Genomic DNA, 110,595 nt, shown 5'->3' with positions numbered 1-110,595 from the left:
CGGGATACGCCGTAAGCCATGGCCATGGCCGCGATGCCGATGGCCGGGGCGTAGTAGGCCGGCGCGGCCAGGGCGAAGCGGATAAGCAGGGTGGCCAGGGCGAAGCCGGAATTGCGGAAGATCGAATGGAAGGCCGGCTGATAGGTGTGGGACAACAGCACGATGAAGATGTCGCTGAAGATGAGCACGGTATAAAACACCGAAAAAAACGGATGGACATGGCCGGTGGTCATGGCCTGCCAGCCGATCCAGGCCCCGTAGGCGAGGAACGCCAGCAGCAGGCAGAAGGCCAGGAACTTCTTCGTGGCCACGAAGGGATAGAGCCACGGGCCTTTCTTGCCCTGGGCGCGTTTGCGGTAGCGGCGGTAGTACAGGCCAAGGCCCATGAACACGATCAGCGCGCCGGCCCCGTCGGCCAGCATGGGCAACAACACGTCCACGGCTTCAAGGAGGACGATGGGTTCGTGCAGATGGACGAGTTCCTTGAAGGCGTCGCGCAATAAAATCAGGCACAAGACCTCGAACTGCTTGCCCAGCGACTTGGTCACCGAACAGGGCAGGACGAAGATGAGGTCCACGACTTCCTGGATCAGCACCAGGGTGAAAGCCAGGCTGATGGCGTAGAAATGGGACATGGGGGTCATGCGGGCCAGAAACGGCGGCAGCAGTCCCCGGATGTTGAGTTCGATGCCGATCAGGCCGATGAGAAAGGCCACGACTTGGCTCACGGCCACGACCCGACGGGTTTTGGGGTGCTCCCAAAAGGAGTGCAGGGGGTCGAAGAGATCGGTGGCGAGTTCGTAAAACGTGCTCATGGGGTATTCCTGGCAGGCTTATGCACCATGCCCCCCTGAAAGGGAAGCCTCTTTTCCGTCGGGCACTTGCCATGGGGCGTGGGTTGCGTCATATACGGTCAAGCGTCGTTTCTCCTTTATGCGCCGTCCGACGCCGCCAGACAAACGCCCTGGAGAGGTTCATGAAAGCACCGCGCGACTGGTCCATCAGCCTCAAGATCGCCATTGTCTTCATTGCCATGCTGACGGCCCTGTCGGGCTTCACCATGCTGTATTTTCTCTACGAGCTCGGCCAATACCGCGAGGAAAGCGGCCTTGAGCTGCGAACCCGACTCATGGCCGAGGCCAAGGAGCGTCAACGTCAGGCCGTAGGCCAGGCTTATGACGTCATCAAATACTTCTACGACGTTTCCCAGGATGACGCGGCGCTGAAAAAACGCGCCCATGATCATTTAAAAGCCGTGGTGGACGCGGTCGCGGGCCAGGCCAAGGCCTATTACGACGCCCATAAAGACAACATGCCCCGCGAGGAAATCGAAGCGCAGATCAAGGCCATGGTCCGCCAGGCCCGCTTCGACGGCGACAACTACATCTGGATCAACGACCTGTCCCCCCGCATGGTCATGCACCCGACCCAGCCGGCCCTGGAAGGCCAGGACATCTCGGGCTACCGCGATCCCAAGGGCACGGCCCTTTTCCAGGAAATGGTCAAGGCGGCCAAGGACAAGGGCCAGGGCATGGTGGCCTACCTGTGGGACAAGCCCGGGGCCAAAAACGATCCCAAGCTCAAGGTTTCCTACGTGCGCCTTGTGCCCGAACTGGGCTGGATCTTCGGTTCCGGGGCCTGGGTGGAGGACGAGACGGCCCGGCTGCAGGCCGAAGCCAAGGCCCAGCTGTCCAAGATGCGCCTGCCAGACGGCAACTATTTCTTCATCTACGACAACACCCGGCCCATCCCGCGCGTGGTCATGCACCCCATCCGCCCGGATTTCGACGGCAAGGTCCTGGATTCGGCCCAGTTCGACCGGGCCACGTCCATGAACCCGGGCGCCCAGGCCGCCGCAGTCCCCTATCCCGGCGGCAAGACCAACATCGCCACGGGCATGGCCGACGCCGTGGCCGCCACCGGCGAAGGCTTCGTCAGCTACGCCTGGCCCAAACCCCAGGCCAGCGGCGGCGAAACCAGCGAATCCTACCCCAAACTCAGCTACGTCAAGCTGTTCAAACCCTGGAACTGGATCGTGGGCATGGGCGACTACGTGGACGGCATCGACCGCGAAGTGGCCACGCAAGCCGCCCAGCTCGACCAGGCCGTGCGGGCCATCGTCGTCAAGCTGGTCATCTTCTCCATTGTCTTCCTTATCGGCATGGCCGCCCTGTGTCTGCTTACGGTGCGCCGGCTGCTCAACCGGCCGATCTCAGCCATTGTCTCCTACGCCGACAAGGTGGCCGGCGGCGACTTGGCCGCCGAGCCCGCCTCGGGGCTGACCGCCGAAATGGCCAGCCTGGCCGCTTCCATCAGCGCCATGGTGGACCACCTCAAGACCGAATTGGAATTCGCCAAGGGCATCCTCAACTCCGTAACCCTGCCCTGCGTGGTGGCCGCCCCGGACGGCAAGATCACCCTGGTCAACCGCTGGCTGGCCCACTTCCTGGGCGAGAAAAAAGAACCCGAGGCCTACGTCGGCCGACACATGAACGACGTGTTCGCCAGCCACGTCATCGTCTCCCAGGTCCTTGGCGACGTCATGAGCCGCCGGGAAATCATGACCAACGTCGAATACGACGGCCGTTACGCCTGGGGCGAGCGTTTCTTCATCAAAATCGACGCCGCGCCCATAAACGACGGCGCCGGCCGCATACTCGGCGTTTTCGCCATGCTGGCCACGCTCACCAAGGTCAAAATGCAGCAGGAAGCCCTGGCCGAACAAAACCGGCTCATCGCCGCCGCCGCCAACACCGCCGAAGGCATCTCGGCCAAGGTGGCCGACAACGCCCGGGACCTGGCCGAACGCATCGACCGCACCAATGAAGGCGTGTCCTACCAGCGCCAACGCAGCATTGAAACCGCCACGGCCATGGAGGAAATGAACGCCTCGGTGCTGGAAGTGGCCCAAAACGCCGGCCTGGCCGCCGGCAGCGCCGACGAGGCCAAGGAGAAGGCCCGCCAAGGCTCGGACATGGTGCGCCAGGTCGTGGCCGCCATTGAGGACGTGAGGGCCATGGCCGAGACGCTTCGCGGCGACATGGCCGAACTCGACAAGACCGCCGAAAATATCGGCCGTGTGCTGGAGGTCATCTCCGACATCGCCGACCAGACCAACTTGCTGGCGCTCAACGCCGCCATCGAGGCCGCCCGGGCCGGCGACGCTGGGCGCGGCTTTGCCGTGGTGGCCGACGAGGTGCGCAAACTGGCCGAAAAAACCATGACCGCCACCCGCGAGGTCGGCCAGGCCATCACCGCCGTGCAGCAGGCCGCCAGGCGCGGCAACCAGGAAACCGTCCGGGCCGCCGAAGCCGTGTCGCGCAGCACCGACCTGGCCGAAGCCGCCGGCGAAGCCCTGGCCGCCATTGTCGGCATGGTCGACAGCACCGCCGATCAGGTCCGGGCCATCGCCACGGCCGCCGAACAGCAATCGGCCACGGCCGCCGAGATCAGCCGGGCCACCGAGGAAGTCAGCCGCATCGCCGAAGACATCCGCGCCGGCATGGACGCCTCGGTGGACGCCGTGCGCGGCCTCAACGACGAAACCCGGGAACTCGGCGCACTCATCGAACACATGCAGACCAGCGGCGAGGCCGAGGCCGAAGACCAGCCGCGCCGCCTGCCGTCCTGACCCTCAAACGCCCAAGGAGCATCGCCCGTGGCCCGAATCCTCATCGTCGACGACGCCGCCATCACCCGCACCATGCTGCGCGGCATCCTGGAAAAAGCCGGCCACCAGGTGGCCGAAGCCGCCGACGGCGACGCCGCCATAGCCGCCTTCCGTGAGACCCCGGCCCAGGCCGCCTTCGTCGATATCTTCATGCCCGGCAAGGAAGGGCTGGCCACCATCAAGGAACTCCTCGAACTGGCCCCAAGCCTGCCCATCATCGCCATCAGCGCCGGCAGCACCTTCACCGACACCGAAACCCTGGGCTGGGCCAAAAGCTACGGCGCGAAATTCACCCTGCCCAAACCCCTGGCCGCCGCCGCCGTTCTGGAGACTTTGGGGCAGATATTTAAGTAAGTGAGTGGGAGAGGAAGAGGAAGAGCAAGACGAAGAGCGGGCTCTGCCCGCACCCGCCGGGGGCCTGAGGCCCCCGGACCCTCCATCGGGGTTATGGCAAGGGCTGGGGTAGTGTCGGCGGGCGGGGGTGAAGCAGGGGAAAAGAGCGCTGGCGAGTTGGGGGCTGGGATTTGGGGTGTTCTTCCGGGCGGCTTCCGCCTGGAAGAACACCCCAAATCCCAGCCCCCGTCTTCTCTCGGGCCGCGCCTGACGACGTCTGCCGCGCCCGTCCTGCCCTTCCCCATATCGGGGGTCCGGGGGGCTGAGCCCCCCGGCCGCCGGAGGCATCTTTCCTTTTAATCCACTTTTATTTCAGTGCCTTTGCCTTCCGCCCCGCCCCGCGACACCAGCCGCTGGATGCCGCAGTAGAGCGCCGGCACGAAATACACGCCAAGCACGGTGGCGGCGATCATGCCACCGAAGACGGCGGTGCCCAGGGCGTGGCGGCTGGCCGCGCCGGCTCCTTTGGCCACGAGCATGGGCACGACGCCGAGGATGAAGGCGAACGAGGTCATGAGGATGGGCCGGAAGCGCAGGATGGAGGCCGAGACGGCGGCTTCGGCCGGGCTGTCGCCGGCTTCGTGGCGGGCCTTGGCGAATTCGACGATGAGGATGGCGTTTTTGGCGGCCAGGCCGATGAGCATGACCAGGCCGATCTGGGCGTAGACGTTGTTTTCCAGGCCGCGCAGCATTTGCGCGCCCATGGCCCCAAGCACGGCCATGGGCACGGCCAGGATGACGGCGAATGGCACGGCCCAGGATTCGTACTGGGCGGCCAGCACCAGGAAGACCATGAGCAGGGCCAGGCCGAAGATGAAGACGGATTGGCCGCCGGAGGAGGCTTCCTGGTAGGCGATGCCGGTCCAGGCGTAGCCGAAGCCCTGGGGCAGCTTGTCGCGGGCGAGAGCGGCCATGGATTTGAGCGATTGGCCGGAGGAGAAGCCTTCGGGGGTGCCGCCGGAGATTTCCACGGTGCGGAAGAGGTTGAAGCGGCGGATGTATTCCGGCCCTCGGATGTCCTTGGTTACGCCCAGGGTGCTCAAGGGAACCATCTCGTCCGCCGAGGAGCGCACGTAGAAGCGTTCGATGTCGGCGGGGCTGGTGCGGAAGCGCGGCTCGGCCTGGAGCATGACCCGGTAGGTGCGGCCGAATTTGTTGAAGTCGTTGACGTAGAGGCCGCCCAGGTAGGTCTGGAGCGCCTCGAACACGGTCTTGGGCGGGATGCCCAGGGTTTGCACCTTGTCGCGGTCGAGGTTGTAGAAGAGCTGGGGCACATCGACGCTGAAGTCGGTGAACAGGCCGGTGACGGCGGGCATGTTTCGGGCTTCGGCCAGGAAGTCGTAGGCCGTGGCGGCCAGTTCGGCCACCGGGCCGCCGGTGCGGTCCTGCAGTTCGAACTGGAAGCCGCCGGTGGAGCCAAGGCCGGGGATGGGCGAGGGATTGAAGGCCATGACGATGGCTTCCTGGACCCCGGCGAACTGTTTGCGGGTGCGGTCCATGACCGCGTCCAGGGAGAGCTGCGGCGTGGCGCGGTCTTCCCAGGGCTTCAAGATGACGAACAGGACCGAGCTGTAGGAGCTGTAGGTGCTGGTAAGCAGATTGAAGCCGCCAAGGGCCAGCACGTCGGCCACGGCCGGGTCGGCGGACAGGGTCTGTTCCAGCTGCTTGACCACGGCGTCGTTGCGCTCCAGCGACGCGCCCTCGGGCAGCATGGTGTTGACGATGAAGTAGCCCTGGTCCTCGTCGGGCACAAAGCCCGTGGGCAGGGTGACGAGCAGATGCCAGGCGCCGGCGCCCACGGCGATGAGGCAGACAATGGTGACGAGCATCCGCCGGATGGCCACGCGCACGCCGGCGGCGTAGCCGCGGGTGCAGGCGTCGAAGACGCGGTTAAAACCCCGGAAGAACGCGCCAAGCGGACCCTTGCCTTCGCCGGCCGGGCGCAGGATGAGCGCGCACAGGGCCGGGGAGAGGGTCAGCGCGCAGATGGCGGACAAGGCCACGGACACGGCCAGGGTCAGGGCGAACTGCTGGTAGAGCCGGCCGGTGACGCCGCCCATGAAGGCGACAGGCACGAACACGGAGATGAGCACAAGCGAGATGGCGATGACCGGGCCGGCCACTTCGGCCATGGCCGCCTTGGTGGCTTCCTTGGGCGGCAGTTTTTCGTGGTCGATCTTGTGCTGCACGGCCTCGACCACGACGATGGCGTCGTCCACGACGATGCCGATGGCCAGCACCAGACCGAACAGGGTCAGGGTGTTGATGGAGAAGCCGAAGACCTGCATGAAGGCAAAGGCCCCGACCAGGGAGACGGGCACGGTGAGCATGGGAATGAGCGTGGCCCGGCCGTTTTGCAGGAACACGTAGACCACGATGAGCACGAGCAGCACGGCCTCGAACAGGGTTTTGATGACTTCGTGGATGGAGGCGGTGACGAACTTGGTGGTGTCGTAGGGGATGGTGTAGCTGACGCCGGGCGGGAAATAGCCGGCCTGCTCGGCCATGATGGCCCGGATTTTCTCCACCACGTCCAGGGCGTTGGCCCCGGGCAGCTGGTAGACCTGGATGGTGCAGGTGGGGTTGCCGTTCAGGCGCGTGAACGCGCTGTAGCTCTGGCTGCCCAGCTCCACCCGGCCCACGTCGCGCACACGCACCATCTCTGCCCCCTTGCCGGTGCGCACAATGATGTCGGCGAACTCCTCGGGGTCGGCCAGCCGGCCCTTGACCTGGACGGACAGCTGGAATTCCTGGCCCGGGGGGGCGGGCGGCAGGCCGATCTGGCCGGCCGGGGCCTGGACGTTCTGTTCGCGGATGGCCTGGGCCACGTCGGAGGAAGTCAGGCCCAGGCGGGCGAGCTTGTCCGGGTCGAGCCACACGCGCATGCCGTAGTCGCGCTCGCCGAAAACGGTCACGTTGCCGACGCCGGGCACCCGGGCCAGGGCGTCGGTGATGTTAATCTTGGCGTAGTTGTTGAGAAAAAGCGTGTCGCGGCTGCCGTCGGGGGAGCTTAAGTTAATCACCAGCAGCATGTCCGGAGACTGTTTTTTGACCGAGATGCCCCGGCTGACGACTTCGGCGGGCAGTCGGGAGTTGGCCAGGGCGACGCGGTTTTGGACGTCCACGGTGGCCAGATCGAGGTCGCGGGAGATGTCGAAGGTGACGTTTAGGACCATGCGTCCGTCGTTGGAGCTGACGGAGTTCATGTAGAGCATGTCCTGGGCGCCGTTGACCTCCTGCTCGATGGGCGTGGCCACGGATTCTTCCACGACCTGGGCGCTGGCGCCGTCGTAGGTGGCGCTGACCTGGACTGTGGGCGGGACGATCTGGGGATACTGGGCGATGGGCAGGGTGAGGATGCAGATGGCCCCGACCAGGGTGATGACGATGGAGATGACGGCGGAAAAGACCGGCCTGTCGATGAAGAAATTGACCATGGCGGCGTCCTGGTGTTGCGTCCCTTAAAAAAGAGTCTTTTTTAAGAAAACATCATGGTTGTGGTCTGTTGCCCGCGAAACGCCGTGGGCGCTTTTCGTGGACGCGACACTAGGGCTTGGCTGCCGGCGCGGCAGCCGGCGCGGCGGCCGGGGCCTCGGCCTCGACGATCTTGGCCGGCACGCCGGGCCGAATCTTGGAAACGCCTTCCACGACGACCATGTCCGTGGGGGCCAGCCCCGAGTCGATGACGAAGTTGCCGTCCTTGGAGCCGCCCAGTGTCACGGCCTTGGCCTCGATCTTGCCGTTGCCGGCCACGACGTAGACGGACTTGCTGCCCTGGACGTCGATGATGGCCCGTTGGGGCACGAGCAGCGCGCCCTTGCGGTGCTCCAGCAAAGCCCGGACCTTGGCGAACTGGCCGGGCTTGAGCACGCCTTGGGGGTTTTTGAAGACGCCGCGCACGGCCAGGGTGCCGGTTTTGGCGTCCAGGGCCCGGTCGGCCATGTCGGCGTCGCCGGTGAGGGGATAAATGGAGTCGTCGGCCAGGATGAGCGTGAGGGGATATTCCCGGGGCTTGTCGCCGCCGGCCATGAGGGCCTTGGTGAATTCGAGATAGTCGCGTTCGCTGATGGAGAAATCGACGTACATGGGGTCGGTGGAGGAGATTTCGGCCAAAAGCGTGTTGTCGCCCTTGCCGACGAGGTTGCCCACGTTGACCAGGGACTTGCCGATGCGCCCGGCGATGGGAGCGGTGACCCGGGTGTAGCCGAGGTCGCGCTCAGCAGTTTCCACGGCGGTTTTGGCGCTGTCGGTGTTGGCGGCCAGCTCACGTTCGTTGGTCAGCCGGGTGTCGTATTCGTCGCGGCTGACGGCGCGCTGTTTATAGAGCTGCTCGAAACGGCCGAGATCGACTTTGGCCTTGGCCAAAAGCGCGTTCTGGCGATCCAGCTCGGCCCGGGCTTTCTGCAGGTTTTCCTGATACTGGCGCGGTTCGATGACGAAAAGCAGATCGCCCTTTTTGACCAGCGCGCCTTCGGTGAAGTTGCGCTCCTTGAGATAGCCCTCCACCCGGGCGCGGACTTCGATGTTTTCCTTGGCCGCCACCCGTCCCACATATTCGCCGTAGACCGGCACATCGGCCACCACGGGCTTTTTGGCCTGCACCAACACTGCCGGCGGTTCGGCCGGTTTGGCGTCTGCCTGTTTCTTGGCCGCGTCCTGGTCGCCGCAACCGGACAGGCAGGCCAGGGCGGCAAGCAGCAGCAGAGACAGACAGGTCGGCAGGGGGCGCAGCAACAGTCGGCGCATGGCAGTTCTCCTTGGCGGTGGCATACGATGTCTGTTTTATAAAAAAGCTGGCACGTTGGCGCAATCATAATCTCCAAAAAAGGCGAGAAATCTTTGCGAGTCGGCAACGGTTGGGGCAGGATGGCGGCTGTTGCCGTGACAACGATAATATACAATAATATACAAAATGTAATTGTTGCTTTTTCATGTTCGGCAAATCGCATCCGTCTGATGCGAGCCGACGGTGGCTGGCCGTACCGACATCTGGACAATCCAGTCGTCGATTGTTTCCTTCTGTGTTTCCGGCTCACCGTCCGGCCCGAGTCGTCGAAAGCGGCCGGACTGTTGACAGGGCGTCCCCTTTGCCGCATCCCTTGGCCTCGTGCGCCCGACCGGGCGTCCCACGCCAAGGAGACCGCGATGCTTTGCCCTTCCCTGCGATTTCTCGGCCCTCGCCGCCAGGATTACCTCCCGGGGCTGCTCGACCACTACGTGCCCATCGCCCGGGGCATGGCCCTTTTGGGCGAGGCTCTGGGGCGCAGCCTGGCCGCCGGACAGGACGCGGGATTTAAGGTGCTGGCCGGCGAGATCGACATCCTCGAAGCCGAGGCCGACAAGATCAAGCGGCGCATCCGCAATCACCTGCCGGCCGGCTTTCTCATGGTCATCGACAAGACGCTGTTTCTCAACTACACGCGCAGCCAGGACAATATCCTCGACGCCGTGCAGGAAGCCGTGGTCTGGCTGGGACTTGGCGAATTCGCCATGCCGCGCGACCTGGCCGAGGCCATGATCGAATGCGTGGCCCAGGCCCGGCGCACGGTGGAGCTTTTGGAACCGGCCTTGTCCGAAACCGTGGACCATGTGCTGGCCGGGCGCAGCGACCGGGGCGAGGTCAAGGGACGGATGCACGAAATCCGGCTGCAGCACCTCAAGGTGGTGCGCTCCAAACGCTCGCTCATTGCCGCCGCCTACGCCTCGGAGCTGGAATTCGCCCGGGTCTACCAGATCATCCGGTTCGTGGAGTACGTGTTTCGGGCCAGCCACAGCGCCGAGGGTTGCGCCGACATCCTGCGGGCCATGCTGGCCCGCTAGTGTCGCGTCTCTAAAAAATACGATAGTATTTTTTAGAAAAATAAATGGTTTTAGCTCGTTGACCACAAAACACCATATGCGCTTTTCGCGGACGCGACACTAGCGTCCTTGCTCAGGAGCGGCCCGGAACGGCCGTCGTTTCACAGGTGTGCGGGCTGCTGTTCCCGCAAACGGCTGGATGCCGCCATACACGCCCCGGCCGGGCCTTGCCGGGGACGTAAAATTGCCTGATAAAAAAACTGCCGCCGTCCCTCCCGGGCGGCGCGCGACATCCGGCAGGGAGCAAGGGCCATGAAACCGCCGCGCTCGGAACGTCTCCAAGCCATCATCGCCCGCCTGCACGCCTGCGGCTACCGGGTCACGCCCCAGCGCGAGGCCATTCTGGCGGCCATGGCCGACAGCCCGGACCATCCCACGGCCGAGGCCGTGCATCGCCGGCTGCTCCCGGCCATCCCTGACCTGAGCCTGGCCACGGTCTACAAGACGCTCACGGCGCTCAAGGCCTGCGGCGAGGTGCTGGAGTTGCAGTTCAGCAACCAGGACAACCGCTACGACGCGGCCCGGCCCAAGCCCCATCCGCATCTGATCTGCCAGGGCTGCGGCGCGGTGACCGACCCCGACCTGCCGGACGTGGAGGCCATGGCCCAGGCCCTGGCCGAGGCCACGGGCTACGCCATCACTTCCCATCGCCTGGATTTCTTCGGCCTGTGCCCGGCCTGCCGGGCGCGCGACGCGGCGGACTAGCCCCGCCCCTTCCCCCCATTGGGGGGTCCGGGGGCCTCAGGCCCCGGCCCCCCGAACGACGCTGGCCCCTCAGCCCCATAGACAGCCCTTCGGGCTCCCCGACGGCCAGAGAACCAACTCCTCGTAGCCCCCCCTTTAAACCTTTCTCCCGATGGGGGGGCCGGGGGCCTCAGGCCCCCGGCCGCCGGAGGCATCTTCCTCTTTTCTCTCCCCTTTTCGCTCATATTCGAACAGTCTCCCCCGCATAATGGCGGCCTTGCCGAACTTGTCGCGGATGCGGTCCAGGGCGGCGTCTATTTGGGCGTCGTGGCGGGCTTGCTTTTTGCCCGGCGGTTCGAGGAGGGCGAGTTGGCGGGGCGGCTCGCCAAACTGGGAGACGCCGACGCCGATGAGGCGCAGGGGGTGCGGCAGGGGTTCGGCCTCGAGCAGCGCCCGGGCGGTTTCGAAGATGGCGCTGTCCGAGGCGGTGGGTTCGGCCAGGGTGCGGCTGCGGGTGATCTGCTTAAACGTGTTGAACTTGAGCTTGATGGTGACGGTGCGGCCGCGAAGGCCTTCCTGGCGCAGTTCGCGGCCCACGCGTTCGGCCTGTTTGAGGAGCCAGGCGGCCAGGATGTCGCGGTCGGCGGTATCGGCTTCGAAGGTGTTCTCGGCGCTGACGGATTTGGCTTCGCGGTCGGTGCAGACCACGGCGCTGCCCCGGGCGTGGGCCTTGTCGTAGAGGTCCAGGCCCCATTTGCCGCAGTGGCGGGCCAAAAATTCCGGCTCGTGGCGGCGGATGTCGGCCACCACCCGGATGCCCAGGCGGGCGAGACTCTCCTCGGCGCGTTTGCCCACGCCCGGAATCTTGGACACAGGCAGGGGCCCCAGGAAATCCAGGGCGGTTTCCGGGCTGACGATGGTGAGCCCGTCGGGCTTGTCGTAGTCCGAGGCGATCTTGGCGATGAATTTGACCGGCGCGACGCCCACGGAACAGGGCAAGCCCGTGGCCTCGCGGATGGCGGCCTTCATGGCCCGGGCCATGGTTTCGGGCGGCCCGAAAAGCGTCTCGCAGCCGCTGATGTCGACGTAGGCCTCGTCGATGGAGGCGGGTTCGACCAGGGGGGAAAACCTGCCGAGGGTGGCCATGACGACGCGGGAGACCTCGCTGTAGCGGCGGCGGTTGCCGGGCAGGAACACGCCATGGGGACAGCGGCGTTTGGCTTCGGACACGGGCATGGCCGAGCGCACGCCGTAGACCCGGGCCTCGTAGGAGGCGGCCGAGACCACGCCCCGGTGGTGGTGGCCGATAATGACGGGTTTGCCTTTGAGGGAAGGCTCGTCGTGCTGTTCCACGGAGGCGAAAAAGGCGTCCATGTCGAGATGGAGGATCGCGGCCATGGAGGGAGGGTGCGACGGGGCGGCCCGAAAAGCAAGAGGCGCGGCCGGAAAGGTTCCGGGCCGCGCCCCTGGGGGAAAAAGGCTTCGCCCGCCTCAGGCGGACGTGTTGACGTGCACGCCCTTGCCCATGGCCGAGAGCACCTTGGTCTGGAAATCGTAATCGGCGTCAAGCTTGCCGTTGGCGTTGGTGTTGAGCTTGTCCAGGGTCTGGGTCACCACCTGGGCGCCCATGGTCTGCTGGTCCAAGGCCGAAGTCGTGGGTTTGGCGCTGCCGCCGCTCACTGCGTCCATGTCGCCTCCTTGAGGGAAAATTTCCCGCTCCTCGTCACTTATCGGCCACGGTTCGGGCGGAGTTTAGCGTCTGGTTGGACAGGGCGTCCTTTTTGCTGCTATGACCCGGCTACGACTCAAGCCCCGTCCAGGAGGACCGCATGCCTGTCGCTTCCTGCCCCGTGCATGGCCTAGACGCCGACGATCTGTCCTGCTCCATCCGCGAACATGTCGCCCACTCGCTGGGAAAACGCGGCCAGGAGGCCGGCTGCCGCGACGTGGCCACGGCCATGGCCCTGACCCTGCGCGACCGGCTGGTCGATCGGATGCTCGAAACCCGCGACCGCTACCGCGAGTCCCGGGCCAAGCGCATGTACTACCTTTCCATCGAGTATCTGCTCGGCCGATGCCTGGGCAACAATATCTACAACATGAACCTGCAGGGCGAGATGGCCGGTTTGCTCCAGTCCTGGGGCTTTTCCCTGGAGGAAATCCGCGAGCACGAGCGCGACCCGGCCCTGGGCAACGGCGGCCTGGGCCGGCTGGCCGCCTGCTTCCTCGACTCCCTGGCCACCCTGGACATGCCGGGCTGCGGCTACGGCATCCACTACGAATACGGGCTTTTTAAGCAGTCCATCGAAAACGACCGCCAGGTGGAGCGGCCGGACTACTGGATGGCCGAAGGCATGCCCTTGCAACTGGAACGCCGCGACCAGGCCGTCATCGTGCCTCTTTATGGCCGGGTGGAGGACCATCAAGGCCCGGACGGCGGCTATCTGCCCTTGTGGGTGGACTGGCAGGATCTGGTCGGCGTGCCCTACGACATCCCCATCGTGGGCTACGGCGACCGCACCGTCAATTACCTGCGCCTTTTCGCCGCCAAATCCACCGACAACTTCAACATGCAGATTTTCGACCAGGGCGACTACATCAAGGCCATCCACCAGAAGGTCTATTCCGAACTCATTTCCAAAGTGCTGTATCCCAGCGAATCCATCTCCTTTGGCAAGGAGCTGCGCCTGGTGCAGGAGTTCTTCCTGGTCTTTTGCTCCATCCGCGACATCACCCGCCGCTTCCTCAAGCAAAACCGCAACATCGAGGAACTGCCGGAATTCACCGCCATCCAGCTCAACGACACCCACCCGGCCCTGGCCGTGGCCGAGCTCATGCGGCTTTTGGTCGACGAACGCCGGGTGCCCTGGGAGCGGGCCTGGAACATCGTCACCCGCACGCTGGCCTTCACCAACCATACGCTGATGCCCGAAGCCCTGGAGATGTGGTCGGTGGAGCTCATGGAAAAGGTGCTGCCGCGCCATTTGCAGATCATCTACGAGGTAAACCGCCGCTTCCTCGATACCGTGCGCGCCTCGGGCGTCACCGACGAGGCGAAAATCCGGCGCATGTCGCTTATTGACGAAAACGGCGGCAAGCAGGTGCGCATGGCCCATCTGGCCGTTCTCGGTTCGCACTCGGTCAACGGCGTGTCCAAGCTCCATTCCGAGCTGGTCAAAAAAGTGCTCTTCCCGGACTACGCCGCTCTGTGGCCGGGCAAATTCAACAACAAGACCAACGGCATCACCCCCAGACGCTGGTTGTACAAGGCCAACCCCGGGCTGTCCGGCCTTATCAGCGAAGCCATCGGCGAGGACTGGATCACCGACCTCGACCAGCTGCAAAAGCTCGCCCCCCTGGCCGAGGATCCGTCGTTTCGGGAGCGCTTCGCCGGGGTCAAGCGCGCGGCCAAGGCCAAGCTCGCGGACTTCTTCGCCAAAACCACCGGCATCGTGGTCTCGCCCGACGCCGTTTTCGACATGCAGGCCAAGCGCATCCACGAATACAAGCGCCAGCTGTTAAACGCCATGCATGTCATCCACGACTATCTGCGCGTGACCGAGGACGGCTACGTGCCGCCGGCCCCGCGGGTCTATGTGTTCGCCGGCAAGGCCGCGCCCGGCTATTTCGAGGCCAAGGAGATCATCCACCTCATTTGCCGCCTGTCCAAGGTCATAAACGCCGACAAGCGGGCCAGCGAATGGATCAAGGTGGTTTTTGCCGCCGACTACCGGGTGTCCCTGGCCGAAAAGCTCATCCCGGCCGCCGACGTCAGCGAACAGATTTCCACCGCCGGCACCGAGGCCTCGGGCACGGGCAACATGAAGTTTTCCTTAAACGGCGCGCTGACCGTGGGGACCCTCGACGGAGCCAACATCGAAATCCGCGAGGCCGTGGGCGCGGAGAATTTCTACCTCTTCGGGCTCACCACCCCCGAGGTGGAACGGATGCTTGGCGCGGGCAGCTACGACCCCTGGGAATACTACCGCAAGCACCCCGAAATCCGCCGGGTCCTCGACGCCCTGTCGGCCGGGCGCTTTTCCCCGGACGAGCCGGCCGTGTTCCACTGGATGTTCGAAAAGCTCTTGTCGCGAAACGAACGCTACCTGCATCTGGCCGATTTCATGACCTATCTCGACGCCCATGAGCGCATCGGCATGGAGTACGCCAACCCCGACGTCTGGATGCGCAAGGCTGTGCTCAACGTGGCCCGCATGGGCACGTTTTCTTCGGACCGCACCATCCGCGAGTACGCCCGCGATATCTGGGGCATCAAACCCTTCCCCCCCAAGGGGGCCGCGCCCCGGGCCTGAGCCGTTTTCCCTTTTTTCCTAGGTGAAACAGACTCAATGGGTAATGTCTTGATATGCCTCCCTTAAAACGTGACTGTCGGCATGTTTTAAGGGAGGTGTGACGCCTTTTCCCCATCAGTCCATTGGGCGTGGGCCGGCCGGGTTTTTCTCCCGGCCGGCCCCTACCGCCGGCCGGCAAAATGTATTATAGGCCCATCCCACCCATCGAACAAAGGACTCTTCATGATCGGCATATCCAAGCTTTACTGCGGCGGCGTGGAGGCTTCCGACGCCCTGCGCTACGGACGGCATTCCGGCAAGCTCCCGTCGCACCTGCTGCAATTTTCCAAGGACAAAAAGCCCGTCGTGGTCTGGAACATGACCCGCCGGTGCAACCTCAAGTGCGTGCACTGCTACGCCAAGGCCGTGGACCCCGAGGGCGCCGACGACATCGGCACCGTCGAGGCCAAGGCCATGATCGACGATCTGGCCGCCTACGGCGCGCCGGTGATGCTTTTTTCCGGCGGCGAGCCGCTGGTGCGCAAGGATCTGACCGAACTGGCCTCCCATGCCGTGTCCAAGGGGATGCGGGCCGTTATTTCCACCAACGGCACGCTCATTACCCGTGACAAGGCCCGGGAACTGAAGTCCGTGGGCCTTTCTTACGTCGGCATTTCCCTGGATGGCGGCGAAGAGGTCCACGACAAGTTCCGCGGCGTGGCCGGCTCGTTCAAAAAGGCCCTGGAGGGCATTGAGAACTGCCAAAACGAGGGCCTCAAGGTCGGCCTGCGCTTCACCATCAACAAGCGCAACGCCTCCGAGGTGCCGCTGCTGTTTGACCTCTTGCGCGAACGCGAAGTGCCGCGCATCTGTTTCTACCATCTGGTCTATTCCGGCCGGGGCTCGGAACTCATCGCCGAGGACCTGGACCACGCCGCCACCCGGGCGCTGGTGGACCTCATCATGGACCGCACCAAGGCCCTACACGACGCCGGAATGCCCAAGGAAGTCCTGACCGTGGACAACCACGCCGACGGCCCCTACGTCTACCAGCGCCTGCTGCGCGAAGACCCGACCCGCGCCGCCGACGTCATGGAACTGCTGTCGTTTAACGAAGGCAACAACTCCGGCCGGGGCATCGGCTGCATCTCCTGGGACGGCAAGGTCCATCCCGACCAGTTCTGGCGGCACCATGTTTTCGGCAACGTGCGGCAGCGTCCGTTCTCCGAGATCTGGGACGACCCGAACATCGAGCTTCTGGCCAAGCTCAAGGACAAGAAAAAATATGTGAAAGGGCGTTGCGCCGCCTGCCGTTACCTGTCGATTTGCGGCGGCAACTTCCGGGCCCGGGCCGAGGCCGTCTACGACGACGTCTGGGCGCCCGATCCGGCCTGCTACCTGACCGACGACGAGATTCGCCAGGACGGCTAGTGTCGCGTCCCTTAAAAAATACCAGGGTATTTTTTAAGTAAAATCCGTGGGTTTCGTCTGTTGCCTGCGAAATGCCCTCCGGGCTTTTCGTGGACGCGACACAAGCGCGGCGAAGGCCGGGGCCATGCGCGGCGTCGGCGAACAGGATACAACAAAGGGCCGGAAGAGCTGTCTTTCGGCCCTTTTGCTTGGCGCACAGGCGCAATGGGAGCGGACGTGGGCAAACGGCTGAAAATGGCGACGGCGCTGGTCATGGCGACGGCTGCGGTTGCGGCGTTATGGTTATGGTCGCGGCCCGATCCCGAAGCCCGGTTCGCCTGGCTTGATCACCACGCCTTTCGCAACGATCCTGCCGCCCGGTTCGATCCGAACCTGGGCTTTCGTTTGAAGGAAAGCGTGTCCATGTACGGGTTCCGGCACAACGCGGCCGGACTCGTCGGGCCCGAAATCGGCCCCAAGGCGGCCGGGACCGTGCGCGTGGCCTGTCTTGGCGGCTCGACCACCCTGGGGGCCGGCGTCCCCATCGACGCCTACAGCTATCCCGCCCTGCTCCAAGCGATGTTCGACCTGGTCACGGGCGGCCAGCGGCGGGTGGAAGTCCTCAACGCCGGGGTTTTTGGCTACCATTCCCTGCATACGCCCCTTCGCGTGGCCGAGCTGGCCGCGTTTTCGCCCGACGTCTACGTGGTCATGGACGGCTTAAACGACCTCGACGCCGTGCGTTCCGTGCCGCAAACCGTTTTTGAACGGGCCCGTCTGGGGCGGCTGGCCGCCGCTGCCCGGGATCTGGGACGGCGGCTGGCCGGCGACGACAGCCGGATAGCCGCCGCCATGCCAGGCCTGCACGGCTTGGAAGCCAAGTGGCGGCTGGCCGACATGGCCGGCAATCTGTCCAGGGCGGCCTATCTGGCCGGCCGGCAGAGAGCGGCCATGCTCCTTGTTTCCGATCCGTTGCGCTTGGAGTCGGCCTTGCCCGGGGCTGGGCAGGACAGGAGCGAGCAGGCGAGGTTATTGGCCTTTGGGGCTGAGGTGTTGCCGGTGGCGGCGGTCGCCGCCGCAGCCGGCCGGCCCGGCGTGGCGCTGCTCGACGTGCAGCCGGTCTTTGCCGCCGCCCTGACCGACGCGGCCACAACTCGCCGGGTCTGGGCCGACGGCCTGCATTTGACGCGCTACGGCAACTTTTTGCTGGCCCGGGAGGTGTTTCGCGCTTTGTCGGCCCGTCCGCCCGTGGCAGGCGTTCTCGGCGACCGTCCGCTGCCTGACGACAACACCCTGGAAATGGCCTTCCCGGCCTGCCTGGAGTGGCGGCCGGCCGACGGTTCGGGACGGCCGAAAACGGCGGAGGGGGGGGCGCGCCTTGTTTCCACGGCCAACCTCAAGGAGGGGCCAGTGGATCGGGAAGGCTGGAGCAGCCTGACCGTCGTTGATCCGGCAACGCCTGGGGAAGCCGTGTTGCACGTGCCCTCCGGGGGGCGGACGATGCGCGTCTATCCGCGCATTGAAGGTCCGGGCGACGTGGTGGCCATCTGGGCCGTGGATGCCGGCGGGACAGGGCGGGAGCTTTTCGCCCTGCGCAAAACCTTTGCCGATGGGGTGTGGTCGGCGGAAGGCGAATGGTACCGGGTGCCCCTGCCTGAAGGAGACGGCTGGCGAGTTGTGGCGCGTCTGACCGGTGAGAACGCCCAATTGTTTCATCGTGGCGAAGCGGTGCTTTTTCCCATGGAGTGAACTTTCTTTTTCTTATAATTATATATCGGCAACTTTTGCAGGGACTTGACAGGCAGCTTGTGATTTCTTTCCCGAACGGCCCTTGCCAGCGGCCTGGGCCGGGCGTACCCCGGAGTTGGAAAGCGCCCCCCCACCGGCCGTATCCTGGCGAAACGGCCCACCGTGGGGTGCGGACGCGGCGAAGCGGCCCTGGTTTGGACAACCCCCGCAACCAACGCCCCTCGTGTTTCCGTTGTGACCGGACGCCCGCCCCTGGGGCAAGCGCCTGGTCGACGAGACCCGGACCCGCCATCCGCCCGCCCGGGCCCCGGACGCCGCACGAGATCGCCGGACGTAAACCCGGCGGACGACGGCAGCCGCCCGTCGGCGACTTGGGGACACCCCCCGAGGAGTCGGACATGAGTCTGATGGATGTCGGCGCCATTCTTGGCGCGCTGGTGTTTCTGGCCCTGCTTGGCGCCCTCGTCTACAAGATGAGCCTCAAGCACTAAGGAAAGCCGCGTACGCGACGCGTCAGCCGGGCGTCCGTCTCCCTGGGGAGCGGACGCCCGTCGCGTTTGCAGCACGGTGCGGTTCCTGGGCGGAAGGCCGGCGGTTTGCCGGCTAGGGCGAGAGGCCGCCTAGTGGCGGGGATGGTCGGCGGCGGCGACGCGGGCCAGGGCGACTTCGGCCCGGCGGCGCATACGGAAAAGCGCCCGCATGCAGGTCAGGTCGTTCTCGGCCACGATGTCGGCCAGAGCCTCCACGGCGATGGTCAGACGCTCTTCGACAGAGAGGTTCATGTCAGCGACAACGGTCTCGATTTCTTTGGCTTTCTTGACAGTGGCGGCAGTGGCGCTCATCTCGCATCCCCTTGCTGGCCGGGCGGCCGTGTGTTTTCCCGGCGGCTTCATACGCCCGGGCCGCTGGTCTGTAAAGCCTCTTCCCCGGTTGACCGTGCACGGGAAAAAGGAATAGTGTTGCGATTACGACTGGCCGCCGTTCGGCAAGGGCGGCCGGCAAGGGGGAGACCGTGGCCTGGTTGCCTGTGGACGCCCTGGAATCCGGCATGACCCTGGCCTCCGATCTCAAGGGGCCGGACGGCAATATGCTGTTGCCCAAGGGGATCGTCCTTACCGAGAGCCATATCGCCAGCCTGCGGCGTCGCGGCGTGGTCCAGGCCGACGTGGGCAGCGGCCAGGACGAGGCCATGGCCAGCGCGGCCAATCTCGACCCGGCCCTGATCGAAGCCAGCGCCCAGTACGTGGTCCGGCGTTTTGCCGCCAACGACGTCGAGCACCCGGCCGTGGCCGCCGTCTACGAAGCCGCGGTGCTGCGCCAGGCCCGGGAGCTGGCCGCCGGCGCGCCGCTGTTGCCCGATATTTTCCCCAGTCCCCGGGCCGAATCCATGACCGACATGTTTTTCCGCGAGGAAGGCAGCGTCAAGGACATCGTCACCAGCGAAGTCAAGCTGGCGTCTTTCCCGGACATCTATTTCAAGATCCGCCAGATCCTCGATGCGCCCACCAGCTCGCCCAGCCAGGTGGCCGACGTCGTCAGCAAGGACACAAGCCTTTCGGCCAAGTTGTTAAAGCTCGTCAACAGCCCTTTTTACGGCCTGCCCCAGCGCATCGACTCCATTTCCCGGGCGGTCATGGTCATCGGCGGCCAGGAGATTTCCACCCTGGTGCTGGGCATTTCGGCCATGAACGCCTTTAAGGACATTCCCCCGGAACTGATCAACATGCGCACGTTCTGGGAGCATTCCGTGGCCGTTGGCGTCTACGCCCGGCTGCTGGGCGCGGCGGCCGGCCAGGGCGGGGCCGAGCGACTTTTTGTCGCCGGCATCCTCCACGACATCGGCCGGCTGGTGCTGTTTAAGAAGATGCCCCACGCCGCCGTGGAAGCCATCTACTACGCCAAGGCCAACGGCTTGCCGCTCTACGCCGCCGAGGAAGAGGTCATGGGGTTTTCCCATCCGCTGGTCGGCGGGCTGCTGCTGCGGGCCTGGAAGTTCCCCGACGCGTTGGTGTCCTGCGTGGCCTGCCATCACAAGCCGGCCAGCTGCGCCGGCAACGTGGAGCCGGCCATCCTCCATGTGGCCGATTTCATGGCCGTGGGCATGGGCATTTCGCCGCCGGCTTCCTTTGTCGCGCCTATCCTCGACGCCCCGGCCTGGGAGCGGCTCGGCGTCGCCCCCGAGCGACTGGGCGAGCTGGCCAAAGCCGGGCTGGCCCAGGTGGAAGAGATCGTCAGCGCCTTTTTCCCTGTCCGCAAGTCTTGATACAACTCCCAGAAAACGAGGTGTATTGTGAATATCGGTGATTTCCACCGTGGCCGTCGTCTGCGGCGCACGGCAGGGCTGCGCGACCTGGTCCGCGAGACCGAACTGCGCCCGGCCGACCTGATCCAGGGCTATTTCGTGGTCGATACCCCGGACGCCGACTTTGAAAAACCCATCAAATCCATGCCCGGCCAGAGCCAGTTCTCGGTGGAGCGGCTGGTGGCCCGGGTGGGCCAGGCCATGGACCTGGGGCTGCGGGCGGCCATCGTCTTCGGGCTGCCGGCCAAAAAGGACCCGGCCGGCTCCGGGGCCTACGCCGACGACGGCATCGTGCAGCGGGCCGTCACGCGCCTGAAGGAAACCTATCCGTCGCTCACCGTGGTCACCGACGTGTGCCTGTGCGAATACACAAGCCACGGCCACTGCGGCCTGCTCGACGGCCACGGCGAGGTGCGAAACGACCCGACCCTGGAGCTTTTGGCCAAGACCGCCGTGAGCCAGGTCCGGGCCGGGGCCGACATCGTGGCCCCCTCGGACATGATGGACGGCCGGGTGGCGGCCATCCGGGAAGCCCTGGACGAGGCCGGCTTTTCCCACATCCCCATCATGAGCTACGCCGTCAAATACGCCTCGGCCTTCTACGGTCCCTTCCGTGACGCCGCCGACAGCGCCCCGGCCTTCGGCGACCGCCGGGGCTACCAGATGGACCCGGCCAATTACCGCGAAGGCCTGCGCGAGGCGGCGGCCGATCTGGCCGAAGGCGCGGATATCCTCATGGTCAAGCCGGCCATGCCGTATCTCGATGTCTTGCGGGCGCTGCGGGACAATTTCGACACGCCCATCGCCGCCTACCAGGTCAGCGGCGAGTACGCCATGCTCAAAGCGGCCATCGCCAACGGCTGGCTCGACCCCAAGCGGTCGGTGCTTGAGGCGCTGCTGGGCATCAAGCGGGCGGGGGCGGACATGATTATCACCTATTTTGCCGAGGAAGTGCTGCCCTGGCTCAAATAGGGCGGCGCGGCGGCCACGAAGAAACGGCGTCCGGGAGCGAGGCTTCCGGACGCCGTTTGCGTTTTGCAGGCTGGGGCGGTCTCGTTTTGCCGTCTGCCGTTCCCGGCCGGCGGCCGGGCCTGAAGTGGCGAGCCGCTGTGTCCCGCTCCCGACGCATCGACCGGACGTTGGGCCCCAAGCCGGAGCGCGGCCCAGACCAGACGCCGGATTAATGGAAGCTGAACTTCTGGACCGAGGTGTCGATGGCGTCGAGCAGCGATCCGGCCAAGGGCTGATAGCCCTGGGGCAGGTTGGCCTTGAGGTCGGCCAGGCATTGGGGCTTGGCCTTGCCGGCCATGAGGCAGTAGTAGGCGGCGGTGGCCGCCTCCAGATGCTTTTCTTCATTGGCGGCGGCGTTGGCGGCCGCATGTTTGGCCGCCGCTTCGAGGGCCTCGTACCGCTTGGGGAATTCGCCCGGCTTGTCGGGACGCCAGCCGCCATCGGCGAAAACGCCGTAGCGGATCGGGGCGGGGTGGGAACCGGGATAATAATCGATGACGACGTCGTTGGGGGCCATGTCGCTGAAGCCGTTTAAACTGTGGTCAACGGTTTCCAGCAAGCCGTCCTGCGCAAAAGGCGAAAAGGAACCGTCCCAGCCGATGGCGACCCGGGCATAGCTGATGGATGCGCCGTCGTAGGTGAATACTTCATGGGTCCAGCAACAACTGGCTCCGCCGTCGAAGAGTTTAAGCACCAGGGTGGCCATGCCGTGCTTGGGAAAATCGACGGCGATTTCCGTTTGCTTGAACGTGTCGGTCGTCTGGGCCGACGTGAGGATTTTCTTGCCCTTGTACACGGCATCGACGACCCAGGGCGTCATGGGATCGCGACTCTTCTTGAAGGCGACGTCGAGGCCGTAAAATGTGATCCGGTTGCCTTTGACGACGATGTTCTTGTCCGTGTTGGTCTTTTGCCATTGGGCCAGGGTTTCGCCGTGGGCGGCGCGCGGCATGGACGGCAACAGCGCGAGGCAGGCGACGACGAAGCAGGCGGCAACGAATTCGAACGGGGTCGCGGCGGATTTCATGGTCGGCTCCTTGGTTGCCAGAATGCATACGATGGATGGCATTTTCAAAGTAATGTCAAGGCGGGCGTGCCCTTGTCTCGCCGCAGCTCCAGGCTGGACGCGTGGTGAGCGCAGAGGGCGGCGGCTGCCTCGTAGAGGTGATCTCCGCCCTCCCAGCCGGGCAACGTCTCCGGCTCCCGTCGCCACTCCCCGGGCAAGCCCCCGCCCGTGCCTTGCCTCGCGCCGCCCAACCGTTATATTGAGCGGACCGTCGCCGCCAAACCGGCGGCAAATTCCCGCCAAGGAGGACGCCGCGACGCGCGTCGTCGCGGCCCACGCCATATGCAGCATCCCCACAGCAAAGGTTCCGGCCATCCCCACGGCATGGGCTCCGGCCACCCCGGCGGCCATCCACTCGGGCATCCGGGCGGCCACCCCCAGACCGGCCCGGCCGGCGCGCCGCCGCTTCGCCTCGTCGCCTGGGAAGTCACCCGGGCCTGCAACCTGGCCTGCAAGCACTGCCGGGCCGAGGCCTGCCTCGATCCCTGGCCGGGCGAGTTCGACACCAAGGACGCCAAGGCGCTCATCGACACCTTCCCCGAGACCGGCAGCCCCATCATCATCTTCACCGGCGGCGAGCCGCTGTTGCGTCCCGACATCTTCGACCTCGTGCGCCACGCCAGAAGCCGCGACCTGCGCTGCGTCATGGCTCCCAACGGCACGCTGATCACCCCGGAAAACGCCCGGGAGATCAAGGCCTCGGGCATTGCCCGCTGCTCCATCTCCATAGACGCCCCCACCGCCGCCGACCACGACGACTTCCGGGGCGTGCCCGGTGCGTTTGAAGGGGCGCTTCGCGGCATCGAATACCTGAAGTCCGCCGGCATGGAGTTCCAGATCAACACCACCGTGACCCGGCACAACATGGGCAACTTCAAGGAGATCTTCAAACTGGCCGAAAAGCTCGGGGCCGCCGCCTGGCACATCTTCCTGCTGGTGCCCACCGGCCGGGCCGCCCAGCTCGGGGCGGAGATCATCACGGCCAAGGAATACGAGGAAGTCCTCAACTGGTTCTACGACTTCCGCAAGACCACCAATATGCACTTGAAGGCCACCTGCGCCCCGCACTACTACCGGATCATGCGCCAGCGGGCCAAGGCCGAGGGCCTGGCCGTCACCCCGGACACCTTCGGCATGGACGCCATGACGCGCGGCTGCCTGGGCGGCACCGGCTTTTGCTTCATCTCGGCCGTGGGCCAGGTCCAGCCCTGCGGCTACCTCGACCTCGACTGCGGCCAGGTGCGCGAAAAGCCGTTCCCGGAAATCTGGCGCACCTCGCGCCAGTTCCTTCAGTTCCGCAACAAGGACGAATACGAAGGCAAGTGCGGCGTGTGCCAGTACCACCGCGTCTGCGGCGGCTGCCGGGCCCGGGCCCAGACCATGTCCGGCAACTACATGGCTCCGGAACCCCTGTGCGACTACACCCCGCCCAAGGCGGGCGAATAATGCCAATTATAAAACATAACGACAGTTGTGTTTTATAAATATAAAATTAAATCAATATGTTGATTGCAGGGTGAGGCCCCCGGACCCCCCACTTGGGGGAAATCGTGAGCGGCGTTAAGTTGGAAGCGCGGCGGCCGGGATGCGGTCGTCGCGCTTTTTTTGCGGTCAAAATTGTCCAAGGGTGGGGCCGATCAGCCGTTTGGAGCGCCGGCGACGGCGGGGCAGGCGACAGGGTTGTCGTCAAGCGGTGATGCGCAAGGTCTGTGTGGCGTCCAGAAGAGCATGACCAGCCCGCCAAGCCCGCCGGCCGCGCCGCAGGCGGCCGCCAGGGGCACGGCGGCTGCCCCGCCCTTTCTCCAGGCATACGCCCCGGCGACGGCGGCCCACAGTCCGGCCCCCAGGGCCGACCACAGGCCGCCCACGGCCAGGGTCGGCGCGACAAAGTCGCTCGTTTCCGGGGTTAGGGTCAGGCGCAGGGGACATAAGAGCCAGGAAACCATGGTCCCGGGGCCGGGCTCGCCCGAGGGCACGGCCCGGGCGGCCCGGATTTCCGGCCCGCCGCCGGCCGGCCGGTAGGCGGCGGCGATGGCGGCGGCGTCATCCACGATGCAGGCGTCGCCAAAAGGATCAATGACGGCCTTGAGCCAATGCCGGGCCGGATCGTAGCCCCGGCAGGGCAGCGCCCGAAGGCCAAGGTCGCCGCCGAGCCGGTAGACCGTGCCCGACGTGCCGACCATAAGGCCCAGGGCCGCCCCGCCGGCCGCCTCCTGCACCTGCACATGGGCCACGCCCTCGCCCGGGGGCAGGGACACCCGGGCGACCTGGGGCAGGTCGCGCACCCGGCGCAGCTGGTACAGCCCGCCGGCGGCGTCGGTGAGAAACCAGCCGGCGTCAAAGGGCTTGAGCAACGTGTCGCGGCCGTAGGCGGCCGTGGCCGGAAAGACGAAGCCGGCGGCGGCCAGGGCGGCGTTGACCGCCTCGGTGAGGGCCGGGTCCGGGGCGTTGTGGTCGGCGTTGACGAATTCCAGCCGGCCGGCCAGGCGGAAGCGGTCCTCGGGAAAGACGAGGGTGACCCGGTCGGGCCGGGAATCAAGCAGGGCGTGGAGGCCCGGATCGGGCCGGCCCCCGGCGACGTCGGCCGGCCGGATGCCCAGGATGAGCCGGCCCTGGCGCAGGGCCTCGGCGTCGAATGCCCGGCCTTGGATGGTGACGGGCAAAAGCCCGCGCACCCGCAGGCTTTCGGCGTACTGGAAGGGCAGGGCGTTTTCGAAGTCCGTGCGGGAAAGGGCGTTGCCCGAGGCGTCGCGGTGCAGCAGCCCATGTTCGGCCAGCCCGGCCTCGGCGGCGGGCAGGGCGGCTTCCTGACGGGGCGTGAGGTATTCGCGAAAGACGAATTGGCCGGCCACGGGGCTGAAAAGGGCGATGCTGCGCACGCTGCGCAGGCCAAGCAGGGCGTCGAGGCCAAGGGGCAGCCAGACGGCGGCCACGAGGCAGGTAGCAAGGGCCAGGGCGATGCGGCCCAGGGCAGCGGCATGCATGGCGGGGCCTTATTGGTTCTTGCCGGTGAGGCGTTGGCGGGAGACGGCCAGAAACGGCACGGCGGTCAAGGCGGCCAGCAGCGTCAGTCCCAGGGTCAGGGCTCCGGGATGGCCCCAGGCTCCGGGCGCGGCCGGGAGCAGAAACACGGCCGCCACGCCGGCGGCCACGAGGAGCAGTTGCGCCCGGCCGGCCGTGGTCGGTTCGAACAGCAGGCTCGTGGCCCCGAGATAGGCGGCCAGTCCGGCCGCTTCCCAAGGGGCCAGGGCGGCCAGCTGGGCCGTGACGATCTCCCGGGGAAACCGCGCGGCCGCCGAAAGTCCGACCACGGCCAGGTCCCAGGCGGCCAGACAGCCGCAAAGGCCCAGCCCCAGGGCCAAGGAGCAGGAAAGCGCCCGCTGCATGGTCACGGGCAGGTGCAGGGTCAGGCGCAGCCGCTTGCCCCGCGTTTCGGGCAGGTGCTGGGCGCAGGCCAGGGCCAGGCCGCCGGCCCAGGGCAGATGGCGCAGGATGTCGAAGGAGACGTTGCCGAGCACGGCGGCCTGATACCAGACCGATTCGGGATGCTCGGCGGCAAAGGCCGCCCGCAGGGCGACCACGGCCCAGACGCCGGCCGCGACATGGGCTGCGGCCAGGGCGACAAAGGCGGCCCGGACCTTGAGCCACTCTTTCCAGAAAAGCGCGCGTGTCATGGCTCGTGTTCCATCCTTGGCACGAACGTATGGCCCCGCCGTCATCTCGCGGCATGGGCGGTTGTTGCCGATACGGTCGTGGAATTGCGGCGCTAATACCGCCCCGTGTAGCCGACAAAGGCGTCTTCCAGGCTCATGGCCTGGGGAGCCAGCCCCTCGGGCGAGACGCCGGAAGCGGCCAGGGCCTTGGCCACCTCCGCCGCTTCGGCGAAGCTGAAGATTTCGTAGCGCCCTCCGGCCGCTCGCTCGACGTTGTGGATGGCTCCGCCGGCCCGGGGAACCTCACGGTCGTCGCCGGGCAGGACGTAGCAGCGAAAGTCGTCGCGAAAGGCGGCCAAGGGCATCCGCCGGGCCTCGCCGCCGGCGCGCAGCAGCACAAGTTCGTCCACCAGCCGCTCCATGTCTTCGATGACATGGGAGGTCAAAAACACCGTTCGTCCGCCTTCCCGGGCGAAATCGGCCAGATAGTCCACGAACAGGCGGCGATACCCGGCGTCCAGGCCCATGGCGTAGTCGTCGAGGATGAGCAGATCCGGTTCCTGGGCGAAGATGAGGCCAAGGACCACCTGGGAGCGTTGCCCCTCGGACATGTGGCGGATGCGGTGGCTTCCGGGCAGTCCCAGACGGGCCATGAGATCGCGGAAGCGTCCGGTGTTCCAGCGGGGGTAGAAGCGGCGATAGAAACGTTCAATCTGATCGATGGTCATGAAATCATAGGCCAGGTGGCCTTCAAAGAGCAGGCCCACCCGGCTTTTGGTCGCCGGGGACAGACCGTGGGAGGGCTCGCCGAAGACTAAGCAGCGCCCGGCTGCCGGGCGCAGGAAACCCATGAGGATGTTGATGAGCGTGGTCTTGCCCACGCCGTTTTTCCCAAGCAACCCCACCACCCGGCCGCGCTCCACGTCGAGGTCGAGGCCCTTGTGGATGACCCGGCCGTTGTAGCTGTGGCGCAAACCGCGAATTTTGATGACGTGTTCCTGCATGGCCTTTCCGTTGTCGAGAGCGATAATCAATTTCATTTAGAAGGTCAAATGAAAATGCCGGCTCCAGAGTATCCCCTTGTTTCGGTTGTGCCCTTGGATCGGATCAGCGCGTTTTCCAGCGCATGAAGAGCCGCAATTCTTGTCGCCGGGGTTGCCAGAAAAGCCGGTGCATGGAAGAACCCGAAGAAGCGGCAAAGTACGGCCTGGGGTCTGGCTGGGAAAAGGGCTCGGACAAGGACATCGGGAGGGCGCATGGACAGGCAGAGCAGGCGTGATCGGAAGGGCGCGGGACGGTTTTCGTGGCTGGCGGGGCGGGTATTGGGGATACTGCTCGCGTGTCTGGCGTTGGCGGTTTGGCCGGCCCTGGCCGAGGAGAACTGCCCATCGGGGCCGTTCTCTTCGTATACGGCCTCCCAGCCCGGAGCCAAGGGGAGTTTCTCGCTGTTTTCCGACGTCCATTTCTCGCCCTTTGCCGATCCCTCCCTGGTGCGCGAGCTGGCCGCCTCGCCGGTGGAGTGGTGGCGGGCCATCCTGGCCCGGTCCAAGCCGGGGCTGTCGCCCTACGGCCAGGACGCCAACAACGCCCTGTTTCAGTCGTTTCTGGACGACATGGCCGCCAGGAGTCCGCGCCCGGACTTCATCCTGTTTCCGGGCGACCTTTTGTGCCACGATTTCTGGACGCTGTATCCCAAGCTTTCCAAGGACAGGACCCAGGCCGGGCTGGAGGCCTTCATCCAAAAGACCGTGGCCTATTTCTTCAGCGAAGTGGCCCGGCGTTTCCCGGGGGTGCCGGTCTACGCGGCCCTTGGCAACAACGACAGCGTGGAGGGCGACTACCGCATCGCCCCCAACAGCCCCTACCTCACCCTGACTGCCCAGGCCATGGCCGCCTTGCTGCCAAGCGAATCGGCCCGGGCCGACTTCGGAGCCACCTATCCCCAGTACGGCTGCTATGCCGTGACCCTGGCCGAGGCCGGCGGCGTGCGGCTGGTGGTGATCAACAATGTTTTCCTCTCCACAAAGCACCCGAACGCGGCTTTGGGCGACCCGGTGCTGGCTTTCCTGGAGCGCGAACTGGCCGGGGCCAAGGCGCGCGGGCAAAAGGTCTGGCTTATGGCCCATATTCCTCCCGGCGACGACAGCATGGCCAGCGGCGTGGCCCTGGCCCGAAAGGATGAGGACCGCTACAAAGGGTTCCTGCGCGAGGAACAAAACGAGGCCTACGCCAAACTCCTGGCCGCCTACGCGCCAACCGTCGTCAAGGCGGCGTTTGCCGGGCATGTCCACCGCGATGATTTCCGCATCTGGAAGACATCCAGCGGCGAGCCGGCCGGCGGCATGGGGTTGGCCCCGTCCATCTCGCCCATCACCGGCAACAACCCCGGCTACCAGCTCCACACTTACGACCGGGCCACGCTGGAACTGCTCGATGTGGCCACCTATTTCCTGGATCTGGCCAAGCCCGGAACCGGCTGGCGGGAGGAATACGTCTGGTCGGCCGCCTATGGCCGGGGGCTTCGTGACCCGGCTGACTGGCAGGCGACGTATCTCGATCTGGGCCAGTGTCCGGCCCGTCGGGAGGCCTTTGCCGCCCATTTCGACCTGGGCAGTCCCCATGTCGAAGTCACGGAAGCGAGTTTCCCGGCTTTCTGGCGGGCCATCGCCTCGCCGACCCGAACGGTTTGGGAGGCCTGGAGCCCGCCCACGGCCCTGGCCCCGTGGACCGTGCCGCTTGCCGGGCAGGGCGGGGCGCCGTCGCCTGCCGCAGCGGCTTGCCCTGGCGGTTCATGACGGGTAGAAGCCCCCAGAAGCGTTCGTAGCGTTCTCCGTGAGGGCCGGGCCTGGGCCTTGAGGGGCAGGTCGTGCTGTAACCGGCCGGGAGGATGATCCGACGCAGTCGACATGGCTGTGGTCGCGGCTTTTTCCCTGGGCTGTCGGGCGGCAAAAGCCTTGGCGTTTCGTCCCCATCTTTCGGAGTGTGTTTGTTTCTTTCCTCACCCCCGGGCGGTTTCGCCCCTTGTCGCGGACCGGTCGAGGCCGGCGTTTCGGCGCGCATCGACGTGCTGCGCATCGTGCTCATCGGGCTGATCGTCCTGTGCCACGGCGGCCGGTACCTGGGCGTGCTGGTTCCCTTTGACGGCCCGGTAGTGCAGTTCGCGGCCACGGCCTTCAACCGGGGGCCGGCCTGTCTGGCCGTGCCGCTGTTTTTCGCCATTTCCGGCTATCTGCTGCTGCGAAAGCTCGAACTCACCCCGGCCGGCTACGCCCAGCTCATGGGCCGCAAGCTCTATTCCATCGGCCTGCCGTTTCTCATTTTCAACGCCATCTGGATCGCCTGGTTTTTGTGGGTCGGCAGCATTGCCCAGTTCGGCGGCCGGTCCTACATCCTGGAAGCCGGCATCCTGCCCAAGCTCTTGGGCTACGACACCTCGCCGGTCAATTACCCGCTGTGGTTTTTGCGCGAATTGCTCAAGGTCTTTGCCGTCACACCGGTGTTTCTGCTGTTTTTTCGCCGGCTGCCGCGCGCCGGGCTGGCGCTGCTGTTCGTCTTATGGTTTGTCGAGCGTCCGGCCGACGAATACGGCTTTTGCGGCTTCGCCTTCTGGTTTTATTGCGGCGGCTTGCTGGCCCGGTCCGGGCTGGACCTGGGCGACACGGCCCGGCTGGACCGGTGGGTGTTGCCGCTTTTCGTCCTGGCCACGGCCGTGGTCGGGCTGGCCCCGTGGCTGACCCAGGACGTGGTGGTCTATGCCATGGGCAAGCGGTTTTACCAGATGCTCGGCGTGGTCGCCTTGTGGTGTCTGTCGCGCCAGCCCTGGATCATGGGCAGCGGGCTGTTGCACCGCATGGCCGGGGCGAGTTTTTTCATCTTCCTGACCCACGAGCCGACCGTATCGATCCTGCAGACGCGGCTTCTGGCCGCATGGGTGCCCCAGGGGCCGGCGGCGCAGCTCGTCGCCTTCGTGCTGCCGGGCCTGGCCGCCCTGATCCTGCTGTATTGGCTGGCCCGGGGCCTGTCGCGGTTTACGCCAAAGCTGTACGCCGTGCTGACCGGCGCGCCGCTGCGCAAGCGGCGAGCAACTTGTTGATATTCTCTGGATTATAGTCTTTGGCATTGTTGTTTTTGTTTGCAAAAAATTATTTTTTAGTATGTCCTATGTTTTATTTTTGCATATTGTGTGTTTTGGCAGTCGACGTTGTTTTGTTGCACTAAACTTTTTGAGGTGTGTTGATGATAACGGCTAATGTAATTCATAGAGTGTTTCATATTAAGTCCGAAGGTTCAGTTGGAACGTGTTTTGCTGTTGATGTTGACGGACGACAATATGTCGTAACTGCTCGGCATGTTTTGGGCAACAAGTCGTCTTTTAGTGTGTTTCATGAAGGCAAGTGGAAGGATACAGAGTTTTTATTTGTTGGAAGTTGTGATGGCGATGTTGACATCTCTGTGGTGGCCTTGCCTGTACAAATAGCACCGCAGCATCCTCTCTTGGCGGAGTCTGAAGGCTTGTTATATGGTCAAGACGTTTTTTTTCTTGGTTTCCCGTATGGAATGAGGGGTGATATAGGACTTATGAATGCAGGATATCCATTGCCATTTGTCAAGAAAGGGATTGTCTCCTGTATAGAGTTTGGGTTAAAAGAAGTTATTTATGTCGATGGACATAATAATCCAGGATTTTCAGGTGGCCCAGTAGTTTTTTGGGATAATTCTTTAAAGGCTTTCAAAGTGTGCTCTGTAATATCTGGCTATCAGTACAATGAAGATCCTGTCTATAAGTCTGGGATAGAGACGGAATGTAGATATAAATATAATACTGGAATTGTGATATCTTATGGAGTTAAGCACGCTGTTGGTCTTATTCGATCTAACCCGAAAGGTTTTTTGCTACCTTTGCCAAGCTAGTTGTTGCGGTGTTGCTTGTTAGCAATGAGACAGGAAATAATCCCGTGGACTATATCGCCGTCATCCACAAGGACGCGGACTCGGATTGGGGCGTGTCGTTTCCGGATTTCCCGGGCTGCGTCACGGCCGGCGAAACCCTGGAAGAAGCCCGTCGCATGGCGGCCGAGGTCCTGGCCCTGCATGTGCGCGGTCTGGCCGAGGACGGCCTTTCGCCGCCGCGCCCCATGTCGTTGGACGCCGTGGCCCGCCATCCCGATTTCGCCGACGGCGTGGCCGTGCTCGTGTCCCTGCCCGAAGCCAGGCCGAAAAACGTGCGCGTCAACGTCATGCTGCCCCAAGCGGATTTGGAGGCCATCGACGCCCGGCCAGAGCGGAAGGGGTCAGCCGTTCCTCGTTTTTGCTGCGGGCGGCCAGGGCGGCCCTGACGGACCATGGCGCGAGCGGCGTTTGCGGCCACCGGCCCTGAACTGCCCCCATCCTGAATAAAAAAGCCGGGAGGACGGACGTCCCCCCGGCTTTTGGCGTTCTTGACGGCGCAGTCGGCGGCCTAGTTGGCCACCACGTTGACCAGCTTACCCGGCACCACGATGACCTTGCGCACGGTCTTGCCCTCGATGTGCTTGGCCACGTTGGGTTCGGCCAGGGCGGCCTGCTCCAGGGCGGCGTTGTCGGCGTCGGCCGGCACGGTGAGCTTGCCGCGCAGCTTGCCGCAGACCTGCACCACGATTTCCACCGTGTCGGAAGTCAGGGCGGCCGGATCATGGGTCGGCCAGGGCTCGTTTAACAGCAGGTTCGTGTGGCCCACGGTCTGCCACAGCTCCTCGCAGATGTGCGGGGCAATGGGCGAGAGCACGGTAAGGAGCGTGGCCACGGCCGAGGACACGGCCTTGGCCCCCTTGGGCTCGGCCCGCAGGGCCTCGACGTTGGCGTAGAGGAAGTTGACCAGCTCCATGGCGGCGGCGATGGCCGTGTTGAACTGGAACCGCTCGCGGATGTCGGCCCCGGCCTTGGCGGCGGCGGCGTGTTCGCGGCGGCGCAGCTCGGCGAAAAGGGGGGCCAAGCCGTCCAGCCCCAGCGACTCGGCCGGAGCGCAGGCCGGCATGGGGACAAGCAGGCCCGAAAGCTCCTCGGTCACCAAGCGCCACAGACGCGACAGGAAGCGCGAAGCCCCCTCGATGCCCGTGTCGCTCCACTCCAGATCCTTTTCCGGCGGCGCGGCAAAGAGGATAAACACACGCACCGTGTCGGCCCCGTACTTGCCGATCATGAGGTCCGGGTCCACCACGTTGCCCTTGGACTTGCTCATCTTCGAGCCGTCCTTGATGACCATGCCCTGGGTGAGCAGGTGGGCAAAGGGCTCGTCGAAGCCGACGTAGCCGAGGTCGCGCAAGGCTTTGACGAAAAAGCGCGAGTAGAGCAGGTGCAAAATGGCGTGTTCGATGCCGCCGATGTACTGGTCCACGGGCAGCCAGTAGGCCAGCTCCGCCGGATCAAACGGCCGGCCGGCCTCCCTGGCCGAGGCGTAGCGGGCGAAGTACCAGGACGACTCGAAAAAGGTGTCCAGGGTGTCGGTCTCGCGCCGGGCCTTGCCGCCGCAGATGGGGCAGGCGACGTCGGTAAACGACGGCGAATGGGGCAGGGGCGAGCGGCCGTCGGGCATGAGCGCCAGATCGCGGGGCAGCTCCACGGGTAAATCGGCGTCGGGCACGGGCACGATGCCGCAGGACTCGCAGTAGATGACCGGGATGGGCGCGCCCCAGTAGCGCTGGCGGGAGATGTTCCAGTCGCGCAGGCGATAATTGATGCTTTTCTTACCGCGCCCGGAACCGTCGAGCCAGTCGATAATGGCCGCCTTGGCCGCCTCGTTGTCCATCCCGGTGAACTGCTCGGAAGCGGTCAGCACGCCGGGATCGACATAGGCCGCCGTCATGGCCGAGGCGTCGAGGGTTTCGCCCTTGGGTTCGATGACCACGGTCAGGGGCAGGTCGTACTTGCGGGCGAATTCGAAGTCGCGCTGGTCGTGGGCCGGCACGGCCATGACCGCGCCGGTGCCGTAGCCCATGAGCACGAAGTTGGCGACATAGATGGGGATTTGTTTGCCCGTGGCCGGGTTGACGCAGTAGGCACCGGTAAAGACGCCCTCTTTTTCCAGATCATCGGCCGAGCGCACGATGCGGTCGAGGTTGCGCACCTTCTCGACAAAGGCGTTCACCTCGGCTTCCTGGGGCTTGCCGGCGATGAGGCTTGGGACCAGCGGATGTTCGGCGGCCAGACTCATGAAGGTGGCCCCGAACAGGGTGTCAGGCCGGGTGGTGAACACGGTGACGCTGTCCGCGCCTTCCACGGGTTCGGCCAGCTTGAAGGTGATCTCCGCGCCGACCGACTTGCCGATCCAGTTGCGCTGCATGGTGAGCACGCGCTCGGGCCAGCCGCCGACGAGCTGGTCGAGGTCGGCCAGCAGTTCCTCGGCGTAGTCGGTGATGCGCAAAAACCATTGTTCCAGGTCCTTTTGGACCACGGCCTGGTCGCAGCGCCAGCAGCAGCCGTCGATGACCTGTTCGTTGGCCAGCACCGTGCCGCAGGTTTCGCACCAGTTCTGGGGCGAGTGCTTGCGGTAGACCAGCCCCTTTTCGAGGAACTTCAGGAAAAAGCGCTGCTCGTGGACGTAGTAGCCGGGGTGGCAGGTGGCGATTTCGCGCCGCCAGTCATAGGAATAGCCCAGGCGCTGCAGCTGGGTGCGCATGGAGTCGATGTTGGAGATGGTCCAGGCGGCGGGATGCAGCTTGTGCTTGATGGCGGCGTTCTCGGCCGGCATGCCGAAGGCGTCCCAGCCCATGGGGTGCAGGACGTTGTGGCCTTCCATGCGTTTGAACCGGGCCACCACGTCGCCGATGGAGTAGTTGCGCACATGCCCCATGTGGATGCGCCCCGAGGGGTAGGGGAACATTTCCAGGACGTAGTACTTGGGCTTGGAAGGGTCGGCTTCCACATGGAAGTGGCCGCCTTCTTCCCAAATGCGTTGCCATTTCCGTTCGACGTCCTCGGGCACGTATTTGCTCATGGGGAAACGCTCCTTGGCGCAAAATTAGTCTTGGCGCACACCGGCCAAAGGACGGCGCGTCGAGTTCTCAGTAGGGCGGAAGCTGAAGCCCGAGTGTTTTCGGCACGTCTGTCTATGTGTCGCGCCGCAGCCCGTCCACCCAGGCGCTTGCGTCGGACAAGTCGGCGCGGTCGCGCCACAGGCCGAAAAACGTATCCCCCGGCGCGGCTTCGCTCTCGGCTGGAGCGTCGGACGCGGCCGAGCCGTGCCGCGCCCGCAGAAACGCGATGAAATCGGCCGCCTCTTCCATGGCCTGCGGCGGCAGGGCGGCCAGATCGGCCAGGACCTTTTCCATGTTCATCGCCAGTGCTCCAGAAGCCGGATGGATTGCTTACAAATCCTTTTGAATCCCGAATTCGCCGCTGTCAACGGCCTTGGCCAGGGCGTCGAGGATGCCGTTTATAAAGTTGCGCGAGTTTTCGTCGCCGTAGCGCTTGGACAGTTCGATGGCTTCGTTGAGCGACACCCGCAGCGGAATGTCCGGGCGGCTTAAAATTTCATGCACGGCCAGCCGCAGGATGGTCAGCTCCACCTTGGCGATGCGCGAGATTTTCCAGTTCTTGGAGAAGCGCACGATGGCCGCGTCGATGTCGCGCTGGTTGCGCCACACGCCCTGCACCAGCTCCCAGGCGAAATCCTGGCCGGCGGGATCGTCGCCCTCGGCCACGTCGTGGGGGCAGCGCTTGAACAGGCGCAACAGCGACCGTTCGTCGGCGGCGGACTCGAAAATGAGGCCATAAAGGCATTCAAAGGCCTGCTTGCGGGCCTTGCGCCGGGAGACGATGGGCTTTTTGTCGTCGGATTCGGTCATGGTGTCGTTGCCTGGCGATGCGTCCCCCGGGATTCCGGCTGGAACCCCGGAGGACATGCAAGGAGTCTAAAGTGTTGTCGCCGCGCCGGGGGACGGCGCGGCGGGCGTGAAGCTAAATCTGTTCCATAACGCGGACCATTTCCAGCACGGCCGAGGCGGCTTCCACGCCCTTGTTGCCGGCCTTGCTGCCGGCGCGCTCAATGGCCTGCTCCAGGTTGTCCACGGTCAGCACGCCAAAGCCCACAGGCACGTTGGCCTCGAGCATCACATGGGCCAGGCCCTTGACGCATTCGTTGGCCACGTAATCGAAGTGCGGGGTGGCGCCGCGGATGACCGCGCCAAGGCAGATGATGCCGTCGTACTTGCCCGAGGCGGCCAGCTTCTTGGCGGCCAGGGGAATCTCGAAGGCTCCGGGCACGCGCACGATGGTCAGGTCGGCGCGGTCGCCGCCGTGGCGCACGAGGTAGTCCACGGCCCCGCCGACCAGGCGTTCGGTGATGAAGTCGTTGAAGCGGCCGGCCACCAGGGCGAATTTGAGTCCCTTGGCGTCAAGCTGGCCTTCGATGGTGCTCACGTGCAGCATGGCTGTTCTCCCTGACGGCCGGGCCGTCGTCTGGATTAATGTCCGAGTTTACTTCGCCTGGCCGCAGTCGGGGTCCGGCAGATGCAGGATATGCCCCATGCGGTCGCGCTTGGTGGTCAGGTAGCAGGTGTTTTCCGAACAGGGGCAGGTCTCGATGGCCACCCGGTCGACCACTTCCAGGCCGTAGCCCTCAAGCCCCACGATCTTCTTGGGATTGTTGGTCATAAGCCGCATCTTGCTGATCCCCAGCTCCACCAGGATCTGCGCGCCGGTGCCGTATTCGCGCAGGTCGGCCTTGAAGCCGAGCTTGAGGTTGGCTTCCACGGTGTCCAGGCCCTGGTCCTGCAGCGCATAGGCCTTGATCTTGTTGCCAAGGCCGATGCCCCGGCCTTCCTGGCGCATGTAGAGGATCACGCCCTTGCCTTCCTCTTCGATCATCCGCATGGCCTCGTGCAGCTGGTTGCCGCAGTCGCAGCGCAGGGACCCGAACACGTCGCCGGTCAAGCACTCGCTGTGCACGCGCACCAGCACCGCTTCGCCGGGAGTAATGTCGCCCTTAACCAGGGCGATGTGGGTCTTTTTATCCGAGCTGGCCTCGAAGGCCACGGCCCGAAACGAGCCGAAGGCCGTGGGCAGGGTGGCTTCGGCCACCTTGGTCACGGCCACATGGCCGTAGCGCATGCGGTAGCGGATGAGGTCGGCCACGGAGGCGATCTTGAGATTGTGCTTCTCGGCGAACTCAATCAGGTCCGGCATCCGGGCCATGTTGCCGTCTTCGCGCATGATTTCGCAGATGACGCCGGCGGGCTTGAGGCCGGCCAGGCGGGCCAGGTCCACGCTGCCTTCGGTCTGGCCGGCGCGGTCCAGCACGCCGCCTTCGCGGGCGCGCAGGGGGAAGATGTGTCCCGGGGTGACGAGGTCTTCGGGCACGGCTCCGTCGGCCACGGCGGCCAGGATGGTGGTGGCCCGGTCATAGGCCGAGATGCCGGTGGACACGCCGACCTTGGCTTCGATGGAGACGGTGAAGCCGGTGCCGAAGGGCGACTTGTTGTCCTGGGTCATCATGGGCAGGGCGAGCTGGTCCACGAGATTGGGGGCCAGTGACAGGCAAATGAGCCCTCGGCCGTGGGTGGCCATGAAATTGATGATTTCCGGGGTGACCTTTTCGGCGGCGACGGTGAGGTCGCCTTCGTTTTCACGGTCTTCGTCGTCGACGAGGATGATCATCCGTCCGGCGCGGATGTCCTCGATGGCGTCCTCGATGGGGCTTAAGCGCATGTGGGTATACCTCGTTCGGGGCGGCGCTGTGCGGCCGGCTCCCTGGGGAAAAGACCAAAGACCCGGGACGGGCCGGGGCAAAGGGGACGCATCCTATTCCAGGCCGGCTGCCAAGGCAAGCGGGGCGGAATAGCGGGATTTTCGGGGCGCGGCGGGTCGCCGGCAAAAGGGCCGGCCTCGCGCGGGAGGGTGTTCCACGTTGCGGCCGGCAGGGAGCGGGGAATCTGGTCTGGCCGAGGGCGGGCTAGACCCGGATGTCGATGGTGGACCCGGGCGCGGGAATGGGCTGGGCCGGCGCTTGGGCTGCCGCAGCCTGTTCGGCTTGCGCGGCTTGTCCGGCCGGCTCGGCCTGCCCGGCCGTCTGGCCGGTCGGCGTGGCCTGGGCGGCTTCGGCCGCTGCCTGGATGGCCTCGGTGGCTGAAGCGGGGTCAGACGCGGCCGTCGCGTCTGGAGCTTGGGCCGTGGCGGCCGGCGTGGCGGCCGTGTCAAGGGTGGCCGCGCCTTGGCCGGCGGCGTCTTCCGACTGCCCGGTCGAGGCCGCTTCGGCCTTGTCCTCGATGTCCTGGCGGGTGGCGTCGAGGTTGTCCTGGGCGCTGTCGCCGACTTCTTTATCGACGGCCCGGCCGACGCTGTCTTCCACTTTGAATTTGTTTATGACGGCGGCGACAAAGGTCGAATCGCCGCTGCTGGACCCGACGTTGGCCATGGTGGTGGCGAACTGGGCGGTCATGGTCGTGAGCAGGTTGCTCATGGAGCTGGCAAAGGTTTTTTCCGTCTGCAAGCTGTCCAGCCGGGCTTGCAGATATTTTGAGGGGCCGGCGTCGGCCTGGATGAAGTTGCCGGCCAGCATGTTTTCGGACTTGGCGGCAACGGCGGTTTGCAGGCTTTTTGTCGTCGGCGCGGCCACGGCGCTGGTCGTCTGGGCAAGCGCGGAAAGGGGGGCGACGTCCATCGATCTCCCTCCGGTTGACGTGTCAACACTTATCGGCCGGCCGTAAGGGGAAGATTAGAGAGTGATGGGAAATAGTGTAACGAGATGACCGGAAAGACGTCTTGCCGGGTCAATCGCCCAGGACGCCGGCAACGAATTCGGCCGGCATCATGGTGGCGGCGGCGATTTCGGCCGGGGACAGGCCCTTGTCGCGCAAGCGCTCGATGACCGCCTCCATGGGTTCGGCCACCTCGACGATATGGCCGTCCGGGTCGCGCAGACGAAAGGCGCGCTGGCCCCAGGGCGCGGATTTGGGCGGATGGATGACCTCGGCCCGGGTCATGACGCGCTCGAAGGCGTCTTCCAGGGCCGCGTCCTCGAAATACATTTCCAGATTGTCGCGGCCCATGGGACCGGCCGGCGGCGCGGCCTCTTCGTCGAAAACGATGCCCCGCGCGGTGTCCTCGCGCCACAGGCAGAAATGCGGGTAGGCGACGTAGCCCGGCAGCACGTGCAGGGGCGACTGGCCCAGAAGCTCTTCATAAAAAGCCCGGGCGCGGTCGATGTCGGCCACGAAGATGCAGACGCTGCGGTATTCGATGGGCATGGGCGGCTCCCTGCCGAGGCGTTTGGCCGGCGGCGTTACTTGATGAAATAGCCGGCGACGCGCCAGGAGCCGTCTTTTTCCTGCATGAAGGTGACGGTTTCCACGGCGCTGGCCTTGTTGGCAAAGGCGCTGTCATAGGTCAGCACGACATAGGCGCCGTCGGGTGCGCCGGGCAGTTGCCGGGCCTGGATGATGGAAGCGCGGACGCGGCTTTTGTTCGGACCAAGGGGCGTGCGTATGCCGGTGAGCGCCTTGGTCCAGGCGTCCTCGGTGATGGCCCCGCGAAAGAAGGCCGAGGCTTCGCGCCAGCTTTCGGGGTATTTGCCGGCGTCGCACAGGGCCAGCCATTTGCCGGCGGCGGCCTCGGCGGCGGCTTCGTCGCCCTCGGCGGCCAGGGCCGAGCCGGCGGCCAGGCAGAGCATGGCGCAAAGGAGGAAGGACGTGAGACGTTTCATGGGGCGGCTCCTTTGGGGGCGCGGCCTAGGCGGCCACGACCACGTAATGGGACGAACTGGCCGGCTGGGGCACGGGCAGCCCCATTTCGCGCAGCCCTTCGATATGGAAGGCCAGGGCGTCGGCCATGTTGCGGCGCGTTTCGTCCTCGTCGGCTCCGGTCGCCGCGCAGCCCGGCACATCCGGCGAATAGGCCGAAAAGCCGGTGGCGGTGGGTTCGAGGATGATGAGGTGTTTATTATTTTTTGGCATTTAATATAGAATAGCAACCTAGGCGATTCATCATTTCAGCGATTGGAGACGCAACGGTTGTTGGACTTCCTTGTTCTATCGCTTGTGCTGCGCGCGAAGCGAGGTCACTGCATGTATTAACGAGAGGATTTCCAGGAAACTGTGTAACGCTCGATTGCATAGGGGTGGGTGTTTGGGTGACAATCGATTGCATTTGGTTTTCTAAAGTGGCGATTCGCTTGTCCTGGGCAACAAAGAACCAAGTTATCCCAACGCAGGCGGCTATTATCGTTACTAGGACAGATACTGGAATCATGATATCATATGTTTTTTTGATAAAATTTGATGTGGTAGTAGTCATAGCTAAAATCCGTTCTCCCGCAAAAACGCCTCGGAAATCTTCGATTCCTTTTTCCCCTGGGCGTCCTGCCACGGTCCAAGCATCCGCAGCACGTATTTTCCCAGCACGTCGGTCTCCATGTTGATGACCGTGCCGGGCTTCCAGCCGGCAATCGTGGTCGCGCCCTGGGTCGAGGGGATGATGTTCACCGTCAGCCAGCCGTCGCCGCATTCGTTGACGGTCAGGCTGATCCCGTCCAGGGCGACGGACCCCTTGGGCACGACGAAAATCGAAAATTCCTTCGGGAAATCTATTTTATACTGCATGGACTGTCCAGCCGGCGTCACCGTTGCCACCTCGGCCAGACAATCCACATGGCCCGAAACCATATGCCCGCCCAGGCGGTCGCCCAGGGCCAGGGCGCGCTCCAGGTTCACCACGCTGCCGATCTTGAGCTTGCCCAGGTTCGAGCGCGACAGCGTCTCGCCCGAGGCATAGGCCGTATATTCCCGGTCGCCAAACGTCTCGACGGTCAGACACACGCCGTTGACGGCAATGGATTCGCCGAGAACGATATTGTCCAGATCGAAAAGCGCCTTGATGCGAAACCGCGTCTCATTGCCCCGCGACTCCACGGCCGCGACGCGGCCAAGCCCCATCACCAGTCCCGTAAACATAGAAAACCTGTCCTCACCCTGCGTTCACTCGTTCCCCATGTCGGGGGTCCGGGGGGCTGAGCCCCCCGGCGGGTCCGGGCAGCGCCCGGTCTTCCGCTTACTTCGTCCCTTCGAGTTCCAGCAGGTATTTTTTCATGTCGATGCCCGGCCCGAAGCCGGTGAGCGCGCCCTTGGCCCCGACCACCCGGTGGCAGGGGTAGAGGAGCGGAAACGGATTGGAGGCCATGACCCGGCCCACGGCCCGGGCCGCCTTGGGGCGTCCGGCCTTGGCCGCCAGCCAGCCGTAGCTGACCGGCTGTCCGGCCGGCACCCGGGCCAGCTCGTCCAGCACCCGGCGCGAAAAATCGCTCGCCTTGCCCCAGGCAAAGGGCAGCTTGGGCCAGTCGGCCTGGCCGCCGGCCACATAAGCCTCCAGGGCTGCCTGCACGGCCTGGCCGGCCTCGCTGGCTACAGCCCGGGTCTTGCCCTCGGCCCAGGTCAATTTTAAGGCCGTGACCTCACCGTTATTCCAGGTGATTTCCAACGCCAACGGATCGGCAACGCAAATGTCGGTGAACGTCTGTACGGACATGGTGTTTTGCCTCCGGCGGCCAGGGCTCTGCCCTGGGCCCGCCGGGGGGCTAAGCCCCCCGGACCCCCTGCATGGGCGGGTAGGGCGCTTGTACGATATTTCGTCCCGCCCTGCCATCATCTCGCATCCCCTTGCCTTGGGGGGCTTTTTCGGGGCGGACGCTTCGTCCGCCCCGAAAAAGCCCCCCATGACGGGAGGGTTCGGGAGGGGGTGACCCCCTCCCGATTTTTCTTCATTCCTACTCCCAAAGTCCTTCCATTTTCAAAATATCCAGTGCGATCTTTTTTCGGGCTGGCACGGCGGCGGGGTTGTTGTCGGGAGCTTCGAGATTGAGGGCGAAGTACCAGACGTCCGGGCCGCGCGTGACCGAGCCGACGTACCAGCCGACGTTGGGCGAAACGCGGGCGGTCAGGCCCGTCTTGGCCCGCAGCACGGCGGTTGGCGTCTTGTCGGTGATCATCATGGTCAGCACGTCGTCCATGACTTGACGGCGCAGGGGCAGCTCGCGGCGGTGCAGGCGGCCGAGGAAGTCGAGTTGCTCAAGGGCCGAGATGCGCAGCGCGCCGTCGAGCCAGAACCGGTCGATGCCGCCGCCGATGTCGGCGTTGCCGTAGTGGAAGTCGGCCAGGTATTTGGCCATGCGTTCGGGGCCGATGCGCCGGGCGATTTCCTGGTAGACCGGCACGCAGGACACGGCAAAGGCCTGTGCCAGGGTCAGGTTGGCGTTCCATTCGGGAAGATAGCGCGGCTTGCCGTCGTAGGGGAAGACTTCGCTGGGGTTGGAGACGGCCCCGGTTTCCAGGGCAATGAGCGAGTTGGGGATTTTGAAGGTGGAGGCCGGCAGAAAGGCGGTCGCGGCCCGGGCCGGATTGTGGACGAGGATTTCGGGCGAACCTTCCTGGCGCAGGACCATGGTGCCGGTCAGGCCGGCGTCAGCGAAGGGTTTTTGCCACTGCGGGCGTTCGATGAGGCTGGGCTCGGCGGCCCGGGCCAGGGCCGGGGCGGCGAGGAGGAGCAGGACGGCGAGAAGCAGGCTGCGGCGCATGGGACAACCTCCGGGCGGGAAATGTTATGTGGCTTTTTTGGGGCTGCGGCGGGGCGGCGTCAACGTGGGGCGTGGAAATCACACCCCTGCCGGATGTCGTCGCGCTCCAGCCGCGCGGCGATGTCCTTGCGGATGCCCTGTTTGTCGGCGGCCCAGGCCGGGGCGAGGAGTTCGCCCGGGGCGGGGTCGGCGTTTTGGCGCTCCACGGCCACGTGACGCGGCAGCAGGGCGATGGCCCGGCACACGGCCTGGGCGTAGTCTTCGCGGGCCATGGGCTGGTAGCCGCCGGCTTCGTAGAGGGCGGCCAGGCCGGAGCCGGCCACCACCAGCGTGTTGTGGAGTTTGACCCCGGCGACGGGCAGGGCGGCCACGAAGCGCACGGTGTCGAGAAAATCCGCGACGCCCTCGCCGGGCAGGCCGGCCATGAGATGGGCCGTGACGCTAAGGCCCGCGTCGGCGGCCATGATGGTCGCCCGGGCGAAATCAGCCGCCGTGTGGCCCCGGCCTATGCGCTGCAAGGTGGCGTCGTTGGCCGATTGCAGCCCCATCTCCAGGCGGGTATGCCCGATGGGCGCGGCGGCCAGCAGGGCGATTTTTTCGATGTCCAGGCAGTCGGGCCGGGTGCCCAGGCAGATGCCCTCGATATCCGGCAGGGCGATGAGTTCGTCCAAAAGCGCGGCCAGGCGCTCGGACGGGCCATAGGTGTTGGAAAAAGATTGGAGATAGGCGATAAGCGCCTCGCCGCGACGTCTTGCTGGGGGAGTGAGCTTGTCCCATTGCGCCCGAAGGCCGAAGCCTTTAAGGTGCAGTCCCGTTCCCGATCCGGCCGCGTTGCAAAAAAGGCAGCCGCCCCGGGAGAGCGCACCGTCCCGATTGGGGCAGGAACTTCCCGCATCCAAAGGAATTTTCTTGGCCTTTCGGCCGAAAATGGCCCGGAAAGCCTGGGCAAGCGTGTGGACGCGGGCGGTCATGGCGGTTTTTTGGCCGGAAAATCTCTCGTTGACAACACGGGACGAATCGGCAAACACAACCCGTCTGCGACAGCATGGGCCGATTTTGCGGCAAGCGAGGCGATATGTCCAGTTTTTTGAATAGGATATTGGGGCTTTTCTCCAACGATCTGGCCATCGACCTGGGAACGGCCAACACCTTGGTGTTCGTCAAGGGCAAGGGCATCGTCTTGTCCGAACCCTCGGTGGTGGCGGTGAAAAAGGACCCCCGGGGCGGCAACAAGGTACTGGCGGTGGGCCTGGAAGCCAAGCGGATGCTTGGTCGTACCCCGGGTAACATCGTGGCCATCCGCCCCATGAAGGACGGCGTCATCGCCGACTTCGAGGTGACCGAGGCCATGCTGCGGCACTTTATTTCCAAGGTCCACAATTCCCGCCGGCTGGTGCGCCCGCGCATCATCATCTGCGTGCCGACAGGCATCACCCAGGTGGAAAAGCGGGCGGTCAAGGAATCGGCCCAGAGCGCCGGCGCGCGCGAGGTCTACCTCATCGAGGAGCCCATGGCCGCCGCCATCGGGGCCAACCTGCCCATCACCGAACCCACCTCCAACATGGTGGTGGACATCGGCGGCGGCACCACGGAAGTGGCGGTCATTTCGCTGTCCGGCGTGGTCTATTCGAAGTCCGTGCGCGTTGGCGGCGACAAGATGGACGAAGCCATCATGCAGTACGTCAAGCGCAAATATAACATGCTCATCGGCGAATCCACGGCCGAACAGATAAAGATCACGGTCGGCTCGGCCCATCATTCCACCAGCCAGGGCGAGATGGAAGTCAAGGGCCGCGACCTCGTCACGGGCATTCCCCAGAACATCACGATATCCTCCGAGGAAGTGCAGAAATCCATTTCCGAGCAGGTGGAGAGCATTGTCCAGGCCGTGCGCATCGCCCTGGAGCAGACGCCCCCGGAACTGGCCGCGGACATCGTGGACCGGGGCATCGTCCTGACCGGCGGCGGCGCGCTTTTGCGCGGCCTCGACCAGCTGCTGCGCGAGGAAACCTCGCTGCCCATCACGGTTGTTGACGACCCCCTTTCGACGGTTGTCCTCGGCTCCGGCCGGGCGCTGGACAACCTGGACGTCCTGAAGGAGGTCACGATAGATTAAACCCACCCCGCAGCGGATCGCGATCGGCCTGCTCGTCGTCCTGTTTCTTTACCTCGGCCTTTTCACCTGGAACATCCGGACAGGCTACGTCGATACGCTGGCGAGCCATACCGGACTGGAGTTCGCCAGGTGGGTTTTGGCCCCGGGAAAGTGGGTCCACGAACAGGTTGCGTCGTTTTGGAGCCGCTATCTGTATTTCGTGGGCATCCGGCAGCAAAACGACCAGCTGCGCCTGGAGCTGGATACCGCGAAAAAGGAGCTCGCCGAGTTGCGTGAAAACGCTTCGGAGGTGGAGCGTTTGCGCCAAATTCTGTCCCTGACGCCGCCCATAGACTGGACGCGTCGGGCCGCGCGCATCATTTCCCATCGCCTGGGTCCCAACGCCGCCCTGGAGACGTTTCTCATCGACAAGGGCAGCGCCCACGGCGTGACGGTCAACATGCCGGTGGTCTCTCCCGACGGGGTGGTCGGGCGGGTGCTGCGTCTGTCGCCCACGGCCGCGACCATTCTCCTTATCACCGACCCCAACAGCCGCATTCCCGTGGTTTCCCAGAAAAACCGCACCCAGGGCATCGTCAAGGGCGAGGGGCCGACCAAGGAGCTCACCTTGCAGTACGTGCCCCAGGGCGCGCTCGTGGAAGAAGGCGAGGTGCTGGTCACCTCGGGGCTGGAGGAAATTTTCCCCAAGGGGTTGCCCGTGGCCAAGGTGACCTCGGTGGGCCGCTCAGGTTCGTCGCTGTTTCAGCTCATCCACGCCGCGCCGCTTTTCACCCCGCGCCAGCTTGAGGAAGTGGCCTTGCTGTTCAAGGCCACGGCCGCGGCTGCGCCGGCTCCGACGGCCGCGCCCGTGGTCGCGCCGACGCCGTCGCCCGCCACGGCCCCGGTGTCGCCGGTCATCACTCCGCCAAACGCCGCCCCGGCCGTCAAGCCCCAAAAGGGCCTCAAGACCCCGGCCGCCATCCCGCCGGCTCCGGGCCAGGGCGCGCCGCCGCCCCCCCCGCCGGCCCCGACGCCGGCCCCGGCTCCGGCTCCGGCCGTGGTCGAACCGGCCAAGAAGGCCGACAAGCCGGCCGAGTCCGAGAAAAAACGCCGCAAGCCGGCCCGGACCGAAGGGCAATGAGACCGGCCCACATCGTCTTCTGGACCCTGTTGACGCTCGGCGGGGTCTGGCTGCAAAACATCGTCCCCGGGGTGGACTTCCTGGCTCCAGGGCTTATCCTGGCCATGCAGGAGGAGAAATGGACCGTGCCGGTCTGGCTGGGGGCCATCTGGCTCTTCATCCAGGAGGGGACAGGCTCCATGCCTTTTGGCGCGGGCATCCTCTGGTACGGCGCCTTGGCCGGCCTGTATTTTTTCGGGCATTGGCTGTTTGAAGCCCGGAATTTCCTTTTCATGCTCATCCTGGGAGCCTGCCTCGGCGCCATGCATTTCCTTTTCATCAACGTCATGGCCCTGCTCCAGGACTGGTCCATCTATATGGACCGACTGGGCGTCGAGGCGGTGCAGCAGGCCCTGATCTTCCCCATCGAATGGGGCCTTTTGTACCTCATCCACCACCATCTGCCGGGCGATCCCCATGCGGCTTGAGACTGAAACCCCGCAACAACACGCCCCCCGTTCCGGGTTGATCCTGCTCCAGGCCCTGGTGCTCGGGCTTTTTTGCCTGTTCACCCTGCGCCTGTGGTATTTGCAGGTCCACAAGGGCGGCACGTTTTCCGACATGGCCCGGGACAACCAGCTGCGCCAGGTGCTCATCGGTTCGGCCCGGGGGCGCATCCTCGACAGGAGCGGCACGCCCCTGGCCGTCAGCGAACCGTCCTTTGCCCTGGGCCTGGTGCGCGAGGACTGCGAGGACATCGACGGCACCCTGGCCAAGGTCTCGGAGTGGACCGGCGTGGACAAGCACGTGCTGTCCGAGACGGTCAAGCGCGGCAAGAAACGGGTCAAGCCCTTTGAGCCGCTCATCCTCATCACCGACCTGCCCTACGAGGCCCTGGCCCGCATCGAGGCCAACGCCATGCTCTATCCGGGCCTGGAAATCGTGGTGCGCCAGAAACGCTACTATCCCACCGGCGCGCTCATGTCCCACGTGCTTGGCTACGTGGCCGAGGCCAACGAAGACGAACTGGAGAAAAATCCCCAACTTTCCCTGGGCGACTCCGTGGGCAAGCAGGGGCTGGAACTCACCCACGAGGACGAGCTGCGCGGCTCCAAGGGCCGCAAGCAGGTGGAAGTCGACGCCTTTGGCCGCCAGCACAACGAATTCATCCTGGAGCCGCCGCGCGCCGGGGCCGACCTCAAGCTGTCCATCGACATCGGCCTGCAACGCGAATGCTCGCGGCTGCTGGAGGGCCAGGCCGGAGCCATTCTGGTCATGGAGCCCGACACCGGCAAGATCCTGTCCATGGTCAGCCAGCCGAGCTTTGACAACAACATGTTCGTGCTGGGGGTGCCGGCCGACAAATGGCGGGAGCTGCGCGACAACCCGCGCCACCCCATCCAGAACCGGGTGACCCAGGGCGTTTATCCGCCGGGTTCGGTCTTCAAGCTCCTCATGGCCGCCGCCGGCCTGACCGAGGGCTTTGTGCGGCCCGGCGACGTGGTGGCCTGCCCCGGCTCCTACCGGGTTGGCAACCGCGACTTCCACGACTGGAAAAAAGGCGGCCACGGGTCGCTGGATCTGCGCGGGGCCTTGGTCCATTCCTGCGATATCTATTTCTACAAGCTCGGCGACCGCATGGGCATCGACCGGCTCCACGACTACGCCGTGGCCAGCGGTTTCGGGGCGCGCACGGGCATCGACCTGCCCCACGAGAAGGCCGGGCTTATTCCCTCCAAGGAATGGAAGAAAAAGCGCTTTGGCGCGGCCTGGTCCAAGGGCGAGACGATCATCGCCTCCATCGGCCAGGGCTACGTGCTGACCTCGCCGCTGCAGATCGGACGCTACCTGTCGGCCCTGGTCAACGGCGGCCGGCTCATGAAGCCCGAGCTGGTGGAGACCGAAGCGCCCCGGGTGGACGCCACGCTGCCGCTCAAAGACGGCGACCGGCAGGTGATCCTCGACGCCATGGTGGCCACGGTGGAAAGCGGCACGGCCAAGTCCCTGCTGCGCTCCGACGCGGTCATGGCCGGCAAGACCGGCACGGCCCAGGTGGTCAAGCTTATTAACCCCGACATCCGCCGCAAGACCCACGAAATGCCCTACGAGCAGCGCGACCATGCCTGGCTGGCCAGCTGGGGCCGCAAGGACGGTAAGACCTACGTGGTGGTCTGTCTGGTGGAGCACGGCGGCCATGGCGGCGAGGTCAGCGGCCCATTGGTGCGCAAGGTCTTCGAATATTTGTTCGGTCCGGCCCCGGGCAAGCCGCCCCGGGCGGCCGGCGCGGCTCCGGCCGGGACGGCTGGCGAACCGGCCGTCGATCCCGGCGACGTCGGGGATTAGCCGGCCCGTCCGAGCAAGGCCACTTACAAACCGAGGCAGACGAAGGCGCTGGCCGTCGTCGGGCAGTTCCGACGACGGACCGGGCGTTCGCCGCCGAGCCGGGGTTGCTCCATGCCCTTTGACAGACGCTTCATACTGAGCGTGAACTGGTCCCTGGTGGCCCTGACCGCCATGTTGTTCGGGGTCGGGGTGCTCAATCTCTATTCGGCCAGCGGTTTCCGCATGGGCGATGAATTGTCCATGCAGCCCTTCTACAACCGTCAGCTCATCTGGGGCCTGGCCGGGCTGGGCTGCCTGTTGGCCATGGTGGTTTTTGACTACAAGTATCTGGCCGCCATCGCCTGGCCAATGGTCATCTCCACCTCGGTGCTGCTGGTTTTGGTGCTGGTCATGGGCAAGACCGTGGGCGGGGCCAAACGCTGGCTGCCCATCGGCGGATTCGCCTTCCAGCCCAGCGAGGTGGCCAAAATCGCCTTGTTGCTGCTGGCGGCCAAGATCCTGTCCAAACGCTCCGAGCGGCTGGGCTGGCTCGATCTGGCCGGCATTTTGGCCGTATCCCTGCCTGTCGCCTTGCTTATCATCGTGGAACCCGACCTTGGCACCGGCTTGAACGTCTTGCTCCTGGTGGCCGGACTGATTCTTTACCGGGGACTCGCCGGCCCGGTGTTCAAGACCCTGGCCATCGCCGGCCCCATCCTTATCCCTTGCGGCTGGTTCTTTCTCAAGCCCTATCAGAAGGGGCGCATCCTGACGCTGTTCGACCCCCAGCGCGATCCCCTCGGGGCCGGTTACCACATCATTCAGTCCCAGATCGCCATCGGTTCGGGCCAGATGTGGGGCAAGGGCTTTTTGGAAGGCACCCAGAGCCAGTTGCGCTACCTGCCCGAAAAGCATACCGACTTTGCCGTGGCGGTTTTTGCCGAGGAGTGGGGCTTCATGGGCGGCATCGCGCTGCTGACCCTTTTCTGCCTGTTTTTGCTGCAATTCTACGTCACGGCCAAAAACGCCAAGGACCGCTTCGGCAGCTATTTGGCGGCGGGCGTGTTCTTCTATTTCTTCTGGCAAATCCTCATCAACATGGGTATGGTGCTCGGCATCATGCCGGTCGTTGGCATCCCCTTGCCGTTTATCAGTTACGGGGGGAGCGCCACCATCGTGAACTTCACCCTCGTGGGCATTGTCGTCAACGTCTCCATGCGGCGCTACCTGTTCAAGAAAGGCTAGCGCGAAAAGGACTTGCGGCCACGGAGGGATCGTTCCCCGGCGGTCGGAGGGCCTTGTGGGCAAGCACGACATCAACGCCTTCCTGGGGGTCGGCACGTCTTTTGTGGGGCGGCTGACCTTTGGCGGCGTGGTGCGCATTGACGGGCATTTCGAAGGCGAAATCGTCTCGACGGGAACTCTTGTGGTCGGCAGCCAGGCCCATGTGGCCGGGCGGGTCGAGGTGGCGCGCCTGGTGTGCGACGGGGTCGTGGCCGCCGAGGTGGCGGCGTCGTCTTCTGTGGCGGTGCATGGCCGGGGGCGGCTTTGCGGCGCGGTGCGCACGCCGTTGTTGTCCGTGGCCGAAGGGGGCCGGGTGGACGGGCTGGTGACCATGGGAACCGGGGAGGAACCGCCCCGTCAGGCCCTGGCCGCAAGCTGTTCGGCCAATTCTTCACAAACCCCGCCAAGCTAGGCGGGGCGCGGTTTTTAGGGGTGTGGGGCAGTACGGAATTTGTCAAAAAGGGCTAGACAGGGCGGAGTAAATTCGCTACAGCCGCTTGCTGACTTTGCAACAATTTTCACAACCTCCCGGAGGGCGCCGATGATTGACTTAAACGCCACGTTTTTCGTCCAACTCGTCAACTTTGTGCTCATCCTGATCCTGCTCAATGTCATTCTCATCGGCCCCATCCGCAAGATTCTCAAGAAGCGGGCTGAATTCGTCGCCTCCCAGATGGAAGGCATCGAATCCTTCGCGTCCTCGGCCGACGCCAAGCTCAAGGACTACGAACTGTCCCTGGACGCCGCCCGCGCGGCCGCCACGGCCGGCCGCCTGGCCATGAAGGCCGAGGGACAGGCCAAGGAAAAGGATCTGCTCGAGGCTGCCGGCGCTGAGGCGGCTTCGAAGCTGCAGGCGGCCCGGGCCGAGATTTCCGCCCAGTCCGCCGCGGCGAAAAAGGCCCTGGAGGGCAAGGTGTCGGGGTTGGCCTCCAAGGCCGTTGCCAAGGTGCTGGCGGCGTAAGGCCGAAGGTTCCAGGATTTCTCAAGGAAAGGGAGGGTTCAATTGAAAAGGCTCCACCTCATCGCCACCGTGGCCCTGGTGTTCGGCCTGGCTGCCGTGGCCTACGCGTCGGGCGACGCCGGGGGCGCGGAAGCCCACGGACTGAACTGGAAGGATTTCCTGTTCCGCGTGGTCAACTTCGTGTTGGTGTTCGGCGTCATCGCCAAGCTGGCCGGGAAAAAGATCGTGGGCTTTTTCCGGGGTCGCGGCGAGGCCATTGAGAACCAGCTGAGCGATCTTGAGTCGCGCAAGGCCGAAGCGGCCAAGCGTCTGGCCGAGATCGAGGCCTCCATCAGCAATCTGAGCGACGAGAAGGCCCGGATCGAAGACGAATACCGTCGTCAGGGCGAGGCCCTGCGCGACTCCATCGTCGCCGCCGCCGAGGCCAAGGCCGCCCAGATCAAGGAGCAGGCCGTTACCGCCGCCGCCGCCGAGGCCCGGGTCGCCATGCAGGAGCTTCGCGCCCAGCTGGCCGACTCCGTGGTGGCCGCGGCCAAGGCTTCGCTGGAAAAGAAGCTGACCGCCAAGGACCAGGACAAGCTCGTGGATGAATACTTAACCAAGGTGGTGTTCAATTGACCGGCAACATCGTCGCGCGCCGTTACGCCAAGGCGCTTTTCGCGCTGGCCAAAAAGGCCGGCAAGAAAGCCCCGGCGGAGTACGGCAAGGACCTGGAGGCCTTTGCCTCCGTCCTTGAGGGGTCTCCGGATCTGCTTAAGGTCTTTGCCAACCCCATCATCAGCGCCGATGTGAAGAAGTCGGTGCTGTCCGGGGTCGCTGGCAAAATCGGCCTCAAGCCCATGGTCATCAACTTCCTGTCCCTTCTGGCCGACAAGGACCGCCTGCCCTGCGTCCTGGAAGTGTCCGCCCTCTACCGGACCCTTCTGGACGAGGCCGAAGGCGTCATGCGCGGCCAGCTGGTCACCGCCTTCGCCCTGGCCGACGCGCGCCAGGACCAGATCAAGGTCAAGCTCGAAAAGCAATCCGGCAAGAAGCTGGTGCTGTCTTTCGCCGTTGATCCCTCCATCATCGGCGGCGTCGTCCTCAAGGTCGGCGACAAGGTGTTGGACGCGAGCCTTCGCGCCCAGCTCGAAATATTGAAAGAACAAATCAAGAGGGGTGAGTAGGGCCATGCAAATCAAAGCGGAAGAGATCAGCCAGATCATCGAACAGCAGATTCAGCATTACGAGTCTCGCGTTGAGATGAGCGAGACTGGCACCGTGCTGTCCGTCGGCGACCAGATTGCCCGCGTGTACGGCGTCCAGAACGCCATGGCCATGGAGCTTTTGGAGTTCCCCGGCGGCGTCATGGGCCTGGTGCTCAACCTGGAAGAAGACAACGTTGGTGTGGCGCTTCTTGGCGAAGACACCCACATCAAGGAAGGCGACCCGGTCAAGCGTACCGGCAAGATCTTCTCGGTGCCCGTCGGCGACGCCGTCACCGGCCGCGTCATCGACCCCCTGGGCAACCCCATCGACGGCCTTGGCCCCGTTGAAGCCAAGGAGACCCGTAACGTCGAAATCAAGGCCCCCGGCATCATCGCCCGTAAGTCGGTCCATGAGCCCATGTACACCGGCCTCAAGGCCGTCGACGCCATGACCCCCATCGGTCGCGGCCAGCGCGAGCTGATCATCGGCGACCGTCAGACCGGCAAGACCGCCGTTTGCATCGACGCCATCCTGGCCCAGAAGGGACAGGGCGTGTTCTGCTTCTACGTCGCCATCGGCCAGAAGAAGTCCACCGTCGCCCTGGTCGCCGAGACCCTGCGTCGCCACGGCGCCATGGAATACACCACCATCATCTCGGCCACCGCTTCCGAACCGGCTTCGCTGCAGTTCATGTCCGCCTACTCCGGCTGCACCATGGCCGAGTACCACCGCGACAACGGCCGCGCCGCCCTGATCGTTTATGACGATCTTTCCAAGCAGGCCGTCAGCTACCGCCAGATGTCCCTGCTGCTGCGCCGTCCTCCCGGACGTGAAGCTTACCCCGGCGACGTTTTCTACCTCCACTCCCGTCTGCTGGAGCGCGCCGCCAAGCTGTCCGACGCCCTGGGAGCCGGTTCGCTGACCGCCCTGCCCATCATCGAGACCCAGGCGGGCGACGTGTCGGCGTACATCCCGACCAACGTCATCTCCATCACCGACGGTCAGGTTTACCTTGAGCCGAACCTGTTCAACGCCGGTATCCGTCCGGCCATCAACGTCGGTCTGTCGGTCTCCCGCGTCGGCGGCGCCGCCCAGGTCAAGGCCATGAAGCAGGTCGCCGGCACGCTGCGTCTCGACCTCGCCCAGTACCGCGAACTGGCCGCGTTTGCCCAGTTCGGCTCCGACCTGGACAAGGCCACCCAGCTGAAACTCAGCCGCGGCATGCGCATGGTCGAGCTGCTCAAGCAGCCCCAGTACAAGCCCATGAACGTGGCCGAGCAGGTCATCTCCCTGTTCGCCGGCACCCGCGGCTTCATGGACGATGTGCCCGTCGAGGCCGTCCGCAAGTTCGAGGAAGGCCTTCAGGAGTACTTCCACAACGCCAAGAGCGACATCCTGAACGAGATTCAGGAGAAAAAGGCGCTCGACGAAGGCCTCATCGCCAAGCTCGGCGCGGCCATCGACGAGTTCAAAAAGGGCTTCAAGGCCTAAGCGGCGCGCTCAAAAACCATGCAGGGTTTTTGCAACCAGGCGGCCCGAGCCGGCCGCCGCGCAACGCTGATACAGGCCTAAAGGGGGAGCCATGCCTGCGCTCAAAGACGTAAAGGTCAAGATCAACGCGGTCAGAAAGACCAAGCAGATCACCAAGGCCATGAACATGGTGGCCTCGGCAAAACTGCGCAACGCCCAGTCGCGCATCGAGCGGTTCCGTCCCTACGCCGACAAGTTCTACGAAATGCTCGGAGAACTGGCCAAGGGCGCCGATTCCTCGATCCATCCGCTGCTGGAAGCCCGCGCCGAAGTGAAGACCGTCCTTCTGGTCGTCATCACTTCCGACCGCGGTCTGTGCGGCGCGTTCAACAACAACATCATCAACGCGGCCCTCAAGGTCGCCCGGGCCAAGACCGCCGAAGGCAAGGACGTCAAGATCATGTGCGTGGGCCGCAAGGCTCGCGACAGCTTCCGGCGTACCAGCTTCGAAATCGTTGCCGCCTACGTCAACGAAATGGCCGCCTTCGACTTCAGCCTGGCCACGCGCATCGGCGCCGAGGTCATCGGCGGCTACGTCGGCGGGACCTACGACGAAGTGACCATGGCCTTTGGCAAGTTCATCAGCCTTGCCCGTCAGGAACCGACGCTTTTGCCCGTGCTGCCCCTTTCCCCCGCCGAAGCCGGCGAGGTCAAGGAGGACGTCGGAGCCAAGGCCGAGTACATCTATGAACCGTCCGTGGAAGGCCTCCTCGCCGAGCTCCTGCCCCGGTTCATCAATGTCCAGATCTACCGCGGGCTGCTTGACACCTCGGCCAGCGAGCACGCTGCCCGCATGCGGTCCATGGACAATGCCACCAGGAACTGCGACGACCTCGTCAGCTCGCTTACCCTGGTCTACAACAAGGCCCGGCAAACGGCCATTACCAAGGAACTGATGGACATCGTCGGCGGTTCCGAAGCACTCAAGGGATAACCAAGGGGGCACCATACAATGAGCGCGACAAGCGGAAATGTCGGAAAAATCGTGCAGGTCATCGGCGCCGTTATCGACGTCGAATTTCCCGAGGGCAAACTGCCGAATATCTTGAACGCCCTCGACATCAAGAACGTTAACAACGAATTCGCCACCGACCTCGTGGTCGAAGTGGCCCAGCACCTCGGCGACAACGTCGTGCGCTGCATCGCCATGGACTCCACCGACGGTCTCGTGCGCGGCATGACCGCCATCGACACCGGCGCGCCCATCAGCGTGCCCGTCGGCAAGGGCGCCCTTGGCCGCATCCTCAACGTCGTCGGCCGCCCGGTGGACGAAATGGGCCCGGTCGATTCCAAGACCTTCATGCCCATCCACCGTGCCGCTCCGGCCTTCGTCGACCAGTCCACCAGCATCCAGCTGCTGGAAACCGGCATCAAGGTCATCGACTTGCTGATTCCCTTCCCCAAGGGCGGCAAGCTCGGCCTGTTCGGCGGCGCCGGCGTCGGCAAGACCGTCGTGCTCATGGAACTCATCAACAACATCGCCAAGCACCACGGCGGTCTGTCCGTGTTCGCCGGCGTCGGTGAGCGTACCCGTGAAGGCAACGACCTTTACCACGAGTTCAAGGAAGCCGACATCCTGGGCAAGGCCTCACTTGTTTACGGCCAGATGAACGAGCCTCCCGGAGCCCGTGCCCGCGTCGCCCTGACCGCGCTGACCTGCGCCGAGTACTTCCGCGACGAGGAAGGCCAGGACGTGTTGCTCTTTATTGACAACATCTTCCGGTTCACCCAGGCCGGCTCCGAAGTGTCCGCGCTTCTTGGCCGTATGCCCTCCGCGGTCGGTTACCAGCCCACGCTCGGCACCGACCTTGGCGGTCTCCAGGAACGCATCACCTCCACCAACAAGGGTTCGATCACCTCGGTCCAGGCCGTTTACGTGCCCGCCGATGACTTGACCGACCCCGCGCCGGCCACGACCTTCTCCCACTTGGACGGCACCCTGGTTCTCTCGCGTCAGATCGCCGAGCTCGGCATCTACCCCGCGGTTGACCCCCTTGACTCCACCTCGCGCATCCTGGACCCCAACGTCCTTGGCGGCGAGCATTACGGCACCGCCCGCGAAGTCCAGTCGATCCTGCAGAAGTACAAGGATCTCCAGGACATCATCGCGATTCTGGGCATGGACGAGCTGTCCGACGACGACAAGCTCACCGTTTCCCGCGCCCGTAAGATCCAGCGCTTCCTGTCCCAGCCGTTCTTCGTTGCCGCCCAGTTCACCGGCAAGGAAGGCCGCTACGTGAAGCTCGAGGACACCATCAAGGGCTTCCGCGAGATCATCGACGGCAAGCACGACGAGCTCCCCGAGGGCGCCTTCTACATGGTCGGCGACATCAACGAGGCCGTTGAAAACGCCAAGAAAGGATAACGATCATGGCCCAACTCCGCCTTGAAATCGTCACCCCGGACAAGCTGGTCTTGTCCCAGGATGTTGACTATGTGGGCGCTCCGGGTCTGCTTGGCGAATTCGGCGTCATGGCCAACCACATCCCGTTCCTGTCGGCCCTGGGCATCGGGAGCTTGATGTACAAGGTCGGCGGCAAGGCGAACTACGTCTTCGTCGCCGGCGGGTTCGCCGAGGTCTCCGGCAACAAGGTCACCATCCTCGCCGAGGTGGCCGAGCGTCCGGAAGACATCGATATCGAACGCGCTCGCCGCGCCCAGGATCGGGCCAAGCAGCGCATGGACCGCGAAAAGGACAAGGTCGACTTCGCCCGGGCCCAGTCCGCCATGCAGCGTGCCTTCTACCGCATGCGCGTGCGCGAGAACGCCCACTAGGCCGACCCCGTACTCTCCGGCTGTCAGGCGGCTCCTTCGGGAGCCGCCTTTTTTTGTGTGCCGAGCATGCATGTCAGCTTGGAGGCGCAAGTCCTCTCTCCAGCCTGCTGGAGGCGAAGGATGAGCAAAGATAGGGCGTCGTCTTGAGACGGGTCTGAAGGAAGCCTGGCGCAAAACGCGGCTTGATGAGCAAAAACCCGATGCGACGCAACGGTCTTGGTGTTTTGGCGAACTTGGGCCGGTGAAAGCCGGCTAACGGCTTCAGGAGGGGCGTCTGGTAAGCTCCCTCGCGGCTGGAACGGCTTCGAAGCGGTTGTCGGCCTGGGCCGTTTTCTGGTAAAGCACAGAAACAAGCGATGAAACCCGAAGACAAGGACAGGCCATGGCCAAGACGTTTGCGCTGCAGATCGTGACCCCCGACCGGATGGTGCTCCAAAAGGACGTGGACTCGGTCACGGCCACGGGCGTGGCCGGCGAATTCACCGCCTTGCCGCACCACGTGCCCTTTCTGGCCGCCTTGTCCGTGGGGTCCCTGGCCTACCGGGAAAACGGCCGGTTGAACTATGTCTTCGTCTCGGGCGGCTTTGCCGACGTCACCGCCGGCAAGGTCCTGATTCTGGCCGAGGCGGCCGAGCTGCCCGAGGAGATCGACATCGACCGGGCCCGCAAGGCCCGGGAGCGGGCCGAAGCCCGGCTGGCCGCCACGCGCCAGGAAAACATCGACTACACCCGGGCCAAGTCCGCCTTGCAACGGGCGCTGACCCGCATGAAACTGGGCAACGTGCCCCAGACCGCCGGCCTCGGTCGGCCCTAAGGCCTTTTATTGGTCCCAAGCGATTGCTCGCCGCCTCGTCTGGCCCTCCCGCCGGCGAGGCGGTTGGCGTTTACCCTCGGAGACTTCCCATGATGCAGCGCGAAGGCGCTTTGGCCCTGGCCGCCGGCAAGGGCACCCGCATGAAAAGCGACGCCCCCAAGGTGTTGGCCACGCTTTTAGGCAAACCCATGTTGTGGTATGTTGCCCGGGCGCTGTCCGCGCTTTTTGGCGACGAGGTCCGAGCCGTGGTCGGGCATCGGGCCGAGGCGGTCGAAGCCGCTTTTCCCGAATTGGCCGGCCGGTTCGTGCTCCAGGCCGAGCAGCTCGGCACCGGCCATGCCCTGGCCTGCGCCCTGCCGACGCTCACCGCCGCCGGATTGACCCACGTGCTTGTGGTTAACGGCGACGCCCCGCTGGTTACGGACGCCAGCCTGGGCGCGTTCCTGGACGCGGCCAGAAATGCCGACGCCGATCTGGCTTTCGTCACCATCAGCCTGCCCGATCCAGGTTCCTACGGCCGGGTGGTGCGCACGGGCCAGGGCGTGGCCATTGTCGAGGCCAAGGATTTCGATCCGGCTGTCCATGGCCAGGCCACGGGCGAGATCAACGCCGGGGTCTACCGGCTGCGCTTGGAGACCATCGCGCCCTTGCTGGATCGTCTGTCCAACGCCAACAAGAGCGGCGAATACTACATCACCGATCTGGTGGCCCTGGCCCAGGAAGCGTGCCTGTCCGTGCTGCCGGTCAGCCGCGGCGGCGACGAGGCGTATCTGGGCATTAACTGTCCGCGAGAACTTGTGGCCGCCGAGGAAATCCTGCGCCGGCGCATCGTGGACGTCCACCTCGACGCCGGGGTTCTCATCCGGGCCGGACAGTCCGTGCGCATCGGCCCGGAAGTCGTTATCGGCCCCGGGGCAGACCTGTGCGGCCCCCTGGAAATCTACGGCCGCACCACCATCGGCCCGGGCACGACCGTCGCCTCCCATTGCCGCATCGAAGACGCGGCAATCGCACCGGGCGCGACCATCCATTCCTATTGCCACATCGCCCAGGCCCGGGTTGCCTCGGGCTGTCTGGTCGGCCCTTATGCCCGTCTGCGGCCCGGCGCGGTCATGGAGGAGGGTTCCCACGCCGGCAACTTCGTGGAGATGAAAAAGGCCACCCTTGGCCCCGGGGCCAAGGCCAACCACCTCACGTACCTCGGCGACGCCGAAATCGGCGCCGGAACCAACGTCGGCGCCGGCACCATCACCTGCAATTACGATGGGGTGAACAAGCACAAAACCGTCATCGGCCAAAAAGCCTTCATCGGCTCCAACACGGCCCTGGTTGCGCCGGTGACTATCGGCGACGGCGCGCTTGTCGGGGCCGGATCAGTGATTACTTCGGATGTGCCGGACGGGGCTTTGGCCCTGGGGCGCGCCCGGCAGGTGACAAAGCCCAGGAAGTAAGGCCCTGGCTTGCTTTTCGGGATAAATGGGGCTAAAAAGCGGGCATGGACATTTTCGACGCCCTGGAACAACGGGTTGAAGCCCTTGTTGCCCGCAAAAAGGCTTTGGAAGAAGAGAACGCGGCGCTTCGGGCCGAGGTGGCCCGGATGGCCGACGAGCAAAAGACGGTCGCCACGCGACTCGACGGCCTCCTGGAGAAACTCCGGGAGGAGATTGAGCCCTGACGCGCGGCCGGCCATGTGGCCGGCGGGGATAAATCGGTACGGCGATGCCCAAGTATTCCTTGTCCATAGTGGGCCTCGACCTGTCGTTTACCACGGACGCCGAACCGCAGCGCGTGGAAGCCGCCAGAAAACTGGTGGAACAACGATATAACTTGCTTCAGGCGGGCGGGAAAACGCTCGGCAAGGAGAAATTGCTGGCCTTTGTCGCATTGGGTCTGGCTGACGATATGTTGCTTTCGAACCAGCAGCTCGACGCGCTCCACGATCGGGTGGGGGAGCTGCTGCACAAGATAGATTGACGGACGGCGTCTGCTGGCGCGTCCTTGAAAAGTTCCCTGGGGTGTGCGTGATCGCCGGTTTATTTTTGAGCCGATACTCAAAAATAGGATGCCGCGACGCGTGGCTGGTGTGCGTGCCCGGCTCGTCCGGGTGGCCTGAAGGTCAAACAGTGGCGTCCACCTTGGTTGCCAAGGTTCAAAAGAACTGACGACACGGCGCTCTGGGGCTTTGTTATAAAACGGTGTTGATGACTGGCCGCCGTCGTCCCGGGCGGCCGGACATCCCCCGTCCCATGCCATACCGCACACGGCAAGCGCCACGCATCTGTCCGGATTGAGCCGGTCCCCCCTCCTTGCCCTTGGGCTGTGCCCCGTTTTTCTCCCCCCGCTTCGGGAGAACGCATGGAATTTTCGACCATCTTCATGGGCATCGTGGGCATTGGCCTTGGCGTGCCGGCCGGCTACTATCTCGACAAGTGGATTTCCCAGAAAACCTTGAACGAAGCCAGGACCCTGGCCGACCGCATTCTGGACGAGGCCCGCAAGGAAGCTTCCGCCCACAAAAAAGAAGTCGTCGTCGCCGCCCAGGACGAGCTGTTCCGCCAGAAACAGGAACTCGAAAAGGAATTCCGCGACAAGACCCAGTCCCTGGAAGAAAAAGAAGAGCAGGTCCATAAGCGCCGGGAACGTCTGGAAGAAAAGCAGGAGCTGATCGTCCAGAAGGAATCCGAAATGCTGGCTTCGGAAAAGCGGCTCACCGCCAAGGAACGCGAATTGGCCGAAAAGGCCGAGGATCTTTCCCGGCTGGCCGACGAGCATGACAAGCGGCTCCAGGAAATCTCCGGCCTGACCATGGAAGAGGCCAAAAAGCGCCTCATGGACGAGATCGAGTCCAAGACCCGCCACGAGGCCGCCCGCATGGTCCGCCAGATCGAGATGGAGGCCAAGGAGACCGCCGACAAGAGCGGGAAAAAGATTCTGGCCCTGGCCATCCAGCGCTATGCCGGCGATTTCGTGGGCGAGCAGACCGTCACCGCCGTGACCCTGCCCTCCGAAGAAATGAAGGGCCGCATCATCGGCCGCGAAGGCCGCAACATCCGCGCCCTGGAAGCCGCCACCGGCGTGGACCTCATCATCGACGACACCCCCGAGACCGTCATCCTGTCGGCCTTTTCGCCGCTCAAACGCCAGATCGCCAAGATGGCCCTGGAGCGCCTCATCACCGACGGCCGCATCCATCCCGCCCGCATCGAGGACATCGTCAAGAAGTGCGAGCAGGAACTTGACGTCAAGATTCGGGAGATCGGCGAGCAGGCCACCTTCGATTGCGGCGTCCACGGCATCCACCCCGAGCTCGTGCGCCTTCTCGGCCAGCTCCAATACCGCACCAGCTACTCCCAAAACGTGCTCCAGCATTCCCTGGAAGTGGCCTCCCTGGCCGGCATCATGGCCGCCGAACTGGGCGTGGACATAAAAAGGGCCAAGCGCGCCGGCCTGCTCCACGATCTCGGCAAGGCCGTCGATCACGAGATCGAAGGCCCCCACGCCGTCATCGGCGCGGACCTGGCCAAGAAATTCGGCGAATCCAGCGACATCCTCCACGCCATCATGGCCCACCACGAGGACGTGCCGCCCAAGTCCATCCTGGCCACCCTGGTCCAGGCCGCCGACAGCCTCTCTGGCGCGCGCCCCGGAGCCCGCAAGGAACTCCTGGAAAGCTACGTCAAGCGGCTGGAGGAACTGGAAAACCTGGCTCTTGATTTCGACGGCGTGTCCAAGGCCTACGCCATCCAGGCCGGCCGCGAGGTCCGCGTCATGGTCGATTCGGAAAACGTCGACGACGACAAGACCTTCCTGCTCTGCAAGGACATCGCCAAGCGCATCGAGGATAATCTCACCTATCCCGGCCAGATCCGCGTCACGGTCATCCGCGAGCGACGGGCCGTGGGCATCGCCAAATAGCGGATGGACTGATGTTGCCGTGTTTCGGGCCGCCTCTTCCGGGCGGCCCGAAACGCGTTGTGAAAAACTAGGCCCAAGCGGGGGCGCATGGATAGTCCCGACTGCTATGCCGTCCTCGGCCTGTCCGAGGACGCCGACGCGGCCGCCGTGCGCCGCGCCTACCGCCTTCTGGCCAGGCACTGCCACCCCGACGCCAACCCCGACGATCCACGGGCCGCCGAACGCTTCCTGACCCTGGCCGCCGCCTACGCCGTTTTGGGCCATCTGGCCCGGCGCGCCGCCTATGACGGCCGCCGCCGCTATGCCAAGGCGGTCCGGGCCGCCGCGCCGCCTCCGGTCGCCGCGCCGACCGCGGCCTTTGCCCCCCTGGACCCGCGCGTCCTGTTGCCGCGCCGGGGCAAGGATCTGGCCGCCATGGTGGACATTCCCGATTCCCTGGCCGCCAGCGGCGGCCGGCTGACCCTGGATTTCGGCGTTGGCGGCGACTGCCCGGTCTGCGACGGCAAGGGGGCGCTGCGCCAAGCCTGCTGGATGTGCGCCGGCCGGGGGACCATCTGGCAGCCCCTTGGCGGCGGCTTGTCCGCCGTGGGCTGCCCGTCGTGTTCGGGGCAGGGATTCGTGGCCGCGACCTGTCCGGCCTGCGCCGGCTCGGGACGTCACGACAAGCCGCGCCGGGGCGTGCTGGTCATCGCCCCGGACGCCCGCGACGGGGATGTGATCCGGGTGGCCGGGGCCGGCCAGCCCGGCGTCGGCGACAAGGGACCGGGCGATCTGCTGCTGACCCTGCGGCTTTTTGCCGCGCCCGAAGCCGAACCGGCCGAGCGCCAGGACGTCTGGGCCAGCGTCCCGGAGGCTGACGAAATCCAACCGCCGGATCATCCGGGCTTTTTGGTTTACGAATAAGGACGGCACGCCATGCGGATGCTTTTTCTCGGCGACATCTTCGGCCGGCCGGGCCGGGCCATCGTCACCCAGCGCCTGGCCGGGCTGCGGCGCGACCTGGGCCTGACCCGGATTCTCGCCAACGCCGAAAACGCCTCGGGCGGCATCGGGCTGACCGCCAAATCGGCCCGCCAGCTCCTGGAAACCGGCCTGGACGTCCTGACCGGCGGCAACCACACCTTTCGCCACCCCGACCTTTCGCCGCTCCTGGAGAGCCAGGACCGGCTGCTGCGTCCGGCCAATTACCCGGCCGGCGCGCCCGGGCGCGGTTGGCAGGTCTTTCGCCCCAGGGAGGCCGCCCCTTACGTCGTCATAAACCTCCTCGGCCGCACCTTCATGGCCGCCGTGGACTGCCCCTTTGCCGCCGCCGAGGGCATTCTCGGCCAACTGCCCGCCGACGTGCCCCTGCGGCTCATCGACTTCCACGCCGAGGCCACCAGCGAAAAAAAAGCCCTGGCCTATTTTCTCGACGGCAAGGTCAGCGCCGTCCTTGGCACCCACACCCACGTCCAGACCGCCGACGCCCAGCTGCTTCCTCAGGGCACGGCCTACATGACGGACCTGGGCATGACCGGTCCGGCCGCCTCTGCTCTGGGCATGGACCCCGAAGAGGTCATCGCCCGTTTCCGCACCGGCCTGCCGCGCCGGTTCGTCGTGTCCAAGGCCGCGCCCGAGATGCAGGGGGCGCTTATGGATATTGACGCCTCCGCCGGCAAGGTCGTAACTATTGCGCCTTGGCGGCTGGCCGGATAACCCGCCGCGAAGCGGAGGAACACCCATGCGATACGCTCGACGACTGCTGCTTGCCGCCCTGGTCTGTCTGGTCCTGGCCGCCGCCGCCCAGGCCGCCCCGGAACGCACCGCCATCTATATGACCGTGGCCGGCCCGCTGGAAGTGGTGCGCGACGGCGCGTCCTCCACCGTGCTGCTCGGCGGCCGGGTCATCCACCAGGCCATGGGCGCGGCGCTTACCGCCCAGTCCTACATGAGCGTCGGCGAACTCGGCGACGGCTACGACGCCGTGCTCATCCGCCACGGCGTGGGCAACGCCGAATGCCCCATCACCTACGACCTCGTGGCCGTGGGCGCGGACAAGACCTATGCCGTGGTGCCCGCCATCAACAAATGCTCGCGCCTGGTCAACGTCAACGTGGACGGCGACCGGTTGCTGCTCGTCACCGAGCGCCAAAACGGCCGCACCGAGATCATCGAATACAACGACAAGCAGCGTCGCCGGTCCGACGCCAAACCCTAGGCGGCCCGGACATGCGCGCGCTTCTCCTGTGTTTTTTCCTGGCCGGGGCCTGCCTGCTTGGCGGCTGCGGCGAGGAGACCGTCTACGACTGGCAACGCCCCCACGACACCTACCAGGTGGGGGCGTTCAGCAAAGCCGACAACGCCAATGCGCTCAAGGCCAAGCTCGGCCAGAACGGCTTTGAATGCCGTATCGAGACCGAAATCAAGAACGGCCAGTTCGTGCTCAACGTCCTGGTCGATGTCTACGACCGCCAGCCCGATACCATGACCCGGCTGGAGCGCATCGCCGGGGTAAAACCCCTGCTGCGCGAACGCACGCCGGCCAAGACCGCCGCGCCGGCCGGCTCCTCGCCAGCCACGGCCGTGCCCGCTTCGGGCATCTGATCCGTCCGACTGCTTTACCGAAAAGGAATCGCCGTGAATATTTTCGACGAACTCTCCTGGCGCGGCCTCGTGCATCAGTGCTCCGACGAGGCCGAACTGCGCAAGCACCTAAACGCCCGCGACCGCGTCATGTACTGCGGCTTCGACCCCACCGCCGACAGCCTGCACATCGGCAACCTCGTGCCGCTCATGGCCTTGGCCCGCTTCGCCAAGGCCGGCCACAAGCCCCTGTTCCTGCTTGGCGGCGCCACCGGACTCATCGGCGACCCCAGCGGCAAGGACAAGGAACGCCAGATGCGCACCGCCGACATGGTGGCCGCCTCGGCCGAGAAAATCCGGTCCCAGGCCATGGCTTTTTTTGAGCGCCAAGGCGTGGCCGACCGCGTCACCCCGGTCAACAACCTCGACTGGACCCAGCCCATCTCGGTCATCGAATTCTTGCGCGACACCGGCAAGCACTTCACCATCAACTACATGATGGCCAAGGATTCCGTGAAATCGCGCATCGGCCGCGAAGACACCGGCATCTCCTACACCGAATTCAGTTACATGATCCTGCAGTCCCTGGATTATGAATACTTGAACCGTACCATGGGCTGCACCTTGCAGATCGGCGGCGGCGACCAGTTCGGCAACATCACCGCCGGCCTGGAACTCATCCGCCGCAAATCCGGTTCCCAGGCCTTTGCCCTGACCTTCCCGCTCATCACCACCGCCTCCGGCGCGAAATTCGGCAAAAGCGAAAAAGGGGCCGTCTACTTAAATACTGCCCTGACCTCGCCCTACGCCTTCTACCAATACTGGATCAACGCCGACGACCGCGACGTCTGCAACTTCCTGCGCTACTTCACCTACCTGGACAAGGAAGCCATCGACGCCCTGGCCGTGGAGACCGCCGAGCGGCCCCACCAGCGCGCCGCCCAGAAAACCCTGGCCCGGGAAACCACCACCATGATCCACGGTGCCGAGGAACTGGCCAAGGTCGAAGCCGTCACCGAGGCGCTTTTCGGCGGCGGCGACCTGCGCGCCGTGGACGCCGCCACCCTGCGCGCCGCCCTGGAAGCCGCGCCCGGCAAGAACTACGACGGCCTCGACGCCGTGCCGCCCCTGCCCAAGCTCCTGGTCGACCTGGCCCTGTGCCCGTCGCTGTCCCAGGCCCGCAAGGACATCAAAGCCGGCGGCATCTACCTCAACAACGTCCGCGTGGCCGACGAAAACCAGGCGCTTGCCGCTGAGGACTACATCGGCGGCAATATCGCTCTGCTGCGCAAAGGCAAAAAGAACTACGGCGTAGTTACTCTCGGAATTTAGCCGGGGCGCTGCCCTGCACCCGCCGGGCGCTGCCCGGACCCGCCGGGGGGATCATCCCCCCGGCCCCCCGATCGGGGCGCGGTCGGTCGGGCGGGGAGGGCGGTCGGTCGGCCGGCGGCTGGCCGCGAAGAAGGGGCCTGGAATTTCAGAGGGCGCGGCCAGCGCTGGCGCGCCGGCCGCGCCCCCTGAAATTCCAGGCCCCACTTGGCCCTCGGCCCCGAAGCGGGGCCGAAAGGTTGGAGAAAGAGCGACCTGATAGGCCCAGCCTCGGGCGATTGTTTGCCGGGCTGGAGGTTGGCGGCAACACGACACAGGGCCGCGACAGGACTAAACACCCCATTGAGAGTTTTTTGGGAGGGTGGGGGTCTGGGGGAGGGAACCTTTTTTTGCAAAAAAAGGTTCCCTCCCCCAGGTTCCCAGTTTCCAAAGGAGTTCGCACTATGGTCGGCGCGATGGCGCGGTTGGTGAAGGTGGAACATTCGGTGTTTGCCTTGCCGTTCGCATATATTGGTCTGTTTGTGGCGGCTGGCGGCTGGCCGGGCTGGCGACCGTTTGTCTTGCTGACGGTGGCCATGGTGGCCATGCGGTCGTTCGCCATGGCGGTCAACCGGTTGGCGGACGTGAAGTATGACCGGATAAATCCCCGCACGGCCGGCCGGGAGCTGGTGACGGGCGAGGTGTCGTTGCGGGCGGCCTGGGTGTTTGCGGCCGGTTGCGCCGTGGTGTTTGTCGGGGCCTGCGCCGGACTTAATGCGCTGTGTCTGGCGCTTTCGCCGGTGGCCTTGGCCTGGGGCGCGTTTTACAGCCTGACCAAGCGTTTCACCTGGCTGTGCCATTTCGTGTTGGGGTCGGTGCTGGGCCTGGCTCCCGTGGCCGGCTGGCTGGCGGTTGCGCCGGAATTCGCCTTGCCGGCGATCCTTTTCGGCTGCGGCGTCACCTGCTGGGTGGCCGGATTTGATGTGCTCTACGCCTGCCAGGACGTGGAGTTCGACCGGTCGCACGGGTTGCATTCGATGCCGTCGCGCTTTGGCGTAGGCACGGCCCTGGCCTTGGCGGCGTTCGCCCATGTTGACGCGGCGGCCTTTTATCTGCTGGCCGGCTACGCGGCCGGGCTTGGCTGGATCTACTACGCCTTTTGGGCCGTGTGTTCGGCGGTGCTCCTGGTGGAGCACCGGCTTATTTCCGAGCACGACCTGTCGCGCATCAATGTGGCCTTTTTCACCTTAAACGGCGTCATCGCGGCCCTGCTGGGCCTGGGGACGCTGCTGGCCGTCTTTTTGAAATAGCGGCCCTGGGCCGCCCGTACGCCTATGACGCCAATTGCCGTGCTTTTTCTCCTCGCCCTGGGCCTGTCCCTGGCGCTGACGCCCTTTGCCCGTTGGGCCGGGCGGCGTTTCGGCATTTTGGCCATGCCGGCGGCCCGCAACATCCACGTGACGCCCATGCCCCGCAGCGGCGGGCTGGCGTTGTTTTTGACCTTCATGGCCTGCCTGCCCCTGGCGGCGGCCTTGTTGCCTCCGGCGGCCGTGGCCGTGCTGGGCGGGCGGACCATGGGCTATGTGCTGCTGGGCGCGGCGCTGGTCTTTGCCGTGGGCTTTGCCGACGACAAGTGGACGCTGCCGTCCAAGCTCAAGCTTTTGGCCCAGATCGCGGCGGCGTCCATTGCCTATTACGGCGGCGCGCGCATCACGTCTTTTGCCCTGCCCGGGCTTTTTGTGGTCCAGTTCGACGTTTCGTCCTATCTGGTGACGGTCTTTTGGTTTGTGCTGCTTATTAACGCCATCAACCTGATCGACGGCCTGGACGGGCTGGCGGCCGGGGTGGTGTTTTTTGCCAGCGCCGTGCAGGCCGGGCTGGCCGTCATGCGGGCCGAGCCGCACACGGCGGCGCTTTTCGCCGTGCTGGCCGGGGCTACGCTGGGGTTTTTGCGCTACAATTTCAATCCGGCGAGTCTGTTCCTGGGCGACGGCGGCAGCTATTTCCTGGGCTACATGCTGGCGGCGTTGTCCGTCTCCGGTTCGGTCAAGAGTCAGGTGGGGGCCACGTTGCTCATGCCGGTCATCGCCCTGGGCGTGCCGCTTCTCGACACCATCTCCGCGCCCTTGCGGCGGTTCATGCGCGGCCGGGACATGTTCGAGCCGGACAAGCGCCATGTGCATCATAAGCTTCTCTCGCGCGGCTGGTCCCAGCGCCAGGTGGTGCTGTTTCTCTACGGCATCACCATCTTTCTGGCCCTTTCGGCCCTGGTGCTGGTCAATCTGCGCAATGTGCCGGCGGGGCTTTTTTTGCTGGTCGTCGGCGGCGCGCTGGTCTTTTTGGTGCGCAAGGCCGGCTATTGCAGCTATTTCGCCATGGACAAGATTCTCGGCTGGCTGCGCGACGTGTCCGACGACGCCGGGTTTGCCCGGGAGCGGCGCACGTTTCTGCACCATCAAATCGAGATTTCCCAAGCCCACGATCTGGCCGAGCTGTGGACGCGCATGACCGAGGCCCTGGACCATCTGCGCTTCGATCTGGCCGAGATGGTGCTGTCCGGCGACGGAGCCGGTTCCTGCCGGCTGGACCCCGAGCCGCCCGGGGCGGCTCCGACCGACGGGCCGCCGGTTTATCGGTGGCGGCGCGAGGGATCGGTCGTGTCCGACCGGGAGCTGTTGTGTTCGCCGGCCGTGATGAAGCTCGAACTGCCGCTTCTGGCCAAGGCCGGCCGGCCGCTGGGGGCCTTGTGGCTGGTCAAGGACGTGGCTGCCGACCCGATCAACGAATTCACCCTGCGCCGGGTGGAGAACCTGCGCCGCACCGTCACCGAGGCCCTGGAAGGGCTGTTGCCGCCGTCATGAGGGTGTTGCAGGTCGGCAAGTTCTATCCGCCCGACGCCGGCGGTGTGGAAACCGGCACGTGGCAGATGGTCGAGACCTTGGGCCGGCTTGGCCACGAAAACGCCGTGCTGTGCTTTGCCGGAGCCGGCCCCTACGACGACGGAACCGGACCGGTTCCGGTCCTGCGGGCCGCGGCCTGGGCCACCATCGCCTCCCAGCCCCTTTCCACCGAGTATCTTTTGCGTCTGGCCGATCTGGCCCCGCGTTTCGACGTGCTCCACGTCCATTGCCCCAACCCTTTGGCCGCCGTGGCTCTATGGCTGATCCGCCCTCGGGGGAAGATCGTGCTCCACTGGCACAGCGACGTCATCGGCAAGCGGGCGCTTCGGGCGCTGGTTTCACCCTTCGAGGCCTGGCTGTGCCGCCGGGCCGATCTGGTCATCGGTCCAACGGAAGTCCATTTGCAGGCTTCCAATAGGGCGGCGCTTTTTGTCGGCAAGGGGGCCGTGGTCCCGTTTTACGTCGAGCCGGGCACGGCCGATCCCGACCGCCTTGATCCGGCCGCCCTTTCCGCCGTGCGGGAGCTGGCGGGCGGACGGCGGCTGGTGTTCGCCCTGGGGCGGCTTGTGCCCTACAAGGGCTTTGCCGTGCTCATCGAAGCGGCGCGCTACCTGCCGGACGACGCCGTGGCGGTCATCGGCGGCGGCGGGCCGCTGGCCGGGGAACTGGCCCGGCAGATCGAGGCGGCGGGCCTTGGCCATAAGGTGTTGCTGGCCGGGCGCATCCCGGACGGGGAGCTGCCGGCCTGGTTCGCGGCCAGCGACGTGTTTTGCCTGCCGTCGGTGACCCGGGCCGAGATGTTCGGCATCGTGCAGCTGGAAGCCATGGCCTGGGGAAAGCCGGTGGTTTCCACGGCCATAGCCGGTTCAGGCGTGGCGGCGGTCAACCGCCACGGCGAAACCGGGCTGGTCGTGCCGCCGGGCGACGTCCCGGCCCTGGGCGATGCCCTGGCGGCGCTTTTGGCCGACGAGGCCCTGGCCGCCCGGCTGGGGCAGGGCGGTCGCCAGGCCGTGGCGGCGCGCTACAGTCCGGCCGCCGTGGCTGATGCCCTTGGCGCGGCCTACGCCCGGCTGGACAGAGGCGCGCCCCGGACGCTATAAGCGGGCAAACCTTCAAAGGAGTCGCCCACATGTCCGACAACAAATGCGGTTGCCCGTGTTCGTGTTTCGCGCCCATGACCTGGATCGCCGTGGCGCTTGGCGCGCTGTTCGTGTTGTTTATGTTTTTTGAGGCCGTCACCATCCGCTGGTGGATCATGCTGCCTATCGCCGCTGTGAGCCTGTATCTGTTCGGCGTGCAGCGCGGTCAGACCTCGGGCCGGGAAAAATGCGTCTGTTCCTGGGGCTTCTGGCTGGTCATCGCCGCCCTGGTCCTGCGTGACATGTGCCTGTCGGGCCAGCTTGTCGCCGCCTATTGCCGCATGATCGCCGCCGGCCTGCCCCTGCATGGCTAACACGCCTTCCGATCCCCTTTTTCGCCGCATCGGCCCCGGCGCCACCGAATCCGGCCATGATCGGTTCGCCGTGGTCGATGCGGCGCTGCTTGCGGCCAAGGCCGCCGACGCCAGGGGCAATCCCCGGCTTCGGGACATGCACCGCTTCCACGCCGCCGACGCCGAAAATCCCCATCGCATGGTCAATGCGCTCCAGCCTGGGAGCTACGTGCGGCCGCACCGGCATTTGTCGCCAGCCAAGTCCGAGGCCTTCGTGCTGCTGGCCGGGAGTCTGGGACATGTGGTTTTTGCCGACGACGGGAGCTTCACGGCCGACGACTGCGTGGTGCTCGACCGGGAGCGGGACGTGCTGGCCATCGACGTGCGGCCGGGGCTGTGGCACGGCATCGTGGCCTTGGCCCCGGACACGGCCGTGTTCGAGGTCAAGCCCGGGCCTTACGCGCCCCTTGACGACAAGGATTTCGCGCCGTTCGCGCCGGCCGAGGGATCGTCCGGGGCGGCGGCCTATCTGGCCGACTTGGAAGACCGCTTCCGGGCGCTTATGGGCCTGCCCCCGCGCCCCTGGTAATTCTCCCACTCCCCCGACAAGCCCCCACCCCGTCCCCTTTACCCTTTCGGGGGGGCCGGGGGCTTCAAGCCCCCGGCCGCCGGAGGCATCTTCCAGTATTATCGCAGCTTACTCAGCCCACAACACGCGATTGCGGCCGGTGCGTTTGGCTTTGTAGAGGGCGGCGTCGGCGGCGGCCAGCATGGCGTCCACGGAGCCGTGGGGTTTGTCGCAGATGCCGATGGAGACGGTGACGCCGATGGTGCTCTTGCCGGCCTTGGCTTTGGAGCGTTCGATGCTGTTGCGCAGATCGTCGAAGGCGGCCATGGCTTGCTGGCCGGACAGTCCCCGGGCCAGGACGCAGAATTCCTCGCCGCCCAGGCGCGCGGCCACGTCATGGCCGCGGAAGCGGTTGCCAAGGCCTTGGGCCACGTGCTTGAGGACTTCGTCGCCGGCGGCGTGGCCGTAGGTGTCGTTGACCTTTTTGAAAAAATCGATGTCGATCATGGCCAGGGTCATGGGCGTTTCGCCCCGGGCCAGATCGGCGTGGAGGGTTTTGGCGGCCTCGAAGAAGTGGCGGCGGTTGTACAGGCCGGTCAGGGGGTCGCGGATGGCGGTCTCGCGCAGTTTCTGGATGTATTCGAGCATTTCCAGGTTCTGGGTGACCCGGCAGTAGAATTCTTCGCTGGAAAAGGGTTTGTTCAAGAAATCGTTGGCCCCGTTCTTGATGAACCGGGCCGAGAGGATGGTGTTGCCGTAGGCCGAGATGCCGATGACGGCCAGTTCGTCCTTGCGGCGCAGCCGGCGGATGCGGCGGGTAAGTTCCACGCCGTCCAGGCCCGGCATGAAGTAGTCGGCGATGACCACCTTGATCTCAGGGTGGCGCGAGATGGCGTCCAGGGCGGTTTCGCCGTTTTCGGCCTCGTGGACGATGAATTCGTGGGCTTCGAGCAGGCGCATGAGATGGCGGCGCACGGTGGCTGAGTCGTCGACCACCAGGACGTGGATGTATTTGTTGAGCGATACCCGGCGCACCAGGGAGCACAGATAGTCCAGGCTGTCGGGGGAGTCCTTGGCGACGTAATCCACGACTTTTTTCGACCAGATGCGGTCGCGCACGGCGCAGTCCACGTCGCCGGTGAAGACGATGGACGGGATGCCCTTGCCGATGACATAATCGACAATCCGGCCGTCGGCGGCGTCGGGCAGGTGCAGGTCGAGCAGGGCCACGATGTAGTCGTGGTTGTCGGGGTTTTCCTCGATGAGGTAGCGGGCTTCCTCGAAGTTCGAGGCCCAGCAGGCGTCGAAGAAGAGTTCGTCCTCGATCTTGCGGATAAGGATGCGGGCAAAGACTTTGCTGTCTTCGACGATAAGGACTTTTTCCATGCGAAACGACCGATGGAAATGGGTGGATGGTTTGAAGGTAAACCGTTTCAGGCGAAAAGGCCAGCCCGGTTGGGCGATCTTTCCCTGGCGGCGTAACCGGTCGTCCGTGACCGTTTCAGGACAGCGCTGAGCATGGCCGGTTTATCGCCGCGTCAATTGGCCGAGGCCCTGTCCGTGGAGGGAGCGTCGGCGCTTTCGGGCGAACCGTCGCGCAGCCTGGCCGAGGGCCTGCCCCTGGCCGTGGCCGTGCTGGACGGGCAGCGCCGTTTCGTGCGGGGCAACGCCCGGGCCAGGGAATATTTTGAAAGGCAGGGCATGGCCTGCCATCGGGTGCTTCGAGACGGGGGGGAGAGCTGCCAGGCCTGTCCGACCGGGGGCGGGCCGGCCGTGATCGCGCCTGGGGCGGCCTGCGTCGGCCTTGGGCCGGACGGGCGGGACGGCGTGGTGTGCGTTTTCGAGTCCGGCGTTTGGACGGTCCAGGAGGGGCTTTTGCCGGTGCTCGAACATGCCCCGGATTCTATTTTTGCCGTGGACCGGGATTTTGTGGTGCGTTACGTCAACCGGGCTTTTCTCTCGCTGCACGGGGGACAGGCCGGGGATTACCTGGGCCGCCATTTGGGCCATATCATTGGGCCGGCCGTTTTGTCCCGTTTCCATGCGGCGGCCCTGGAGGCCTTGCACAGTGGCACGCCCAATTCCGAGGAATTGACGCTGGTCCACGGCGGCCGGGAGCGCGAGTTTCTGGCCACGCGCATCCCGTTTCTGCGCGACGGCTTGCCCCTGGGCGTGTGGGGCTTGCTCGCGGACATCACCGACCGCAACACGGCCCGGCGGGAACTCGACGTCAGTCAAAGGCGCTATCGGGCACTCGTGGAGAATCAGACCGATCTGGTGGTCCGCCTGGACCCGGCCCTGCGGCGGACCTTTGTCAACGCCAATCTGGCCGCGCACTTGGGCACGCCGGCTGAAACGCTCATTGGCGGGTATTTCGGCGACCGGTTGCCCGAGGCCGAGACCCAGGCCTTGCGCCGGCGACTGCTGGAACTGACGCCGCGAGCCCCGACCTGCGAGTTGGAGCACGCCATGGTCCTGCCTTCGGGCGAAGAACGCCGGCTGCACTGGTCGGTGCGGGCCATTTTCGACGAAGCCGGCCGTATTGGCGAATACCAGGCCCTGGGGCGCGACATTTCGCTTGTGCGCCGCATGGAGCGGGAACTGTCGCAAAGCGAAGCCAAGTTCCGCGACATCTTCGAGCATTCCGCCGAGGGCATTTTCCAGTTTGAACCCAGCGGAGCGGTTGTCGCCTGCAATCCCGCCCTGGCCCGCATCCTCGGCTACGCCTCGCCGGAAGCGGTCCTGGCCGAACCGGGCGACCTGTTCACCCGCATCCAGGCCCGGCAGGAGGACCGGCTGGAATTTTTGCGCCAGTTGGCCCGCCACAACCGGGTCTACGATTTCGAGATGCAGGTGGTGCGCCGCGACGGCCGGGCCGCCTGGTTGTCCGTCAATGCCCGGGCGGTGCTGGACGGCGACGGCCGATTGGTCCGGGTGGAGGGCGCGGCCCGGGACATCACCGACCGCAAGCGGGCCGAGGGCGAGCGTATGTTGCTCGTTTCGGCCGTGGACCAGAGCGCCGAGGGACTGGTCATCGTCAGTCGGGATTTTCGCCTGGAGTACGCCAATCCGGCCTTTGCCCAGATCGTGGCCGGCGGCCAGGGGATGCTCGGCCGCGACGCCCTGGATGGGCTTTTGGCCCCGTTTCTGACCGAGTCCGTGCGCAAGATGCTGGGGCTGGGGCTTCGCTGGTCGGGCCGGCTGCGTCTGACCCGTCCGAGCGGCGAGGAAGCCGTGGCCGAGGCGCTCATTTCCCCGGTGCGCGACACGGCCGGCCAGGTGGTCAACCATATCCTGCTGGTGCGCGACATGACCTACGAACTCGACCTGGAACGCCGGCTGCGCCAGGCCGAGAAACTGGAAGCCATCGGCGTGCTGGCCGCCGGGGTGGCCCACGATTTCAACAACATCTTAACGCCCATTTTGCTCAATTCCGAGCTGGTGCTGTCCGATTTGCCGGTGCTGCATCCCCTGCGCAAGCCGTTGTCCGACGTGGTGCTGGCCTCGGAGCGGGCGCGCGAACTGGTACGCCAGCTTTTGGCCTTCAGCCGTCAGGGCGAGATTGCGGTGTCCGACCTGCCTTTGGCCCCGCTGGTCAAGGAGACGGCCAAGCTGGTGCGCGGCATGGCCCCGGCCGGGGTGGAACTGAAGCTGGAGATCGGGGGGGAGCCGTACTGCGTGCGGGCCGATCCGGCCCAGATGCATCAGGTGCTGGTCAACTTGTGCCTCAACGGGGTGCAGGCCATGGTTGGGGGCGGCCGGCTGGAGGTGGGGCTGGCCCCGGTGGGCGGGCCGCCCCGGCCGGAAAGCGGCGGCATCGCCGCCGGCGCGCCCCTGACGACCCTGGCGGCGGGGCCGTATGTGCGGCTGTGGGTGGAAGACACCGGCCACGGCATGGCCCCGGAGGTGGCGGAGCGGGTGTTTGAACCCTTTTTCACCACCAAAAAGCCCGGCCAGGGCACGGGCATGGGCCTGGCCGTGGTCCATGGCATCGTCAAGAGCTGCGGCGGGGCGGTCATATTGACCACGGCCCAGGGCAAGGGCAGCCGGTTCGAGGTCTACCTGCCCCGGGCGGCCGCGCCCGACGCCTGCTCGGCCAAGCCAGCCGACGGCGCGTCGCGCTGACCCCCCGCCGCCCAACGCCAACCCCCCTTAACCCTTTGTCTTTAAGTGGGGGGTCCGGGGGCCTCAGGCCCCCGGCCGCCGGAGGCCTCCCCTCTTCTTCAGTTAATCGGCACGTCCAGCAGTTCGAAGCCCTGCCAGCCCGGGCCGTCGAAGTGCCACCATTCCGAGGGCAGCGGATCGAAGCCGGCCTTTTGCATGGCCGCTTCCAGGCGCTTGGCGTTGGCCCGGGCGGCCGGATCGCCGCCGGTGTAGTCGCGGCGGGCTTTTTCCGAAAAATCGTCGAATCCCGACGGCATGGGCAGTTCATTGCCTGCGGCGTCAATAAGGGTCACATCCACGGCCGCGCCCCGGTTGTGCTTGGAGCCGCTGGCCGGCTTGCCGTCTTTTTCCACGGGTTTGGCCACCCAGTCCTCGTTGGGGACCAGGTCCCAGAATTTCTTCTGGATGGCAAAGGGCCGGTAGCAGTCATAGACCTTCAGGCCCAGGCCTTCTTTTTTGAGGTCGGCCTGGACCGTGGCCAGGCGTTTGGCCACGTCGGCGCGCAGGTAGCAGCGCGGGGCGGGGTAGACGGCCATGCCGGTAAAATTGTTGGGCGTGGCGTAGCGGATGTCCAGGACGATGTCCGGGGCCACGGCGGTGATGTCCACCAACCCGGCTTCGGCCGGGGTTTTTTGGGCCAGGGCCGGGACGGCGGCCAGGAGGCAGGCGAGGGCGAAAGCGGCCAGGACCGTAAAGGGCGGGCAAAGGCGGCGGACGGACATGGGCGACTCCTTTGTTTCCGGCACAATGCCCGGCTTGGCGGCCTTGTCAATACGGGCGGCGGGGGAATCCGCGGCCGCGCGCGGCCTTGTCTTGACGCCAAACCCCGCCGGGGGCATAAGGTCATAAGGTCGCCTTTTTTTCAGGGCGGCTTATTCACCCTCAGGAGGAACACGCCCATGAGCGAGCGTACCGGACTTATCACGTTTCTTGGCGGCGGCTTGACCCTGGTCGGCAATCCGGTCGGCGTCGGCGACGCGGCCCCGGAATTCGCCGTGCTGACCAACGACCTGGCCCCGGCAAAGTTGGCTGATTTCCCCGAAAAGGGCCTTATCCTTATTGCCGTGCCGTCCCTGGACACGGCCGTGTGCGATCTGGAAGCCCGCAAATTCAACAAGGAAATGGAGAGCCTTAGCGGCAAGGCCAAGGCGCTGGTCATCAGCATGGACCTGCCTTTTGCCCAGAAACGCTGGGCCGAGGCGGCCGGGGTCACCAACATCGTCACGCTCTCCGACCACCGCGACGCCGCCTTTGGCCAGGCTTATGGCCTGCTGATTAAGGAACTGCGCCTGCTCGCCCGGGCCGTGCTGGTCCTTGGCCCGGACCGTAAGGTGGCTTACATGGAACTGGTCAAGGAAGTCACCAACGAGCCCGACTACGCCGCCGCCCTTGCGGCCTTGGGCAAGGTCTTGTAGAGACGGCCTGTCCGCCCTTGGGGCGGCGCAGGTGCGACCATGAACAACCATTCGTCTTCGCGCCGACGCCTTCGGGCGTCGGCCCTTTTTGCGGCCTTGGTCCTGGTTTTGGCCCTTGGGGGCTGCGGCGGCCAGAAAGCGACGGTGACGCCGTCGGTGGTGGTCGAGCCCGAGGCGCTCGGGCGCGGCGTGGACGTGTCCGTGTCCGTCAAGGACGCCCGGCCCAACGACGAAGTGGGGCTGTGCAATCCCCAATCGTCGTTCGCCGGCAAGCTGCAAACGGCCTGCGATCCTTCGCCGGCCATCCACGCGGCCGTGGAGAAGGGCCTTCGCGACAAGGGGTTCACACCGTCGCCGGCCCGGGAATCCGTGGTGCGCACGGTCACGGTGGAGCTCGTGGAGCTGGCCTACAAGCCGTCCCACGAGGGCGCGCATCTGGCCGCCAAGGCCGTGTGCGCGGTCAAGGTCACGGCCGACAACAACGGCCAGATAATGACCCGGCGCTACGAGGCCGACACGGTCTGGAAGCTGCCGGCCGAGGGCGTGGAGCCGGAGTTCGACAAGCTGCTCAGCATGACTGTGTCCAAGGCCTTAAGCCGCATGGCCTCGGACTACGAACTCATCGCGTTCATGCAAAAAACCGTGCTGCGCACCCGCGACATCAAGTAGCCCGGCCGGGCGGCCTACCGCCGCCCGGCTTTTTTCCTGCCAACGGCCGTTTCCCGGCCCCGTCCGGCGGAGGCCCCGCCGCAAAAGGATCATCGCCCCATGGCCCTCTCCGTCGGCATCGTGGGTCTGCCAAACGTCGGCAAATCCACGCTTTTCAACGCCCTGACCAAGGCCCAGAACGCCCAGGCCGCCAACTATCCGTTCTGCACCATCGAACCCAACGTGGCCATCGTGCCGGTGCCGGACCCGCGCCTGACCGCCCTGGCCGAGCTGGTGCGGCCCCAGCAGGTGCTGCCGGCCACGGTGCGTTTCACCGACATCGCCGGCCTGGTCGCCGGAGCCAGCAAGGGCGAGGGCCTGGGCAACAAGTTTCTGGCCCACATCCGTGAAACCGAGGTCATCATCCATGTGGCCCGGGCTTTCGAGGACGACGACGTGGTCCATGTCTCGGGTTCGGTGGACCCGGCCCGGGACATCGCGGTCATCGACGCCGAGCTCATCCTGGCCGACGCCCAGGTGCTGGAAAACCGGCTCGACCGCATGGTGAAGCAGACCAAGGGCAGCAAGGACCGCGACCTGCTCGACAAGGTCGAGGCCGGCAAGCGCCTGCTCGACCATCTCATGAACGGCCAGCCGGCCAGTTCCGTGGACGGGGTCGATACGCCGGGCATGATCGCCCTTTTCGACGAGATCCGCCCGCTTTCGGCCAAGCGCGTCATCTACTGCGCCAACGTGGCCGAAGGGGACCTGGGCCAGCCCGACAATCCCCTGGTGGCCAAGGTCCGGGCCATCGCCGAATCGCGCGGGGCCGAGACGGTGGTGGTGTGCGCCCGCATGGAAGAGGATCTGGCCGGGCTGACCGACGAGGAGCGCCTGGAGTTCCTGGCCTCCTACAATCTTGACGAGTCGGGCCTGGACAGCGTGGTGCGCCTGGCCTACCGGACGCTTGGGCTTTTAAGCTTTTTCACGGCCGGCCCCAAGGAAGTCCGGGCCTGGACCATCGCCGCCGGGACCAAGGCTCCGGCCGCCGCCGGGCAGATCCATTCCGACATCGAGCGCGGGTTTATCCGGGCCGAGGTCATCGGTTTCGAGGACTACCTCAAGCACCAGACCGAGGCCAAATGCCGGGCCGCCGGCGTCCTGCGCCAGGAAGGCAAGGAATACGTCATGGCCGACGCCGACGTGGTGCATTTTTTGTTCAATGTCTAGCCGCAACGGGGGCGCCGGGGCTCGGCCCCGGGCTCGAACATGCCCTTATTCGGGCCGGATCGACCGTGTTGATCCGGCCCTTTTTCATGGCCGCCGGCCAGTCACGGCTCGGAGCGGCAAGGCGCATGGTCGCAGCCCAGGCTTTCAAATGTCCCGCAGCATCCCCCGCGCCGTATTGTTCCGTTTCACGCCTCAAGCCAAACCGACCTGAGGCGCAGGGGCCTCAGGCCGTTTCGGCTCCGGCCAGGATGGCCAGGGCGTTTATGGTGGCCCCGGCCAGGGCCGAGCCGCCCTTGCGGCCGGCGATGGCGATCCAGGGTACGTCGGCCCGGGTCATGAGCAGGGCCTTGGACTGGGCGGCGTTGACGAAACCCACCGGCATCCCGACCACCAGGGCCGGGGCGGGCGCGCCGCCGTCGATGCGGGATATAAGCCGCAGCAGGGCGGTGGGGGCGTTGCCGATGGCGAAAATAAGCGGCCCGGGCAGATCCAGGGCGAAATCCACGGCCAAGGCGGCCCGGGTGGAACCGGCGGCCTTGGCCGCCGCCGCCACCTCCGGGTCGTTCATGAAACAGCGCACGGCGCAGCCAAAGGGGGCCAGCCGCCGGGGCGGTATGGCGCAGCGGGCCATCTCGGTGTCCGTGACGATGGTGGCCCCAGTCTCAATGGCCCGGATGCCGGCCCGGACCGCGCCTTCGGAAAAGCGGACCAGATCAAGCAGTTCGAAGTCGGCGGTGGTGTGGATGAGCCGGCGCACGACGTCCCAGCGCGGGCCGTCGTAGGGACGCGGCTCGGGGACCTCGGCGTCGATGATGGCCAGGGAGGCGGCCTCGATGGCGTCCGGGGCGAAGATGGGCTGGATGGGCGAGGTATGCGGCATGAGCGCCTCCTTTGGGCCATCCTATCCGGGTTTCGGGGCGGGGCCAAGGATCGTCTGGAGTACGGGGTGTGAGGGAAAACGTTGTTGACACGTGTTACGAAAAAATATTTAAGACGAAACGTCGTATATGAAATTTTTTAAAAGTACTTAAGAGGGGAAGTTCCATGCACAGCCTGATCAAACGTCTGACGTTGTTCCTGGCCGGAGCCTTGCTTGCGGCCGGACCGGCCCTGGCCCATGAGACCGTGGTCAAACCCGGGGCCGAGACGGCCGTGCCGGGCAAGGCCCTGCCTTTTGGCGTCCATTCGGCCCACGTGTTTATTGAAAGCGAGGAACTGGAAGCCGCGCCCGACGTCAAGGCCTTCGTGCTGGAAGGCGGCAAGCTGGCCGAGGTGGCCCTTAAAGCCAACGAGAAAGGCCTGACCTACGACGGCCAGGCGGTCTTCGCCAAGCCCGGCACGGGCATCGTCTATGTCCACCGTCTGCCCCAGGTCTGGAGCCTGACCCCGGAGGGCATGAAAAAGGGGACCAAAAAGGAGCTGCCCGGCGCGACCAAGAGCAACCGCTACGAGAAGTTCGCCAAGGGCCTCGTGGCCGTGGGCGGCGAGACGGCCGGCTTCGACGCCCTGGTCGGGGCGCGCCTGGAGCTCGTGCCCCTGATCGATCCGGCCAAGGCCAAGGTGGGCGAGGATCTGCCGGTCAAGGTGCTCTTGGACGGCCAGCCCATGCCGGCCACGGTGCTGGCCACCTATGACGGGTTTACCAAAAATCCCAACACCTACGCCTATTACACCGAAACCGACGACAGCGGCGTGGCCAAGGTGCGCCTGACCCATGCCGGCTTGTGGCTGGTGCGCACCGAAGCCAAGGCCGTGCCGGCCGACGGTTCGGCGGACCAGGAAGTGCTGCGTTCCACCCTGACCTTTTTCGTGAAGTAACGATGTTCCGCCTGCCCCTCGCGCTTACGGCGCTGTGCCTTGTCGCGGCTGTCTGGCACCCGGCCGGGGCGATGGCCCACGGCGTCGGCTCGCGCGAGCTGGACCCGGGCGCGGCCCGGGCCATGGTCTTCCTCTACGCCGACGGGGACCCCATGGCCTTTGCCCAGGTCCAGGTGACGGCCCCGGACGGGACCGTCCACCAAAGCGCCCGCACCGACGGCAAGGGAGGGTTCGCCTTCCTACCGTCGGGCCGCGGCGTGTGGCGCGTGGCGGCCAACGACGGCCAGGGCCACCGGGCCGAGCGGGAAGTGACGGTTGGGCCGGCGTCCGGTCCGGCCTCTCCCGCTCTTGCCGCACCGCCTGCGCCTGGCCCAGTCGCCGTGCCCGCCCAGGCCGCTTCCACGGCCGGCATCGGCCCGAACTGGCGCGACGTGGTCCTGGGCCTGAGCCTGCTGGCCAATCTGGCCTTGGGCGCGGCCTGTCTGCGCCGTCGCGGCCGGTAGTCCCAGCGTTTTTTTCATGGTATTGAGGGCCAATGAGTCGCTGTTTTTATTGGGGAAAAAGGGAATTGTGAAAAATCTTCTTTTTGATCTTGATTCTTAATCTCAATTGCTCTAGAAACGATTCCAACGCGACGGGGCAACCCGGAGCCGGGCGGTCGCCTGTCCAGTGGCGTCTGGCGCAGGCGGCCCGGCCCAATAGGAAAAAAGCAAGCCGGTCATCGCACCGTCCGGCAAGCCATAAATCGCATCCCACACAACCTCCAAAACCCTCCAACCCCACGACGGCGACCGGAACCCCCCACAGGTTCCGGTCGTTTGTTTTGGGGGCGGGCCCGTGGTTGTCCCGCGCGCGAGAACCTACTTCGTCCAGCCCGATTCCTTGTCGCAGGCGGCCTGTTCGGTCGGATGCGTCTTTTCCCAGGCGGTGATGGACAGCGTTTCGTTGTCGTCCATCTTGTTGTTCATGCAGGTGCAGTATTTGGTGATGACTTCAATGGAGACCTTGGCATCCTTGTTGTCCGAGATGCATTTCGCCACCCATTTGGCGTCGTCGGGACCGGCGAAGGCCAAGGTGGCGGCGCAAAGCACGGACAGCAAGGCAGCAGCAGACAGCAGAGCTTTCATCGTCATTGTCTCCATGGTGTTTGTCCTTGGCTGTTGTGCGTCACGTCGGCAGGTTCACGCCAAACAGCAAGGAACGTTTGCGGCGTTTCAGTCTCGTGCAGACCATGTGTCGGCTCGGGAGCTGTTCGCCTATGGCCGGCAGTCATTTTCAGACTATTTTAATAATATAGAATTTATGGACCAGTGCAAGAGGTTGGTCGCAAAATAGGCAATTTCAAAAGTGTATAGTTGTCATGACAATAGGCGCAGGGAGGCAGACTGCCGTTCGGTCGGCCGGCTGCTGCAGCTGGTTGGCGACAGCAACGGTTGGTCGCCGTCATCGCGTCGCCTCGTCACTGGTGGATTTTCGTAAGCCCCCGTGGCACTGCGGGAAGCCGCTTCTTCGTACGAGACCCCATGCCCGATACGCCCACTTGTCTGGCCGCCGTGGCCGGCTATCTGACGTTTCTCGCGCGCTATCCGTCCTTTGACGCGCTCTATTGGGATTGCCGGCATGGCTGGCTCATCGTGCCCGAGGTCCTGCCGGGGGCTGGCCGACGCGCCCGGGCTACTCCCCGGCCAGCGCGCCCAGGAGCGGGGGCTTGTCGAAACGGCCGACCTGTTGGACGCCGCCGCAGTCGCCATAACCCCTTAAACTTTTTCTCCATGTGGGGGGGCCGGGGGCCTCAGGCCCCCGGCCGCCAAGGCATCCCCTCCGCCTCACGTCGCCGGGCCGGCGGCCGTCGCCGGGGCGTCCGACGCCCGGGGCGCGTCGGCGTCCTTGGCGGCGTCGGCGGCCGCCCGGCGCAGGGCGTTTAAAAACCCGTCCGGGTCGGCCGGGCTGGCCACCAGGGCGTAGCCCAGGCGCGTGGGCACGTAGACGGCCCGGGCCTTGTCCGTGACGAAGACCAGGGCCTTTTCGCCGCCGGTCAGCCGGTACCAGCCGGCGGCCAGCCCCGGCAGCCCCACGCCGCTTGTGCGCCACATAAGCCCCTTGGGCCCGCCCTGGCTCAGGTCCAGGCGATACGCGCCGGCCGCGTCCACGTCGGTAAGCGGGATGTCGCGGCCGTAGAAGCCGCCCTTGGCCGAAAGCACGCCGCCGGAAACGGCGATGCGCGCCGAGGCCGCGCCCTGGATCATGTGGGTGATGAAAAAAAACAGTCCCACCCACAGCACCAACATGCCGCCGAACAGCGCCGTCAACCAGCCGGTCTTGAGCGCCGCCGGGGCCAGCGGAAACACCTGCCCCCACTCCATGCCGTTCTCCTTTGGCGACCGGGCATCCGCCCGGCGGCCGAAGTTCCTTGCCCTTGCCCCCGGGCCTCTGTACCGTGCCCGGCACACGGCCCTCGCGGCCGGGCTATTCAGGCACGGCGGGCCGTGTTTCGATTACGCTGCCATAGTGCAGCCGGAACCAGCCATATCCACGGATGCGTTTACATATTTTCAAACATAACATCCGTTATGTTGGCAATTGGGCCTTATGCACTGGTTCTGGCTTTCCCTCACCACCGCCGCCACCCAGGCGGTCAAGGACACCTTCCTCAAAGCCGCCATGGGCCGGACCGATCCGACCCTGGCCATGTTTCTCTACAGCGCCGGCGCGGCCATGTTCCTGTGGCTTTTTGCCGCGCCCTCGGCCGAGGTCGTTCTGGCCCCGTCCTTCTGGCCGCTTTTAGCCCTTGGCGGGGCCCTTGGCGGCCTGACCTACTGGCTTTACGGCCTGGCCCTGTCGCGCGGCGATTTGTCGCTGACGTTGCCCATGCTGGCCTTCACGCCGCTTTTTTTGCTCATAACCTCGCCCATAACCCTGGGGGAGTTTCCGCGTCCAGGCGGACTTGCGGGCATCGCCCTGGTGGTTGTCGGGGCTTACGTTCTTAATCTCCGGGAGCGCCGCCACGGGCTGCTCGGCCCGGTGCGGGCGCTTTTCACCAACGCCGGTTCGCGGCTGATGCTGGCCGTGGCCGTGGTCTGGAGCATCGGGGCCAACATCGACAAATTGGGGCTGCAAGCCTCGTCCCCGGCCCTGTGGGGGGCCAGCATCTACACGGCCACGGCCCTGGGGCTGCTGCCGTTTTTGGGCCGAACCCTCAAGCGCACCCTGGCCGTCCTGCCGAGCTTTCCCTGGGCCATCCTCACGGCCGGTTTCCTGGAAGCCGTGGGCCTTTTCTGCCAGATGCACGCCCTGCCGCTGACGCAGGTGTCCTACGTCATCGCCGTCAAGCGCCTGAGCATCATTTTCGGCGTGCTCCTTGGCGCGGCGGTCTTTCGCGAGCCCGACCTCGGCCATCGCCTGCCCGGGGCGGCGGTGATGGTGGTGGGCGTTTTCTTTATCGCGGTTTTCGGATAAAAGCCCCCACCGATCCCGCCCACTCGGAGCCGTCCATGTCTGCATACCGTTTTTTGCCCGATCTATCCGCCGAAGCCATCGCCGACATCCAGGCCGCCGGCCTCAACTGGACCTGCCGCCACGCCTTTGCCGGCAGCCCGGTCTACCGGGAACGCTTGGCCGAGGCCGGCTACGAACCCGGCCAGAACCTGACCCTGGACGACCTGACCAGCCTGCCGCTGACCTCCGTCGAGGACCTGCGCCAGGGCTATCCCCTGCCGCTTCTGTCCGTGCCCGAGACCGAGGTGGTGCGCATCCACGCCTCGTCCGGCACCACCGGCAAACGCAAGATTTTGGCCTACACCCAGCGCGACATCGATACCTGGAAGGAGATGTTCGCCCGCTGCTACGAGCTGGCCGGGCTGACCACCCTGGACCGGGTGCAGATCGCCGTGGGCTACGGCCTGTGGACGGCCGGGGCCGGCTTTCAGCTGGGCTGCGAACATTTCGGGGCCATGGCCCTGCCGGTGGGTCCGGGCAACATGGAGATCCACCTCCAGTTGCTTGAGGACATGGGTTCCACCTGCCTGTGCTCCACCGCCTCCATGGCCCTGCTTTTGGCCGAGGAGGTCCACAAGCGCGATCTGCGCAAGCGCGTGAAGCTCAAAAAGGTGATTTTCGGAGCCGAGACCCATACCGACAAGATGCGGCGGCGCTTCGAGAAGTGGCTGGGCATCGAGGAGAGCTTTGACATCACCGGCATGACCGAGCTTTACGGTCCCGGCGCGGGCCTGGAATGCACGGCCCACCAGGGCATCCATTACTGGGCCGACAAGTTCATCCTGGAAGTCCTTGATCCGGTGACGCTCACCCCGGTGGCCCCGGGCGAGGTCGGCGAGATGGTGGTCACGTCGCTGTGCAAGGAAGCCGCGCCGCTGATCCGCTACCGCACCCGCGACCTCACCCGCCAGCTGCCCGAACCGTGTCCGTGCGGCCTTTCCATGCCGCGCCACGACCGGATCCTTGGCCGCTCCGACGACATGTTCGTGTTTCGCGGGGTCAACATCTACCCCGGCCAGATCGCCAGTGTGCTGGAGCATTTCAAGGACGTGGACAGCGAGTTCCAGATTCGCCTGCTGCGCCGCGACGGCCGCGACCAGATGGTGGTCAAGGTGGAGCGCAAGCCCGGCACCGGGCCGGAGCTGGACCAGAACCTGTCCGAGGCCATTTCCATCGAAATGCGCAAGCACCTCTTCGTGCGCGGCTGGGTGGAGATCATGGCCCCGGGCACGCTGCCGCGCACCTTTGGCAAGACCAAGCGCGTGGTGGACGACCGCAACGGCATCGAGGAAGAATAGCCGACCGGCCTTCGGGTCCGCGTTTTTACCAAGCCCCTGTCGCTGGCCGCGACAGGGGCTTTTTTCGTCCGCCGTCCCTGGGCCGAACGGGCTTGCTTCCGGGGCATTCGGCGCAAGGCGCAAAGGAGACAACGGCCGGCCGCGCTGCCCTGGGGGCGCCGCGGGTTGGTCGCCAGCCGCCGCCGACTGTCGGTGGCGCAGCGGGCATAAAGGAAGCGGGCCTGGAGATCGGCGACAGTGGTCTTTTGCGGCTTTTCCTTGTGGCCAAGCCCGCCGGCGTGCTAGTTTCCAGCCAAAACCTTTTCCGCTTTCGCCGGCAATGGCCGGCCAAATCCGGCTGGTCGGCTGTTATGCTCAGGATGTCGGGCCGTTGGAAAACGGACAAGGTGCGATGGATGCCGGGCGCAATGGCGTTGTTATGAGGCCAGATCGTTCACCGGGCTGGGTTGTGCGCGCCCAAGAACCGACAAGGAGTGGATCATGCAGAAAAAACCGATGGCTCCGGGCGTCCACTGGCTCGGCGCGGTGGACTGGGACCGGCGGCTTTTCGACGACCTCGTGCCCCTGCCCGACGGCACCTCGTACAACGCCTATCTCGTCCAGGGCACGGACAAGACGGCCCTTCTCGACGCCGTGGAGCCGGCCATGGCCGACACGCTTTTAGCCCAGTTGGCCGACGTGCCGCGCCTGGACTACATCATCAGCCAGCACGCCGAGCAGGACCATTCGGGGGCCATCGGCTTGCTCCTTGAGCGCTATCCCGAAGCCAGGGTGCTGGCCACGGCCAAGGGCAAGGCCATGCTGCTCGATCTGCTGCAACTCCCCGAGGACCGGGTGGAGGCCGTGGCCGACGGGGACCGGCTGGAACTTGGCGGCAAGACGTTGACCTTTCTCCACCTGCCCTGGGTGCATTGGCCCGAGACCATGGCCAGCTATTTGGCCGAGGACCGCATCCTTTTCAGCTGCGATTTCTTCGGCTCCCACATCGCCGCCTCGGAGCTGTTCGTCACCGACCCGTGCCGGGCGCGCGAGGCGGCCAAGCGCTACTTCGCCGAGATCATGGCCCCGTTTCGGCCCATGATCGAAAAGAACCTGGACAAGCTGGCCGGCCTGCCCATCGACATGATCGCTCCCAGCCACGGCCAGGTCTACGACAAGCCCGACTGGATCGTGGCCGCCACCCGGCAGTGGGCCACGGCTGCGCCGGCCAATCTGGTCGCCTTGCCCTTCGTGTCCATGCACGGCAGCACCCGGCGCATGGTCGAGCATCTCACAGCCGCCTTGGTGGCCAGGGGGACGGCGGTGGAACTGTTCAATCTGGCCGTGGCCGACGTCGGCAAGCTGGCCATGGCCCTGCTCGACGCCGGAACCCTCGTGGTCGGCGCGCCCACGGTCCTGGCCGGGCCGCATCCCCTGGCCGCCCATGCCGCCTTTCTGGCCAACGCCCTGCGCCCCAAGGCCAAGTTCCTGTCCATCATCGGCTCGTACGGCTGGGGCGGGCGCACGGTGGAGGTCCTGGCCGGCATGGTCCCCAACATCAAGGCCGAGGTGCTGGAGCCGGTCCTGTGCAAGGGCCTGCCCACCTCGGAGACCTATGCCGCCCTGGACCGGCTGGCCGAGGCCATCGTGGCCGGCCACGCCGCCCAGGGATTCGCGGCCCGGGTGGATTGACGCAGGAGCCGGCGCGCCATGGCGAGCAACTCCGGTATCCGCCCAGGGCTATGCGGCCCGGGTGAATTGCTGCGCCGGCCGGTCCTCGGCCGTCAGGCGGCCGGGAAGAGTTCGGGGAAAACGAGGTCCAGGGCGCGGGTCGGGATATGCAGGCGGACCGGCCCTTTGGGCGTGTCCGAGGCCAGGATGCCGTCAGCCAGGCAGTCGGCCAAGAGCGTGCGGGCCGTGCCGGTCTTCGATGGTGGCTAACTGCAGGTATGATTCATAAAAATAGATGCTGCGGGGTTGGGGTTGCCGATCTTGTTGCCGATATGTTGGGTGGGATAATGCCCTGAAGAACATGACTATCGGCTTGTTCTGACGCCGTTTATTGCCGGCGTCCGGCCGGCGTGGCCTTATGGCCTTGGCAGCCCGGCCAGTTCGCTGACGCGTTTGAGGGCGTAGTCGAAAAACGACGTGTCGATGTTGACGATGCCCACGAACGGCGTGTTGAGGTCCTCAATGACCGTGATGACCAGGATGATCATGGCGAACATGGGCAGCTCGAAGACGAGCTGGGTCTTGCGGTTGCCCACGCGGGTGAGCCAGGTCTTGATGAGCATGACGTAATAGCCGGCCACGATGAGCCCGAAAATCATGGGGTGCAGGTTTTCCTTGGCCTTGATGCGGCGGGTCAGACGGCATTTGGTGATGTCGGCGAGGTCTTGCAGCAAAAGGCGGGTGAGGGATTCCTGGGCTTTGGTCGTGGGTTGCAGCTTGTAGGCCTGGTTCCAGAGCCCGTCGATGGCAGCCATGGCCTCGGGCGACATCTCGCCTTGGGCCATGGCCGGCCGGTCGTAGCGGACCACGGCCGCCGCGTAATCGACCAGGGCTTTTTTGGCGCCTTCGGCGTGGTCCAGGCCGTTGAGCAGCCGGGCCATGGAAACCATGGCTTCCGATTCCCGGCGCGTGTCGTCCTGGACGTTGTTGAAATTGACGAGCAGGGTGACCAGGGCCATGCTCAGGAAGATGGAGTAGAGGGAGTTGAAGAGATTGAAGTTGGCGATGGTTTCCGAGAGGTTCTGGATGGGCGGCGCGTTGCGCCAATAGGCGACGACCAGGTAGGCCAGGGTCGGCAGGCCGAGAAGCAGCATGACCGAGGTTTCGCTGGTCCAAAACAGGTTGGTCACGACGTGCTCCGCTGCGTTTCGTGTCCTTGACGCTCACGAAGACGAAGCGCAAGGACAACAGTTGCTTCTTTCAGGCCTGCTTGTTGTGTGGGCTACAAGAGCGCTTTGGCAGGGGAACTTCAATCGGGCAAGGGATTCTTGAGATGCCGATAGTAGGTGTCGTATTGGTAGATCGCGGCCAGGGGATTGTGGCCAAGCACCCGGTCCTTGACGGCCAACACCGTGCCCATGGCCTCGGCGTGCTTGAAAAAGAGCGAATCGTGGCCAACGCATAGGCCGAGCAGCACGTTGAAGTCGGTGCGGGCCTCGTTGAGGGCCAAGGCCTGGAACACCGGATTGCACATGGTTTCGTGGGCGGCGGTGGGGTCGACCTGTTCGGCCGGGCCGATGCCCAAAAGCGCCTTGGCCTTGCCGCCGGCCTTGCAGCTCACCGAGGCCACGGCAAAGCCGTTGGTCGTGAGAATTTCGTGGACCACCTTGGCCTCGAAACGCAGGCCGATGCAAAAGGCCAGGCCGAGCCGTTGGTAGCCCATGCGCCGGGCGAACTCCACGATCTCCACGATGCGGGGCTTGACCGCCCGCACGGCGGCGTAGCCGTCTTCGCCTCCGGCGTAGCAGGCCGCTTCCTGGAGCGAGGCCTGCTTGGCGAAGGCGGCGCAGGCCCCTTCGGTCATGCAGGCCACCGACGCGCCGGCCAGATCGCGCAGCCTAAGCGACGGGCAATCGGCCGGGGCCTTGCCCTTGGCCGCCCGGCACCAGCGCTCGGACCAGTCGTAAGGGCACACAGCGCACTGGGGCAGGGGGACTTGTTGTTCGTCCATGGTCTAACTTCTCCGAAGCATGTCCCACCAGTTGCGGAATTCAAAGAACCGCTCGGCCTCTTCCACGGTCTGGCATTTGACGTGGAGCGGATCGATCATCTCGTCGAATTCGGCGTCGGTGAAAAAAAGTCCGGCCTCGCGCAGGGCCGCCTCGCGGGCGTCCTTGCCTTCGGCCATGTAGAGCTTCTTGCGCAGCTCCTTGTCGCTCTCGAAGCGCTCGTAAAGCCGGCGCACGTTGTCCATGGTCATGATGTATCGCCCTCTGCTCGGCTACAGATTTAGAAAAGCATGATGTCCGTTTTGTTTGCTATGCGGCGAGCAAGTCTATCAAAATCATCAAAACATTTCTTGACGGCTTCAACGTGTGATCCAATAGCTCCATCTGATGGCTTCAGGGAAAACATGGGCTTGTTGGCTTCCATGGCCATGGGCATGAGGCTGCGATAGTGCTTCAAAATTGCGAGGCAGTTCGGGTCCATGTCAAGGCTTGGCAAGCGTCGGGCTTGTTTGCCCAAAATGTATTCCTGGTATGTCGCAGGGATGCGGTCCATCCAGCGCTTGTAGGCTTTCACGGGCCGGGATTCCCGGAAGCCGTGCTGCATGACGACGTACCCCAACGGTTTGAACTTGCCGTCGGGAACGGGGAGATCGGCAGGAGCCTTTTTGCGCATGTCATGCCAGGCCTCACGCCAGTCTTGGAGCGTGGGGCCAAGGTTTTTGAGGCCCTGCAAGGAGAAAAGGTCTGGAGCCAGCGGCACGCAGATGGCGTCGACGGCAAGCAGGGCGGAACGGTTGATGGCCCCCAGGTTGGGGCCGATGTCGATCAATGTGATTTCCGCCCGCACGTCGGCGGCGACTTGCTCAATGATCCGGTAAAAGGCCGTTGTCACCCGGAAGGCGGCTTCATCCTTGTTGTGGCACTTGGGCCAGGCGTCCGAAAGCTTGTCTTCAAATCCCGACAGGCCGAGGTCGCCGGGCAGCAGATGGAGCGCCTCCCCGACCGTGTAGGCCGTCGGCGGGGCGATGTCGCCACGCCCCCGCAAAATGGGTTTGATCGCGCCGTAAAGGGTGCCGGGATGCTCCCCGTCCGGCCAAAGGTCTTCGAGGGCGGCCTCGTCCAAGAACATGGACGTCAGGTTGGCCTGGGGGTCGAGGTCCACGGCCAGGGTACGAATGCCCAAGGAGGCGTACATCCAGGCCAGGTGGTAGACGAGGACGGTCTTGCCGACGCCGCCTTTGTTGTTGAAAAAAACGAGGCTGGTCATGGCGCGGCCTGTTTGATGACGACCAGAAAGTTGCGTTCGTCAAATTCGAAGGCGGCAGGCGGATTGCCGTTTTGCCGCAGCAAGGCCTGGGCGCGTTCGATGCCGTAACCGAAGCGGTTGACATAGCCCAGGGCCTTCATGGCTTCGGCGAGGACCGGGTTGCGGTAGCTGTTTTGATGCGGAAAGTTGGCGCGCGTGGCCTCGCCGTACAGGCCACCGGGGCTTTGGATTTCCACATGATCGGCAAATACATAAAAGCGAATCGGGGTGTTGCTGTCGTAATTGCGATGCATGACCGCGTTTAAGAGCAATTCCCGCAGGGCCTGCTCGGGATAATTCGGGGTCAGCTGTTCCTGGAGCGGCGAAACGCTTCGCATCCTGGTCTGGACGACAAGACGCACGCGCAGTTCGAGTTCCTTGAGCACCGACAGCAAATCGCCGGAGATTTCCGCCTGATCCTCTGGAATATCCGTGAGTTCCGTTCCCGGCATGCGCAGATATTGGACGTAGGCTCCGGGCAGGAAAAACCGTGGGTTTGTTCCAAAGAGCAAAATTCCGGCATGGGTCGGGCACTGGCGATTGGGGTCGAAAAAACGCAGCGAGGCCAGCTGCTGTTCCAGGGGCCGGTGGTTGGCGGCGATGGTCTCGGCATCCACGGCCACGCGCCGGTAGGCGTCGAATTGGCCGAGAGCCAGATCGTCGAGGGTCGCTTCCTGGCATGGGCGGGCGTCGAAGGACCGGGCCATGGCCACCCGGCGTTCGGATAAAATGCGCTCTTCGCGCTCCGTGGCCACGGCTTTTCGCGGACCGACCCGAATCCAGACCCGGCCGTTGTACCGCACGGGCGGCAGATCCGACGGCTGCACTTCGACCACGGCCACATCGCCGCCATCCAGGGAAAACTTGGCGATGTGCAATACCGGCGGCGGCAGAATCTTGCCTTCGCTGCGCAGCCCGCCCAGATTGGTCAGCATTTCGTCGGTGACGGTCAAGCCGGAAACGGTTCCGTCGTTGGCGACGCCGATAAGCAGATAGCCCGGTTTGCCGTATCCCGGGAGATCATTGGCAAAGGCGCAAACGGCCTCGCCGAATTTGTCCCGGGCATTGGTGGAAACCGTGCGCTCGACGCGATCGGACTCCAGGTCGGACAGGAGCGCCAAGAGCTGATCGCGTGTGAGCATGACTCGTGTACTCCCTTGAAGGCGGGGGCGCGGAAAACCGCCGCCCCGCCTTTACGGCATCATGGGCGCGAGATTAAGCCCGGCATTGACCGGCAGGCCGGACATGAGGTTGGCGCAGGCCACCGCTTGGCCCGACGCGCCCCGGCAGAGGTTGTCGATGGCCGAGACGACGATGAGCCGGCCCGTGCGCGGATCGACGACTAAGCCAATGTCGCAGAACATGGTGCCGCGAACAAAACGCGTCTCGGGCAGCTTGCCCACCGGCAGCACGCGCACCCAGGGGGCGTCGGCGTAATGCCTGGCGTACAGTTGCCGGACGTCCTCCACGCTCATGGGCGCGACGAGCTTGGTGTAGATCGTCGAGAGGATGCCCCGGTCGATGGGCAGCAGGTGGGGATTAAACGACACGGTGATGGCCGCGCCGCCAAGCTTGGACAACTCCTGCTCGATCTCCGGGGTGTGGCGGTGCTTGCCCAGGTTGTAGGCCCGAAACGAGTCGTGGACCTCGCAGAAAAGCATGGGCGCGACGGCCTTGCGTCCGGCCCCGGACGCGCCGGACTTGCTGTCGCACACGATGTCGTCGGTGGCGACCAGGCCGTTTTGCAGCGCCGGGGCCAGAGCCAGGATGACCGAGGTCGGGTAGCAGCCCGGGTTGGCCGTGAGCTTGGCGGTTTTGAGACGCTCGGCGTAAAGTTCGGGCAGGCCGTAGACCGCCTCGGGCAAAAGCGCCGGGTGGCGGTGGTCCAGGCCGTACCAGGCGGCGTAGATGCCGGCGTCCAGCAGGCGAAAATCGGCTGACAGATCAACGACCTTGAGGCCGGCGGCCAGCAGTTCGGCGGTGTAGTCCATGGCCGCGCCGTGGGGCACGGCCAGAAAGACCAGCCGGCAGGAGGCGGCCAGATCGGCGGCGTTGGGGGCGGTGATGGCCACCTCGCCGGCCGGGAAGCCTTCCAGGAACGGGTAGATGGCCTTGAGCGGCTTGCCGGCCTCGGCCCGGGAGGTGGCCCGCGTCAGGGTCAGGGATGGGTGGACGGCCAGGATGCGGGCCAGTTCCATGCCGGTGTAGCCGGTGACGCCGACGAGTCCCACGGGGATGGTCTGCATGGCGGTTTCCTCGTTACTGCTTTTTGACGTAGAGCATCCGCAAATCGCACAAGAGGCTGCCGAGCACTTCTTTTTCCTCGCTCGTCAGGTTGCCGCGCGTCTTGCAGTCGAGCATGGCCAGGATGTCGATGGTGTGTTTGGCCTCGGGCAGATTGCTCAGGGTGCGGCCGGATTCCGGGTCCGGGGCTTCGCCCATGAGCACCATGGCCGACTGGGCCAGGGACAAAATGAAGGTGATAAAGGAGACCGGCGGCATGCACGGTTCCTGGCCGGAGCGCTGCCCGCAGCAGCCCCCGGTCTTGTCGGATTCGCTGGCCATGGGACGAATTCCTCCTTGAGTGCGCGGCATTGGGCCTTGTCCTGCGTCCCGCTCCCTATTACAGAAACCTATGACGCAAAACGGCAACCAGCCGGGGGTAGTCTTACCCCAAACCCGTCCGGCTTGCATCCGCTTTTTCCCGGCGACCCCGGGCGGATGCGGCCCCTTTAACGGAGGCAAACCATGCTGACCAAGATTGTGGCCACGCTCGGCCCCGCGTCGCTGTCCCCGGATGTCATGCTGGAGATGGCGCGCCATGGCGTGCGCATTTTCCGCCTCAACTTCTCTCATGCCGACGCGGCCTATTTCGCGCCCATCATCAAAACCATCCGGGCCATCGAAAGCGAACTCGGCGTGCCGCTCACGGCCATGGCCGATCTGTGCGGCCCCAAGACCCGCATCGGCGAGGTGACAGGCTCCCCGCGCACCGTGGCCAAGGGCGAGGCCCTGCTCCTGGGCCTGCCCGACGAACGCCCGGACCCGGACCGCGACGAGCGCGTGTTCGTCTCCCTGGATGTGCCGCCGCTTCTGGCCGGCCTGCGGGTGGGGATGCCGGTCAATTTGAGCGACGGGCTGCTCCAGTTCCACGTCACCCGGGAGATCAAGGCCGACCGACTCTATGAGATCGAGGCCCAAAACGCCGGCCTGCTCTCGTCCAACAAGGGCATCGCCTTTCCGGGCAAGCACCATCCCCTGCCGGCGCTGACCAAAAAGGACATCAAGGACCTCCACGAGGGCCTCGACGTCGGCGTGGACGCCGTGGCCATCTCCTTTGTGCAAAATGCCGAGGATGTCATCCAGACCAAGGAAGAGATCAAGCGCCACGGGGTGTGGGTGCCGGTGGTGTCCAAGCTTGAGCGGCAAAACGCCGTGGACAACCTCGACGCCATCCTGGCCGTCACCGACGCGGTGATGGTGGCGCGCGGCGACCTGGGTCTGGAATGCCCCATGTCCGAGCTGCCCATCATCCAAAAAAAGATCATCCGGGCCTGCCGCCATGCCCAGCGGCCGGTCATCGTGGCCACCCAGATGCTCCTGTCCATGGTCAAAAACCCCATCCCGACCCGGGCCGAATGCACCGACGTGGCCAACGCCATCCTGGACGGCGCGGACTGCGTCATGCTCTCGGAAGAGACGGCCGTGGGCGACCACGTGGTGGACACGGTCAAGGTGATGCAGGAAATTTCCCAGAACGCCCTGGAATACTACCTGGAGCGCATCGCCTCGCCTTACGCCCCCAAGCGCGAGAAAAACCCGCGCAAGTTCGTGGCCTATTCGGCCTGCCTCATGGCCGACAATCTGGAGAGCAAGGCCATCCTGTGCCATACGGTGAGCGGGGCCAATGCGCGGCTGACCTCCACCCGCCGGCCGCGCCAGAACATCTACGCCATGACGCCCGATCCGCGCGTCATGCGGTTTCTCAACTTCGCCTGGGGCGTGAAGCCCCGGCTTCTGGAGTGCGTCGATTGCGGCTACATGGAGCAGGTGGAGAACTTCGTGAGCGAGTGCCCGGATTTCGAGAAGGGCGAACCGGTGGTCATCACCGCCGGCCGCCCCACGCCCGGCAACGACATGCCCGGCACCAACGAGATCAAGATCTATTACAAATAGCACCTGAGTCAGGGACGCCTTCCGGGGAGCGGCCGCGCGGCCGCTCCCTGGCTGCCCGACAGGACGGAGACGACGCCCCGTGGACATGACCTTCCAGCATTATCTGCTCGGCCTTTTCGCTGTGGCCAACAACATCCCGGCCTTGCCGCTGTTCATGAACCTGTGCCGGGGGGCGCAGGCCCCGGTGCAGCATCGGCTGTGCGGCGTGGCCACGGCCAGTTCGCTTGCCACCATGGCCATATCCCTTTTCATCGGCGCGGCGGTGCTCGACTTTTTCGGCATCTCCATCGCCGCCTTTCGCATCGCCGGCGGGCTGCTTTTGGTCTCCAGCGGGCTTTCCATGCTCAAAAGCAGTTGCGACGAGGCCGACGGGCTCCCCCCGGTGAGCGTGTCGCGCATGATCCCCATGGCCGTGGTGCCCATCGCCATACCCCTGACCACCGGGGCCGGCACCATTTCGACCATCGTGCTGTTCGCCGAATCCGCCCACACCATGGCCGGGCTTTTGCGCATCGGCGGGGCTATCTGCGTCATGAGCGTGGTCAACTATCTGGCGTTTTATTATTCGCCGGGCATCGTGCGGTTTCTTGGCCGCACCGGCATGGACATCTTCACCAAGATTTTTGGGCTGATTACCCTGGCCTTGGGCATCCAGTTCATCATCACGGGCCTGACCGCCGCTTTCCCGGTGCTGCATTAGGACCGGGTTTCCCAACGCCGTCAGCGCGTTTTCCCCCGCAGAAACGACAGGATGACCCCCAGGCAGGAATAGGCGGCAAAGGCGGTCAGCCCGATGCGCATGCTGGTCAGAAAGGCCGGCAGCGTGTCCGGGCCGATGGCCGCCTCGCCCATGAGCAGGGCGAAAATGAGCGTCACGCTGGTCATGGACACGGCCATGCCGAGCGTGCGCATGCTGGCCACCATGCCCGAGGCCAGGCCGAACTGGCGCTTTGTTACGCTGCCCATGATGGCTGTGGAATTGGGCGTGATGAAAAGCCCAAATCCCGTACCGATGACGGCCAGCTCCAGGCCGAGCAGCCACAGCGGCGTGTCCTGGCCAATGCCGGCGGCGCAGGCGAGCAGTCCGGCCGAACTGACGAGCATGCCCACCGTGGCCAGCTTGGCCGGGGCGAACCGCTCGGCCAGCCGGCCGGCTACGGGCGAGGCGATGACCTGCATGACCGGTTGGCACAACAGCGCCAGCCCGGCCAGACGCGGCGGCAACCCCTTGGCGTATTGCAGATACAGGCTCATGAGAAAGGTGATGCCAAAGGTGGCGGCGTAGTTGCCCAGGGCCGCCAGACAGCTCAGGGTGAAAAACCGGTTTTGGCGCAACAGCGACACGTCCAGCAGCGGACAGGGGGTTTTGGCCTGCAGGCGCAGGAAACAGGCCAGCCCGATCAGCCCGCCGCCGATCATGGCCGGCCCGAGCCGCAGCTCCCGGGCGTGGGCCGCGCCGAGCATGATAAGCCCCACGCTTGCCGCGTAGGCCATAGCACCCGGCCAGTCCATGCCCTCGCCCGAGGCGGCGGCTTTGCCCTGGCGCACCCCGAACAGGCACATGGCCGTGGCGCAAAGCCCCAGGGGCGCGGACATGAGAAACACGGAGCGCCAGCCGAAATGCCCGGCGACCCAGCCGCCGATGACCGGCCCCACCGACAGCCCGGCATAGGTGCAAGCCGAGACCAGCCCGATCTTGCGGCCGCGAATCTCCGGCGGATAGGCCGCCGCCACCATGGCCAGGGACCCCGACAGCACCATGGCCGCGCCCAGGCCCTGGAAAAACCGCTGCACGAGCACCATCTCCACCGAACCGGCAAAGCCCAGGGAACAGGTGAGTCCGGTGAAAAGGGCCAGCCCGGGCAGCAGCACCTTGCGCTGGCCCACGATGTCGCCAAGCCGCCCAAAGGCCAGCATGGCCATGGCCAGGGAGACGACGTAGAGTTGTTCGATAAGCCCCAACTGCATGGCCGAGGCCCCGAGATCGCGGCCCAGCGACGGCAGGGCCACGCCCACGGCGGTCAGCATGAACGGGGCCATGAACTGGGCGATGCAGACGGTGATCAGGGTCAAAACCGGCGCACCGGCGGCGGGGAAAGGCATAACGACGTCCCTATTGCATTTTTGGGCGGGTGTGGGCTTTTCGGTCGGCCCCGTCAAGGCCGGGATGGGGAAAGTGGCCGCTCGTGTCGCGTCCACGATAGGTACCTATGAAGTTGCCGTGGACAATGGGATAGGCCAATGATTTTTTTCAAAAAGACTTTCGTATTTTTTGAGGGGCGGGCCGGGCGGCCAATGTGACATTTTGGCGCGCCCCTTGTCAGGCCTGACGCAGCCGGTTACGGTTTGCATTCGGCATATAACCAGACCAGCCGTGGGGGAATGCGTGGAACGCCTCATCGAAGCCGATTTGCAGCGCCTCAAAACCGAAACCTTGACCGCTTTTCGCCTGGCCCAGGCGGCCGTGGACATGGCCGTGCGCTCGGTGTTCGAGCGCGACCCGGCCCTGGCCGACGCGGTCATCACCGGCGACGCCGCCATCGACGCCCTGGAATGTTCGCTGGACGCCGAGGTGTTGCGGATACTGGCCCTGCACCAGCCCGTGGCCGGCGACCTGCGAGCCATCGTCGGCTGCATGCGCTGCGCCGGCGACATCGAACGCATCGGCGACCAGGCCGTCAACATCGCCGAGCGCGGGCTTATTCTCCTGGAATTGGCCCCGCACGCCCCGCCGCCCAAGCTTGTTGAGCTGGCCGAGGCCACCCGCGACTTCCTGGCCCACACGGCCGAGTGCTTCACCAATCTCGACCTGACCATGGCCCGGCGTCTGTGCGAGGAGTCCGACGAAATTCTGGAGCTCAACGTCACCATTCTCAAAGAGATGGCCGAGGTCATGCGCGACGCGGCCCGGCCGGTGGAGCGGGCGGTACAGGTCTGTTTCATCGCCCATGGCCTCAAGCGCGTGTGCGACCAGTGCACCAACATCGCCGAGTCCGTGGTTTTCACCCGCGAAGGGGCTTGCAGCCGCCACCGTTGCGACTGATTTTGCGCCAAACGGCTTGGCCGGTCGTGGCTTTTTGGCGGCCGGCGTCGTAGGGTGGGCCATGACGCCGCAGGAACATGCCGCCGTACGTCTGCCTCCCGCCATGAGCATCCTCATCGTGGACGACCAGCAGCCCATGCGCAAGACCATTGCCTTCATCCTGCGCCAGCTGGGACTCAAAAACGTCCAGTTCGCCGAAGATGGGGACGAGGCCTGGGGCATCATCAACACCGGGCGCATCGATCTGGTGCTGCTCGACTGGAACATGCCCCGCCTGTCCGGTCTGTCGCTTCTGGAGCGCATCCGCAAAAGCGAGCGCCACGGGCAGTTGCCGGTCATCATGGTGACGGCCGAAGCCCATGCCGATCATGTGGTCACGGCCGTCCAGACCGGGGTCACGGACTATGTAGTCAAGCCGTTTTCCCCGGACACCTTGGCCAAAAAGCTTCACGCCGTGTGCGACCGCTGCCCGAGCCTGGTCAGGCTGCGGGCAGGGATACGGTAAGGGTTGTTTCGCCCCCGCCCGTTTGCATAATGATGTCGCCGCCGTGGGCCAGGGCCACGCGCCGGGCCGAATAGGCCCCAAGTCCGGTGCCCTTGGGTTTGCCGGCCGTGACGTACTTCTCGAAAAACCGATCCCGAATGCTCTGCGGCACCTCGCCCTGGTTGGCGATGGCGACGCGCACCGTTTCCCCTTCCCGACGCAGTTCCACCGACACCGCCCCGCCCGGGGGCGAGGCTTCCACGGCGTTGGCCATGAGGTTGGCCAGCATGGAGCAGCACAAAAGCGCTTCGCCGCGCACGAGGCAGGCGGCTTCGGGGCTGTCGGGCCGGCCGTCGACGGCCAGGGTCAGGGCGAGTTCCCGACGCCTGGCCGTGTCGGCGTGGCTGGCGAAGAGCTTGCGCAGCATGGGTACGAGATCGACCTCGGCCGGTTCCAGCTCGTACTGGCCGCGCTCCATTTTATACAGCGCCGCCGAGAGGTTGACCATGCCGAGGATGGTGTAGCCGGCGTCCTCGATAAGCGAAAGCATCTCGCGCTGGTCGCTGGTCAGGTTTTCGTCCTCGGCCATGACCTGGGGCAGGCTGACGATGGTGGTCAGCGGCGTTTTGAGGTCGTGGCGCAGGATGCGCTCCACGTCCTCCTTGAGCCGGGCGTTTTCCAGGGTGACGCGCAGCAGTTCCCGGTCGGCGGCGGCCAGCCGGTACTGGGCCAGGGCGGCGTCCAGGGAGCGGGCCAGGATGTCGGGTGGGCAGGGTTTGGTCAGAAAACGGAAGATGCGGCCTTCGTTGACGGCGGCCATGGCCGCGTCGAGGTCGCCGTGGCCGGTGAGCATGAGCGGCACGGCCTCGGGGGCGATGTCCCGGGCCTTGGCCAAAAAGGCCACGCCGTCCATGCCGGGCATGCGCAGATCGGAGACGATGACGGCGAATGGGCCGGCGGTTTCCAGCCGGCGCAGGCCGGCCTCCGGCCCCACGGCGGTCTCCAGGTCATAGCAGCGCCCGAGATTGCGGCGCAGGGAATCGAGCACCGCGCTCTCGTCGTCCACGAAGAGGATTTTGGCGCATTGGGGCATGGCTGCATCCATACAGCAAACCCGGTTTCAGGGGAATCGGGCAACGGCGAAAAAGCCGGCGCAGGCCCAGATGACCGCCGCCATGAGCCGGAAGATCCGGCGCAGGGCGGCAGGCGAGGCCAGCCGGCCGGCCAGCCAGGCCCCGAAGCGGGCGTAGGCCATCATGCCGCCGAATCCCAGCAGGCAGACCGGGCCGGCAGTCAGGGCCAGAGTGGCGGCGTCAACCGCGCCCGAGGCGGCGAAACGCGGCAGCATGGCGGCCAGAAATCCCCAGGCCTTGGGGTTGCAAGCGGCCACGCCCAGCCCCTGGGCAAAAAGGCCGGTGAGGCTGGCCCGGGAGGCCTCGGGCAGGGCGAGCCTGGCCGGAGCGCGCCACAGGCACAGCCCCAGCCAGCCGAGATAGGCCGCGCCGGCCAGGGAAATAAGGCGCAGGAGCAGCGGCTCCCGGGCCAGGAAGGCCAGACCGGCCAGCACGGCTGCCACCTGGGCGAGGGTGGCGCAGACGTTGCCCAAGGCGGCGGCGGCCACGGGCCGCGTGCCGTGGCGCAAGCCCAGGCTCAGGGCTTGGAGCATGGCCGGGCCGGGGGTGAGCATCCCGGCGGTCAGGGCCAGCAGATAGGCGGGGTAGGAAAGGGTGTCCATGGCGGCTTCCCGCGACAGGATGGGCCGCCCGGCCGGGTCGCATGACCGGCCGGGGGCCTTGGGCGGCCGCCGATCTCCACGTTGCGGAAACCGGCGGCCGCCGCCTGCATCAGATGCGGTCAGCTGCGCCAGCGGGCCATGAACTCGGCGGCCGTGCCGCCGGCCTTGATGTGGGCGATAAGCGCCGAACCAAAGACCACGCCGTCCACGAGGTCGCCAAAAGCGTAGAGCTGCTCGGGCGATTTGATGCCGAACCCGAGCGCCACCGGGACGTTGAAAATGCGGCGCACGGCGGCCAGACGTTCCTTGACCTCGGTGGGCAGCGATTCCCGCATGCCGGTGGTGCCCAGCACGGACACGAAGTAGACGTAGCCCCGGGCGTTTTTGGCGTAGGCGGCCAAGCGCTCCTCGGAGGTGTTGAGCCCGACCAGGGGGATGAGGTCCAGGCCGTGCTTGTCCAGCGCCTCGCGCAGCGGGCCGGACTCCTCAAGGGGCACGTCCGGGACAATAAAGCCCGACACCCCGGCGTCGGCCGCGTCCTCGGCCAACTGCTCCAGGCCGTACTGCAAAAACGGGTTGTAGTAGCCCATGAGCACAAGCCCCGCCCGGTACTGGCCCTTGCGCTTCTCCAGTTCGTAGAACAGCCAGGACAGGCAGGTGCCGTTTAACAGGCAATCCAGGCTGGCCTGCTCCACCACCGGCCCATCGGCCACGGGATCGGAGAAGGGCACGCCGATCTCGATGATGTCGGCCCCGCCGGCATCCAGGGCGGCCAGCTCGTCGAAAAAGCGTTCCTTGTCCGGGAAACCGCCGGGCAGGAAGGGAATGAGCGCCTTGCGCCCGGCGGCAAGCGCTTCCATGATGCGGGTGGTCAGGATGGACTGGCTCATTTCGCGCCTCCAAGCTTGGCTTCGTGGGCCTCGATGATGCCGAGGTCCTTGTCGCCGCGTCCCGACAAACAGACGACGACTTGGGAACCTTTGGGTATCTCGGCGGCGTGATTAAGGACCCAGGCCACGGCGTGGCAGCTCTCCAGGGCCGGGATGATGCCCTCGCGGCGGCACAAGGCCTCGAAGGCGGCCAGGGCCTGATCGTCCACGGCGATGTCGTAGCGCACCCGGCCGGAAGCCCCGTAGTGGGCGTGCTCCGGGCCGACGCCGGGATAATCCAGGCCGGCCGACACGGAATGGGACGGTTCGATTTGCCCTTCGCTGGTTTGCAGCAGCATGGTGCGCATGCCGTGGAGCACCCCGGGCGTGCCAAGGCTTATGGGCGCGCTGTGGTAGCAGCCCGGCTCGCCCGTGCCGCCGGCCTCGACGCCGATGAGCTTGACCGTTTCGTCCGGCACGAAATGGTGGAACATGCCGATGGCGTTGGAGCCGCCGCCGACGCAGGCCACGACGTAGTCCGGCAGCCGGCCCATCTTGTCCAGGCACTGGGCGCGGGCTTCCAGGGAAATAACAGCCTGGAACTCGCGCACTAAAAGCGGAAACGGATGCGGTCCGGCGGCCGTGCCGAAACAGTAATGCGTCGTGCCCTGCTCGGCGATCCAATAGCGCAGGGCCGCGTTGATGGCGTCCTTGAGGGTCTTGGTGCCGGACTCGATGGGCACGACCTCGGCCCCAAGCAGCTTCATGCGCTTGACGTTGTGCGCCTGGCGCACCACGTCCTCGGCCCCCATGTAAACGATGCAGTCCAGGCCCAGCATGGCGGCGGCCGTGGCCGTGGCCACGCCGTGCTGGCCGGCCCCGGTCTCGGCTAGAAGCGCCGTCTTGCCCATGTACTTGGTCAGAAGCCCCTGGCCCATGGTGTTGTTGATCTTGTGCGCGCCGGTGTGGTTCAAATCCTCGCGCTTGAGCCACAAATCAAAGCCCAGCTCCTTGGATAGGTTGGGGCAGCGATACAGCGGCGACGGCCGGCCCACGTAATCGGCCAGCAGCGCGTTGAGTTCCTTCTTGAACGGCTCGCTGGGCACGATGGTGCGCATGGCCTCTTCCAGTTCCAACAGCGGCGGCATGAGCAGCTCCGGCACGAACTGCCCGCCAAAGTCGCCGTAGTAGCCTTTTTTATGAATGGTCATGAGTAGGATGCCTCCGGCGGCCGGGGAAACCTTTTTTGCAAAAAAGGTTTCCCCGGACCCCTTCCCAAAAACTTTTAACGGGGTGGCGCATGGGTGCGCGCAAATTTCCGACGTTAGCGGCGGTGAACGCCGCACCCCCATGTCGGGGGTCCGGGGGGCTGAGCCCCCCGGCGGGGCTTGGGGCAGCGCCCCAATCTTCCCGCCCGCGTCACACGCCTTTCACGGACCAAAGGGACCTCCGGACTTTTTGGAGGTCTTTGAGGCCCGGCGAGGATTCCACGCCGGAGTTGAGGTCCACGCCGTGCGGCTTGGCGATGCGCAGCGCCTCGGCCACGTTGTCCGGCCCCAGGCCCCCGGCCAAAAGCCAGGGCATGGGCGGGGCGAGTTCGGCCAGGGCGGCGAAATCCAGGGATGTGCCGTGGCCGCCGCCGGAAGTTCCGGCGTCAAGCAGCGCGTAGCGGACCGCGCCGTCAAAGGCGGCCATCTCGGCGGCGAGGCTACCCAGCGTCGGGTGCTTCTGGGGCCAGAAGGCCCTGATGACGCGCTGCGGCCCCACGGCCCGGCAGAAATCCGGGTCCTGGCCGCCGTGAAGCTGGGCCAGATCGAGTTCGGCCTCGGCCATGATGCAGAGCACTTCTTCGAGGGTTTGCTCCACGAAAACGCCCACGCGCTTGGCGGCCACGCGCGGCAGGGCCGCCGCCTGGGCCGGGGTCAGGCGGCGCGGGCTTTTGGCGGCGAAGATGAAGCCGAGCAGATCGGCCCCGGCTTCGGCGCAGCCGACGACGTCCTCGGCGCGGGTCATGCCGCAGACCTTGGCCAGGGGCGCGCTCATGCCGCGCTCCCGGCCAGCCGGGCCAGGGCCGCGCCGGGGTCGGCCTCGGCCATGATGGAGGTGCCGACCAGCACGGCGTCGAAGCCCAGCGACTGCATGGCGTCCACGTCGGCCCGGGTCTTGATGCCGCTGGCGGCGATCCACAGCCGGCCGGGGCGTTTGTAGGCGGCCAGCCGGGTGGCCACGGCGAAGTCGGTTTTGAGCGTATCCAGGTCGCGGTTGTTGACCTGGATGATGTGCGCGCCGGCGGCTTCGGCGCGTTCCAGGTCGCGCTCGTCAAAGACCTCGACCACGGCTTCCAGGCCCGCGTCGTAGGTCAGGCGCAGCATCTCGTTTAATTCCACATCGGTGAGCATCCGCACAATCAGCAGCAAGGCCGAGGCCTTGGTGGCCGCCGTCTGCACCACTTGCAAGGGATGGAGCAGGAAGTCCTTGCGCAAAAGCGGCAGGCCGCAGCGGCTCATGGTTTCGAGGTAGTCCAGCGACCCCTTGAAGTAGGTTTCTTCGGTCAAGACCGAGATGGCGGCGGCTCCCGAGGCGGCGTACATGGCGGCCACGTCGTCCGGGCCAAGGCCCAGGTTGATGTCGCCCATGGATGGGGAGGCCCGCTTGTACTCGGCGATGACGGCCATGGGGGCCTTGGCGATGAGCGCGTCGGAAAAGGACGGCCGTTTGCCCCTATATGGCTCGGGCAACTGCTGGGCCGCCTCAAGGCCGACCAGCCGGCGCACTTCGGCCGCCTTGGCGGCCCGAAACTTCTCAAGCATGGAACACGTCCTTGAAAAACGCGGCCGCCGCGCCCTGGGCGATGGCGTCCTTGGCCTTGTCCACGCCCTGGCGCAGGGTCAGGCCGTCTTCGAGCAGGTGCAGAGCGCAGCCGAGGTTAAGGGCCACCATGTCGAGCATGGCTTGGGGGCCTTTGCCGGAGAGCACCTCCTGCAGCACGGCCACGGCCTCGTCGCGGCCCGAGACCACCACGTCGCCGAGCTTGCTTTCGGACACGCCAAGGGTCGCCGGGTCGATGCGCTCCTTTTTGAGCCAGCCGTCTTTGACCCAGCACACGTCGGCCGGGCCGAACGGGGTCAGCTCGTCAAAGCCGCCGGCCCCGTGGACGACCACGCCGCGCGACAGGCCGGTGAGCGCCAGCACCTCGGCCATGAGCGGGACGTGGCGCGAGGTGGGCACGCCGAGAATCTGGTGCGTGGGCCGGGCGGGGTTCAAAAGCGGCCCCATGAGGTTGAACAGCGTGCGCGCGCCGAGTTCCTTGCGGATGGGGCCGATGCGCTTGAAGGCCGGATGGTAGTTGGGGGCGAAGAGGAAGACGAAGTTGTGCTTGTCCAGCTCGGCGGCCACGGCGTCGGGTTCCACGACCAGGGGGAAGCCCAGGGATTCCACGGCGTCGGCGCTGCCGCAGGCGCTGGACACGGCGCGGTTGCCGTGTTTGACGACCTTGTGGCCCATGGCGGCGAGGTACAGCGCCACGGCGGTGGAGCAGTTAAACGAGCAGGTGTTGTCGCCGCCGGTGCCGCAGGTGTCGATGCGCGGGCCGGTGAGGCCTTCGACCAAGCGGGCCTGTTCCAGGGCGGTGGTGACGCCGGCGGCGATTTCCACGGCGGCCTCGCCCTTGGTCTTGAGGCCCATGAGGAACGCGCCCACGCACGAGGCGGGCATTTCGCCGGTGTACATGGCCCGGAAGGCGTAGGTGGCGAGATCGGCGGGCAGGTCCTTGCCGATGGCCAAGAGTTCGAGGCATTCAACGTGTTTTTCCATTTGGCGTATCCTCCGAAAACTGCTCAAGCAGGTGTTGTTCAAGGCCACATGCGTGGAGCTTGGTTTTAAGAAATGGTTCACCTTGAAGTGGACGGAGAATTGAAACAATCATATCTTGTGTCGCTTTGGAGCAATCATTTAGGATGATGGCGACGTCGTGAAGGTCTATGACGCGCCTTTCGATTATGTCTCGCCATCGTTCCTTTGGAATGTCTTTTGTAATAGTTTTGTCGCTATTCATTCTGTTTTTTGCAGAGAGTATCTTTTTAATCTTTTCGTCGTTATAAATTATAGATTCTTTTTCTTTTGCGTTTATTGTTGCCAGAGCGTCTTTTGCGAGTTCATTTAAAAATGATATGTGCTCTATGTCGTGAAATGTTTCATGAATTTCAGAATATAGAGTTTGTCGGGCATAGTATTCCTGAAGTCTTGACGTGATTATTTTGGTAAAAAGGTATGAGTATTTGTTAAACAAATCGGTGTCTGTCCTATGAAAAAACACAAGCAACCTGATTATTGTTCCGTAGCGCAACTGTTCGTTGTTTGACTTTATGATGCTTACGATCATTTCGGTGGCAGTTTTTGAGTGTGATCCAATATTGTGATAAAAATTAGTTATTGTTTCGTGTATTGATTCATCTTGACGTGATTCTTTTATGTATTCTGAGAATAATTTATTAAACAGATCTAGATTGATGTATCCAGAGAATATGAACTCTAATATCATGGCGTTGACATCTGGTGCTTCTTCGTCTGTTGCAGACCTTGTGTAAAATTTACTTCTGTCAACGTTTTTGTGGTTGTGCTCTATCGTTTTTGATACAATGAACTCTATGCTTTGGCGTGAAATTTTTGAATGTCGATTGTTTAGTATGATTGGAAAGTGTTTTATGTTGTTTAATATCTTTTGTATTGTACGCATATTTATAATTTTGTTAGCCTCTATGAGGCTACACAGTTTTTCTTTGATAGATAAAAGATTCTTGAATTTGTGGGTGTTGAGTAAAATATCAATGTTTTCTTCAGAGGTTGGTCTGAAAATGAAGTAGTTGTCAACGATTTTTTCTTTAAAAGAGTGCCATGTTTCTTTGCCATGGAATACTTTATTTTTTGGTGTTTGTTCATTGTCGCTATCGTAAAGCGGTTGTGGGCTGTCTGTTGTTGTGATGCGTTCGTTTGTGATGATTATTATTTTGCATTTGTTTACTTCTTTTAGGTCAGAAATGTAACCAAGAACGTTTTGAAGTTCGATGTTTGGGGAAAGCCTTTCGAAATCATCGAAGACAATTATGGAGTTTTTAAAATCCTGCTCGTCGAGGAGCGAAAAGACAAAATTCGTCGGGACATATGAGGCGTATGGTATGCAACTTTTTATTTCTCCCCAAAGTAACGCAAGCTTTTGTCTGGCTTTTTTCCACTTTTGGTGTTTTGACAAAACATCGTTTTGCAAAGCGTCAATGCTGTGCGCCTTGAATAACGATGTATAGATGATCATTCTGTTTGTTTTTTGATCTTTGGCAAGTTTGTCTAAGTACTGATTGATAAAATGACTTTTCCCGGTTCCCCAGTCTCCCGTTATAAGTGTGCAGTCGTTTGTGGTGTTGTATGCGAGATGCTGTGTTAAGTAGTCGTTTAGTGATTTTCTAGCGGTATTATACATGATTATTTTGCCCTTCAAGTTATTCTTTGCGGTGGCTTTCTGCCAGTTCTTCCCGGGCCAAGTACAAAAATGCCTTGGCCCGTTCGATCTGTTCGGACACGTCTTCGGCGGTGATGCCGGTATCGGTTTCGTTTTCGGCCCGGTCGCGCAGCCGGGCGGCTTCGCTTAAGAATCGGTTGAAGGTTTCGGGCAGGTAGCCGGTGGCGGTCAGGTGCAGGGCAAAGGCCGAGGGGATGTTGCCGGCATCGGCCACGGGGTAGCCGTGGCGGATGAGGAAGGCCTCGGCCACGTAGCGCATGACGGCGTGGAGGCGACCCACGGCGAAATCGAAGTAGCCCTCGCTGCCAAGCAGCCGCGCGGCGCGAAGGCTGGCCTCGGCCTTGTCGATGAGGGCGGGGATGGTGTTCACGTCTGGCCGTCCTTACAAAATCTTATCCGGGAAATTGCCGATCAGCTTCATGCCGTCGGGCGTAAACACCGACTCCGGGTGGAACTGCACGCCGACCCAGGGCCGGTCCCGATAGCGCAGCCCCATGACTTCGTTCTGTTCGGTCCAGGCCGTGATTTCGAGCTTGTCCGGAGCCTTGGAGGCCAGCACCAAAAGCGAATGGTAGCGGCAGCACTCCATGGGGTTGGGCAGGCCCTCGAACAGGCCGGTTTCGCGGTGGTACACGTCGGAGGTTTTGCCGTGCATGATGCGGTCGGCGACCACGACCGGCGCGCCGGCGAAATGGCCCAGAATCTGATGGCCCAGGCAGACGCCGAAGACCGGGGTCGTGGCCGGCAACAGCTCCAGAAATTGCAGGCACAGCCCGGCGTTGGTGGGGTTGCTCGGGCCGGGGGAGATGCAGACCTTCTCCAGCTTGCCCGAGGCGGCCAGCTCCAGAATCTTGGGGTCGTCGTTTTTGAGCACCACCGGATCGTGGCCGCACTGCTGGAAGGCCTGCACCACGTTGAAGGTGAACGAGTCGAAGTTATCAATAAGTAAAAACATCGCCTTCCTCCTTGGCGGCCAGCACTTCGGCGATGACCCGGGCCTTGTTTTGACACTCCTTCCATTCCGAAGCCGGGTCCGAGTCGTAGACGATGCCGGCGCCGGCCTGCCACGAGGCCATGCCGTCGCGAATCCATATGCTGCGGATGGTGATGCCCGTGTCGAGGTTCACATGGCCTTCGTCCAGGCCGATCCAGCCGATGCAGCCGGCGTAGGGGCCGCGCGGCAGGGCGTTTTCGAGGTCCGCGATCATCTCCATGGCCCGCACCTTGGGCGCGCCCGAAAGCGTGCCGGCCGGGAAGGCGCATTGCAGCACGTCCAGGGCGTCGAGGCCCTTTTTGAGCTTGGCCGTGACATAGGAGACGATGTGCATGACATGGGAAAACCGCTCCACGGTCATGAACTTCTCCACCTTCACCGTGCCCTTTTCGGCCATGCGGCCCAGGTCGTTGCGGCCAAGGTCCACCAGCATGACGTGCTCGGCGCGCTCCTTGGGATCGGCCAGCAGTTCCTCGGCCAGACGGTCGTCCTCGACGGGATCGGCGCTGCGGTGGCGCGTGCCGGCGATGGGGCAGGTGGTCAGCTCGCCGTCGCGGCAGCGGATGAGCAGCTCCGGCGACGACCCCAGCAGCGTCACGCGCGGCAAACGCATGAAAAACATGTAGGGCGAGGGGTTCACCTGGCGCAGCCGGCGGTAGACCACAAACGGGTCGCCGGAAAACGGTGCGGCAAAGCGGGTGGACAGCACGGTCTGGATGCACTCGCCGGCCCGGATCATCTCCTTGCACTGGGCCACCGCGTCCATGTAGCCCTCGGCGTCCGGGGTGTTGACCACCTTGCCCAGCACCGGCCGGTTCATGGGCGCGAAGATGTTGGCGTGCTCGATCTTGGCCTTTTTGCCCTCGTCGAGGGACAGATGCAGGCAGCGGTGCTTGACATGGTCAAAAAGCACCACCCGGCCGGGCAAGACCAGACAGAATTCGGCCTCGTCGGGCGGCAACACCTTGGCCAGCTTGGGTTCGAACACCCCGGCCACGCCGTAGCCGAAATAGCCCACCAGGGAGCGGGTGATGGGCGGCACGTCGTCAAAACCCTCGGGGGCCAGGATGTTGAGGTCGGTAAGCACGGCCCGAAGCCCCTCCATCATGCCCCGGCCGGAATGCTTCTCCAGGCCGGCCAGCCGCTGGTCCCGGGCGCTGACGTCGAGCTTGCCGTCCTTCAAACGGATGCGCAGGCGGAAATCCCAGGCGATGAGGCTGTATCGGCCCAGGCGGCCGTCGACTTCGGCGCTTTCGAGAAGGATTCCGGGCCGTTCGCCCACAAGCCCGAGAAACAGGCTGATAGGCGTCTGGACGTCGGCCGGCAGCCACGTCCCTTCCTGGCGGAGCTTGATCGCACTCATGGGTTGTCCTTTTTTTCCGTCTTCTCGGTCCACCAGGCCTCGGCCCGGCGCACCAGCAGGTCGATGTCGCCGCCAGCGGCGATATTGAGGAAATTCCGGTAGTTTCGCACGGCCTCATGGCTGTGCGGGTTGGCTTCGAAAAGGGCCGTGAATAGCGCCGCGTCCTTGGTGATGAGTTTTTCCGCCGAAACCAGCCGGCGCTCGAAGGAGGGCGTTAAGTACTTGCGCACCTCGCCGCCGGCCGTCTGGGAAGCCAGATACGCCACGGTGGTGACGAAATTGAGGCCCTGGACATAGGCCGCCGCCTTGTCGTGCTCCTCGGCCGTGGACGGGAAAGGGGCAAAGCCGATGCGGCGGCACCAGTCGGCCACAAGCTCGGTCGCCCAGACGTCCTGCCCGGGCCGGCCGTCCATGACCGCCACCCGCAGCCCGTCGTCCTGGGCCGGAGCCGGGCCGAAAAGCGGATGCGTGCCCACCACCGGGCCGGCGTAGCCCTCGACCATGGCGGCGATAGGCAGCGTCTTGACCGACCCGACGTCGGCCAGAATCTGCGGCGCGGCCAGATACGGCGCGAGCCTGGCCGTCACCTCGGCCGTGGCGTAGACCGGCACCGAAACGAGCACCATGTCCGCCCCGGCCAGCGCCGCCGCGATGCCGTCATCAGTCAGCGGCCGGTCCAACTCCCGAACAGCCACGCCCGCCGCCCGGCATTTGGCCGCGATAAGCTGGCCCATGCCCCCCCGCGCCCCGACCAGGGCGATAGTGGAAATGGCGCGCGGCGCGCCCGGGGGAGGAAACCCCTTTTTGAAAAAAGGGGTTTCCTCCCCCGGCCCCCCTCCTTCCCCAAAAACTTTTTCCTGGGTGGAGGGGGATGTTGCCGGTTTGTTCGTATCTGGCATAATGTAGTCAACTTCCTGAAATTTATTTTTTGCTTCGGGCGGTTTTCAGGTCGCGCCGCCTTGGGCGCGACCTGAAAACCGCCCGAAGCCCTTTCCCCCTGTGGGGGGTCCGGGGGGCTCAGCCCCCCGGCGGGTGCGGGCAGAGCCCGCTCTTCCTTCTTAATTTCTTCCTTCTTCGTCTACCCTTCGTCCTGCAGCGCTTCGCGTATGGCTTCCCATTTGTCCCAGAAGGTAGGGAACGATTTGGCCACGCAGCCGGGGTTGTCGATGACCACGTCGATGCCGGCCAGTTCGAAGATGGCGGCGGACATCGCTAAACGGTGGTCGTCGAAGGCGGAGAATTCCACGCGCTGGTCGGTGCGCAGGGCTTTGGGTTTGATGCGCAGCCCGTCGGGCAGGGTGGTGACCACGGCTCCGGCCTGGGTGCAGTTTTCGGCCACGGCTTCGATGCGGTCGGACTCCTTGAGGCGCAGGTGGGCGACGTTTTTAATGATGGTCTCGCCCGAGGCGAAGCAGGCGGCGGCGGCCACGGTGGGCACGAGGTCGGGGCAGCGGCCCATGTCGAGTTCCTGGCCGTGCAGTTCGGACGGGAAGACGGTGAGGCCTTCGGCCGTTTCCTCGATGCGCGCGCCCATGCGGGCGAGGATGTCGCGGATGGCCCGGTCGCCTTGGAGCGAATCCTGGCGCAGGCCGGCCACGGTGACCGGGGCCGGTCCCACGGCGCCGGCGGCCAGGAAGTAGGAGGCGCTGGACCAGTCGGCTTCCACGGCGTACTCGCGCGGCCTGTAGCGGGCGGGCTGCATGGCGAAGCGGATCTGGCCGGGCACGACGTCGGTGATGGCGCGCCAGTCGGCCTCGACCCAGGCGTCGCCCTGGCGGGTCTGGACGGCAAAGGGCACGCCGAAATCGGCCAGGGTGGACAGGGTGATGGCGACGTAGGGCCAGGACACGGTTTTCTTGCCGATGATCTCGATGGTCAGCGGTCCGGCGGCCATGGGCGCGGCCAGCAGCAGCCCGGAGAGATATTGGGAGCTGTCTTCCAGGGAGATGGCGGTGGTTCCGCCGGCCAGGCCCTGGGTGACGATGGCCAGGGGCGGGCAGCCGGATTTTTCGAGGTAGAGGCATTCCGGGCCAAGGGGCAGCAGGGCGTTGACGAGTTCGCCGATGGGGCGGTCGTGCATCCGGCCGTGGCCGCGCACCAGGAAATGGCCGCGTCCGGCGGCGGCCACGGCCACGAGCAGGCGGCAGGTGGTGCCGGATTCGCCGACGTCGAGGGCGACGGAATGTTCTTCTTCGTCTTCGCCGCCCAGGGGCCGGCCGGCGGTGCCGGAGACGACCACGGAGCCGTCGCTTTGGGGGTGCATGGCCGCGCCCATGGCAATCATGCAGTCCCGGGTGCGGGAAATGTCCTGGCTATCGAGCAAACCCGTGAGGCGGCTGGTGCCGGCGGCCAGGCTGGCGGCGATGACGGCCCGGTGGGACACGGACTTGGAAGGCGGCGCGGTGATGATCGGCATAGGGTCCTCGTTGGCAAGGGTGGTCGGTGGGAAGCCTCCGGCGGCCAAGGGGCTACCGCCCCTTGGAACCCCCTAGCGCTTTCCGTCCGTTGCATTCAAGCGTCGCGTGCCACTGGGGTTGTGGCGCTGGGTCCGCGCGACCTTCTTCCTTTCAATTTATCCAGGGGGACCGGGGGGGATGATCCCCCCCCGGATTTCTTCTCGTTGCTCTTTTCCATCTACGCGTCGCCCTTATCCGTCGCGCCTTCGGCCAGGTCCACCTGGGGACCGGCCGGGTAGCAGCCGAGGATGCGCAGGCTGTGGGTATTTTCGGTCAGGGTGGCCAGGAGCTTCTTGTATTCCTCGCGGGTGAGGTCGCATTGCAGGTCGGCGAAGAAGAAGTACTGCCATTTTTCGCCGCGGATGGGCCGCGATTCGAGCTTGGTCAGGTTGATGCCTTCGCCGGCCAGATGGGCCAGCACCTGATGCAGGGAGCCGGGCTTGTTGGGCACGGTGAAAAGCAGCGAGGTCTTGTCCCGGGTCTGCTGCTTGGTGTCCTCGGGGCCGATGATGAAAAACCGCGTCCAGTTGTCGGGCAGGTCCTCGATGGGGCTGGCCAGCACATTAAGGTGGTGCATGGCTGCCAGGCGCAGGTGGCCGATGGCGGCGGCGTTCGGCTCTCCGGCCAGTCGCGCGGCGGCGGCGGCGGTGGAGTCGGTGGGGATGACCTTGGCCCGGGGCAGATGGGTCTTGAGCCAGCCGGCGCACTGGGCCAGGGGCTGGGGGTGCGAGTAGACGATTTCCACGGCGTCCAGGCTCGTTGCCGTGGAGAGCAGGGCGTGGCTGACCCGGCAGGTGATCTCGGCCTGGATAAAGACGTTGTAGCGCTGGAAGTTGTCCAGGCTCTGGCCGATGGTGCCTTGGAGGGAGTTTTCCAGCGGCACCACGCCCAGGTCGGCCTGCTTGCCGGCCACGGCGGCGAACACGTCGCCGATGGTGGTCTGGGGCAGGAAATCCGGGGAATGGCCCAGGGCGGCCATGGCGGCGAAGTGGGAAAAGGTGCCTTCGGGGCCGAGGTAGGCCACCCGTTCGGGGCGCTGGAGGCGTCTGGAGGAGGACAGGATTTCGCGGTAGACGGCGATCAGATGGTTGTTGGGCAGCGGTCCGGGATTGGCGGCGGTGAGGCGGGCCAGCACTTCCTGTTCGCGGAAGGGCTTGAAGATGGCGCTGGCCCGGCCGTCCTTGCGCCGCCCCACCTCAAGGCTGAGGGCGGCGCGTTTGTTGAGCAGGCCCACGATCTCGTCGTCCACGGCGTCGATGCCGCGACGAATTTCGAGCAGCGCCTCCTCCAGGGAACCCGGGGCGACGGCAGGCTTAGTCGTGTCCGGGTTCATGTCATCCTTCCTTGATCTCTTCGGCGATGCGCATGCCGAAGTGGCGTCCGGCCACGTCGGTGGAAACGAGCACCGTGTCGCCTTCCTTAAGGGCCACCACGCTGACGGGCTTGCCCTCGGGGGTGACCAGGCGGATGGTTTCGGCGTTTTGCAGGAACACCTTGCCTTCCTTGCCGCCCACGGAGGCGGTGATGAGCAGCATGGGGCGGATTTCGGTCTTGATCCGGCCGACCACGGCGGTCTTGGTGGCGCCCTTGTGGGAGACGATCAGCACTTCCGAGCCCGAGGCCAGCTCTTCGAGGTAGCGGGTCTTGTCCCCGGGCATCTGGCAATAGGCGTGGACGGCGCCGGCGTTGATGCGAAACGGCCGGGCGGCGACGTAGGGATTGGACTCGGTTTCGGCGTTGACCAGGAAGGTGAAGGCCGAGCTGTTGCCCACAAGCATCCCTTCGCCGGTTTTAAGAATGCTCGTGGTGTCCACGCAGACCCGGTGGCCAAGGCCCGCGTGTTCGATCTTGGTGATGGTGGCCGCCGCGAGTTCCATGGTTCCCTGGGAGAGCTTCAGTTCATTGACGATGGTTTTAAGATCGCACACGGCCTCGGGGGTGATGAGCAGCTTGTCCGCGCCGCGCTCCAAAACCCCGGCGGCCAGCCGCGCCCGGTCCAGGCTCTCGCATTCCAGGCCCAGGCCTTCGGTGCAGGCCAGGATGTTTTCCACCGGAATGATCTCCCAGCCCTGGGCCAGAAAGACCGGACGACACGCCTTTAAGGAGTCGATGGCCGTTCCCTCGTCATCCTTGCAGCAGATGGGGATCAGTTCGAACTGATCGGGCGTCATCACCTGGGTGCGCCCCAGGGCCAGCACCTTGTCGGCGTCGGCCGCCTCGACCACGAATCCGTCCACGCCGGATTCGAGGCCGAGGGTGATGACGTTTTTGTCGAAGGGAACGACCTTGAGCCATATTTCTTTGGTCATGACTTAATCCTTGAGGAGTTCGAGGGCCTGGTCGACTTCCCAGTCGAGGTGGACGATGCCGTGCAGGGCCTGGACGATGCGGGCGGGCTGGGCGTGCTGGAAGATGTTGCGCCCGATGGACAGGCCCGAGCCGCCGGCCTGGACCGAGTCGTGGGCCATTTGCAGCAGGTCGCGGTCGTTGTCCATCTTGGGGCCGCCGGCGATGACCACCGGGATGCAG

General features: G+C 64.9%; 109 protein-coding genes and 1 other RNA gene (2 of these 110 only partly in view). 57 read left to right on the top strand and 53 right to left on the bottom strand.

Annotation, left to right across the window (positions count from 1 at the left end; translation table 11 throughout):
• Positions 1-815: the 5' portion of a hypothetical protein gene (locus C3Y92_RS18540; RefSeq protein ID WP_129355115.1), read on the bottom strand. It extends 31 nt beyond the left edge of the window; 815 of the gene's 846 nt are visible here — the first part of the coding sequence; its start codon is at positions 813-815; the stop codon falls past the left edge of the window.
• Positions 816-976: 161 nt separating this feature from the next.
• Here C3Y92_RS18540 and C3Y92_RS18535 point away from each other — a divergent pair, with 161 nt between their 5' ends.
• Both C3Y92_RS18535 and C3Y92_RS18530 read left to right on the top strand, forming a co-directional pair.
• The gene (locus C3Y92_RS18535; protein WP_129355113.1) at positions 977-3,631 is read left to right on the top strand and encodes a methyl-accepting chemotaxis protein; all 2,655 of its coding nucleotides are present in this window, start codon (positions 977-979) and stop codon (positions 3,629-3,631) included.
• Between the two features lie 27 nt (positions 3,632-3,658).
• The gene (locus C3Y92_RS18530; protein WP_129355111.1) at positions 3,659-4,024 is read left to right on the top strand and encodes a response regulator; all 366 of its coding nucleotides are present in this window, start codon (positions 3,659-3,661) and stop codon (positions 4,022-4,024) included.
• 335 nt (positions 4,025-4,359) lie between these two features.
• Here C3Y92_RS18530 and C3Y92_RS18525 read toward each other — a convergent pair whose 3' ends face one another.
• Together C3Y92_RS18525 and C3Y92_RS18520 are read right to left on the bottom strand one after the other, a co-directional pair.
• The gene (locus C3Y92_RS18525; RefSeq protein WP_129355109.1) at positions 4,360-7,500 is read right to left on the bottom strand and encodes an efflux RND transporter permease subunit; all 3,141 of its coding nucleotides are present in this window, start codon (positions 7,498-7,500) and stop codon (positions 4,360-4,362) included.
• Positions 7,501-7,609: 109 nt separating this feature from the next.
• Positions 7,610-8,809, bottom strand: a complete 1,200-nt coding sequence (locus C3Y92_RS18520) for an efflux RND transporter periplasmic adaptor subunit (protein WP_129355107.1) — start codon at positions 8,807-8,809, stop codon at positions 7,610-7,612.
• 399 nt (positions 8,810-9,208) lie between these two features.
• On the opposite strand from C3Y92_RS18520, the gene C3Y92_RS18515 reads away from it, so the two are divergent.
• Together C3Y92_RS18515 and C3Y92_RS18510 are read left to right on the top strand one after the other, a co-directional pair.
• Positions 9,209-9,883, top strand: coding sequence for a DUF47 domain-containing protein (locus C3Y92_RS18515; RefSeq protein ID WP_129355105.1), 675 nt, complete (start codon positions 9,209-9,211; stop codon positions 9,881-9,883).
• A 291-nt stretch (positions 9,884-10,174) separates the two neighbouring features.
• Positions 10,175-10,627, top strand: coding sequence for a Fur family transcriptional regulator (locus C3Y92_RS18510; RefSeq protein ID WP_129355103.1), 453 nt, complete (start codon positions 10,175-10,177; stop codon positions 10,625-10,627).
• Between the two features lie 135 nt (positions 10,628-10,762).
• Here C3Y92_RS18510 and C3Y92_RS18505 read toward each other — a convergent pair whose 3' ends face one another.
• Positions 10,763-12,004 carry a DNA polymerase IV gene (locus tag C3Y92_RS18505; RefSeq protein ID WP_129355101.1) on the bottom strand — a complete coding sequence of 414 codons (1,242 nt, stop codon included), beginning with the start codon at positions 12,002-12,004 and terminating at the stop codon, positions 10,763-10,765.
• Between the two features lie 93 nt (positions 12,005-12,097).
• Entirely contained in the window at positions 12,098-12,295 is a 198-nt protein-coding gene (locus tag C3Y92_RS18500; RefSeq protein WP_129355099.1) for a hypothetical protein, read from the bottom strand.
• A gap of 140 nt (positions 12,296-12,435) precedes the next feature.
• On the opposite strand from C3Y92_RS18500, the gene C3Y92_RS18495 reads away from it, so the two are divergent.
• The 3 genes from C3Y92_RS18495 to C3Y92_RS18485 all read left to right on the top strand — a co-directional run bounded on the left by C3Y92_RS18495 (position 12,436) and on the right by C3Y92_RS18485 (position 18,057).
• Positions 12,436-14,919, top strand: a complete 2,484-nt coding sequence (locus C3Y92_RS18495) for a glycogen/starch/alpha-glucan phosphorylase (protein ID WP_129355097.1) — start codon at positions 12,436-12,438, stop codon at positions 14,917-14,919.
• Positions 14,920-15,141: 222 nt separating this feature from the next.
• Positions 15,142-16,329, top strand: a complete 1,188-nt coding sequence (ahbC, locus tag C3Y92_RS18490) for a 12,18-didecarboxysiroheme deacetylase (protein WP_129355095.1) — start codon at positions 15,142-15,144, stop codon at positions 16,327-16,329.
• 216 nt (positions 16,330-16,545) lie between these two features.
• Positions 16,546-18,057: an SGNH/GDSL hydrolase family protein gene (locus C3Y92_RS18485; RefSeq protein WP_165352143.1), complete on the top strand. Its 1,512-nt coding sequence runs from the start codon at positions 16,546-16,548 to the stop codon at positions 18,055-18,057.
• Positions 18,058-18,677: 620 nt separating this feature from the next.
• Here the strand turns inward: C3Y92_RS18485 and C3Y92_RS18480 are convergent.
• The gene (locus C3Y92_RS18480; protein ID WP_129355091.1) at positions 18,678-18,899 is read right to left on the bottom strand and encodes a hypothetical protein; all 222 of its coding nucleotides are present in this window, start codon (positions 18,897-18,899) and stop codon (positions 18,678-18,680) included.
• A gap of 170 nt (positions 18,900-19,069) precedes the next feature.
• On the opposite strand from C3Y92_RS18480, the gene C3Y92_RS18475 reads away from it, so the two are divergent.
• On the top strand, positions 19,070-20,320 hold the full coding sequence (locus C3Y92_RS18475; RefSeq protein ID WP_129355089.1) for an HDOD domain-containing protein: 1,251 nt from the start codon (positions 19,070-19,072) through the stop codon (positions 20,318-20,320).
• A 27-nt stretch (positions 20,321-20,347) separates the two neighbouring features.
• Complete coding sequence (gene hemB, locus C3Y92_RS18470) at positions 20,348-21,331, top strand: porphobilinogen synthase (protein WP_129355087.1); 984 nt, start codon at positions 20,348-20,350, stop codon at positions 21,329-21,331.
• 208 nt (positions 21,332-21,539) lie between these two features.
• On the opposite strand, the gene C3Y92_RS18465 is transcribed toward hemB, so the two are convergent.
• Positions 21,540-22,397, bottom strand: coding sequence for a hypothetical protein (locus C3Y92_RS18465; RefSeq protein WP_129355085.1), 858 nt, complete (start codon positions 22,395-22,397; stop codon positions 21,540-21,542).
• Positions 22,398-22,718: 321 nt separating this feature from the next.
• Here C3Y92_RS18465 and ahbD point away from each other — a divergent pair, with 321 nt between their 5' ends.
• The gene (gene ahbD / locus C3Y92_RS18460) at positions 22,719-23,882 is read left to right on the top strand and encodes a heme b synthase (RefSeq protein ID WP_129355083.1); all 1,164 of its coding nucleotides are present in this window, start codon (positions 22,719-22,721) and stop codon (positions 23,880-23,882) included.
• Positions 23,883-24,073: 191 nt separating this feature from the next.
• On the opposite strand, the gene C3Y92_RS18455 is transcribed toward ahbD, so the two are convergent.
• From C3Y92_RS18455 to C3Y92_RS18445, 3 genes are all read right to left on the bottom strand, one after another.
• Complete coding sequence (locus tag C3Y92_RS18455; protein WP_129355081.1) at positions 24,074-25,420, bottom strand: DUF4857 domain-containing protein; 1,347 nt, start codon at positions 25,418-25,420, stop codon at positions 24,074-24,076.
• 9 nt (positions 25,421-25,429) lie between these two features.
• On the bottom strand, positions 25,430-26,110 hold the full coding sequence (locus C3Y92_RS18450) for a hypothetical protein (protein WP_129355079.1): 681 nt from the start codon (positions 26,108-26,110) through the stop codon (positions 25,430-25,432).
• A gap of 92 nt (positions 26,111-26,202) precedes the next feature.
• Positions 26,203-27,093: an ABC transporter ATP-binding protein gene (locus tag C3Y92_RS18445; RefSeq protein ID WP_129355077.1), complete on the bottom strand. Its 891-nt coding sequence runs from the start codon at positions 27,091-27,093 to the stop codon at positions 26,203-26,205.
• Between the two features lie 318 nt (positions 27,094-27,411).
• Here C3Y92_RS18445 and C3Y92_RS18440 point away from each other — a divergent pair, with 318 nt between their 5' ends.
• The 4 genes from C3Y92_RS18440 (at position 27,412) to C3Y92_RS18425 (ending at position 31,425) form a co-directional block, all read left to right on the top strand.
• On the top strand, positions 27,412-28,884 hold the full coding sequence (locus C3Y92_RS18440; RefSeq protein ID WP_235669537.1) for a metallophosphoesterase: 1,473 nt from the start codon (positions 27,412-27,414) through the stop codon (positions 28,882-28,884).
• A gap of 185 nt (positions 28,885-29,069) precedes the next feature.
• The gene (locus tag C3Y92_RS18435; protein WP_235669715.1) at positions 29,070-30,182 is read left to right on the top strand and encodes an acyltransferase family protein; all 1,113 of its coding nucleotides are present in this window, start codon (positions 29,070-29,072) and stop codon (positions 30,180-30,182) included.
• Positions 30,183-30,325: 143 nt separating this feature from the next.
• Positions 30,326-31,000: a S1 family peptidase gene (locus tag C3Y92_RS18430; protein WP_129355073.1), complete on the top strand. Its 675-nt coding sequence runs from the start codon at positions 30,326-30,328 to the stop codon at positions 30,998-31,000.
• Between the two features lie 44 nt (positions 31,001-31,044).
• Positions 31,045-31,425 carry a type II toxin-antitoxin system HicB family antitoxin gene (locus C3Y92_RS18425; protein WP_207214011.1) on the top strand — a complete coding sequence of 127 codons (381 nt, stop codon included), beginning with the start codon at positions 31,045-31,047 and terminating at the stop codon, positions 31,423-31,425.
• Positions 31,426-31,547: 122 nt separating this feature from the next.
• On the opposite strand, the gene leuS is transcribed toward C3Y92_RS18425, so the two are convergent.
• From leuS to C3Y92_RS18355, 14 genes are all read right to left on the bottom strand, one after another.
• Positions 31,548-34,061: a leucine--tRNA ligase gene (gene leuS / locus C3Y92_RS18420; RefSeq protein WP_129355071.1), complete on the bottom strand. Its 2,514-nt coding sequence runs from the start codon at positions 34,059-34,061 to the stop codon at positions 31,548-31,550.
• Between the two features lie 112 nt (positions 34,062-34,173).
• Positions 34,174-34,401, bottom strand: coding sequence for a hypothetical protein (locus tag C3Y92_RS18415; RefSeq protein ID WP_207214010.1), 228 nt, complete (start codon positions 34,399-34,401; stop codon positions 34,174-34,176).
• Between the two features lie 30 nt (positions 34,402-34,431).
• On the bottom strand, positions 34,432-34,911 hold the full coding sequence (gene nusB, locus C3Y92_RS18410) for a transcription antitermination factor NusB (RefSeq protein ID WP_129355069.1): 480 nt from the start codon (positions 34,909-34,911) through the stop codon (positions 34,432-34,434).
• Positions 34,912-35,023: 112 nt separating this feature from the next.
• Complete coding sequence (gene ribH / locus C3Y92_RS18405; RefSeq protein ID WP_129355067.1) at positions 35,024-35,494, bottom strand: 6,7-dimethyl-8-ribityllumazine synthase; 471 nt, start codon at positions 35,492-35,494, stop codon at positions 35,024-35,026.
• Between the two features lie 48 nt (positions 35,495-35,542).
• Positions 35,543-36,772 (bottom strand): bifunctional 3,4-dihydroxy-2-butanone-4-phosphate synthase/GTP cyclohydrolase II, encoded by a 1,230-nt coding sequence (locus tag C3Y92_RS18400; RefSeq protein ID WP_129355065.1) that lies wholly within the window; start codon positions 36,770-36,772, stop codon positions 35,543-35,545.
• Positions 36,773-37,016: 244 nt separating this feature from the next.
• Complete coding sequence (locus C3Y92_RS18395) at positions 37,017-37,724, bottom strand: hypothetical protein (RefSeq protein WP_129355063.1); 708 nt, start codon at positions 37,722-37,724, stop codon at positions 37,017-37,019.
• 109 nt (positions 37,725-37,833) lie between these two features.
• Complete coding sequence (locus C3Y92_RS18390) at positions 37,834-38,310, bottom strand: VOC family protein (protein WP_129355061.1); 477 nt, start codon at positions 38,308-38,310, stop codon at positions 37,834-37,836.
• Positions 38,311-38,345: 35 nt separating this feature from the next.
• Positions 38,346-38,765 carry a DUF4019 domain-containing protein gene (locus C3Y92_RS18385; protein WP_129355059.1) on the bottom strand — a complete coding sequence of 140 codons (420 nt, stop codon included), beginning with the start codon at positions 38,763-38,765 and terminating at the stop codon, positions 38,346-38,348.
• Between the two features lie 25 nt (positions 38,766-38,790).
• Entirely contained in the window at positions 38,791-39,015 is a 225-nt protein-coding gene (locus C3Y92_RS18380; RefSeq protein ID WP_129355057.1) for a type II toxin-antitoxin system HicB family antitoxin, read from the bottom strand.
• Entirely contained in the window at positions 39,002-39,355 is a 354-nt protein-coding gene (locus C3Y92_RS18375) for a hypothetical protein (RefSeq protein ID WP_129355055.1), read from the bottom strand. Before C3Y92_RS18375 ends, C3Y92_RS18380 begins: the two co-directional genes overlap by 14 nt.
• Before the next feature lie 2 nt (positions 39,356-39,357).
• The gene (locus C3Y92_RS18370; RefSeq protein ID WP_129355053.1) at positions 39,358-40,011 is read right to left on the bottom strand and encodes a riboflavin synthase; all 654 of its coding nucleotides are present in this window, start codon (positions 40,009-40,011) and stop codon (positions 39,358-39,360) included.
• A gap of 97 nt (positions 40,012-40,108) precedes the next feature.
• Positions 40,109-40,582, bottom strand: a complete 474-nt coding sequence (locus tag C3Y92_RS18365; protein WP_129355051.1) for a methylated-DNA--[protein]-cysteine S-methyltransferase — start codon at positions 40,580-40,582, stop codon at positions 40,109-40,111.
• Between the two features lie 238 nt (positions 40,583-40,820).
• Complete coding sequence (blaOXA, locus tag C3Y92_RS18360) at positions 40,821-41,627, bottom strand: class D beta-lactamase (protein WP_129355049.1); 807 nt, start codon at positions 41,625-41,627, stop codon at positions 40,821-40,823.
• A 59-nt stretch (positions 41,628-41,686) separates the two neighbouring features.
• Positions 41,687-42,598, bottom strand: coding sequence for a TIGR01212 family radical SAM protein (locus tag C3Y92_RS18355; protein WP_129355047.1), 912 nt, complete (start codon positions 42,596-42,598; stop codon positions 41,687-41,689).
• Positions 42,599-42,702: 104 nt separating this feature from the next.
• Between C3Y92_RS18355 and C3Y92_RS18350 the strand changes: the two genes are divergently transcribed.
• From C3Y92_RS18350 to C3Y92_RS18210, 29 genes are all read left to right on the top strand, one after another.
• The gene (locus tag C3Y92_RS18350) at positions 42,703-43,743 is read left to right on the top strand and encodes a rod shape-determining protein (protein WP_129355046.1); all 1,041 of its coding nucleotides are present in this window, start codon (positions 42,703-42,705) and stop codon (positions 43,741-43,743) included.
• A gap of 136 nt (positions 43,744-43,879) precedes the next feature.
• A complete protein-coding gene (gene mreC, locus C3Y92_RS18345) occupies positions 43,880-44,863 on the top strand; it encodes a rod shape-determining protein MreC (RefSeq protein WP_235669536.1) in 984 nt (327 codons plus the stop codon).
• The gene (locus C3Y92_RS18340; protein WP_129355042.1) at positions 44,860-45,330 is read left to right on the top strand and encodes a hypothetical protein; all 471 of its coding nucleotides are present in this window, start codon (positions 44,860-44,862) and stop codon (positions 45,328-45,330) included. The genes mreC and C3Y92_RS18340 overlap by 4 nt, the downstream gene beginning before the upstream one ends.
• Positions 45,320-47,185 (top strand): penicillin-binding protein 2, encoded by a 1,866-nt coding sequence (gene mrdA, locus C3Y92_RS18335; RefSeq protein WP_129355040.1) that lies wholly within the window; start codon positions 45,320-45,322, stop codon positions 47,183-47,185. The genes C3Y92_RS18340 and mrdA overlap by 11 nt, the downstream gene beginning before the upstream one ends.
• Before the next feature lie 111 nt (positions 47,186-47,296).
• Positions 47,297-48,409: a rod shape-determining protein RodA gene (rodA, locus tag C3Y92_RS18330; RefSeq protein ID WP_129355038.1), complete on the top strand. Its 1,113-nt coding sequence runs from the start codon at positions 47,297-47,299 to the stop codon at positions 48,407-48,409.
• 55 nt (positions 48,410-48,464) lie between these two features.
• Positions 48,465-48,860 carry a bactofilin family protein gene (locus C3Y92_RS18325; protein WP_129355036.1) on the top strand — a complete coding sequence of 132 codons (396 nt, stop codon included), beginning with the start codon at positions 48,465-48,467 and terminating at the stop codon, positions 48,858-48,860.
• Positions 48,861-48,989: 129 nt separating this feature from the next.
• Positions 48,990-49,409 carry a F0F1 ATP synthase subunit B family protein gene (locus tag C3Y92_RS18320; protein ID WP_129355034.1) on the top strand — a complete coding sequence of 140 codons (420 nt, stop codon included), beginning with the start codon at positions 48,990-48,992 and terminating at the stop codon, positions 49,407-49,409.
• A 42-nt stretch (positions 49,410-49,451) separates the two neighbouring features.
• Complete coding sequence (locus C3Y92_RS18315) at positions 49,452-50,027, top strand: F0F1 ATP synthase subunit B family protein (protein ID WP_129355032.1); 576 nt, start codon at positions 49,452-49,454, stop codon at positions 50,025-50,027.
• Positions 50,024-50,575, top strand: a complete 552-nt coding sequence (locus C3Y92_RS18310; RefSeq protein ID WP_012750051.1) for a F0F1 ATP synthase subunit delta — start codon at positions 50,024-50,026, stop codon at positions 50,573-50,575. Before C3Y92_RS18315 ends, C3Y92_RS18310 begins: the two co-directional genes overlap by 4 nt.
• Before the next feature lie 4 nt (positions 50,576-50,579).
• Positions 50,580-52,088, top strand: coding sequence for a F0F1 ATP synthase subunit alpha (gene atpA / locus C3Y92_RS18305; protein ID WP_129355030.1), 1,509 nt, complete (start codon positions 50,580-50,582; stop codon positions 52,086-52,088).
• A 91-nt stretch (positions 52,089-52,179) separates the two neighbouring features.
• Entirely contained in the window at positions 52,180-53,061 is an 882-nt protein-coding gene (locus C3Y92_RS18300) for a F0F1 ATP synthase subunit gamma (RefSeq protein WP_012750052.1), read from the top strand.
• A gap of 18 nt (positions 53,062-53,079) precedes the next feature.
• On the top strand, positions 53,080-54,492 hold the full coding sequence (gene atpD, locus C3Y92_RS18295) for a F0F1 ATP synthase subunit beta (protein ID WP_129355028.1): 1,413 nt from the start codon (positions 53,080-53,082) through the stop codon (positions 54,490-54,492).
• Positions 54,493-54,497: 5 nt separating this feature from the next.
• Positions 54,498-54,902: a F0F1 ATP synthase subunit epsilon gene (locus C3Y92_RS18290; RefSeq protein ID WP_012750054.1), complete on the top strand. Its 405-nt coding sequence runs from the start codon at positions 54,498-54,500 to the stop codon at positions 54,900-54,902.
• 382 nt (positions 54,903-55,284) lie between these two features.
• On the top strand, positions 55,285-55,716 hold the full coding sequence (locus tag C3Y92_RS18285) for a F0F1 ATP synthase subunit epsilon (RefSeq protein WP_129355026.1): 432 nt from the start codon (positions 55,285-55,287) through the stop codon (positions 55,714-55,716).
• A gap of 89 nt (positions 55,717-55,805) precedes the next feature.
• Positions 55,806-57,167: a bifunctional UDP-N-acetylglucosamine diphosphorylase/glucosamine-1-phosphate N-acetyltransferase GlmU gene (glmU, locus tag C3Y92_RS18280; RefSeq protein ID WP_129355024.1), complete on the top strand. Its 1,362-nt coding sequence runs from the start codon at positions 55,806-55,808 to the stop codon at positions 57,165-57,167.
• Positions 57,168-57,211: 44 nt separating this feature from the next.
• Positions 57,212-57,391 carry a cell division protein ZapB gene (gene zapB, locus C3Y92_RS18275; protein WP_129355022.1) on the top strand — a complete coding sequence of 60 codons (180 nt, stop codon included), beginning with the start codon at positions 57,212-57,214 and terminating at the stop codon, positions 57,389-57,391.
• Positions 57,392-57,435: 44 nt separating this feature from the next.
• Positions 57,436-57,690: a cell division protein ZapA gene (locus C3Y92_RS18270; protein WP_129355020.1), complete on the top strand. Its 255-nt coding sequence runs from the start codon at positions 57,436-57,438 to the stop codon at positions 57,688-57,690.
• Positions 57,691-57,720: 30 nt separating this feature from the next.
• Positions 57,721-57,901, top strand: a non-coding RNA gene (gene ssrS / locus C3Y92_RS18265) — 6S RNA.
• A 170-nt stretch (positions 57,902-58,071) separates the two neighbouring features.
• A complete protein-coding gene (rny, locus tag C3Y92_RS18260; protein WP_129355018.1) occupies positions 58,072-59,631 on the top strand; it encodes a ribonuclease Y in 1,560 nt (519 codons plus the stop codon).
• An 87-nt stretch (positions 59,632-59,718) separates the two neighbouring features.
• Positions 59,719-60,534, top strand: coding sequence for a DnaJ domain-containing protein (locus tag C3Y92_RS18255; RefSeq protein WP_129355016.1), 816 nt, complete (start codon positions 59,719-59,721; stop codon positions 60,532-60,534).
• 12 nt (positions 60,535-60,546) lie between these two features.
• Entirely contained in the window at positions 60,547-61,326 is a 780-nt protein-coding gene (locus tag C3Y92_RS18250) for a TIGR00282 family metallophosphoesterase (RefSeq protein WP_129355014.1), read from the top strand.
• Between the two features lie 25 nt (positions 61,327-61,351).
• Positions 61,352-61,828 carry a hypothetical protein gene (locus C3Y92_RS18245; protein ID WP_129355012.1) on the top strand — a complete coding sequence of 159 codons (477 nt, stop codon included), beginning with the start codon at positions 61,352-61,354 and terminating at the stop codon, positions 61,826-61,828.
• Positions 61,829-61,839: 11 nt separating this feature from the next.
• Complete coding sequence (locus C3Y92_RS18240; RefSeq protein ID WP_129355010.1) at positions 61,840-62,214, top strand: SPOR domain-containing protein; 375 nt, start codon at positions 61,840-61,842, stop codon at positions 62,212-62,214.
• A gap of 33 nt (positions 62,215-62,247) precedes the next feature.
• Positions 62,248-63,525: a tyrosine--tRNA ligase gene (gene tyrS / locus C3Y92_RS18235; RefSeq protein WP_129355008.1), complete on the top strand. Its 1,278-nt coding sequence runs from the start codon at positions 62,248-62,250 to the stop codon at positions 63,523-63,525.
• A gap of 440 nt (positions 63,526-63,965) precedes the next feature.
• The gene (locus C3Y92_RS18230; RefSeq protein WP_129355006.1) at positions 63,966-64,811 is read left to right on the top strand and encodes a 4-hydroxybenzoate octaprenyltransferase; all 846 of its coding nucleotides are present in this window, start codon (positions 63,966-63,968) and stop codon (positions 64,809-64,811) included.
• A gap of 24 nt (positions 64,812-64,835) precedes the next feature.
• A complete protein-coding gene (locus C3Y92_RS18225) occupies positions 64,836-66,362 on the top strand; it encodes a glycosyltransferase family 4 protein (protein ID WP_129355004.1) in 1,527 nt (508 codons plus the stop codon).
• The gene (locus tag C3Y92_RS18220) at positions 66,359-67,501 is read left to right on the top strand and encodes a glycosyltransferase (protein WP_129355002.1); all 1,143 of its coding nucleotides are present in this window, start codon (positions 66,359-66,361) and stop codon (positions 67,499-67,501) included. Before C3Y92_RS18225 ends, C3Y92_RS18220 begins: the two co-directional genes overlap by 4 nt.
• A gap of 29 nt (positions 67,502-67,530) precedes the next feature.
• Entirely contained in the window at positions 67,531-67,854 is a 324-nt protein-coding gene (locus tag C3Y92_RS18215; protein WP_129355000.1) for a hypothetical protein, read from the top strand.
• On the top strand, positions 67,847-68,422 hold the full coding sequence (locus C3Y92_RS18210) for a WbuC family cupin fold metalloprotein (RefSeq protein ID WP_129354998.1): 576 nt from the start codon (positions 67,847-67,849) through the stop codon (positions 68,420-68,422). The genes C3Y92_RS18215 and C3Y92_RS18210 overlap by 8 nt, the downstream gene beginning before the upstream one ends.
• A 108-nt stretch (positions 68,423-68,530) precedes the next feature.
• Here the strand turns inward: C3Y92_RS18210 and C3Y92_RS18205 are convergent, their stop codons facing one another.
• Positions 68,531-69,787 (bottom strand): diguanylate cyclase, encoded by a 1,257-nt coding sequence (locus C3Y92_RS18205; RefSeq protein ID WP_129354996.1) that lies wholly within the window; start codon positions 69,785-69,787, stop codon positions 68,531-68,533.
• A gap of 132 nt (positions 69,788-69,919) precedes the next feature.
• Here C3Y92_RS18205 and C3Y92_RS18200 point away from each other — a divergent pair, with 132 nt between their 5' ends.
• On the top strand, positions 69,920-72,526 hold the full coding sequence (locus C3Y92_RS18200; protein ID WP_129354994.1) for a PAS domain-containing sensor histidine kinase: 2,607 nt from the start codon (positions 69,920-69,922) through the stop codon (positions 72,524-72,526).
• 98 nt (positions 72,527-72,624) lie between these two features.
• Here C3Y92_RS18200 and C3Y92_RS18195 read toward each other — a convergent pair whose 3' ends face one another.
• Entirely contained in the window at positions 72,625-73,287 is a 663-nt protein-coding gene (locus tag C3Y92_RS18195) for a M15 family metallopeptidase (protein ID WP_129354992.1), read from the bottom strand.
• Positions 73,288-73,464: 177 nt separating this feature from the next.
• On the opposite strand from C3Y92_RS18195, the gene tpx reads away from it, so the two are divergent.
• The 3 genes from tpx to ychF all read left to right on the top strand — a co-directional run bounded on the left by tpx (position 73,465) and on the right by ychF (position 75,858).
• Positions 73,465-73,980 (top strand): thiol peroxidase, encoded by a 516-nt coding sequence (gene tpx, locus C3Y92_RS18190; RefSeq protein WP_129354990.1) that lies wholly within the window; start codon positions 73,465-73,467, stop codon positions 73,978-73,980.
• A 39-nt stretch (positions 73,981-74,019) separates the two neighbouring features.
• On the top strand, positions 74,020-74,649 hold the full coding sequence (locus tag C3Y92_RS18185; RefSeq protein ID WP_129354988.1) for a YajG family lipoprotein: 630 nt from the start codon (positions 74,020-74,022) through the stop codon (positions 74,647-74,649).
• A 99-nt stretch (positions 74,650-74,748) separates the two neighbouring features.
• A complete protein-coding gene (gene ychF / locus C3Y92_RS18180; RefSeq protein WP_129354986.1) occupies positions 74,749-75,858 on the top strand; it encodes a redox-regulated ATPase YchF in 1,110 nt (369 codons plus the stop codon).
• Between the two features lie 223 nt (positions 75,859-76,081).
• On the opposite strand, the gene C3Y92_RS18175 is transcribed toward ychF, so the two are convergent.
• Complete coding sequence (locus C3Y92_RS18175) at positions 76,082-76,738, bottom strand: precorrin-8X methylmutase (protein ID WP_129354984.1); 657 nt, start codon at positions 76,736-76,738, stop codon at positions 76,082-76,084.
• A gap of 164 nt (positions 76,739-76,902) precedes the next feature.
• Here C3Y92_RS18175 and C3Y92_RS18170 point away from each other — a divergent pair, with 164 nt between their 5' ends.
• Together C3Y92_RS18170 and C3Y92_RS18165 are read left to right on the top strand one after the other, a co-directional pair.
• Positions 76,903-77,676, top strand: coding sequence for a DUF4198 domain-containing protein (locus C3Y92_RS18170; protein WP_129354982.1), 774 nt, complete (start codon positions 76,903-76,905; stop codon positions 77,674-77,676).
• Positions 77,677-77,678: 2 nt separating this feature from the next.
• Positions 77,679-78,179 carry a carboxypeptidase-like regulatory domain-containing protein gene (locus tag C3Y92_RS18165; protein WP_129354980.1) on the top strand — a complete coding sequence of 167 codons (501 nt, stop codon included), beginning with the start codon at positions 77,679-77,681 and terminating at the stop codon, positions 78,177-78,179.
• A 357-nt stretch (positions 78,180-78,536) separates the two neighbouring features.
• Here the strand turns inward: C3Y92_RS18165 and C3Y92_RS18160 are convergent, their stop codons facing one another.
• Positions 78,537-78,818 carry a hypothetical protein gene (locus C3Y92_RS18160; RefSeq protein WP_207214009.1) on the bottom strand — a complete coding sequence of 94 codons (282 nt, stop codon included), beginning with the start codon at positions 78,816-78,818 and terminating at the stop codon, positions 78,537-78,539.
• A 478-nt stretch (positions 78,819-79,296) separates the two neighbouring features.
• On the opposite strand from C3Y92_RS18160, the gene C3Y92_RS21210 reads away from it, so the two are divergent.
• Positions 79,297-79,437: a hypothetical protein gene (locus C3Y92_RS21210; protein ID WP_165352142.1), complete on the top strand. Its 141-nt coding sequence runs from the start codon at positions 79,297-79,299 to the stop codon at positions 79,435-79,437.
• A 65-nt stretch (positions 79,438-79,502) separates the two neighbouring features.
• Here the strand turns inward: C3Y92_RS21210 and C3Y92_RS18155 are convergent, their stop codons facing one another.
• Positions 79,503-80,039, bottom strand: a complete 537-nt coding sequence (locus C3Y92_RS18155) for a PH domain-containing protein (RefSeq protein ID WP_129354978.1) — start codon at positions 80,037-80,039, stop codon at positions 79,503-79,505.
• A 226-nt stretch (positions 80,040-80,265) separates the two neighbouring features.
• On the opposite strand from C3Y92_RS18155, the gene C3Y92_RS18150 reads away from it, so the two are divergent.
• From C3Y92_RS18150 to C3Y92_RS18140, 3 genes are all read left to right on the top strand, one after another.
• On the top strand, positions 80,266-81,132 hold the full coding sequence (locus C3Y92_RS18150) for a DMT family transporter (protein ID WP_129354976.1): 867 nt from the start codon (positions 80,266-80,268) through the stop codon (positions 81,130-81,132).
• Between the two features lie 35 nt (positions 81,133-81,167).
• Complete coding sequence (locus C3Y92_RS18145) at positions 81,168-82,469, top strand: phenylacetate--CoA ligase family protein (protein ID WP_129354974.1); 1,302 nt, start codon at positions 81,168-81,170, stop codon at positions 82,467-82,469.
• A 480-nt stretch (positions 82,470-82,949) separates the two neighbouring features.
• On the top strand, positions 82,950-84,140 hold the full coding sequence (locus C3Y92_RS18140; RefSeq protein ID WP_129354972.1) for an FprA family A-type flavoprotein: 1,191 nt from the start codon (positions 82,950-82,952) through the stop codon (positions 84,138-84,140).
• A gap of 395 nt (positions 84,141-84,535) precedes the next feature.
• Here the strand turns inward: C3Y92_RS18140 and C3Y92_RS18135 are convergent, their stop codons facing one another.
• The 7 genes from C3Y92_RS18135 to C3Y92_RS18105 all read right to left on the bottom strand — a co-directional run bounded on the left by C3Y92_RS18135 (position 84,536) and on the right by C3Y92_RS18105 (position 89,999).
• Positions 84,536-85,309 carry a bestrophin-like domain gene (locus C3Y92_RS18135; RefSeq protein ID WP_129354970.1) on the bottom strand — a complete coding sequence of 258 codons (774 nt, stop codon included), beginning with the start codon at positions 85,307-85,309 and terminating at the stop codon, positions 84,536-84,538.
• A gap of 119 nt (positions 85,310-85,428) precedes the next feature.
• A complete protein-coding gene (locus C3Y92_RS18130; RefSeq protein ID WP_129354968.1) occupies positions 85,429-86,130 on the bottom strand; it encodes a DUF1847 domain-containing protein in 702 nt (233 codons plus the stop codon).
• A gap of 3 nt (positions 86,131-86,133) precedes the next feature.
• Complete coding sequence (locus C3Y92_RS18125) at positions 86,134-86,379, bottom strand: Nif11-like leader peptide family natural product precursor (RefSeq protein ID WP_129354966.1); 246 nt, start codon at positions 86,377-86,379, stop codon at positions 86,134-86,136.
• A gap of 29 nt (positions 86,380-86,408) precedes the next feature.
• The gene (locus tag C3Y92_RS18120) at positions 86,409-87,395 is read right to left on the bottom strand and encodes a ParA family protein (protein WP_129354964.1); all 987 of its coding nucleotides are present in this window, start codon (positions 87,393-87,395) and stop codon (positions 86,409-86,411) included.
• Positions 87,392-88,576, bottom strand: coding sequence for an RNA-binding domain-containing protein (locus C3Y92_RS18115; protein WP_129354962.1), 1,185 nt, complete (start codon positions 88,574-88,576; stop codon positions 87,392-87,394). The genes C3Y92_RS18120 and C3Y92_RS18115 overlap by 4 nt, the downstream gene beginning before the upstream one ends.
• A gap of 51 nt (positions 88,577-88,627) precedes the next feature.
• The gene (argC, locus tag C3Y92_RS18110; protein WP_129354960.1) at positions 88,628-89,680 is read right to left on the bottom strand and encodes an N-acetyl-gamma-glutamyl-phosphate reductase; all 1,053 of its coding nucleotides are present in this window, start codon (positions 89,678-89,680) and stop codon (positions 88,628-88,630) included.
• Between the two features lie 13 nt (positions 89,681-89,693).
• Positions 89,694-89,999: a DUF1844 domain-containing protein gene (locus tag C3Y92_RS18105; RefSeq protein WP_043599889.1), complete on the bottom strand. Its 306-nt coding sequence runs from the start codon at positions 89,997-89,999 to the stop codon at positions 89,694-89,696.
• Between the two features lie 183 nt (positions 90,000-90,182).
• Between C3Y92_RS18105 and pyk the strand changes: the two genes are divergently transcribed.
• Together pyk and C3Y92_RS18095 are read left to right on the top strand one after the other, a co-directional pair.
• Positions 90,183-91,610, top strand: a complete 1,428-nt coding sequence (pyk, locus tag C3Y92_RS18100; protein WP_129354958.1) for a pyruvate kinase — start codon at positions 90,183-90,185, stop codon at positions 91,608-91,610.
• An 85-nt stretch (positions 91,611-91,695) separates the two neighbouring features.
• Positions 91,696-92,310, top strand: coding sequence for a MarC family protein (locus C3Y92_RS18095; RefSeq protein WP_235669714.1), 615 nt, complete (start codon positions 91,696-91,698; stop codon positions 92,308-92,310).
• Between the two features lie 20 nt (positions 92,311-92,330).
• Here the strand turns inward: C3Y92_RS18095 and C3Y92_RS18090 are convergent, their stop codons facing one another.
• On the bottom strand, positions 92,331-93,713 hold the full coding sequence (locus C3Y92_RS18090; RefSeq protein ID WP_129354954.1) for an MFS transporter: 1,383 nt from the start codon (positions 93,711-93,713) through the stop codon (positions 92,331-92,333).
• 283 nt (positions 93,714-93,996) lie between these two features.
• Here C3Y92_RS18090 and phoU point away from each other — a divergent pair, with 283 nt between their 5' ends.
• Both phoU and C3Y92_RS18080 read left to right on the top strand, forming a co-directional pair.
• Complete coding sequence (gene phoU, locus C3Y92_RS18085) at positions 93,997-94,653, top strand: phosphate signaling complex protein PhoU (RefSeq protein WP_129354952.1); 657 nt, start codon at positions 93,997-93,999, stop codon at positions 94,651-94,653.
• A 61-nt stretch (positions 94,654-94,714) separates the two neighbouring features.
• Entirely contained in the window at positions 94,715-95,158 is a 444-nt protein-coding gene (locus tag C3Y92_RS18080) for a response regulator (protein ID WP_129354950.1), read from the top strand.
• Here the strand turns inward: C3Y92_RS18080 and C3Y92_RS18075 are convergent.
• The 16 genes from C3Y92_RS18075 to C3Y92_RS18000 all read right to left on the bottom strand — a co-directional run.
• Positions 95,133-96,230, bottom strand: a complete 1,098-nt coding sequence (locus C3Y92_RS18075) for a hybrid sensor histidine kinase/response regulator (protein WP_129354948.1) — start codon at positions 96,228-96,230, stop codon at positions 95,133-95,135. The two genes, C3Y92_RS18080 and C3Y92_RS18075, sit on opposite strands and share 26 nt — an antisense overlap.
• Positions 96,231-96,257: 27 nt before the next feature.
• Positions 96,258-96,872, bottom strand: a complete 615-nt coding sequence (locus C3Y92_RS18070; RefSeq protein WP_129354946.1) for a LysE family translocator — start codon at positions 96,870-96,872, stop codon at positions 96,258-96,260.
• A gap of 119 nt (positions 96,873-96,991) precedes the next feature.
• Positions 96,992-97,762 (bottom strand): tryptophan synthase subunit alpha, encoded by a 771-nt coding sequence (gene trpA / locus C3Y92_RS18065; protein ID WP_129354944.1) that lies wholly within the window; start codon positions 97,760-97,762, stop codon positions 96,992-96,994.
• The gene (gene trpB / locus C3Y92_RS18060) at positions 97,759-98,952 is read right to left on the bottom strand and encodes a tryptophan synthase subunit beta (protein ID WP_129354942.1); all 1,194 of its coding nucleotides are present in this window, start codon (positions 98,950-98,952) and stop codon (positions 97,759-97,761) included. The genes trpA and trpB overlap by 4 nt, the downstream gene beginning before the upstream one ends.
• A 208-nt stretch (positions 98,953-99,160) precedes the next feature.
• Entirely contained in the window at positions 99,161-99,784 is a 624-nt protein-coding gene (locus C3Y92_RS18055) for a phosphoribosylanthranilate isomerase (RefSeq protein ID WP_129354940.1), read from the bottom strand.
• Positions 99,781-100,551 carry an indole-3-glycerol-phosphate synthase gene (locus C3Y92_RS18050; protein WP_129354938.1) on the bottom strand — a complete coding sequence of 257 codons (771 nt, stop codon included), beginning with the start codon at positions 100,549-100,551 and terminating at the stop codon, positions 99,781-99,783. Before C3Y92_RS18050 ends, C3Y92_RS18055 begins: the two co-directional genes overlap by 4 nt.
• Positions 100,544-101,554 (bottom strand): anthranilate phosphoribosyltransferase, encoded by a 1,011-nt coding sequence (trpD, locus tag C3Y92_RS18045; RefSeq protein ID WP_129354936.1) that lies wholly within the window; start codon positions 101,552-101,554, stop codon positions 100,544-100,546. Before trpD ends, C3Y92_RS18050 begins: the two co-directional genes overlap by 8 nt.
• The gene (locus C3Y92_RS18040) at positions 101,538-103,214 is read right to left on the bottom strand and encodes a P-loop NTPase fold protein (RefSeq protein WP_129354934.1); all 1,677 of its coding nucleotides are present in this window, start codon (positions 103,212-103,214) and stop codon (positions 101,538-101,540) included. Before C3Y92_RS18040 ends, trpD begins: the two co-directional genes overlap by 17 nt.
• Positions 103,215-103,233: 19 nt before the next feature.
• On the bottom strand, positions 103,234-103,623 hold the full coding sequence (locus tag C3Y92_RS18035; protein ID WP_129354932.1) for a HEPN domain-containing protein: 390 nt from the start codon (positions 103,621-103,623) through the stop codon (positions 103,234-103,236).
• A 12-nt stretch (positions 103,624-103,635) separates the two neighbouring features.
• Complete coding sequence (locus tag C3Y92_RS18030) at positions 103,636-104,208, bottom strand: anthranilate synthase component II (protein ID WP_006921041.1); 573 nt, start codon at positions 104,206-104,208, stop codon at positions 103,636-103,638.
• Positions 104,192-105,610, bottom strand: coding sequence for an anthranilate synthase component I family protein (locus tag C3Y92_RS18025; protein ID WP_129354930.1), 1,419 nt, complete (start codon positions 105,608-105,610; stop codon positions 104,192-104,194). The genes C3Y92_RS18030 and C3Y92_RS18025 overlap by 17 nt, the downstream gene beginning before the upstream one ends.
• Positions 105,607-106,344, bottom strand: coding sequence for a prephenate dehydrogenase/arogenate dehydrogenase family protein (locus C3Y92_RS18020; protein WP_408021670.1), 738 nt, complete (start codon positions 106,342-106,344; stop codon positions 105,607-105,609). Before C3Y92_RS18020 ends, C3Y92_RS18025 begins: the two co-directional genes overlap by 4 nt.
• 344 nt (positions 106,345-106,688) lie before the next feature.
• Complete coding sequence (gene aroA / locus C3Y92_RS18015) at positions 106,689-108,026, bottom strand: 3-phosphoshikimate 1-carboxyvinyltransferase (protein WP_129354926.1); 1,338 nt, start codon at positions 108,024-108,026, stop codon at positions 106,689-106,691.
• Between the two features lie 218 nt (positions 108,027-108,244).
• On the bottom strand, positions 108,245-109,399 hold the full coding sequence (pheA, locus tag C3Y92_RS18010; RefSeq protein ID WP_129354924.1) for a prephenate dehydratase: 1,155 nt from the start codon (positions 109,397-109,399) through the stop codon (positions 108,245-108,247).
• A gap of 1 nt (position 109,400) precedes the next feature.
• The gene (locus C3Y92_RS18005; RefSeq protein WP_129354922.1) at positions 109,401-110,375 is read right to left on the bottom strand and encodes a 3-dehydroquinate synthase II family protein; all 975 of its coding nucleotides are present in this window, start codon (positions 110,373-110,375) and stop codon (positions 109,401-109,403) included.
• Between the two features lie 3 nt (positions 110,376-110,378).
• Positions 110,379-110,595, bottom strand: the 3' portion of a protein-coding gene (locus tag C3Y92_RS18000) for a 2-amino-3,7-dideoxy-D-threo-hept-6-ulosonate synthase (protein WP_012750109.1). It continues 581 nt past the right edge of the window; 217 of the gene's 798 nt are visible here — the last part of the coding sequence; its start codon lies off the right edge, out of view; its stop codon occupies positions 110,379-110,381.

The organism is Solidesulfovibrio carbinolicus (genome assembly GCF_004135975.1).
GTDB classification, from domain to species: domain Bacteria; phylum Desulfobacterota; class Desulfovibrionia; order Desulfovibrionales; family Desulfovibrionaceae; genus Solidesulfovibrio; species Solidesulfovibrio carbinolicus.
The sequence above is the reverse complement of the archived record's forward strand: the minus strand, read 5'-3'. Positions and strand labels throughout refer to the sequence as shown.

What these genes read in the sequence shown, in the direction of transcription:
- C3Y92_RS18340 (WP_129355042.1), top strand. Translation starts at nt 44,860, where the DNA reads ATGAGACCGGCCCACATCGTCTTCTGGACCCTGTTGACGCTCGGCGGG.
- C3Y92_RS18030 (WP_006921041.1), bottom strand. Translation starts at nt 104,208, where the DNA reads ATGTTTTTACTTATTGATAACTTCGACTCGTTCACCTTCAACGTGGTG.
- C3Y92_RS18495 (WP_129355097.1), top strand. Translation starts at nt 12,436, where the DNA reads ATGCCTGTCGCTTCCTGCCCCGTGCATGGCCTAGACGCCGACGATCTG.
- C3Y92_RS18020 (WP_408021670.1), bottom strand. Translation starts at nt 106,344, where the DNA reads ATGGGCCAGCTTATCGCGGCCAAATGCCGGGCGGCGGGCGTGGCTGTT.
- C3Y92_RS18165 (WP_129354980.1), top strand. Translation starts at nt 77,679, where the DNA reads ATGTTCCGCCTGCCCCTCGCGCTTACGGCGCTGTGCCTTGTCGCGGCT.
- ychF (WP_129354986.1), top strand. Translation starts at nt 74,749, where the DNA reads ATGGCCCTCTCCGTCGGCATCGTGGGTCTGCCAAACGTCGGCAAATCC.
- blaOXA (WP_129355049.1), bottom strand. Translation starts at nt 41,627, where the DNA reads ATGCGCCGCAGCCTGCTTCTCGCCGTCCTGCTCCTCCTCGCCGCCCCG.
- C3Y92_RS18355 (WP_129355047.1), bottom strand. Translation starts at nt 42,598, where the DNA reads ATGACCGCCCGCGTCCACACGCTTGCCCAGGCTTTCCGGGCCATTTTC.
- pheA (WP_129354924.1), bottom strand. Translation starts at nt 109,399, where the DNA reads ATGAACCCGGACACGACTAAGCCTGCCGTCGCCCCGGGTTCCCTGGAG.
- C3Y92_RS18080 (WP_129354950.1), top strand. Translation starts at nt 94,715, where the DNA reads ATGACGCCGCAGGAACATGCCGCCGTACGTCTGCCTCCCGCCATGAGC.
- C3Y92_RS18105 (WP_043599889.1), bottom strand. Translation starts at nt 89,999, where the DNA reads ATGGCCAGCGAATCCGACAAGACCGGGGGCTGCTGCGGGCAGCGCTCC.
- C3Y92_RS18480 (WP_129355091.1), bottom strand. Translation starts at nt 18,899, where the DNA reads ATGAGCGCCACTGCCGCCACTGTCAAGAAAGCCAAAGAAATCGAGACC.
- trpB (WP_129354942.1), bottom strand. Translation starts at nt 98,952, where the DNA reads ATGACCATTCATAAAAAAGGCTACTACGGCGACTTTGGCGGGCAGTTC.
- C3Y92_RS18220 (WP_129355002.1), top strand. Translation starts at nt 66,359, where the DNA reads ATGAGGGTGTTGCAGGTCGGCAAGTTCTATCCGCCCGACGCCGGCGGT.
- C3Y92_RS18205 (WP_129354996.1), bottom strand. Translation starts at nt 69,787, where the DNA reads ATGGAAAAAGTCCTTATCGTCGAAGACAGCAAAGTCTTTGCCCGCATC.
- leuS (WP_129355071.1), bottom strand. Translation starts at nt 34,061, where the DNA reads ATGAGCAAATACGTGCCCGAGGACGTCGAACGGAAATGGCAACGCATT.
- C3Y92_RS21210 (WP_165352142.1), top strand. Translation starts at nt 79,297, where the DNA reads ATGGCTGGCTCATCGTGCCCGAGGTCCTGCCGGGGGCTGGCCGACGCG.
- mrdA (WP_129355040.1), top strand. Translation starts at nt 45,320, where the DNA reads ATGCGGCTTGAGACTGAAACCCCGCAACAACACGCCCCCCGTTCCGGG.
- pyk (WP_129354958.1), top strand. Translation starts at nt 90,183, where the DNA reads ATGCTGACCAAGATTGTGGCCACGCTCGGCCCCGCGTCGCTGTCCCCG.
- glmU (WP_129355024.1), top strand. Translation starts at nt 55,806, where the DNA reads ATGATGCAGCGCGAAGGCGCTTTGGCCCTGGCCGCCGGCAAGGGCACC.
- C3Y92_RS18115 (WP_129354962.1), bottom strand. Translation starts at nt 88,576, where the DNA reads ATGCTCACACGCGATCAGCTCTTGGCGCTCCTGTCCGACCTGGAGTCC.
- ahbC (WP_129355095.1), top strand. Translation starts at nt 15,142, where the DNA reads ATGATCGGCATATCCAAGCTTTACTGCGGCGGCGTGGAGGCTTCCGAC.
- atpA (WP_129355030.1), top strand. Translation starts at nt 50,580, where the DNA reads ATGCAAATCAAAGCGGAAGAGATCAGCCAGATCATCGAACAGCAGATT.
- C3Y92_RS18070 (WP_129354946.1), bottom strand. Translation starts at nt 96,872, where the DNA reads ATGGACACCCTTTCCTACCCCGCCTATCTGCTGGCCCTGACCGCCGGG.
- C3Y92_RS18445 (WP_129355077.1), bottom strand. Translation starts at nt 27,093, where the DNA reads ATGCAGGAACACGTCATCAAAATTCGCGGTTTGCGCCACAGCTACAAC.
- C3Y92_RS18145 (WP_129354974.1), top strand. Translation starts at nt 81,168, where the DNA reads ATGTCTGCATACCGTTTTTTGCCCGATCTATCCGCCGAAGCCATCGCC.
- C3Y92_RS18535 (WP_129355113.1), top strand. Translation starts at nt 977, where the DNA reads ATGAAAGCACCGCGCGACTGGTCCATCAGCCTCAAGATCGCCATTGTC.
- C3Y92_RS18245 (WP_129355012.1), top strand. Translation starts at nt 61,352, where the DNA reads ATGCGATACGCTCGACGACTGCTGCTTGCCGCCCTGGTCTGTCTGGTC.
- C3Y92_RS18255 (WP_129355016.1), top strand. Translation starts at nt 59,719, where the DNA reads ATGGATAGTCCCGACTGCTATGCCGTCCTCGGCCTGTCCGAGGACGCC.
- C3Y92_RS18300 (WP_012750052.1), top strand. Translation starts at nt 52,180, where the DNA reads ATGCCTGCGCTCAAAGACGTAAAGGTCAAGATCAACGCGGTCAGAAAG.
- C3Y92_RS18270 (WP_129355020.1), top strand. Translation starts at nt 57,436, where the DNA reads ATGCCCAAGTATTCCTTGTCCATAGTGGGCCTCGACCTGTCGTTTACC.
- argC (WP_129354960.1), bottom strand. Translation starts at nt 89,680, where the DNA reads ATGCAGACCATCCCCGTGGGACTCGTCGGCGTCACCGGCTACACCGGC.
- C3Y92_RS18290 (WP_012750054.1), top strand. Translation starts at nt 54,498, where the DNA reads ATGGCCCAACTCCGCCTTGAAATCGTCACCCCGGACAAGCTGGTCTTG.
- C3Y92_RS18155 (WP_129354978.1), bottom strand. Translation starts at nt 80,039, where the DNA reads ATGGAGTGGGGGCAGGTGTTTCCGCTGGCCCCGGCGGCGCTCAAGACC.
- C3Y92_RS18170 (WP_129354982.1), top strand. Translation starts at nt 76,903, where the DNA reads ATGCACAGCCTGATCAAACGTCTGACGTTGTTCCTGGCCGGAGCCTTG.
- trpA (WP_129354944.1), bottom strand. Translation starts at nt 97,762, where the DNA reads ATGAGCCAGTCCATCCTGACCACCCGCATCATGGAAGCGCTTGCCGCC.
- C3Y92_RS18350 (WP_129355046.1), top strand. Translation starts at nt 42,703, where the DNA reads ATGTCCAGTTTTTTGAATAGGATATTGGGGCTTTTCTCCAACGATCTG.
- C3Y92_RS18005 (WP_129354922.1), bottom strand. Translation starts at nt 110,375, where the DNA reads ATGACCAAAGAAATATGGCTCAAGGTCGTTCCCTTCGACAAAAACGTC.
- C3Y92_RS18215 (WP_129355000.1), top strand. Translation starts at nt 67,531, where the DNA reads ATGTCCGACAACAAATGCGGTTGCCCGTGTTCGTGTTTCGCGCCCATG.
- C3Y92_RS18415 (WP_207214010.1), bottom strand. Translation starts at nt 34,401, where the DNA reads ATGAACATGGAAAAGGTCCTGGCCGATCTGGCCGCCCTGCCGCCGCAG.
- C3Y92_RS18430 (WP_129355073.1), top strand. Translation starts at nt 30,326, where the DNA reads ATGATAACGGCTAATGTAATTCATAGAGTGTTTCATATTAAGTCCGAA.
- C3Y92_RS18465 (WP_129355085.1), bottom strand. Translation starts at nt 22,397, where the DNA reads ATGAAATCCGCCGCGACCCCGTTCGAATTCGTTGCCGCCTGCTTCGTC.
- C3Y92_RS18025 (WP_129354930.1), bottom strand. Translation starts at nt 105,610, where the DNA reads ATGAGTGCGATCAAGCTCCGCCAGGAAGGGACGTGGCTGCCGGCCGAC.
- C3Y92_RS18160 (WP_207214009.1), bottom strand. Translation starts at nt 78,818, where the DNA reads ATGGAGACAATGACGATGAAAGCTCTGCTGTCTGCTGCTGCCTTGCTG.
- C3Y92_RS18055 (WP_129354940.1), bottom strand. Translation starts at nt 99,784, where the DNA reads ATGAGCGCGCCCCTGGCCAAGGTCTGCGGCATGACCCGCGCCGAGGAC.
- nusB (WP_129355069.1), bottom strand. Translation starts at nt 34,911, where the DNA reads ATGACCGAATCCGACGACAAAAAGCCCATCGTCTCCCGGCGCAAGGCC.
- C3Y92_RS18240 (WP_129355010.1), top strand. Translation starts at nt 61,840, where the DNA reads ATGCGCGCGCTTCTCCTGTGTTTTTTCCTGGCCGGGGCCTGCCTGCTT.
- C3Y92_RS18230 (WP_129355006.1), top strand. Translation starts at nt 63,966, where the DNA reads ATGGTCGGCGCGATGGCGCGGTTGGTGAAGGTGGAACATTCGGTGTTT.
- ribH (WP_129355067.1), bottom strand. Translation starts at nt 35,494, where the DNA reads ATGCTGCACGTGAGCACCATCGAAGGCCAGCTTGACGCCAAGGGACTC.
- zapB (WP_129355022.1), top strand. Translation starts at nt 57,212, where the DNA reads ATGGACATTTTCGACGCCCTGGAACAACGGGTTGAAGCCCTTGTTGCC.
- C3Y92_RS18365 (WP_129355051.1), bottom strand. Translation starts at nt 40,582, where the DNA reads ATGTCCGTACAGACGTTCACCGACATTTGCGTTGCCGATCCGTTGGCG.
- rodA (WP_129355038.1), top strand. Translation starts at nt 47,297, where the DNA reads ATGCCCTTTGACAGACGCTTCATACTGAGCGTGAACTGGTCCCTGGTG.
- C3Y92_RS18090 (WP_129354954.1), bottom strand. Translation starts at nt 93,713, where the DNA reads ATGCCTTTCCCCGCCGCCGGTGCGCCGGTTTTGACCCTGATCACCGTC.
- C3Y92_RS18400 (WP_129355065.1), bottom strand. Translation starts at nt 36,772, where the DNA reads ATGCGCTTAAGCCCCATCGAGGACGCCATCGAGGACATCCGCGCCGGA.
- C3Y92_RS18120 (WP_129354964.1), bottom strand. Translation starts at nt 87,395, where the DNA reads ATGACCAGCCTCGTTTTTTTCAACAACAAAGGCGGCGTCGGCAAGACC.
- C3Y92_RS18200 (WP_129354994.1), top strand. Translation starts at nt 69,920, where the DNA reads ATGGCCGGTTTATCGCCGCGTCAATTGGCCGAGGCCCTGTCCGTGGAG.
- C3Y92_RS18150 (WP_129354976.1), top strand. Translation starts at nt 80,266, where the DNA reads ATGCACTGGTTCTGGCTTTCCCTCACCACCGCCGCCACCCAGGCGGTC.
- C3Y92_RS18320 (WP_129355034.1), top strand. Translation starts at nt 48,990, where the DNA reads ATGATTGACTTAAACGCCACGTTTTTCGTCCAACTCGTCAACTTTGTG.
- C3Y92_RS18395 (WP_129355063.1), bottom strand. Translation starts at nt 37,724, where the DNA reads ATGGACGTCGCCCCCCTTTCCGCGCTTGCCCAGACGACCAGCGCCGTG.
- C3Y92_RS18175 (WP_129354984.1), bottom strand. Translation starts at nt 76,738, where the DNA reads ATGCCGCATACCTCGCCCATCCAGCCCATCTTCGCCCCGGACGCCATC.
- C3Y92_RS18040 (WP_129354934.1), bottom strand. Translation starts at nt 103,214, where the DNA reads ATGTATAATACCGCTAGAAAATCACTAAACGACTACTTAACACAGCAT.
- C3Y92_RS18390 (WP_129355061.1), bottom strand. Translation starts at nt 38,310, where the DNA reads ATGCCCATCGAATACCGCAGCGTCTGCATCTTCGTGGCCGACATCGAC.
- C3Y92_RS18210 (WP_129354998.1), top strand. Translation starts at nt 67,847, where the DNA reads ATGGCTAACACGCCTTCCGATCCCCTTTTTCGCCGCATCGGCCCCGGC.
- C3Y92_RS18125 (WP_129354966.1), bottom strand. Translation starts at nt 86,379, where the DNA reads ATGACCATGGACAACGTGCGCCGGCTTTACGAGCGCTTCGAGAGCGAC.
- C3Y92_RS18450 (WP_129355079.1), bottom strand. Translation starts at nt 26,110, where the DNA reads ATGACACGCGCGCTTTTCTGGAAAGAGTGGCTCAAGGTCCGGGCCGCC.
- C3Y92_RS18050 (WP_129354938.1), bottom strand. Translation starts at nt 100,551, where the DNA reads ATGCTTGAGAAGTTTCGGGCCGCCAAGGCGGCCGAAGTGCGCCGGCTG.
- C3Y92_RS18250 (WP_129355014.1), top strand. Translation starts at nt 60,547, where the DNA reads ATGCGGATGCTTTTTCTCGGCGACATCTTCGGCCGGCCGGGCCGGGCC.
- tpx (WP_129354990.1), top strand. Translation starts at nt 73,465, where the DNA reads ATGAGCGAGCGTACCGGACTTATCACGTTTCTTGGCGGCGGCTTGACC.
- aroA (WP_129354926.1), bottom strand. Translation starts at nt 108,026, where the DNA reads ATGCCGATCATCACCGCGCCGCCTTCCAAGTCCGTGTCCCACCGGGCC.
- C3Y92_RS18520 (WP_129355107.1), bottom strand. Translation starts at nt 8,809, where the DNA reads ATGCGCCGACTGTTGCTGCGCCCCCTGCCGACCTGTCTGTCTCTGCTG.
- C3Y92_RS18185 (WP_129354988.1), top strand. Translation starts at nt 74,020, where the DNA reads ATGAACAACCATTCGTCTTCGCGCCGACGCCTTCGGGCGTCGGCCCTT.
- C3Y92_RS18075 (WP_129354948.1), bottom strand. Translation starts at nt 96,230, where the DNA reads ATGCCCCAATGCGCCAAAATCCTCTTCGTGGACGACGAGAGCGCGGTG.
- ahbD (WP_129355083.1), top strand. Translation starts at nt 22,719, where the DNA reads ATGCAGCATCCCCACAGCAAAGGTTCCGGCCATCCCCACGGCATGGGC.
- C3Y92_RS18455 (WP_129355081.1), bottom strand. Translation starts at nt 25,420, where the DNA reads ATGCATGCCGCTGCCCTGGGCCGCATCGCCCTGGCCCTTGCTACCTGC.
- C3Y92_RS18195 (WP_129354992.1), bottom strand. Translation starts at nt 73,287, where the DNA reads ATGTCCGTCCGCCGCCTTTGCCCGCCCTTTACGGTCCTGGCCGCTTTC.
- C3Y92_RS18515 (WP_129355105.1), top strand. Translation starts at nt 9,209, where the DNA reads ATGCTTTGCCCTTCCCTGCGATTTCTCGGCCCTCGCCGCCAGGATTAC.
- C3Y92_RS18380 (WP_129355057.1), bottom strand. Translation starts at nt 39,015, where the DNA reads ATGCCAAAAAATAATAAACACCTCATCATCCTCGAACCCACCGCCACC.
- C3Y92_RS18500 (WP_129355099.1), bottom strand. Translation starts at nt 12,295, where the DNA reads ATGGACGCAGTGAGCGGCGGCAGCGCCAAACCCACGACTTCGGCCTTG.
- C3Y92_RS18510 (WP_129355103.1), top strand. Translation starts at nt 10,175, where the DNA reads ATGAAACCGCCGCGCTCGGAACGTCTCCAAGCCATCATCGCCCGCCTG.
- C3Y92_RS18095 (WP_235669714.1), top strand. Translation starts at nt 91,696, where the DNA reads ATGACCTTCCAGCATTATCTGCTCGGCCTTTTCGCTGTGGCCAACAAC.
- C3Y92_RS18505 (WP_129355101.1), bottom strand. Translation starts at nt 12,004, where the DNA reads ATGGCCGCGATCCTCCATCTCGACATGGACGCCTTTTTCGCCTCCGTG.
- C3Y92_RS18285 (WP_129355026.1), top strand. Translation starts at nt 55,285, where the DNA reads ATGGCCAAGACGTTTGCGCTGCAGATCGTGACCCCCGACCGGATGGTG.
- rny (WP_129355018.1), top strand. Translation starts at nt 58,072, where the DNA reads ATGGAATTTTCGACCATCTTCATGGGCATCGTGGGCATTGGCCTTGGC.
- C3Y92_RS18225 (WP_129355004.1), top strand. Translation starts at nt 64,836, where the DNA reads ATGACGCCAATTGCCGTGCTTTTTCTCCTCGCCCTGGGCCTGTCCCTG.
- C3Y92_RS18130 (WP_129354968.1), bottom strand. Translation starts at nt 86,130, where the DNA reads ATGGACGAACAACAAGTCCCCCTGCCCCAGTGCGCTGTGTGCCCTTAC.
- C3Y92_RS18385 (WP_129355059.1), bottom strand. Translation starts at nt 38,765, where the DNA reads ATGAAACGTCTCACGTCCTTCCTCCTTTGCGCCATGCTCTGCCTGGCC.
- C3Y92_RS18375 (WP_129355055.1), bottom strand. Translation starts at nt 39,355, where the DNA reads ATGACTACTACCACATCAAATTTTATCAAAAAAACATATGATATCATG.
- C3Y92_RS18525 (WP_129355109.1), bottom strand. Translation starts at nt 7,500, where the DNA reads ATGGTCAATTTCTTCATCGACAGGCCGGTCTTTTCCGCCGTCATCTCC.
- C3Y92_RS18370 (WP_129355053.1), bottom strand. Translation starts at nt 40,011, where the DNA reads ATGTTTACGGGACTGGTGATGGGGCTTGGCCGCGTCGCGGCCGTGGAG.
- atpD (WP_129355028.1), top strand. Translation starts at nt 53,080, where the DNA reads ATGAGCGCGACAAGCGGAAATGTCGGAAAAATCGTGCAGGTCATCGGC.
- C3Y92_RS18140 (WP_129354972.1), top strand. Translation starts at nt 82,950, where the DNA reads ATGCAGAAAAAACCGATGGCTCCGGGCGTCCACTGGCTCGGCGCGGTG.
- trpD (WP_129354936.1), bottom strand. Translation starts at nt 101,554, where the DNA reads ATGGAAAAACACGTTGAATGCCTCGAACTCTTGGCCATCGGCAAGGAC.